Below are 105,246 nucleotides of genomic sequence, written 5' to 3' on the forward strand. Positions count from 1 at the left end.
TTTCAAAAAACAATGGTAAAGCCCCCGGCGTTCATTGGCTTTCAATGACAGCAAAGATCAAACCAGAAAGAAAAAGGTCATGTCCAGGTTCAAGTCCGATTTCCTCCGCACGCTCGACGAGCGCGGCTTCATTCACCAGATCTCCGACGAGTCGGGTCTCGACGAACTGTTCGCCAAGGAAACCGTGACCGCCTATATCGGCTATGACCCGACGGCTTCGAGTTTGCATGTCGGCCACCTCACCCAGATCATGATGCTGCACTGGATGCAGAAGACCGGTCACCAGCCGATCTCGCTGATGGGCGGCGGCACCGGCATGGTCGGCGATCCCTCTTTCAAGGAAGAGGCACGCAAGCTGATGACGATCGACATGATCGAGGACAATATCACCTCGCTCAAGCACGTCTTCGCCAACTACCTCGATTATGACCGCGCGGAAAACCCGGCGCTGATGATCAACAATGCCGACTGGCTGCGCGGACTAAACTACCTCGAATTCCTGCGCGATGTCGGCCGCCATTTCTCGGTCAACCGCATGCTGTCCTTCGACAGCGTGAAGACGCGTCTCGACCGCGAACAGTCGCTATCCTTCCTCGAATTCAACTACATGATCCTGCAGGCCTACGATTACGTGGAGCTGAACCAGCGCACCGGCTGCCGCCTGCAGATGGGCGGTTCCGACCAGTGGGGCAACATCATCAACGGCATCGATCTTGGTCACCGCATGGGGACACCGCAGCTCTATGCGCTGACCTCGCCGCTTCTGACCACCTCTTCGGGTGCGAAGATGGGCAAGTCGGCATCAGGTGCCGTGTGGCTGAACAAGGATCTGCTGCCGGTCTATGATTTTTGGCAATACTGGCGCAACACAGAAGATGCGGACGTGGTTCGCTTCGCCAAGCTCTTCACCACGCTGCCGATGGATGAGATCGCCCGCATTGCAGCGCTTGGCGGCTCGGAAATCAACGAAGCGAAGAAAATCCTCGCAACGGAAGTAACGGCGATCCTGCACGGTCGCGCCGCAGCCGAAGAGGCTGCTGAAACCGCGCGCAAGACTTTCGAGGAAGGCGCGCTGGCTGAAAACCTGCCCTCCATCGAGGTTCCGGCCTCCGAACTCGAAGCCGGCGTCGGCGTCCTGTCGCTCATCGTCCGCGCCGGCCTTGCCGGCTCGAACGGCGAAGCCCGCCGCCACGTTCAGGGCGGCGCGGTGAAGATCAACGACCAGGGCGTTTCGGATGAGCGCCAGATGATCGGCACCGGTGAAGTGACCGGCGACGGCGTCATCAAGCTTTCGGTCGGCAAAAAGAAGCATGTTCTGGTTCGCCCGGCGTAAAAGCTCGCACCAAACCTGTTATCGAGGGCCGCGAAAGCGGCCCTTTTTATTGGAACTCGAAGATTTGCCGGAAAACACCCGGCGCGATCAGCGACAACGGGTTGATCGTCAGCTTCGGCTGGTCAGTCTGGCCGGAAAGCTTGAAGGTGATGCCGAGCAGGCCCCGGTCGCGGCCGTTGCCGAGAATGATACCGATGAACGGCAACTCGCCGAACAGACGGTTCAGGCCATAAGCAGGCATGAAGGTGCCGGTCATGTCCATGCGGCCGTTCTGGTCCTTCAAGAGCCCCTGGAAGGTCGCGCCGATCTGCTCGCCGCGCACCACGCCGTTTTCCACCGCAACCGAACCATTGACGTAAACGAGCCGGGCAAAACCGCGCTGGAACTTTTCCGAGCTGACATCGATGTTGCGGCGAACTGCATTGTTGAGGCTCCTGCCGTCGTCACCCGCCGGTGTGGTGACGATGTCCTGCAACTTCGCCTCGTTGACCACGGCGAAATTGCGCAGATCCAGCGAGCCGCTCCAGTCGCTGCCATTGGCAGTCGTCAGCGCCAGATTGAGAAGGCCGCCGCGGATGCGACTGTAGATATTGGCGAAACGGGCAAGGGAACCGGCATCGCTGCTGGTCAAGGTCACGGTTCCCGTCGCGCCGCGATTGGTGGTCTGCGCCACCACCGCCTGGCCGTTGCCGGTCACGCCGCGAAAATCGATCGAACGCACCTTGCCGTCGCGCACGCTGATATCGGAACTGACATTGCCAAGGATTTCGTCGTTGAAACCATAGACCTTGTCGAATTGCGTCTTGATGGCAAGCGAGGGCTGCGAGCGCGATGTGCCGTCACCGCTGCCGGAAGAACTGCGCAGTTTCGAAAGGAACGGCCGGACATCCGCCGATTTTCCCGAGGCATTGATGATATAGCCGTTTTTGGACGCAGCGACGGAAACGGCGTAATTGTCGGAGGGCGACAGCTGCACACGGCTGAGATCGGCTGAAATCAGCCCGTTCTTGCTGAAGGCGATATCGCCGGCTGCGCCGAAACCGTCCCCGTCGAGGGAAAAATCACTGATCGTCGTGCGGCCATCCACCGTCTCGGTGGTGAAGGCGGCCTTTGCCGGAATGCCGATGCCCTTGCTCCAGCCAAGCCCCGGCAGAATGATCGACGCTTTGGTCAGATCGAGCCGGATATCCTGACGTTTCGAATCCGCGCCATCGACTTCCAGCACCGTCGTACCACCAAGAACCGAAGACAGTTCCGGCGCAAGCTTGGCGACCTGCGTTTCGTTCAAGGTCGCCTTTAGTGAAAGCGTCGGGGGGACATCGCCGTTCTTGCGCACCGGCTCCGTCATCTCGATATCCATCGGCACGTCGTCCACACGGCCCTTGCCCTGAAGCTTGAGCTGCCGGTCGTTCAACGCCATGAAACCGTCAAGTGCCGTCACCTTGTGACCGGCAAAGGGCTTCGTCAGCGACAGGTTCTTCAGGTCCAGATCGGCCGTCCACACCGGCGCAGGCGGGTTCTGGCTGGACAGCAAACCGACGGTCAGCTTCGCACTGGCCTTCACGTCACCGGTGAAATCCTCCGGTTTGAACTGCGTATCCTTCAACGCGTTGATCGGCTTCAGCGTCGCAAGCTCGGCAACGGCGTCGGCTGCACCGGCAACATTCAACTCGACATTTCCAAGCAGTGGCTTGTCATAAACGTTGGAGATGAGGAACCGGCTATTCTCCAGCGCAAGCGACCGGTTGGACGGGAAATAGGATGTCGCCCGCTCGATGTCGACGGTCATGCCGCCGCCGACCATATTGAAATGCGCATCGACATCACGCAGCGGCGGAATATCGCCGGTGGTGTTGAGCCGCGTATCGTCGATATCAAAACGGATCTGCATTTCGCTGTCGCCGAGCACCAGCGGACAACCGGGGCCGCACATCCGCCCCTGCGGAATGAAGACCGCAATAGAGCCATTGGTGACCGTGCCGCCATAAAGGTTGGATACCACCCATTCACGCGGCTTGTGCGCCATCCAGAACGGCCAGAGCTGCTTGACGGCCGTAGCCTCCATTTTCGGGATTTGTCCCACAAAGCTGATTTCGGGCGATCCTACTCCGAAGCGGAGTTTCAGCGATCCAGCCATGTCTCCCAGCGGACCGCTGACGTAAAGAGAGGGCACCTCAAGCTGCTTCGTGGCCGCCGTATACTTTCCATCCGCCTTCACGTTGAAGGAAACCGGCTCCTCGCCAGAGGCCTCGGATGAGGCAATCCCGTTGTCTATCCGCAGCGAAAGACCGAAACCCTCTTCCGTATCCCTGATTTCGCCTGTGACCGGAATGATGGTTCGACCCAGCTCCACCCGCGAATTTTCGATCACAAGGGTGCTTTTTTGAAAATCATAGCGCGCATTGACGGTGCCCGCCGTAAATGGCTGCGCCTCGCCACCGATCAAAAGCGTTCCATTGCCCATGCCGACCGCGACGTCGAGCCTCGGCTCATGCCCTTCGACGGCGCGGCGGGCGACGATGCTGACACCGGTCTTGACGTTCAGCCCCTCGTGCAGATTGCCTTCCGGATCGAATTTTTCAAGGAACGGGCTGATATCAAAACCGTCGATCCGGGCCTGGAAGCCATCGATCATACCGCCCGATCCCGATGTCTTGAGCGAGACGCTGGCGATTTCACCGTTAAACAGCGTCTCGCCATCAAGCGAATAACCGCCTTGCTGGTCGGGTGTCAGCGACAGCTCGCGTATCTCGATGGTGCGCGGCTTTCCAAGCTCACCGGGCGGCAGATGCAGCGAAACGCTGGAAATATCGATTTCTTCGGTCCCGCTGCTGAGGAAAGCCTGGGCGAGTTTGTCGAGTTGCTGGAACGCCCCCTGCAGTTGCTGCGGTACGGCGTCGAGCTTGATATTGGAAAGATCAAAACCGTTGCCCTTGGGCAAAAGCGCCGTATCGAGTTCCATACCGTCGGCTTCAAGGCTTTGCACCGAGATGCGGCCGATCAGCAGCGCAAGCGGATCGAGCGCCATGCCGATCGCCCGCGCCCGGCTCAGATGCTGGCCGGATTCCTTCTCGACGATATCCACATCCTCAGCCACCAGCGCCAGCCGCAAGCCAGTGGAGAATCTTATGGCCGAAGAGCCGATCCGGGCGCTGTAGTGCGGCCCAAGCGCCCTCTCCAGCGCCTGTTGCGCCTGGCTGGAAAGCGTCTTGTCGATCGATCCCGTCTCGACGGAAACAATGATGCCGCCAATGGAGAGGAAGGCCAGCACAAAGAGAGCCGCGAAAATCTTGATAAAGGCGCGCGCCATGGAACGCGGTGCCGGGCAATGCACGATGATGGGATCTTCGGCCTGTGCCGAAGGGAGATCGTGCAGGGCAATAATATCGCGCCTGCCGAACTTGACCTTTTCACCCCTGACTTCAGCCATACGCCCGTGCTTGCCCCTGAATAGCTTCTGTTTCGCCGCAACACCGCAGCGGGATGGCGAAAAGTGTAAGCGGTTTTCGTCTGGAACGCCGCTCTAAGTTCCTTAACCCAGATGACGATTCAGATTACAGGTGAATTCGGCCTGAAATCTCAATCGTGATCTGGACGACGCGCGGTTTCGCTATATATCGAATGTGGCGACTTTCACTCAACATCCCGGCGAAAGAAAGGTAGATTATGACAGACTTGACGATTGGCAGCCCTGCTCCGGATTTTACTTTGCCCCGCAACGGTGAAGGAACGGTGACATTGTCCAAACTTCAAGGCAAGGCCGTCATTCTCTATTTCTACCCGAAGGACGATACTTCGGGCTGCACCGCAGAAGCGATCGACTTCAGCGCGCTGGGCGGCGAATTCGAGGCCGCCAATGCCGTCGTCATCGGCATTTCCCCTGATAGCGTCAAAAGCCACGACAAATTTGCCGCAAAACACGCGCTGTCCGTCATGCTGGCCTCCGACGAGGAGAGAAAGGCGCTCGAAGCTTACGGCATCTGGAAGGAAAAGAGCATGTATGGCAAGAAATACATGGGTGTCGAACGCACCACTGTCCTCGTCGCGCCCGACGGCAGAATCGCGGAAATCTGGAACAAGGTGAAGGTTGCGGGCCACGCACAGGCCGTGCTTGAGGCTGCACGCAAACTCTGAAGGCGGAACTGCCGTGTGACGCCCCCCCTTTCAAAATCATCTCGCGGCGCGGTGTGGCGAGGCCGGTCTGACGCCGTCCTTTTGCCGCTCGCTGACCGCCGTCAGCCACAGCCAAAACCGTTCTCGGCAACGCAACACAAGCGCTGAAAATTGCTTCCGGCAAAACTTCGTTAACCTTAACGAATTATGATTTCCTGTGAGAAATCGGCCAGTCCGGAGAGAGATTTTGACTGATACAGCGGAAAACCGGGTATTCGGCAAAAAGCGGTCGCAGCACGTCCTTATTCTGGCGAGCGGCGAGAAGGTTCGGCATATGACCATTCGGCCGTGGATGGCCGCTCTTGCCGGCTGCACCATTGGCCTGTTTTCGCTCGGCTATCTCGGCGCTACCGGCTACCTTATCCTGCGTGACGACCTGATAGGTGCGACCATGGCGCGCCAGACCCGCATGCAGAATGATTATGAAGACCGTATCGCAGCGCTCAGGGCGCAGGTCGACCGCGTCACCTCCCGGCAATTGCTTGACCAGCAGGTTGTTGAAAAGAAAGTGGAAAAGCTGCTGGAACAGCAGGCGGCACTGACCTCCAGACACGGGCGCATGAGCGAGTTGCTGGAGCGCGCCGAAAATTCCGGCATCGCCGCCACACCCGCCGCGCCCTCTTCCCTTTCAAACGCCATGGCGCCGGAAAAACGCGCCGACCTGACGGGCGGACTTTCAGCAATTGAAACGCTGATGGCGCCGCGCAAGCCGCAGCGGGAAGAGCCCGCCGCAACCGATAGACGCGCCGCCTACGTGCCTCAATCCGGCGAAACACCGTCGGACCGGGCCGATCGGGTATTTTCCAAAGTGACAATTTCGCTGAAGGATATCGAGCGCCAGCAGATATCGCGCATCGCCAGGCTGACCAACGATGCCGAAGACAAGGCAAGCGCGATGCAGGACATTATCCGGCAGGCCGGATTGAAAATCGACGAAAGCGGCACGGACGATATCGGCGGTCCCTATGCGGCGCCCGAACGCAGCGAAACCGACCCGTTCAACCTGTCGCTGACCAATCTCGACAATGCGCTGAACCGGCTGGACATCGTCAAGGAAACCGCAACCGCCCTGCCCTTCGGCAACCCCGCTCCCGGCAGAACGATAACCAGCCGGTTCGGTAACCGGATGGATCCGTTTCTGGGGCGGCCCGCTTTGCATACCGGCATCGACTTTCGCGCCGAAACCGGCGCGGACGTCAAAGCCACCGGCGCGGGCAAGGTGACGGTGGCGGAAAATTCCGGCGGTTACGGCAATATGGTAGAGATTGATCACGGTCAGGGCGTCTCGACGCGATTCGGCCATCTCTCCGCGATCCTCGTTAAGGCCGGTGAAAAAGTCGAGGCCGGCGATATCATCGGCCGCGCCGGCAGCACCGGTCGTTCGACCGGTCCGCATGTGCATTACGAGGTGCGCCGCAACGATACGCCGGTCGATCCGATGCGGTTCCTGGTCGCCGGGGCGGAGCTGAAAACCTATCTAAAATGATGGGCCTATTTTAACGCTTTTTTTGCGCTTTTTACGATAAATCGGCCGAAACCGCGCCACAGGCCAAAAAGCCTCGTCAGAACCGCGACGTTTCGCGCGCATTTCCCGTTGTTTCCTTGACTTTCCGGCAATTTGGGCATATCCCCGCGCCAAGTCTTTGCAAGTGTCGCAGCGGCACGCAGGTGTTCTTACCGAACCAGAACGGAAAAAGTTCTTCCTTTGACAACATTCTCTGATCTTGGCCTGAGCCAAAAAGTTCTTTCCGCTATTGCAGATGCCGGCTACACGACGCCGACACCCATTCAGGCTGGCGCTATTCCGCCCGCTCTCGAAAAGCGTGATATCTGCGGTATCGCACAGACCGGCACGGGCAAAACCGCGTCCTTCGTGCTGCCAATGCTCACCCTGCTCGAAAAGGGTCGCGCACGCGCCAGAATGCCGCGCACACTGATCCTCGAGCCGACCCGCGAGCTTGCAGCGCAGGTGGCGGAGAACTTCGAGAAATACGGCAAGAATCACAAGCTGAACGTCGCCCTGCTTATCGGCGGCGTTTCGTTTGAAGATCAGGATCGCAAGCTCGAGCGTGGCGCCGATGTTCTCATCTGCACCCCCGGCCGCCTTCTTGACCATTGCGAGCGCGGCAAGCTGTTGATGACCGGTGTGGAAATCCTCGTCATCGACGAAGCCGACCGTATGCTGGACATGGGCTTCATTCCCGATATCGAACGCATCGTGAAGATGATTCCCTTTACCCGGCAAACGCTGTTCTTTTCGGCCACCATGCCGCCGGAAATCCAGAAGCTCGCCGACCGCTTCCTTCAGAACCCCGAGCGTATCGAGGTCGCCAAGCCCTCCTCCACAGCGAAAACCGTTACGCAGCAAATCGTGGCTGCGCATAACAAGGACTATGAGAAGCGCGCGGTCCTGCGCGATCTCGTCCGCGCCGAAGAGGCCGAACTCAAGAACGCGATCATTTTCTGCAATCGCAAGAAAGATGTCGCAGAACTGTTCCGTTCGCTCGACCGTCACGGCTTTTCCGTCGGCGCGTTGCATGGCGATATGGACCAGCGTTCGCGCACCACGATGCTGCAGAACTTCCGGGACGGCAATCTGACGCTGCTCGTCGCCTCTGACGTTGCAGCGCGCGGACTTGATATCCCCGATGTCAGCCACGTCTTCAACTTCGACGTTCCCATCCATGCTGAAGACTATGTCCACCGTATTGGCCGCACCGGCCGTGCGGGCCGTTCGGGCAAGGCCTTCACCATCGTCACCAGAAGCGACGCGAAATATCTCGACGCGATCGAAAAGCTGATCGGCGAAAAGATCGAGTGGCTGAGCGGTGACCTTTCCACTCTCCCCGCGCCCATGGAAAGCTTTGAGAGCAATTCCGGCCGCAGCAGCAGAGGCAGCAAGGAACGTGGCGGCAGGGGCCGCGACAGAAACCGTCGCGACACGGCCACGTCGCCGGTCGAAAACATCAATCAGGATGCACAATCCGCTGCGGTTACCGAGATCGTGGCTCACGGAGACGACAAGGTGAAAGCAGAACGCAGACCGGAAAAGACGCCGCGCAATTCCGACCGCAATACCCGTAATCCGCTGCACGCCAATGACGACAACCGCGAGCGCCGCCGCCACTATCGCGACCATGATGATGGCCCGACCCCGGTCGGCTTCGGCGACGACATTCCCGCCTTCATGCTGATCGTGGCCAACGCCAAGGGCTGAGGCCAGTACCAATATGACGCCGACAATCAAACCAGGGCTCGATTTTCCGGGTGTCGGCGTTGGCCTTGCGATATTGCGCGATGGCCAGTTGCTTCTCTGCCGGCGCCTGAAAGCGCCGGAAGCCGGATACTGGAGTATTCCGGGCGGCAAGGTGGATCACCTCGAATCCTCCCTCGCTGCAGCGAGGCGAGAGGCCGAAGAAGAAACCGGGCTGACAATCGGCAAGGTCGAATTTCTCTGTCACAGCGAATATATCGATATCGAAGAGCGGCACCATTGGGTGTCGCTGATCTTCGTCGCCCACGATACGCACGGCGAGCCGGCATTGACCGAACCGGACAAGCTTTCCGATATCGGCTGGTTTTATCCCGACAATCTTCCTGCACCCATTTCCGCCTTCGCGAAAGACGCGCTGGCCGCCCTGAAATCCTGAAACAGAGCCGAATAAGGGACCGGCAAGCGCGCCGCCGCCGCAGGTGACGCTGGTCTGTCAATCCGGAACGGGAGGGTCGAAAATGGCGGCAGTCTCGCCTGCCTACAATGAAGGCAATCCGGCAGAGCGATTTCTTTTCGGAAAATATAATAATAAGAGAACAGCTTTGCGTGAAGCTTTTCAAATTCAATTTTAAATTGCTTAAATTAGCTTCATGTAAAAAACCGCCCCAGTTTCCCGAAGCGGTTTATACGTAATGAAAATAATATAATATAGAATGTAATATAGTCTGGCAGTGCTTATAATCGGAACACTTTCCGAGGCTTGTTACAGCCAATTTCAGTCGTCCCCTGAAACACGTATATCTAAGCTAAACATTTACTTTCCGTCAAGCAAATCTTCTCGCAAATGCGAAAAAAGACACGAAGAAAAATCAACGGAAGATGAAAAACGTGAATTTTTACGTTAAATATCAATAATTTAAATATATGAAAATAAAATGTGCACATTTCGCATCTGCACTTTAAAGGGCAAAACGGCAAACATGACATTGCTAAACTGTGCTTATACGCACCGCATGTTACAGTTTTATAAAGTAAAAATCCTCTCAACAAGCAATGGAGATACTTCTTCCTTTGCGCGTTGCAAGAGCGACTTGCCGATCCGCAAAAATCAATCCGCCATGAAGACAGTAGCGCGCAATTATATTGGATAGAAACAACCCCAACGTGTCTTGAGACCCTGCTTCCCTGAATCGGACAACTGGCGATGCAAACTGTCGCCTCGCGCAGCACGATATGCGATTATGCTGGGGTTGCGGCGATTTTTCCTTTGGAAAACCGTTTGTTGCCGATAAACATCAAGCGGGACAACAGGATTTCGCGCACGTCATGCTTTCACTTCGCCTGCTAACGATCATCGCCGGTTTTGCCTTTGCGGGCTCAGCAAGCGCGGCGTCGATCGGCATTGTTGCTCCGCAGAACGGGCCATATGAGCTTCTGGGGCAGCAGGTACGGCAGGGTGCGAAGGCCGCTGCCGCAAAACTTGGGCTTGATGTCGTCGAAATCCATGAAAGCTGCGAAGATGGCAGCGGCGGCGCCGTTGCTGATGGCCTTGTGGCCGCCAAGGTCAGCGCAGCAATCGGTTTCCTGTGCACCGAAACGCTCAAGGACGTTCTGCCGCCGCTGAAGGCGGCCGCCATCCCGGCCATCACGCTCTCCAGCCGCGCACCTATCCTGATGGAAGATGCTTTGAAATACGGCTGGCCGCTTTTCCGCCTCGCCCCTTCGGAAAGGGCCGAATCGGAAAGGGCAGCGGAAATCATCCTGCGCGACTGGAAAGGACACTCCATCGCACTTGTGGATGACGGTACGATCTACAGCCGCGAACTCGTCGACAGGATTCGCTCGAAGCTGGAGGAAAACGGGCTGAAACCCACCTTCACCGACACGATGCGCCCCAACCAGGAACAGCAGGTAGCACTGGTGCGCCGGCTGGCGCGAACCGGCATCACCCATGTCTTCATCGGCGCGGAACGCAACGACGTTGCCGTTGTCGCCCGGGATGCCAGTTCCGAGAACATTCCCCTCACCATCATGAGCGGTGACGCCATGAATGCGGCGAACGCCCCCGTAGCACTCACGGCAAATGTGCTCGCCATCACCCGCCCGGCCTATGACACATTGCCATCAGCACAGGCCGTCAGCGGTGAATTGCGCGCCGCCGGCATCGAGCCGGAAGGCTATGTTCTGCCCGCCTATGCGGCCGCAGAACTGACAGCAGCGCTCGCGGAAGCGGCGCAGGCGCAGTCAAAACCCGCGCCGGAAATTTTGGCGACCGGCACTGCCTTCAAAACCGTGATCGGCGATCTGGGTTTCAATCCCTCGCACGAGCTTTCGGACAATCCCTACCGCCTGCAGCGCTGGAACGGCCAGCGCTTCGAACCGGCGGACAAAGCCGAAAAACAATAGGTAGAGCCGTTGCTACGGGAAATTTGAAGACGCTATACTGAAAACCGCCGGCAACCGCGCGGCAGGCCGTTTCAAACCCGGATACTTGATGCTAAAGGCAGCTTACGCAACGCGTCGAGAGGAGTTTGCCCCATGTCCCTGCCCATCCGGATAGCCCCGTCGATCCTGGCTGCCAATTTCGCCAAGCTCGGACAGGAGGTCGCCGATGTCACGGAAGCGGGTGCCGACTGGATCCATCTCGACGTCATGGACGGTCATTTCGTCCCCAATATCTCGTTCGGGCCAGATGTTATCAAGGCGCTTCGCCCGCACAGCAATGCCTTTTTCGATTGCCACCTGATGATCGCCCCCGTTGATCCTTATCTCGAAGCCTTCGCCAAGGCCGGTTGCGACAGCATCACCGTGCATGCGGAGGCTGGGCCGCATCTGCATCGCTCGTTGCAGACCATCCGTACACTCGGCAGGAAGACCGGTGTGACGCTCAATCCCGCCACGCCGCTTTCCGTCATCGAAAACGTGCTTGATGATGTCGATCTCATCCTGATCATGAGCGTCAATCCCGGTTTCGGCGGCCAGAAATTCATTCCCGCCATGCTCGACAAGATCCGCGCCGCAAAGGCGATGATCGGCGACCGGCCGATCGAACTTGAAGTGGATGGCGGCGTCACGGCGCAGACAGCCGGCGCGATCATTGCTGCCGGCGCCAATGCGCTGGTGGCCGGCTCAGCGGTCTTCAAGGGTGATGGCGTCGAAGACTACCGCAAGACGGTATCGTTGTTGCGCACGGCGGCAGAGGCCGGAAGGTCCTGACCCACGCAGTGAACACGCCGGAAGCAGGACGACGGGGCGTTTGGATGAGGGCTTGATGGACAGCGACAGGCAGGATTTCCGCAATACAATATCGGCATCGCTGTTCCCGCTCCTCGCCCCGCTTGTCTGGGCCGTCTGTTCGGCGGCCACCGCCGCTCTCGGTCTCTATCTCCGAAACCGGCTGGAAACCGACCATGCCGCCGAAATCACTGTGCTGTTCTTCTGCGGCGGCCTTCTCGGCTGGCCGCTGGCCATGGTTGCGCTGCGCTTCCTGCCCGCCTCTGCCAGCCTGCCCCTGCGCTTTGCGGCAAGCTGCTTCGCCATCGCATTCTTCACCCTGGCAGTCGCAGCGGCATTTTTCGCTTTCCAGTACCGCATCTTTTATGCGCAGTGGCACGCGCCAGCCTTTTCGCGCATCTGGTTTTTCCAGCAGATATTCACCTCGCTCGGCGCGATCTACCAATTTTGCATTCTCGGCCTCGGCCTCTATTTTCCGCTTGCCGTCGTTCCGCTGGCGCTGGCGGGCGCAATCCTTTGCCGACGGGCGCATCGAGCCATGTAGCTTTAGATTGAGATTACCGGAACACTTTGCTAAACGGGCAGCAAAACTCCCGCAAAGCCAATCCTCTCTACGAAGCCAATCCTCTCTACGAAGCCAATCCTCTCTACGAAGAAAGTCATTGCCATGATCCCTCGTTACTCCCGGCCGGAAATGGTCGCCATCTGGTCGCCGGAAACAAAGTTCCGCATCTGGTTCGAGATCGAGGCACATGCCTGTGACGCGCTGGCCGACCTCGGCGTCATTCCGAAATCGGCGGCCCAGACGATCTGGGAAAAGGGCGGCAGCGCCACCTTCGACGTCGCCCGCATCGATGAGATCGAGGCCGTCACCAAGCACGACGTCATCGCGTTCCTGACCCATCTCGCCGAATTCGTCGGTCCCGACAGCCGCTTCGTGCATCAGGGCATGACCTCCTCCGACGTGCTCGATACCACGTTCAACATTCAGCTTGTCCGCGCCGCCGATCTGCTGCTCGCCGATATGGACCGCGTGCTTACCGCCCTGAAGACCCGCGCCTTTGAGCACAAGGACACGGTGCGCATCGGCCGCAGCCATGGCATCCATGCGGAACCCACCACGATGGGCCTGACCTTCGCCCGCTTCTACGCCGAGATGCACCGCAACCGCGAGCGCCTCGTCAATGCCCGCGCCGAGATCGCCACCGGTGCAATCTCCGGCGCCGTCGGCACCTTCGCCAATATCGATCCGCGCGTTGAGGAACATGTCTGCGAAAAGCTTGGCCTGACGCCGGAGCCGGTTTCCACGCAGGTCATCCCGCGTGACCGTCATGCCATGTTCTTCGCCGTGCTTGGCGTCATCGCCTCATCGATTGAAAACGTCGCGATCGAAATCCGCCACATGCAGCGCACCGAGGTTCTGGAAGCCGAAGAGTTCTTCTCTCCGGGCCAGAAGGGTTCGTCGGCCATGCCGCACAAGCGCAACCCGGTTCTGACCGAAAACCTCACCGGCCTTGCGCGTCTGGTGCGCATGTCCGTAGTGCCGGCCATGGAAAACGTTGCCCTCTGGCACGAGCGCGACATCAGCCACTCCTCCGTGGAGCGCGCCATCGGCCCCGATACGACCGTCACGCTCGATTTCGCGCTGAACCGCCTTGCCGGCGTCATCGAAAAGCTGGTGATCTACCCGGACAACATGCTGAAAAACATGAACAAGTTCCGTGGTCTCGTGCATTCGCAGCGTGTTCTTCTGGCACTGACGCAGGCCGGCGTGTCCCGCGAGGACGCTTACCGTCTGGTACAGCGCAACGCCATGCGGGTATGGGAACAGGGTGCAGATTTCCTGGAAGAACTGCTGGGCGACGAGGAAGTGCGCGCAGCGCTGCCTGAAGACGTGATCCGCGAAAAGTTCGACCTCGGTTACCACACCAAGCACGTCGACACGATCTTCGCCCGCGTCTTCGGCAAGGCGTAATTTTGGGGTCTCCAAAGTTAATGCCGTCGCGGTCTTGATCGCGACGGCATCAAAGCACAGATATGGGCGCATGAAAGTTTCAGAAGTAGATATCCTCATCGTACCCGGTTACACCAATTCCGGCCCCGACCACTGGCAGACCCGCTGGGAGCGCAAGCTATCCACCGCGCGCCGGGTCGAGCAGGCCGAGTGGACCAAGCCCGTGAAGGAAGACTGGGTGGCGCGGCTGGTGGAAGAGGTGAACGCCGTTACCAAGCCCGTCGTGCTGGTTGCCCATTCGCTCGGCGTGCCGACCGTGATCCATGCTTTGCCTGAGATCGCCCATAAGGTCGCCGGAGCCGTTTTTGTTGCTCCGCCCGATGTCGCCAATCCGGATATCCGGCCGAAACACCTGATGACCTTCGGGCCTTATCCGCGCGATCCACTGCCGTTTCCGACCATCACCATCGCCAGCCGCAACGATCCCTTCGGCACTTACGAACATGCCGACGACATTGCTGCCGCCTGGGGCTCGATGCTGGTGGATGCCGGCATGTCCGGCCACATCAACGCCGAGTCCGGCCATGGCCCATGGCCGGAAGGCGGCATGGTGTTTGCCCAGTTCCTCAGCCGCCTGAAGATGCCCGAGACCTGACGATCCGGGCGAAGAAGCGCCATGTCACCTCTTGGCAGTTCAATGCCGGGTGTCATTGCTTCCTTGCCCGACACAAGAATTGAAGGGAAGATCGGCGCGCCTCATTGTAGAATGCAGTCTTTTCCTTTAAGGGACCGCTTCAAAGACCAAACTTAACGCCACCAGAATCGGCGTCAACCAAGAGACCTGCTATCATGAACCGTCGCCGCCGTATTTACGAAGGCAAGGCCAAGATCCTTTACGAAGGTCCGGAGCCAGGCACGCTTATCCAGTTCTTCAAGGACGATGCGACCGCCTTCAACAAGAAAAAGCACGAAGTCATCGACGGCAAGGGTGTGTTGAATAACCGTATCTGCGAATACGTCTTCACACATCTGAACAAGATCGGCATTCCCACCCACTTCATCCGCCGCCTCAACATGCGCGAGCAGTTGATCAAGGAAGTGGAAATGATCCCGCTCGAGATCGTCGTGCGCAATGTCGCCGCCGGCTCGCTGTCCAAGCGCCTCGGCATCGAAGAAGGCGTGGTCCTGCCGCGCTCCATCATCGAGTTTTATTACAAGTCCGACGAGCTGGAAGACCCGATGGTCTCCGAAGAGCACATCACGGCTTTCGGCTGGGCCAACCCGGCCGAGCTTGACGACATCATGGCGCTTGCCATCCGCGTCAACGACTTCCTGTCCGGCCTGTTCCTGGGCGTCGGTATCCAGCTCGTCGATTTCAAGATCGAATGCGGCCGCCTGTTCGAAGGCGACATGATGCGCATCATTCTCGCTGACGAGATTTCGCCCGACAGCTGCCGCCTCTGGGACATCGAGACCCAGAAAAAGATGGACAAGGACCTGTTCCGCCGCGATCTGGGCGGGCTTGTGGAAGCCTATTCCGAAGTGGCGCGCCGTCTCGGCATCATCAATGAAAACGAACCGATCCGCGGCACCGGCCCTGTCCTGGTAAAGTAATATCGGCCTCGTGAAGTAATATCGGCACCGCAAGGTAAAATCAGGAGAAGATCAGGTGATCAAGGCACGGGTGACTGTTACGCTGAAGAACGGCGTTCTCGATCCGCAGGGCAAGGCAATTGAAGGCGCGCTCGGCAGCCTCGGTTTCGGCGGCGTCGGCCATGTCCGTCAGGGCAAGGTCTTCGATCTGGAACTGGAAGGCGCCGACAAGGCCAAGGCAGAGACCGACCTGAAGGCAATGTGCGAAAAGCTGCTGGCCAATACGGTTATCGAAAACTACGCTATCGCCATCCTCTAAAGCCGCAGGAGCCGTCCCGATGAAATCCGCTGTCGTCCAACTTCCCGGCCTCAACCGCGACCGCGACATGATCGCCGCGCTGACGAAAATCTCCGGAAGCGCGCCCGTCACCATCTGGCAGACGGAAACGGATATTCCTGATGTCGACCTGATCGTCATTCCGGGCGGCTTTTCCTATGGTGACTATCTGCGTTGCGGCGCGATTGCGGCGCGCATGCCGGTCATGCAGGCCATTCGCGAAAAGGCCGAACAGGGCGTCAAGGTTCTCGGCGTCTGCAACGGTTTCCAGATTCTGGTCGAGGCGGGCATGCTGCCGGGTGCTTTGATGCGCAACGCCTCGCTGAAATTCGTCTGCCGTGAAGTGAAGCTCGAAGTCACCAACAACGACACCGAATTCACCCGTGCCTATGACCAGGGCCAGATCCTGCGCTGCCCCGTCGCACATCACGACGGCAACTATTTCCTCGATACGGATGAGCTGAAATCCGTTGAAGATAGCGGCCAGGTCGTGTTCCGTTATGCGCAAGGCACCAACCCCAACGGCTCGATGAACGACATTGCCGGCGTCATCAACGCCAGGGGCAACGTGCTTGGCATGATGCCGCATCCGGAAAACCTCATCGAAGCCGCCCATGGCGGCAATGATGGCCGCGGCCTCTTCGCCTCCGCACTCGGCGTCATCGCAGCCTGACAGACCGGGCGGGCTTTGAGCCCGCCTTTTTTAATGCCGGCTTTCGGCTAAGTTTCGGCTTCTCTTCTGGATGACCTGATGCCTCGTCTTCTTCGCCACAATGCCTATAAAGCCACCGGATTGCTGCTCGCAGCAGTCGCGCTCGCCGCCTGCCAGCCGAAACCACAGCCGGCTGCCTCCGTATCCCGTGCGGCCCTGCCGACGATGGAACGGATTGCTCTTGGCGCGAATGCCTGCTGGTTCAAATCGGGTGATGCGGCGTTCAAGGCCTATCGTCTGGCCCCGGAACTCAACTCCTTCTCCGGCCGTCCGCGCATCCTGCTCGTACCGCGCAACAGCCCGGAATCGCGCCCCATGCTGGTCGTTCAGGCAGAGGGCAATCCGGCAAAGCTCGACGCTTTCGGACCCGCGATGAACGAGGCCATCTCCGGCCGCATCGCAACCGATGTCAAGCGCTGGGCGAACGGCGGCAAGGGCTGCTGATTTAGGCATATATCTACGCCAAGAACGTCATCCTCGGGCTTGTCCCGAGGGCCTAAGCACGTCAACAAAATCGATATGTTGCAGATCTTCGGGACACGTCCGAGGATGACGGAGAATTGTTTTGGCCGTTTGCCTGCATCCCCGTGTAAACGCATAAAAAAACCCGCCGACGCCGGTTGGGAGTGGCGTGGCGGGCTGCCGAATGGCTTGATGGCGCCGGGGAAAGAAGGCACCGCTCTTCGACAAAAATTACAAAGACCGCGACGGCCAGGAGAAAAGCTGCGATTTCGCGGCCTCCTTCAAGGCCTCGTCCCGCGTAACGCCGATATCCTCCAGAAGATCGTCGGGCAGTTCCCGCAAAGCGAGCCGTCCCCGTCGTTTCTGCTGCCAGTGCGACAAGCCCATGATCAGGCGACCAATAAGCGTGCGGGCGATCTTGGCCGGAAAAGGCGCCGGTGCGACCATGTCGCCGGCATCGCGGAACACGCGTTCCCGTTCGTAGCCATCAGGATAAAGCGTATCCGCTGTCGAAAGGTATTGATCCATCTTGCGCATATTGCACCTATTGTCTCCGTGTGATTGTCACCGTTGAATGCAGCCAATAAATACAATTGACTTACAGACAGATACAATGCATAAATTGTCACCATGACAAATTGGCTTCCTGACATCGCAGCGGGCAACGGCCCGATTTATCTCCGCCTTGCCGACAGCATCGAGTGTGCGATTTCCGACGGCGTGTTGCAGGCCGGCGCAAAATTGCCGCCGCAGCGTAATCTCGCCTATGATCTCGGCGTGACAATCGGGACAATCAGCCGCGCCTATGCGCTGATTCATGAACGTGGTCTCGTCAGCGGCGAGGTCGGCCGCGGCACCTATGTCAACGAGCGCAAGACCCCTGCCCCCTCGTCGCGACTGGAACCGGTGGCAGCAGCCTTTGGCAGCACGCGCCACGCCATAGACTCCAGCGCCGAATTCCGGCTGAACACGACCGCGGCACCGGATGTCGGCCAGAGCGCGCTGATCGCCAGGCACATCGAGGCCGTCACCCGAGAGCACACCAGCGACATCACCAATTACGCCCGTTCGTTCCCCGATAACTGGTGTATGGCGGGTGTCCGCTGGCTTTCCCAGAACGGCTGGTCGCCAAAGCCGGAAAATATCGTCTCGACGCTCGGCGCCCATGCGGCGGTGATGAGCGTGGTGACGGCGATGACGGCGCCGGGGGACCGCATCGTCTTCGAACCATTGACCTATTCCCATATCAGCCGCAGTGCCGCACTTGCAGGCCGGCGGGTGACGTTGGTGGAAGTAGACGAAAACGGCATCGTCCCTGACGATTTCGAACGCGTCTGCGCCCAGCAGCACCCGAAAATGATCTTCCTGATGTCCGCAGGCCAGAACCCCACCTGCGCCACCCTGCCGGAAGAACGCCGCCGCGCCATTGCCGAGATCGCCCGCCGGTACGGCGTATGGATCGTCGAGGACAATCTCTATGGAGCGATGACCCGCGAGCCGATCCCGCTGATCGCCGAATTCGCGCCCGATATCACCTTCGTGGTCGGCGGCCTGTCGAAATCCGTCGCCGCCGGTGTCCGCGGCGGCTGGGTCGCCTGCCCGGCGCAATATTCCTCGCGTATCCGGATTTCACATTCGATGATGACGGGCGGATTGCCCTTCATACTCGCCGAATTGAATGCACGTCTCGTCAATAGCGGCGACGCCGATGACATCCGCAAGGATTGTATCGCCGAGATCAACCAGCGCGAGGCAATCGCCAGACGCGTCTTTGCCGGGCTGGATTTCAACTCGCTGCCCGATATCGCCTTCCTGTGGCTGCGGCTGCCTGAACCTTGGCTTTCCGGCACCTTCCGCAATGCGGCGATGAAGGAGGGCGTGCTGATCGACGACGAGGACGAGTTCAAGGCCGGGCGAACGGAAAAGGTCTTCCATCGCGTCCGCATCAGCTTTTCCGGCCCTTCCAGCCGTGAGGAACTGACACACGGCTTCAGCATTCTTCGTCACCTGCTCGATAATGGTTCAGCCGGCTATGAAAGCGTGGCCTGATCCCTGCCACGGCCCTGCGGGCACCACCTGCAGGTCGCTAATATCGGCACAAACCGCCAATTAGCGGGCAAAGCGGCGCATTTTCCTGTCGCACGATCCAGCCTCTTGCGCTAAAGAACCGGAAACTTTCCTCGGCTCGAACCGCGTGAGACCTATGTCTATCTCAAACTCCATCAAGATCACCCCGGAACTCGTTGCATCCCACGGGCTGAAGCCCGACGAATACCAGCGTATCCTCGACCTGATCGGACGGGAACCGAGCTTTACCGAGCTTGGCATCTTCTCGGCCATGTGGAACGAGCACTGCTCCTACAAGTCTTCCAAGAAGTGGCTGAAGACCCTGCCGACCACGGGACCCCGCGTCATTCAAGGCCCCGGCGAGAACGCCGGCGTTGTCGATATCGATGACGGCGACTGCGTCGTCTTCAAGATGGAGAGCCACAACCACCCGTCCTATATCGAGCCCTATCAGGGTGCCGCGACCGGCGTCGGCGGCATCCTGCGTGACGTCTTCACCATGGGCGCCCGCCCCATCGCCGCCATGAATGCGCTGCGTTTCGGCGCACCCGATCATCCGAAGACCCGCCACCTCGTGGCCGGTGTCGTCGCCGGTGTCGGCGGTTACGGCAATTCCTTCGGCGTGCCGACTGTCGGCGGCGAAGTGGAATTCGATCCGCGTTACAACGGCAATATCCTCGTCAATGCCTTCGCAGCCGGCCTTGCCAAGTCCAACGCGATCTTCCTCTCGGAAGCCAAGGGCGTCGGCCTGCCGGTCGTCTATCTCGGCGCAAAGACCGGCCGTGACGGCGTTGGCGGCGCGACCATGGCTTCGGCTGAATTTGACGAATCCATCGAAGAAAAGCGCCCGACGGTTCAGGTCGGAGACCCCTTCACCGAAAAGTGCCTGCTGGAAGCCTGCCTTGAGCTGATGAAGACCGGAGCGGTCATCGCCATTCAGGACATGGGTGCCGCCGGCCTCACCTGCTCCGCCGTCGAAATGGGCGCCAAAGGCGATCTCGGTATCGAACTCGACCTCAATGCCGTGCCGGTGCGCGAAGAGCGCATGACGGCTTACGAAATGATGCTGTCGGAAAGCCAGGAGCGCATGCTCATGGTTCTCGAACCCTCCAAGGAAGAAGTCGCCAAGGCGATCTTCGTCAAATGGGGTCTGGACTTCGCCATCGTCGGCAAGACCACCGACGACCTGCGCTTCCGCGTCATTCACAATGGCGAGGAAGTCGCCAACCTGCCGATCAAGGAACTCGGCGACGAGGCTCCCGAATATGACCGCCCATGGACGCCCGCCAAGGTGCCGGCACCTCTGGCGGAAACCGACATTCCCGCAGCCGATATAGCCGATGCGCTGGTGTCGCTCATCGGTTCGGCTAACAATTCCTCGCGCCGCTGGGTTTACGAACAGTATGACACGCTGATTCAGGGCAACTCCCTGCAGCTACCGGGCGGCGATGCCGGTGTGGTGCGTGTCGAAGGCCACGACAAAAAGGCGCTCGCTTTCTCCTCCGACGTAACGCCGCGTTATGTCGAGGCCGATGCTTTCGAAGGCGGCAAGCAGGCGGTTGCCGAATGCTGGCGCAACATCACCGCGACAGGTGCTCTGCCGCTGGCGGCCACCGACAACCTGAACTTCGGCAATCCGGAAAAACCCGAGATCATGAGCCAGCTCGTCCACGCCATCAAGGGCATCGGCGAGGCCTGCCGCGTCTTGGAATTCCCGATCGTTTCCGGCAACGTCTCGCTCTATAACGAGACCAATGGCCAGGCGATCCTGCCCACCCCCACCATCGGCGGCGTTGGCCTCCTGAAGGATTGGGGCCGCATGGCACGCATCCGTTTTGCCGCCGCTGATGAAGTGGTGCTGCTTATCGGTGCGCCTGCCGGTCTCGGCACCCACATCGCCCAGTCGGTTTACATGCGTGATATCCATGGCCGCACCGATGGCCCGGCGCCGCATGTCGATCTGGCTGCTGAAAAGCAGAATGGCGATTTCGTTCGCAACCTGATCACCGACGGCCTTGCCACCGCCGTGCACGATTGCTCTTCGGGCGGCCTCGCCCTTGCGGTTGCCGAAATGGCGATTTCCTCTGGCATCGGCGCGACGATCGATGCGGTCGAAGGCCATAATCCGGTCCTCACCTTCTATGGCGAAGATCAGGGCCGTTATGTCCTGACGGTGAAGAAGACCGATCTCGACAAGGTGCAGGCGGCTGCCAAGGCTGCTGGCGTTTCCTGCCCGGCAATCGGCGTTACCGGCGGTGCAAGCGTAAAGCTGGGCACGGCGCGCGCCGTCGAGATTAAAGAATTGCACTTGGCCCATGAATCGTGGTTCCCTCAATTCATGGACGGCGAAACTTTGCTCGCCGCAGAATGAATTAAGGAGAAACACCATGCCCATGAAACCCGGCGACATTGAAGACATGATTAAGGCGGGAATTCCCGGGGCAAAGGTCACGATCCGCGATCTGGCCGGTGATGGCGATCATTACGCGGCGGAAGTTGTTGCGGAGGCATTCAAGGGCAAGACCCGCGTGCAGCAGCACCAGATGGTCTATGACGCGCTGAAGGGCAATATGGGCGGCGTTCTGCATGCCCTTGCCCTACAGACCTCGGCTCCAGAATGATTGCGGCCGGGAAAGCGGTTCCGGCGAGACAGTCTCACTGTCCCGCCGACGCATAAAGGCTCCGGACTAATTCAAAGGCCCGCGTGACACTCTCACGCGGGCCTTTTCACATCAGGTGGAATGGCAAACGCCGCTTACAAGGCAGGCGGGCTCTGTGAATCCAGATCGGCGAAGGTCGCGGCCGGCAAAGGCCCGGCGGTCAGCAGGGTAAAATCGTAACCGGATCTGCGATCCGGCCCCAGAACATATTGGCGGTGCATGCGCAGGAAGTTGCGCTTGTTCTTTTTATAGCGCTCCGGCGAAAGCGAATGCTTGAAACGGATCGGCACGATCTTCGGCTGCGGTGCGTCTTTGTGGCCGGTCAGGGCCACGGTGTTGCACCGGTAGAGGTGGATAGGATCGGTCAGGCACTGAATATCGAACCATATCACTTCCGGGTGACGAGCGATCTTACCCACGCTCTCACGAAGCCTGTCCGCACTCGACAGCAGCGCGCATTGCAGGGCAGCACCGCCCAGCGTCGCGAAAGACAGGTTGCGGCCATTGAGCGCTTCTGGATTGAGTTCCAGTACACGGCCGATAACGGCAAGCGCAAGACTGGCCCCCATGCTGTGCGACACGACCAGAACCTCCTCCGAAGGTTGTTCCAGCGCCTTGAGAACCAGCGCCGCCTTTTCCTCGATCCAGTCGCGGGCAATCGGCTCATCACGGCCAACGGCCAGCGCAAACCGCCAGTCGGCGTAAAGATGCAACGTGTGAAACCGCTCCGCGAAAGGCAGAAACGCCTTCACGAAAAACAAGGTGGCGGCGGGTAGACTGATCGCAAGCAACCAGAGCGGCAAACTGAACAGCCATGGCGACAGGGCAATACCCACAGCAAGCGCACCGCCCACCAGCATCAGCAGGAACGGGAAGATGAAGAATAGGCCGAACCGCCAGGCGTGGCGAAGATACCGCCCTGCCCCGCCTTCCGCGGCAATACCGGCCGCAGCCGCAAAGCCCAGCCCGATCTGCCGCCAGACGGGCGCACGCCGCAGGCGCGATATCACCGCATTATGATCGTAGACGAAGATCGTGGAGCGCGTCCGCCAGTCACCAGCCGACGCCTCTACCGTGAATGCTTCACCCGCCGACGTAGTCTCAAGCGCCCCCACCGCATAGCCGACATCCCACGTCTTGCCGGCCAGCGCCGCCGCCCGCTGGTAACGCAGATGATGGGCCGCCGCATCGAGCGGATCGAAACCGGGAAAATAAAGAACAAGTCGAGACTTGACGGTCGGCATGCTTAAACCTTCAGGGCTGGAGACACCCGAAAGGATCGCTTGATACAGTGGGCGATGCACGTATAGTAAAAATCACGACGGAAATATGATTTATTTATTGGCGGGGAAAAATTGTCTGGCATCGTCGATCAATTGCTCAACGGCGTCGTCAAGGGCGCGCTGTCTGAAATCCTCACCAAGACCGGCATCCGCAAAACCCGCCGAATGCGACGGACAAAAAGCACCGGTTCCCTCGCCGGCGGCATCGTCGGCTCCGTTCTGGAAGCCGCGCTCAGTGGCGCGACCAAAAGCAAGCCGGCCAAGAAACAGGTGAGCAAAAGACGCACCGCCGCCGCCCGCAGCCGGCAGCGATATCGCTGAGGCGCCGCAAACCACTTTTTTGGCGTGTCATGCACTGCAACACTGTTGCATTTTTTCCGTCCGACGGGTGGAAATCGCGCGGCGACATGTTATTTAGGAACGAACAGAAAGCAGCGGCCTTGAACCGCATGTGAAAGGAATAAGCCTATGAGCGGCATTAACGACATGATCGACAGTGAAGTGAAGAGCAACGACATCGTTCTTTTCATGAAGGGCACCCCGCAATTTCCGCAGTGCGGTTTTTCCGGTCAGGTGGTACAGATTCTCGATTATCTCGGCGTCGACTACAAAGGCATCAACGTGCTTGCCGATGCCGACATCCGTCAGGGTATCAAGGACTATTCCAACTGGCCGACCATCCCGCAGCTCTACGTCAAGGGCGAATTCCTCGGCGGCTGTGACATTGTAAAAGAGATGTTCCAGTCCGGCGAGTTGCAAACCCACTTCCAAGAACAGGGTATCAGCGTCCGCGGCGCGGCCTGATTTCGGCCGGTTCATCCGGCCCACCCTGATTGTCAGAAATTTATGCCAGGCGTTGCTTCATGCAACGCCTTTGCCGTTCTTTTTGGGGCAATCCTGTGACAGAACTTTCACAATCCACCTCCCGCACCATTTCGATGGGGCGCACGGAATTTATCGCTCTGGCCGCGATGCTGATGGCGCTGAATGCGCTCGCCATCGACATCATGCTGCCCGGTCTTCAGGAAATCGGCGCATCCCTGGGCGTCGTCAATGAAAACAGCCGCCAATACGTGATTTCCACCTATCTTCTGGGCTTCGGCATCGCCCAGCTTCTTTATGGCCCGATTTCGGACCGTTTCGGACGCCGCACGCCGATGCTTGTCGGGCTGGCGATCTACATCGTTTCAGCCATTGCCGTGGTCTTCGTGCCGTCATTTGCCGGGCTTTTGGTCCTGCGCTTCATTCAGGGCATCGGTTCGGCGGCAACGCGCGTCATCACCATTTCCATCGTGCGCGACATCTATGGCGGCCGGCAGATGGCGGAAGTCATGTCGCTGATCATGATGGTGTTCATGGTCGTCCCGGTCATCGCGCCCGGCACCGGCCAGATCGTGCTGTTCTTCGGCAACTGGCATTTGATCTTCGCCTTCATGGCCGGCATCGCCGCCGTCGTGACGGCCTGGATGTATTTCCGCCTGCCGGAAACATTGCATCCCGACGATGTCCGTCCCTTCACCGCCCGCTCGGTGCTTGGCGGCTTCAAGATCGTGCTCACCAACCGTATCGCGCTCTGTTACACGCTCTCCAGCACCTTCATCTTCGGTGCGCTGTTCGGCTTCATCAACTCGGCTGAACAGGTCTATAAGGGCATTTATGGCCTCGGCGCATGGTTTGCGGCGGCCTTTGCCGGCGTTGCCCTGTTCATGGCCTTCTCGTCCTTCATCAATGCAAGGCTGGTCGGCAGGTTCGGCATGCGCAAGCTGTCGCATGGATCGCTGCTCGGCTTCATCGCCATCACCTTCGTGTGGTTGCTGGTGCAGATATTCGGGCCGGAGCCGATGCCCTTCCCCATCTTCATCGTGTTCTTCGCATTTGCCATGTTCCAGTTCGGCTGGATCGGCTCGAACTTCAACTCGCTGGCCATGGAGCCGCTCGGCCATGTCGCCGGCACGGCCTCCTCCGTCATCGGCTTCATGGGAACCGTCGGCGGCTCACTGATCGGTGCCGGCATCGGTCAGGCTTTCGACGGCACGGCGCTGCCGATGGTGGCCGGCTTCTTCGTCGTCTCGATCATCGGCCTGATCTTCGTGCTGATCGGTGAAAAGGGTGTGCTGTTTCAGGCCCACAACAAGCCGACGCATTAACGGGCAAGGGACACACAAAAAGGGCGCGGAATTCTGTTCCGCGCCCTTTTTGTTGAATACAGCCGAGCGGCTATCACACCGTAAAAATCTTCTCGCGCAGCAGCTCCCATGTCTCCTGATCCGGCGCCAGCAGCAACCCGCCATCCCCATGGCGGGGCAGGTAAGGCGAACCGTCAAGCCGGGCGGCATAAGCGCCTGCTTCCTGCGACAGCAGCGTGCCGGCCAGATGGTCCCAGGGCATCAGCTTGTTATACATCAGGAAATGCATGTGGCCGCCGCACAACAGGCGGTATTCATGCGCCGCGCAGCGATAGCTCGTGAAGAGCCGCAAATCCGCAAGGTTCATCAAAATCTTGCGGCGTGTCTCCACATCGAAATAACCGGTATTGGCGATGCCGACCATCTGCGACAGGTGGGGCGCCGTCACGACCGACATCTGCGTCTGCGAGCCATCGGCGGCGCAAAGCCATGCGCCGGAGCCTTTTTCGGCAATCGCCCAGTCATTGCCCATCGGATCGAAGATCAGGCCGGCGACGGTCTCGCCCTTGGAGATGACGCTCATCATCACGCCGAACAGCGGCAGGCCGGAAGCGAAATTAAAGGTGCCGTCGATCGGATCGACCACCACGGCAAGATCGGCGTCGGCAAGCTTGCCGAGCAGGGATGGATCAGCCGCAACCGCCTCTTCACCGATGAACAGTGCCTGCGGCATGATTTCCTCGACGCGGGCGCGGATCAACCGTTCGGCAGCCTCGTCGGCCTCGGTGACGAGGTCGATAGCCTCGGACTTTATTCTGACGTCGCCTTCGCCCAGATTACGGAACCGCGGCAGGATTTCCACTGCTGCCGCCTCCTGAAGCGCGTTGGCAAGAGAGGCGATGTCGAGTTCGAGAGCCATGGGCGATATCCTTCCTTGTGATGTACCTGCTATAAGGCGACGATTTCCCGTCGCAGCATCTTCCAGCTTTCCTTGTCGGGAGCCGACAGGATGCCGCCCGCCGTCTGTCCTGGCCGGTAGGGCGTATTGTCGAAACGGGCCGTGTAACCACCCGCCTCCTGATGGACGAGAACACCGGCAAGGTGATCCCAGGGCATCAGCTTTTCATGACCGATGAAATGCAGCTTGCCGGCTGAGGCAAGCCAATATTCATGCGCCGAGCAATTGATCGAAAGCGCCATCTTTATCTTCGCCATATTGGCGGCAATGACAGGACGGCGATCCTCATGGCTGTGGCCCCAGGAAAAGATGCCGACCATTTCGGGCAATGGCGCGGGATCCGCGACCTTGAGCCTGGCCTGCGAGCCGTTCTTGCGGTGGAGACAAGCCCCCTCGCCTTTGAGCGCGACGATGGTATCGCCCATGACAGGATCGTGGATGATGCCCGCCACCGTCTCACCCTTGACGGTGACCGCAAGCAGAGTGCCGAAAGCGGGAAAACCGGAGGCGTAATTAAAGGTGCCGTCGATGGGATCGATCACGAAGGCGAGCGGCGCATCGGCAAGAGCGGGGATGACGGACGGGTCCGCCTCATAGGTCTCTTCGCCGACGATATGGGCCTTTGGAAACCGTGCAAGCAGCGCGGCGGTAATCGCCTTTTCCGCCAGAATGTCAGCCTCGGTGACGAGATCGACGGCAGAGGTCTTTTCGGAGATCGCGCCTGCGCTCAAATTGCGGAAGCGGGGCATGATTTCATTCGCGCCGGCAGCGGCGACGGTGGAAACGAGGAATTCGATATCTTTGTCGGAAAGGCTCATGGCGCGGGGCACTTCTTCATCAGGGAGGGCTGGCCTCCCTACGCTCTTCAGGTGACGCCCCGGTGACAGCAAGCGCCGCGAAATCAAAAAGCTTCGGATCGAGCAGATGCGACGGGTTCACATGGGCAAGCGCCCGCAACATCACATCCTTGCGGCCCGGCATGCGCCGTTCGATATCGGCCAGCATCTCCTTCATCGCATTGCGCTGAAGCCCGTCCTGTGAGCCGCAGAGGTCGCAGGGAATGATCGGGAATTCCATCGCGGCGGCGAATTTCGCCATATCGTCCTCGGCGCAATAGGCCAGCGGCCGCATGACCATCAGGTCGCCCTCGTCATTCATCAGCTTTGCCGGCATGCCGGCCAGCCGGCCGCCATGGAAGAAATTCATGAAGAAGGTTTCGAGAATATCCTCGCGGTGATGGCCAAGCAGCAGCGCGTCGCAGCCTTCCTCCCGCGCGATGCGGTAGAGATTGCCGCGCCGCAGCCGCGAACAGAGCGAACAGTAAGTGCCGCCGGAAGGCACCTTTTCCTTCACGATTGAATAGGTATCGCGATACTCGATCCGATGGGCAACGCCGATCTTCGCCAGATAGTCCGGCAGCACATGCTTGGGAAAATTCGGCTGGCCCTGATCCAGATTGCAGGCGACAAGCTCCACCGGCAAGAGGCCGCGCCATTTGAGATCGAGCAGCAGCGCCAGAAGACCATAGCTGTCCTTGCCGCCGGAAAGACCGACAAGCCAGCGCTTCTGGCCGTTCAGCATGCCGAAATCTTCAAACGCCTGCCGCACATTGCGCAGCAGCCGCTTGCGCAGCTTGTTGAACGAGACCGAACGCGGAGCATTGTCGAACAGGGGATGCGAGCTGCCGTTTTCCTCGGACGCGTCCTGATCCGCCCCGATCTGGTCGGCCCCGGCCTGATCTACAAAGTCATCAATCTTGGTGAGAATGTTCATCATCCGCTCGCTCCGGCACGACTGCCGTTCTTCATGCAGGCAATGCCCCCATCCGCCGGCAATATCAAGCCCCGAATACCGACCAGCCGGTTTTCGTCGCCAGCAATTCCAGCGCCTGTGACCCGAGCGCCGAATTGCCGACCTTATTGAGACCCGGCGACCAGACCGCAATCGACGCATTGCCCGGCGCCACCGCCATGATGCCGCCGCCGACGCCGCTCTTGCCCGGCAGGCCGACATGATAGGCGAAATCGCCCGATCCGTCATAATGGCCGCAGGTCAGCATCAACGCATTGATGCGCCGTGCGCGGCGGTCGGAGACCACGGTATGACCCGTCAGCGGATTGCGGCCGCGATTGGCGAGAAACAGCCCGGCGCGGGAAAGCTGCGCGCAAGTCATCGAGAGTGCGCACTGATGGAAATAAACGCCGAGCGTATGTTCCACGGGATGATGCAGATTGCCGAAGGAGCGCATGAAATTGGCAAGCGCAAAATTGCGGAAACCCGTCGCCTGCTCGGATTTCGCCACCGTATCGTCAATGCTGATCGTGTCATCGTCCGCGAGGTAACGCACGAAGCGCAGAAGCTCGCCGATCGCCTCGCGCGGCTGGTGGCCGGAAAGAACGATATCGGTCACCACGATTGCGCCGGCGTTCACGAAGGGATTGCGCGGGATGCCGTGCTCATGTTCCAGCTGGACGATGGAGTTGAAGGAAGAGCCTGAAGGTTCACGCCCCACCCGGTTCCACACCGTCTCACCGGCCTTGCCGAGCGCCAGCGTCAGCATGAAAACCTTGGAGATACTCTGGATCGAAAACGGCACAAGTGCATTGCCGGCCGTATAAGTGGTTCCATCGACGGTGGTGATGGCGATGCCGAACTGGTTGGGATCGACCTTGGCGAGTTCGGGAATGTAATCCGCAACCTTCCCCTCACCCAGCCGCGGCAGCATGCTGTCGTAAATGGAATCGACGATCGCCTGAATATCCTGCATGCAAAGCCTTCCCCAGCAAACAAAAAAGCCGCCCCGAGGGGCGGCTTTCTCAATACTGAAACGCGTCGATTAACGCGAGTAGAATTCGACGACCAGATGCGGTTCCATGACGACCGGGTACGGAACGTCGGAAAGCGACGGAACGCGGGCGTAGGTCGCAACCATCTTGTTGTGGTCGACTTCGATGTAGTCAGGAACGTCGCGCTCAGCGAGCTGAACGGCTTCGAGAACCGTCACCAGTTGCTTGGACTTCTGACGAACTTCGATAACGTCGCCAGCCTTGCAACGGTAAGAACCGATGTTGACGCGAACGCCGTTAACCGTGACGTGGCCATGGTTGATGAACTGGCGCGATGCGAAAACGGTCGGAACGAACTTGGCGCGGTAGACGATGGCGTCCAGACGCGACTCGAGCAGGCCGATCAGGTTCTCGGAAGTGTCACCCTTGCGACGGTTTGCTTCGTCGAAAGTGGCGCGGAACTGCTTTTCGCGCAGTTCGCCGTAGTAGCCCTTGAGCTTCTGCTTGGCGCGCAGCTGCGTGCCGAAGTCGCTCATCTTGCCCTTGCGGCGCTGGCCGTGCTGGCCTGGGCCGTATTCGCGGCGGTTTACCGGGGACTTCGGACGACCCCAGATGTTTTCGCCCATGCGGCGGTCGATTTTGTACTTGGCCGATTCGCGCTTGCTCATCGTATTTCCTTCTTAAAAGGTTATGCCGGTCTGTTACCAAACCGGTTTAAGGAAACACGCCCTCCTCTGAAGCCCGTTTCAGGGCCTCTGACAGGCTTCTCACATGCAAATGGAGAAACCACGGGACATGTCGGTGATATTGACCGCCAAACGTCAGCTATTAAACTGCAAGGCAACCAACAAAACACACCGGACATCACTGCCCGGCGTTGGGGCGGCTTCTAAACACGTTTTACAAATTTGTCAAACAACGCCCGCCGCTTTTTTTCTCGAGCCTGCCCTTGAAAAGGATAAGTGGCCACCTACCTACCCATCGTGATCAGAACTCGGGCCCCTCTGACGTGTTACCGGACAACACGTGATGTCGAGTTTCTTTAGGTTGGGGCCCACGTATATTCTTGACACACGTTCCCCATCCGCAAAGCCAACCTCGTCCGGCTAAAGGTTGACTGATGGACTTCCTCCTAATGGATTTTCTCGGTACCCCCACATGGATGTGGGCGGTCTTCATTTCTCTCGTCTTTGGCCTGCTGGCGCTCGATCTCGGCGTGCTGCACAAGAATTCCAAGGAAATCGGCATTCGTGAAAGCCTGCTGATGTCCGGCTTTTACATCGCCATCGGCTTGGCCTTCGGCGGCTGGATCTGGTATCAGTCCGGCCAGCAGTCGGCGATGGAATATGTCACCGGCTTCGTGGTCGAAAAAAGCCTGGCGATGGACAATATCTTCATCATCGCCATGATCTTCTCCTATTTCGCCATTCCCCGCCAATATCAGCACCGCGTGCTGCTGTGGGGTATCCTCGGCGTCATCGTCCTGCGCGGCATCATGATCGCCGGCGGTGCAGCCATCGTCGAAAACTTCCACTGGGTGCTGTATCTCTTTGCGGCCTTCCTCGTCTTCACCGGCCTCAAGATGCTGTTTTCGTCCGACCATGACGAGAACGACATCGGCAACAACCGCATCCTGAAATTCCTGCGCAGCCGCCTGCCGGTGACAGACAGGCTGCATGGCGAGAAATTCTTCGTCAAGGAGACGGATGAAACCACCGGCAAGCTGAAGACCTTCGTGACGCCCCTGTTTCTGGCGCTCATCATGGTCGAAATTGCCGACCTTATCTTCGCGGTCGATTCGATCCCGGCGATCTTCGCGATCACCACCGACCCGTTTATCGTCTACACCTCGAACATCTTCGCGATCCTCGGCCTGCGCGCCCTCTACTTCGCACTCGCCGCCCTGATCCACCGCTTCGCCTATCTGAAATATGCGCTGGCTGCGGTTCTGGTCTTTGTCGGCTCCAAGATCTTCGTCGCCGATATGCTCGGCATCGCCAAGATCCCGCCCGCCGTCTCGCTCGGCGTCACCGTCGCCATCCTCGCAACCGGCATCATCGGTTCGCTGATTGCAACGCGGAAAGAAGTGAAGGCTGTCGAGTAGTGATTGCGGAGAGGAGGCGGTAACGCCTCCTCTCACGCCGTCACCCCGGACCTGATCCGGGGTCTAGCGCGATCAAGTCCTTGATCGTAATAGACTCTCTCCACGACGCAGACGCGCCGTGGCTGGATGCCGGATCTAGTCCGGCATGACGGAAGGTATATTTCACAAGCAGCCTGTCAGCCTCACTCCGCCGCCACCTTCGCATCGTCCTCAGCCGCATCCGCATCGCCGGGTGCGGTTTTTGCATCAAGATCGGGAAACGCCACAATGCGCTTGCCGGAGAAATCGGCATGCACCACCACAAGCTCCTTCTCCTCGAAATAACCGAGGAGACGCCGCGCACGGCGGGCGGAATGGGTGCCATAGGCGCGGGCGATGCGGGCATCAGACGGGCAAGGCTCTTCACCGAGCGCCGCCTTGACAAGCAGCAGGAAAACCCCCTGCAGATCATCTGAAACCGACATCGACAATTCCAGCGCCTTCTCCCAGCCTTCGCTGGCCGCCATCGCCGCATCCACGCCGGAGCGAGCAATCGCAACCTGTCGGCGGAAATCGGCCAGCGTCATCGGCGTGCCGGGAATACGGCGCATGCGGGCGCGCACCAGAAAATCCTGATAAAGCACGGCGTCGGTACGATAGGCCGATTGCGGATCGTCGAGAATTTCGACGAGCACGGCCGTAATCTTCTCCTCACGGTCCTCCGGCGTCATTTCAACCTGGCCGGCGCGTGGCTGGTCCGTGGAGGGGCCGACGGCGGCGGGGGTGGAGCGGGACAATTCTGCAAGAATATCTGTGGTCGGGCGTGGTGCCGGCGGCGTGCGGCGCACGGCGGCGCGCGTGAACTCTTCCGGATCCGGCGTGAAGATCAGGTCTTCCACATCCTGTGGTGCATCCGGCAGCGGCATCAGCTTCGGCGAAGAGGAGCGCGCCGAGGTTTCCACCGCCCCGATGACGATGGGTAGCGGGCGGCGCGACAGCGCCGGGCCGAGCGCCACGAAATTGCCGCGCTGCAAATCGCGGAACATTTCCGCCTGCCGCCGGTCCATGCCGAGCAGATCGGCAGCGCGCGCCATGTCGATATCGAGAAAAGTGCGGCCCATCAGGAAGTTCGAGGCTTCCGCCGCCACGTTCTTGGCGAGCTTTGCAAGGCGCTGCGTGGCGATGACGCCGGCAAGCCCGCGTTTGCGGCCACGGCACATCAGATTGGTCATGGCCCCCAGCGACGCCTTGCGGGCATCTTCCGTCACTTCACCGGCGACGGAGGGCGCAAACATCTGCGCCTCATCCACCACGACAAGCACAGGATACCAGAATTCGCGATCGGCATCGAACAGGCCATTGAGGAAGGCGGCTGCGGCCCGCATCTGCTGTTCGACATCAAGGCCTTCGAGCGTCAGCACGCAGGAGACGCGATGCTGACGAATGCGGTTGGCGATGCCGGCAAGCTCGGCTTCCGTGCGCTCGCCATCCACCACCACGTGGCCGAATTTGTCGGACAGCGTAACAAAATCGCCCTCGGGATCGATGATGACCTGCTGCACCCATTGCGCCGATTGTTCCAGCAGCCGGCGCAGAAGATGCGACTTGCCGGAACCGGAATTGCCCTGAACCAGCAAACGCGTCGCAAGCAATTCCTCAATATCGAGCTTGGCCTGCTGCCCGCCCGATAGAGTTCCCATGTCGATGCCGACCTGCAATGTTCAATTCCTCGTGCTGCATCTGATACGGCCGATTCCCTTGGCGGCGGCCGAACATGCTCTTTACCAAAAAAACGCCGGTTGCGTCTGTCACATCCCGATAATGCACAGGCAATTGCGTGCGGCCCCTAGGCAGGCCGGGTCCACAACCGCGACAGGGCGATGCGGCGTCCGAATACGTTCAGTACCAGGCCCAGAATGACCAGCCCGGCGCCCAGCACTTCGAAGAGGGTGATATGCTCCGCAAAAGCGAGATAGGCGCTGATGAAACCGACCACCGGCACCAGCAGCGAAAACGGCGCAACGGTTCCGGCCGGATACCGCAAAAGCAGATAGCTCCAGATGCCCGCGCCGACAATCGTTGCCCCATAGGCCATATAAACGACCACAAGAGCCGTCGTCGCCGTCGCATTGGCAAGACCCTCGGCAATCGCGCCCGGTCCTTCCACGACAAGCGAAAGCGCCACCAGCGGCAGAACAGGCACAAGGCTGGTCCATGCGACGAAGGAGACCGCATTCACCTGACCGATCCGCCGGTTGACGATATTGCCGACAGCCCAGGCGATCGCCGAGCCGACGCCCATCAACAACGGGACGAAGGCCGCCATCGTCATGCGCTCCGCGCCGATCACGGCCAGCCCACCGAAGGCGATGACCGCGCCCATGACCTGCGAGGGCAAAGGCCGCTCGCCGAGGAACACGACGGCAAGCGCCAGCGTGAAAAACGCCTGCGACTGCATGACCAGCGAGGCAAGCCCGGCGGGCAGGCCGAGCTTGATGGCCGGATAAAGCAGGCCGAACTGAAAAAAGCCCATCGCCATGCCGTATACGATCATATGCCGCCACGGCACATTCGGTTTCGGCAGGAAGAAAACCAACGGCACGGCCGCACAGAGATAACGTAACCCCGTCAGGAACAAAGGCGGCATGTCGGTGACGCCGATCTTGATGGCGACGAAGTTGAAGCCCCACAAAAACACGGTGATCAGGGCGAGTAGTATATGCGGCAATGCCATGCTGTATATCCGGTATTGGCTCTCACGAAGCCTTTACGATGCAGCAGTCCTCTTCCATGCGAAGGCGACAAGACCGGCACCAATCAGGAGACCGCCGCCCGTGCGGTTGACGATGCGCTGAACCTTCGGTTTGCGGATCGTGTTGCGGGCGGCACTTGCCAGCAGTCCATAAAGCGCTGCATTCAAGGTGGCAAGCACCAGGAATGTCGCTTCGAAAATCAGCACCTGCGGCCAGAAGGGCAGCGTCGGCACCAGAAACTGCGGCAGGAAGGCCACGAAGAACACGATGCTCTTTGGGTTCAGCGCCGTGACGATATAGGCATGCAGGAAGATTTTAAGCGGCCTTTCACGGCCCGTCACACCCTTGCCATCCGCGCCTTCGCCGCTGACCGGTGAACGCCACAGCTTGATGCCGAGATAGATGAGGTAAGCCGCCCCGATCCATTTCAGACCGGTAAACAGTGCGGCCGAGGTGGCAAGCAGCGCCCCAAGCCCCAGCATGGAGGCGGTCATGGCGGTGAAATCACCCAGCGCGACACCTGTTACCGTCGCGGTGCTCGCCTTGCGGCCATGACCGAGCGCGTAAGAAATCACCAGCAGGATCGTCGGTCCCGGAATGGCGAGCATGATGGCGGATGCGGCCACGAAGGCCAGCCAGTTCTCCAACGGCATGATGAAATCTCCCTTCACTCAATGCGGTGAGCAAGCCACGGAAATCTTACTCTGGCAAGAGCTCCGTTTCCTGCTCGGCAAGACGCGCAAGCGCAGTCTCGTCGAAGCGAAGGAAAACGCACTCCACCTCGTTTGCGCCAACGCGGTTATAAAACCGTTGCGCACCGCTATTGTCGCGACCGGTGGTGAAGTCGAGCCGCGAACCGCCCTGTTCGACGACAATTTTTGCCGCCTCACGGATCAGCGCTTCACCGACACCACGCCCCCTCGCCCATTCTGCAACGTAAAGTTCCTTCATGAACCAGACCGGCCGCAACGCCACGCCGGGAAACATCTCGAACATCGAGAGAATACCCAAAGCGCCGTCATCGGCAGCAACAAGCATGATACCGTGGCTGGAGTGTAAAAATCGTCCGAGACGGGTCCGCACCGCCGCCTCGCCAATCGCGCCGGCCCCCTCGTAATGCCGCTCCATATCGACAAATACAGGGCAAAGCAGCTCGATATCGGTCGCCACGACTTTTCGGATTCGCATAAAATTCCACTCCAAAAACACGACGAAAGCACGGGATCGTGACGGTTTCATAAAACCGGTAGACAGCTTCGCCGAACCTTACAGGCCGGCGAAGCACAGCTACCCCAATCAAAACCGCGGCGCCCAGTAAGGTGGCGCCCAGTCCCGACGCACCTTCCGCTCAGAGGGCTGGAGGCCGATATCATCCAGCAGACGGCCGGGTAAATCAGCGATATCCGTCGGCGGCGTACGCGGCACCATTGCCGCGACAAGAACCGCTTTTAGGGTTTTCCAGACGCCGAATGTGACGAATAAACGGTCGACCGCATCCGGCAGCGCATATGCCACCAATGGTTGATTTTTCTGCATGGAAATCCATCCCGGCGCAGCTAAGCGGCCAGGTCCTTTATCGATGGAAAACGACATGCCGGAACGGCGGGCGCAGCAACGGAGCCACGCGAACGCACAATTTCAGATGTCGAACGAAGTGAAAGTGCCAAACGGCAAGGAAATCAGGCAATAAGCCTTATCGGAGGGTGATGCCTCGGGGCATATAACCGCAGATGACCATGCCGGAAGTGCCAGACATGCCGTTAAGGCGCATATTAAAATTGTCAGTCATTCCACGCCTCCTTTTATAGCGATTACAGACGAGAGGCATCTTACACGAGATGCCGGACGCGACAAGTGGTCGCAATCTCGAATTGCAAAAATCAAGCGGAACAGATGCAAAAATACAACAGCAGCTAAGGCCGTGAAACTCAGACCGCCGAAACGCTGAGGCCAAAACCCTGCATCAGCCGCCGCGTGGAGAAATCCGGCTTGCCTGACGTGAAGACGGCGAAGTCGAAACCATCTGGATGTTCCGCATCCTGTGGCAGCGGCACCAGATGGCGCGCACGCCTCGCAATAGCCTCAGCGGGATCGAGCCAGTCCACCGGCCAGGGCGCCAGCCGGCGAAACACGTTGGCCATGAAGGGATAATGCGTGCAGGCGAGAACGACGATATCGGTGCGCTTGCCGTCGCTGTCGATGAAGCAGGGCTCAATTTCGGCAAGCACGGCGTCGTCGGATATCGGCTCCCCCCTGATCCAGCTTTCCGCCATACGCGCCAGATTTTCCGAGCCGACGAGGCGAACATGGCATTGCGTGGCGAAAGACTGGATGAGATCGCGCGTATAGGCGCGTTTGACGGTGCCGGGCGTCGCCAGCACGGAAACGAGGCCTGAACGGGTACGCTCTGCGGCGGGCTTGATGGCAGGAACAGTGCCCACGAAGGTCATGTGCGGAAACCGTGCCCGAAGATCGGCCCCGGCCAGCGTGAAAGCGGTGTTGCAGGCAATGATGCAGACTTCGGGGCTGTAGTCTTCAAGCAGCGTTTCAAACAGCGAAAGAATGCGCGCCGTCAGCGCCTCTTCTTCCCAGCCGCCATAGGGAAAACCCGCATCGTCGGCCACATAGATGAAACCGCGCTCGGGCATCAGCACGCGCGCCTCGCGCAGCACGGTCAGCCCGCCAATGCCGGAATCGAACACCAGCACCGGTTTCAGCACATCGGCCGCCGCTTCACTCGTCTTCAGCATTCTCCCCCATCTCCTGTGCCGGTTCTACCCTGCCGGTCTGTTTCGACCAACGGCGGGGAAAACGGTCGAGCGTATTGAGCACACCACGGAAAACGCTGATTTCCTGCTCGGAAAACCCGCGTCTCGACATCACGGCGCGCAGATTGTCGACCATTCTGGGCTTTTTTTCGGGCGGATGAAAATAGCCACGTGCATCCAGCACTTCCTCGAGATGTTCGAACAGGCCGAAAACCTGCTCCTTGGTGGAAGGCCGCTGCTCGACGGACTGGAAAAGCGTCTCGTCCAGATCGTCCATGCCTGACTTCATCCACTCATAGGACATCAACAGCACGGCCTGCGCGATGTTGAGCGAGGCAAAGGCGGGATTGACCGGAAATGTCACGATCTCGTCAGCCAGCGCCACTTCCTCATTGGAAAGCCCCCAGCGCTCGCGCCCGAACAGGATGCCGGTCTTTTCGCCAGCCTTGAATTTTGTCCGCAGCGTATCGGCGGCGGTGACGGGCGCGCGCACCGGCTTGAAACCGTAACGCTCGCGCGCGGTGGTGGCATAAACGAAATTGAGATCCTTGATCGCCTCTTCCAGCGTCTCGAACACCTTGGTCCCGTCAATGACATGATCGGCCTTGGAGGCGGCGGCACGCGCCTTCTCGCTCGGCCAGCCATCACGCGGATTGACCAGACGCAATTCGGAGAGGCCGAAATTGGCCATCGCCCGCGCCACCATGCCGATATTTTCGCCGAGCTGCGGTTCGACCAGAATGATCGCCGGGCCTTCCGCCAGAAGTTCAAGCTCGCTGTTAGTGCCTGCCATCGTCGTGTTCCAGTTTTTTGAAGCGCGGCATCGGTTTTACCACGATGCGCTAAAGCGCGCCTCACTGGCACAGATCAGCGCTAAAATCAAAGTCGGGGCGGCTTAAGGCCCTTCACTCTCCCTTGATGATCGTCGCCATTTCTTCGCGCAGTGAATCCCTGCCCTCGTCACCAACCCGGTGAATGTCGCTGATCACCGGCCTGCCATCTTCCTCGATGACATCGAAATGCACCTCGTCCACCGTCGCCTTCATCTCCGCCTCATCCATGCAGGCCCAGAGCTTGAACTTCGCCGTCACATCCGTCACGCCGTCCTTCACCGCGCCCGGCGCTACCGAAACATCGGCCAGCGGGCAGCCGTCCTGCGAGTTCGTGACCACATCGTAACCGAAGGGATCGCCGGTCTCGCCGCTTTCCGCCTCGTAGGCCGGCTTCTTGGATGCTTCGCGATATTGCGTCACGAAATCCTTGCTGAACAGGCTGGTCAGCATGTCCTCATCGAAAATGTATTTCCAGTTCTCGGCATCACCGGACCAGTTCTTGACGGTAATATCCATCACCTTCTGAACGGGATCGGCAGGCCCGGCCGCAAGGGCGCTGTGGGAAAAGAGGACGGCGGCAGTCAGAAGCAGAATATTCCGCATGATGTGATCCCGGGATAGGCCCGACACGCGGGCGAAGCGATTCGCCTGACTGTATTCCGGCATTGTGGTTTGGCAATGCGCAAAGCGTTATTGCGGTGCGCCAAAAAAGCGCCCCCCATGGCTTTGCCTCAGACGCTCGCGATGCTATAGCCCGACCGGATATTTTTCCGAATACCGGCGTCAACAGGCGCCACAGCTTCGAAGGTGAGGAATTCATGGCAAAGATCAAGGTAGCCAATCCGGTCGTCGATCTCGACGGCGACGAAATGACCCGTATCATCTGGCAGTTGATCAAGGACAAGCTGATCCTGCCTTACCTCGATCTCGATATCGAATATTACGACCTCTCGGTTGAAAATCGCGACGCCACCAACGACCAGGTCACGATCGATGCGGCCCACGCCATCAAGAAGCACGGCGTCGGCATCAAGTGCGCCACGATCACCCCGGATGAGCAGCGCGTCGAGGAATTCGGCCTGAAGCAGATGTGGAAGAGCCCGAACGGCACGATCCGCAACATTCTGGGCGGCGTCATCTTCCGCGAGCCGATCATCTGCAAGAACGTTCCGCGCCTCGTTCCCGGCTGGACCAAGCCGATCGTCGTCGGCCGCCACGCTTTCGGCGACCAGTACAAGGCAACCGATTTCAAGTTCCCCGGCAAGGGCAAGCTGACGATCAAGTTCGTCGGTGAAGACGGCACGGTCATCGAAAAGGACGTTTTCGACGCCCCGAGCGCCGGTGTCGCACTGGCCATGTACAATCTCGACGAATCCATCCGCGAATTCGCCCGCGCATCCATGATGTACGGCCTGATGCGCAAGTGGCCGGTTTACCTGTCCACCAAGAACACCATCCTCAAGGCTTACGACGGCCGCTTCAAGGATATCTTCGAAGAAGTCTACCAGACCGAGTTCAAGGCGAAGTTCGACGAAGTCGGCATCACCTACGAACACCGCCTGATCGACGACATGGTTGCTTCCGCGCTCAAGTGGTCCGGCGGCTACGTCTGGGCCTGCAAAAACTACGATGGCGACGTGCAGTCCGATACGGTTGCTCAGGGCTTCGGCTCGCTCGGCCTGATGACCTCGGTACTCCTGTCACCGGATGGTCGCACCGTCGAAGCCGAAGCTGCCCACGGCACGGTAACGCGCCACTATCGCCAGCATCAGAAGGGTCAGGAAACCTCGACCAACTCGATCGCCTCGATCTTCGCCTGGACCCGTGGCCTTGCCCACCGCGCCAAGCTGGATGACAATGCCGAACTCGCAAAGTTCGCGACAACGCTCGAGACCGTCTGCGTCGACACCGTCGAAAGCGGCTTCATGACCAAGGATCTGGCCCTGCTCATCGGACCGGACCAGCCCTGGCTCTCCACCACCGCCTTCCTCGACAAGATCGATGAAAACCTCAAGACGGCGATGGCGGCTTAAGCCTCTTCACTCAGTGACATTAAAACCCGGCCTCAGCGCCGGGTTTTTTCTTTGCGCCATAAAGCTGAAACGTCAGCGCCGCGGCATGGGCCGAGCGCGCCCTCATCTACTCCTGCGCTGGAAGACCGATTGTGCCCAGCGAATCAGCGCATATGACACCGCGTTTTTCAGCGCCTCAAAATACACCTCAAGCTTCGGCATGATGTGGTCACGGGGCCTTTTTCCGCCCGAAACGTCCCAAGCGCCGCATCATCACCGGCTTCCGCCGCCGCTATCCGATTGAGCAACCCGACCAGAGGCATAAGCCCCCTCTATCTGGGCCGCATCAGGCAGAAAAAATGTGGGAAAAACTGGAAAACCGGGTCGCAACGCCCGGTTTTCTTTTTTTGTTCACAGTATCTTGATTAGACGTTGCACTAGGCGCAGACTTCGATTCTGGACCGTGCCGTGGCCAGCACAACAATAAGACAAAGCTGAAACAGCATCTACTTACAGATAACTTACCCGGCGCAGTCAAAACTTACCGCAGCGTCAGTACGATCTTCAAGGAGCGTGAGAATGATGCTGCGGATTATAAAAACACACCGCGCCAGTGAGGGACCCGCAGGGTTTCCCCATGAGGCTGCGGCGATTTTGCTTGGGGAGGCAGGACTATGAGTGAGTTGATCTTCTACACCAATCCCATGTCGCGCGGACGCATCGCGCGCTGGATGCTCGAAGAAGTGGGCGTTCCGTATAAAACGGAAATATTGAGTTTCGAAACCTCGATGAAATCGCCCGCCTACCGGTTGATAAACCCGATGGCCAAGGTGCCGGCCATCAAACACGGCGATACCATCGTCACCGAGGCCGCAGCGATCTGCGCCTATCTCGCCGATGCCTTTCCCGGCGCGAACCTTGCACCGACGCCGAAGTCGCGCGGGCTTTATTACCGCTGGATGTTTTTTGCCGCCGGTCCGCTGGAAATGGCGGCCAGCATGAAGGCGATGGGTTTCGAAGTGCCGAAGGAAAAACTGCGTATGGCGGGCTGTGGCAGCTATGCGGATGTGATGAACACGCTTGAGCGCGCCGTCAGTGAAAACCGCTTCATCGCCGGCGATCTTTTCACCGCAGCCGATGTTTATGTCGGTGCTCATATCGGTTGGGGACTACACTTCGGCACGATCGAAAAACGCCCGGCCTTCATCGACTACATGGCGCATCTCACCGAACGTCCGGCCTTCAAGCGCGCTGCCCAGCTTGATGAAGACGCGGCGAGGGATTTACAGGCGACGGGATAATCGTCCTACGGTATTACAAAGAACGACGGTGGCCCGTCCGAAATCGCCCATAGGGTCGATCTTTGCGGCGGGTCTATTCATCGGATTGAACGAGTGGTTCTCCGACCTCGATTGCATGACCGTCCGGATCATAAAAGCGGAATACTCTCTGCCCCCAAGCCTGCGGTTCGAGAGGATGGATAAGCTCGACATACGGCGCGATATTACGAAAAGCCGCCTCGACATCCGCATGCTCGAAATACAGCAGCAGGTTTCGCCTGCCATATGGCTCTTCCGCCTCTGATGGCGTCTGCCAGACCGTCTCCTCAAGCGACCGCCCTTCATGGATGGCGAAGCCGCCCTCAAAGAGAACGAACTTCCCGAAGTCACGCAATATTCGGAGGCCGAGCCGGTCACGATAAAACGCCGTGGAGCGGTCTATATCGCGCACGAAAGGGATGGGATTTACAAAGCGCATGCCTTCCTCCCCGTCTTCAGCGCTCGATGGTCCATGCCATCTCTCGCAAGCCTCAGCGCAGAATTAAAAAAGGCGGGGTAAAACCCCGCCTTCCTCAATCTTTCAAGATCAGGCCGCCAGTGCCGCGGCCACCGCTTCGATGGCCTCCTGCGCCTTGGTACCATCCGGGCCGCCGGCCTGCGCCATATCCGGGCGGCCGCCGCCGCCCTTGCCGCCAAGTGCGGCGGAAGCGGTGCGGACGATATCGACGGCACTGAAACGGGCTGTCAGATCTTCGGTCACGGCGGCGACAGCGCTTGCCTTGCCGTCTTCGGAAACGGCGATCAGCAGCACGACGCCGGAGCCGAGATTGGCCTTGGCCTCATCGGCAAGGCCCTTCAGGTCCTTGGCATCGATGCCAGCAAGGGATTTGGCGAGGAAATTGACGCCTGCGACCTGCTGGACGTCGTTTGCGCCGGCATCCGACGAACCGCCGCCCATGGCGAGCTTCTTGCGGGCTTCCGCAAGCTCACGCTCCAGCTTCTTGCGCTCGTCAAGCAGGCCTTCGACACGCGACAGTACATCGCCCGGCTGGACCTTGAGAGAAGACGCCAATGACTTCACCCGCTCGTCCTGTTCGGCAAGATAGGCAAGCGCACCCTGGCCCGTGACGGCTTCAAGACGGCGCACGCCAGAACCGACAGCGCTTTCGCCGAGAATGCGGATGAGGCCGATCTGGCCGGTTGCGGCCACATGGGTACCGCCGCAGAGTTCGACGGAATAGGGACGGTTGGCTTTCGCGCCATGAAGGCCGGTGCCCATCGACACCACACGGACCTCGTCGCCATATTTTTCGCCGAACAGCGCCATCGCGCCCTCGGCAATGGCGTCATCGACGCTCATCAGACGGGTCACGACGGGCGAATTCTGCAGCACGATCTCGTTCGCCATATCCTCGACCACCTTCAGCTCCTCGGCCGACATGGGTTTGGGATGCGAAACGTCGAAGCGCAGGCGCTCGGGCGCAACCAGCGAACCCTTCTGGGCGACATGGGTGCCGAGCACTTCGCGCAGCGCCTCGTGCAGCAGGTGGGTGGCGGAGTGGTTGGCGCGCAGGCGAGAACGGCGATCGTGATCGACCGTCAGCTGCACGGCTTCGTTGACCTTCAATCCACCCTTGGAAACCGTGCCGGAATGTACGAACAGGCCTTCGCCTTTTTTCTGCGTGCCGGAAACGTCAAAAGCGCCATTGTCGCCGACGATCACGCCAGTGTCACCCATCTGGCCGCCCGACTCGCCATAGAAAGGGGTCTGGTTGACGACAATATGCACCGTCTCGCCTTCGACCGCGCTGTCCACCTCTTTGCCATCCCTGACGATCGCCTGAATGACGCCTTCGGCGCTTTCGGTGTCGTATCCCAGGAATTCAGTTGCGCCGAGCTTCTCCTTCAGCTCGAACCAGACGGTTTCGGTCGCCTTGTCGCCGGAGCCGGCCCAGTGCGAGCGGGCTTCCGCCTTCTGGCGCTGCATGGCATCGGTGAAACCGGAAATATCCACACCGATTTCGCGGGCGCGCAGCGCGTCCTGTGTCAGGTCGAGCGGGAAACCATAGGTGTCGTAGAGCTTGAAGGCGGTTTCACCGTCCAGCATATCACCCTTGTGCAGGGTCGAGGTGGCATCGGACAACAGCGACAGGCCGCGGTCCAGCGTCTTGCGGAAACGGGTTTCCTCAAGCTTCAGCGTCTCGGAAATCAGCGCTTCGGCGCGAACCAGTTCGGGATAGGCGCGGCCCATCTGCTGGATCAGCGCAGGCAACAGCCGGTAGATCAGCGGCTCGCGCGAGCCCAGAAGCTCGGCATGGCGCATGGCGCGGCGCATGATGCGGCGCAGAACGTAACCACGACCTTCGCTCGACGGCAAAACGCCATCGGCAATCAGGAAGGCGGAAGAACGCAGGTGATCGGCAATGACCCGGTGGCTGGCGCGATTTTCGCCCTCGGCCGGAACGCCGGTCGCCTCGACGGAAGCGGCGATCAGGGCGCGGAACAGATCCGTATCGTAATTGTCATGTTTGCCCTGAAGCAGTGCCGAAACGCGCTCAAGCCCCATGCCTGTATCGATCGACGGGCGTGGCAGATCGATGCGTTCTTCCTTCGTCAGCTGCTCATATTGCATGAAGACGAGGTTCCAGATTTCGATGAACCGGTCGCCATCCTCTTCCGGCGAACCGGGCGGGCCGCCCCAGATATGATCGCCGTGGTCATAGAAGATTTCCGAACAGGGACCGCAAGGGCCGGTATCGCCCATCGCCCAGAAATTGTCGCTGGTCGCAATGCGGATGATGCGGTCATCGGAAAAGCCGGCGATCTTCTTCCAGAGATTAAAGGCCTCGTCATCGGTGTGATAGACCGTGACCAGCAGACGATTGCGGTCAATGCCGAATTCCCTGGTGATCAGGTTCCAGGCGTGGGTGATCGCCTCTTCCTTGAAATAGTCACCGAAGGAGAAATTCCCGAGCATTTCGAAGAAGGTATGGTGACGGGCGGTATAACCGACATTGTCCAGATCGTTATGCTTGCCGCCGGCGCGCACGCATTTCTGCGCCGAAGCGGCCGTGGAATAAGGACGGCTTTCAAGACCGGTGAAGACGTTCTTGAACTGCACCATGCCTGCATTGGTGAACATCAGCGTCGGATCGTTGCGCGGCACCAGCGGGCTGGAGGGCACGATCTCGTGTCCGTTCTTTTTGAAGTAGTCGAGAAAGGTCGACCGAATTTCATTTACACCGCTCATGCCCACACACCGCTCACAGCTGGAGTCCATCATTGCCATCACAAAGGATGGCTATATTGCAAAATTAATGGCTTTTATCGTCCACATCCTGCCCTGTCCAGCCATGCAGGCGCGTGAAGGCGCACAGGCAAACAAAAAGGGCCGCGCGACGGGAAATCACACGGCCCAATTCGTTTCAATCAGCTCATTTCAGCGAAGCAGCCCGACAGTCGATGTCCGGGCCTTCTTGCGCGTCAGCCCTCGTCGCCGTCGCCATCGCTCTCGCCGGCATCCGGGCCGCCATTCTGCAGGAAGCGGTCGGCGATCAGACCGGCATTCTGGCGCAACGCCAGCTCGATCTCGTTGGCCGTATCCGGATTGTCGCGCAGGAAGGTCTTGGCGTTTTCACGCCCCTGCCCCAGACGCTGGCTGTTATAGGAAAACCATGCGCCGGACTTCTCGACGATACCGGCCTTCACGCCGAGATCGACAAGCTCGCCGGTCTTGGAAACGCCTTCGCCATACATGATATCGAATTCAACCTGCTTGAAGGGCGGCGCCATCTTGTTCTTGACGACCTTGACGCGCGTCTGGTTGCCGACAACCTCTTCGCGTTCCTTGACAGCACCGATGCGGCGAATGTCGAGGCGCACCGAGGCGTAGAACTTCAGCGCGTTGCCGCCCGTCGTCGTTTCCGGCGAACCGAACATGACGCCGATCTTCATGCGGATCTGGTTGATGAAGATCACCATGCACTTCGACTTGGAGATCGACGCCGTCAGTTTGCGCAGCGCCTGGCTCATCAGACGTGCCTGAAGACCCGGCAGGCTATCGCCCATCTCACCTTCGATTTCCGCACGCGGCGTCAGCGCCGCCACCGAATCGATGACGAGAACATCGACCGCACCGGAACGTACCAGCGTGTCGGTGATTTCAAGCGCCTGTTCGCCGGTATCCGGCTGCGAGATCAAGAGGCTCTGCAAATCCACGCCGAGCTTGCGGGCATAGACCGGATCGAGCGCGTGTTCGGCATCCACGAAAGCGCAGATACCGCCCTTTTTCTGGGCTTCCGCAATCGTCTGCAACGCCAGCGTCGTTTTACCGGAGCTTTCCGGGCCGTAAATTTCAATGATACGCCCCTTCGGCAAACCGCCGATGCCGAGCGCGATATCCAGGCTGAGCGAACCCGTCGAAACGGTCTCCACCTCAACCACATTTTCATTGGAACCGAGCTTCATGATCGATCCCTTGCCGAACGACCGTTCGATCTGGGAGAGAGCCGCTTCCAGTGCCTTGCTTTTGTCCACCGATTTATCCTCTACGAGACGCAAAGAATTTTGTGCCATCCGAAACACCTTTAGGTTATTGAAGCCACGCAGGCAATGAAGCAGTATTGAAATGGTATGTACTCTATTTGTTCTCATTTCGCAAGGCGCTGCCAGCACATTGAAAACAAATAACGATAAGTGGTTTGTTCTGCCTTTGTTTTTCCGACCCGGCCAATCGCCTCAAACCGGATAGAAAGGTGGATGAATACAGGATCCGGCCGAATCGTGGCGCCTTTCGATCCGTGAAAGAGGGAAACGCAAGCGTGAAGAAAATACTCGTTCTGGGCGGCGCGCATATCGACAGGCGTGGCATGATCGAGACGGAAACAGCACCAGGCGCCAGCAATCCCGGCTCGTGGATGGAGGAGGCAGGCGGCGGCGGCTTCAACGCGGCGCGCAACCTTGCCCGGCTCGGTTTTGCCGTCCGCATCATCGCGCCACGCGGCGGCGACGTGACCGGTGAAGCGGTGGCGGAAGCGGCGAGGCAGGCAGGCGTCGAAGACACGCCCTTCATTTTCCTCGACCGCCGCACGCCGAGCTACACCGCCATTCTGGAACGTGACGGCAATCTGGTCATCGCCCTTGCCGATATGGACCTCTACAGGCTCTTCACCCCACGCCGCCTGAAAGTGCGTTCCGTGCGCGAGGCGATTACTGCGAGCGACTTTCTGCTTTGCGACGCCAATCTGCCGGAAGACACGCTGACCGCACTCGGCCTCATCGCCCGCGCCTGCGAAAAACCGCTTGCCGCCATCGCCATTTCTCCCGCCAAGGCGGTGAAGCTGAAGGGTGCGCTTGCCGATATCGACATTCTTTTCATGAACGAGGCGGAGGCCCGCGCGCTGACCGGCCAGACGGCGGAAAATGTCCGCGACTGGCCCGACATTTTGCGCCAGGCCGGACTTGCCGGCGGCGTCGTTACCCGCGGTGCAAGTGAGGTGGTGGCTTTCAATGAAACGGAAACCGCAACGCTCAACCCTCCCCTCATTCGCGAGGTGAAAGACGTGACCGGCGCCGGCGACGCCATGGCCTCCGGTTATCTTGCAGCGATCACCGATGGTAAAACCATCGCGCAAGCCCTGCGAGTGGGCGCGGCGGCAGCAGCCATCACTGTGCAATCGCCTTTCGCCACTGCCCAAGACCTGTCAAAAGACAGTGTCGAGACGATGTTGGGGCTTGTCCCCATGGCAGAAATGCTGGCATGAACCCGTTTATTAGAGAACCTGGAACAAACAGAATGACCCGCCCCATCTCCCCGCTCCTGCCCATCGTTTATTCGCAAGAGGTTGCCGCCGCCAAGCAGCGCGGCGCGCCGATCGTCGCACTTGAATCGACCATCATCACCCATGGCATGCCCTATCCCGGCAATATCGAGATGGCGGAAAGCGTCGAGCAGATCATCCGCGATCAAGGTGCGGTTCCGGCCACCATCGCCGTCATTCACGGCACCCTGCATATCGGTTTGGAAAAGGACCAACTGGAAGCACTGGCCCAGACCACCGACGCCATGAAGGTTTCGCGCGCCGATATCGCCTTCGCAATTGCCGAACGCCGCACCGGCGCCACCACGGTGGCTGCGACGATGATAGCCGCCGCCCGCGCCGGCATCCGCGTTTTCGCCACCGGCGGCATTGGCGGCGTGCACAAGGGCGCGGAAGAGACCTTCGACATCTCCGCCGACCTGACCGAGCTTGCCAAGACCGGCGTTATCGTCGTCTGCGCCGGCGCCAAGGCCATTCTCGACATCCCGAAAACGCTGGAGGTTCTCGAAACCAACGGCGTGCCGGTCGTGACATTTGGATCTGAAGAATTCCCGGCCTTCTGGTCGCGTTCCTCCGGCCTGGCGAGCCCGCTTTCGCTCAACAGCCCGGCGGCGATCGCCAATTTCCAGGTGACCCGCGAACAGCTCGGCATCGATGGCGGCATGCTGGTGGCCAACCCCGTGCCGGAAGAAGACGAAATCCCGCGCGAGGAGATGGACATCTACATCAACCGCGCCATTTCCCACGCCGAGCGCGATGACATCACCGGCAAGGCGGTAACGCCCTATCTGCTCGGCGATATCTTCCGGCTGACGGATGGCAGGAGCCTTGAGACGAATATTGCGCTGGTGCGTAACAATGCCCGGCTGGCTGCGGAAATTGCGGTGGCGCTGAACTGAGGCATACATCTCCTCCTCGTTCAGTTTTGGGGGGTCTTCACAAACCTCTTCTCCGTCATGCTCGGGCCTGTCCCGAGCATCTGCTACGTCTCGACTAAACGAGACGTGATTGGATCCTCGGGACAAGCCCGAGGATGACGTCGAGCCTGAGAATTGACGATAAAAAAGCCCGGAAAGCTTGCGCTTTCCGGGCCTTCGTTTTCCTACCTGAACCCAATCAGTTCTGGGCGACCGGCTTCACCAGCGGCGTGACGCGGCGGATGGTGACGCGGCGGTTCTGCTGTTCCGGGCCGAGCGTCTGGACCTTCAGGTAACGCTCGCCATACCCTTGAGTCGCGAGGTTTTCCGGCGGGATGCCATAAACATCGGTCATGACGTTGGCGACGGAAGCGGCGCGTTCGTCGGAAAGCACGAGGTTGCTTTCATCGGAACCGACAGCATCGGTGTGGCCTTCGATCAGGAATGTTTCCGCCGGGTTCTTTTCCAGCGCCTTGTTGATCGCATCCGCCACCTTGCGCAGCGAGCGGGCCTGCGCCATCGGAATGTCGGAGCTTCCCGTGGCGAAGGTGATCGTATCGAGGTCGATACGGCGGACCTTGTCGCGGATACGGGCCGAATAACGCACCTCATCCAGCGAATAGACACGCTCTACGGGCTCGACCGGCGGCTGCTCCAGGAAGCGGTAATAATCGCGGTCCGGATCGCTCGACGTGTCGATGATATAGTCGCGAACCGGGATGCGCAGACGCATCGGCGGCAGGTCGAGGCCGGGATCGCGATAAACGTAATCGCGGTCAGGCTCGTCCATCAGCTCGGGCGCATAGAACAGCACATATTCGCGGCCACGATCATCGATGCGCGAGCGCTGGATGACGTCGCCATAACGGTTGCGGATCGTCACCACCTGGGTGCCATCGCGACGTTCCACGGTTTCGCGGACACGACCGCCCGGCAGACGCTCGTAATAAGGCTCGCCGCCATCACGGATGAAGCGCTGGTTGTCATCGCCACGCACCACGACACGGTCGCCGAATTGCAGGATGATCGGCGCATCGCGGTCACGATCCCGGTCGCGCGGGCGGCCCTCACGTGGCTGCCATTCGCGCACGCCTTCCGGCCGCTCATATTGCGGACGACGGTCGATACGCTCGCCCTGCTGGGAGGTGATGGCCTCCATTTTCACGGGCGGCGGTGGGGTTTTGCCTTCGGCGGCACCCGCGCGCTGCGCCTCGGCGTCGGAGGTCGGAACCTTCACGTCACCGGCCTGCTCGCGCTCGCGGCGGCGTTGCTCGCGGGCCTGATTGTTGCCGGAGCGTTCAACTTCCTTGTCGCTGTCGAGAACGGCCGCCCCTTTGTCCACCGGCAGGATGACGGTGTCGGCGGTCTTGGATGGGTCCTTGGCAACCGCCTTGGCCTTGTCCAGCTCCTGCTTCGTCATTGGCGGTGCTTCGGTCTGCGGAATGGCAACCTGATTGGGCACGGGCTCGCCGGCAGGTGCCTGTCCGGTGGTCGCGCCGTTTGGCACAGGCGCAGGCGTGCCGGGCAGCGGGGCTGCGGGCTCGGTCTTGCCCTGTCCTTCGACCGGCGGCTTTTCAGAAGGCTGCTGACCGGGAGCAGGATTGGGCTGCGCCTCCGGTGCCGGCGGACGTGCCGGTGTCGGCGCTTCGGTCGGAACGGGTGCCTCCTTCGCAGCCGGCTCAGGCGCTGCTGGTTTTTTCTCCGGAACCGCCTTTTCGGCCGGCTCAGCCTTCGGCGCAGGCGCTTCTACCGGCGGCTTTGCTGCTGGCTCGGCTGATTCAGGACGCTTGGCGGGCTCTTCGGCCGCGGGCTCCTTGGCACGCTCAGGTTTGCGCGGACGTTCCTTCGGTGCCTGCTCGGCAGGGGCTGCGTCAGGTGCCGGCTCGGGGCGCTTGCGGGCGGGCTTCGGTTCGCCTTCCGGCTGTGGCTCCTGGGCGCGACGTGCAGGTTCTTCTGCCTTCCGCTCCGCAGGTGCGGGTTCCGGGCGAGCCTCGGCCTTCGGCTCCGGAGGCGCTTCGCGTTTCGGCTCCGGTTCACGCTTGGGCTCTGGTTCGGGTTTCGGCTCCGGTTCGCGCTGAGGCTCGGGCTTCGGCTCAGCTTTGGGCTCAGGGCGCGGCTCGGCGGGGGCTTCGGCCTTGGGTTCAGGTTTGGGCTGGGCCTCTTCGGCCTGCTGGCGCTGCTTGCGCAGAAGTTCTTCCGGGTTCTGTTCTTCGGCGACCTGCCCTTCCGGTTGCGCCTGCGCCAGAATCATCGGGCTCTGCGCCTGGGGCATCTGTACCTGCGCCTGCGCGGCCCCGGCAAAACCGGCGGAGGCCGGCTCCACGGCGATTGCCAGCGACATGAGGGGGAAAACCACCCCCGTCAGCAATGTGTTCTTCTTCAGCATTCGGTGCTTCCTCATTTGCCTCGTCTTATCGGCGCGCGCTATCGCGACGTCCCGGCTGCGCATGCAGGCGCTGGACAACGCCTGCCACACACTTCGGTTCCCATGATGACCAAAGCCTTGTGTACCGGAAATGAACAGATCAAGGCGTTTTCGTGAAAGCTCTGCGGCACAATCGCGGTGACTAATATTGCAGTTGCATTTTTTGACCAACCGGATGAATAATTGCCGCAAGCGCTGAAGGCCCCGGGAAACAAAAAACATCCCGCCGTGCCCTGCGCTCAAGGCGTCCGCACTGAAAACAACAACAGACTGCGGATGAACGACCAAAAGAGAGGATCGAAATGCCTATTTCCACCCGTCTGCTCGCAGCCGTATCGATTGCCGCCATCTCGCTGTTTTCAGGTGCCGCCCTTGCGCAGGACAAGATCGTCATCGGCACCGAAGGCGCCTACCCGCCCTTCAATAATCTTGAAGCCGACGGCACGCTGACCGGCTTCGACATCGACATCGCCAAGGCGCTCTGCGTCGAGATGAAAGCCGAATGCACCTTCGTCACCAATGACTGGGACGGCATCATTCCGGCCCTGCAGGCCAAGAAGTTCGATGCCATCATCGCGTCCATGTCGATCACGCCAGAGCGTCTCGAGAAGGTCGACTTCTCCAAGAAATATTACAACACCCCGCCGGCCATCGCCGTGCCTAAGGATTCGCCGATCAAGTCGGTCGAGGACCTGAAGGGCAAGTCGCTCGGCGCACAGGGTTCCACCACCCACTCCAACTATGCCGAAAAGCATTTTCCGGATGCCGATGTGAAGATGTATCCGACCGCCGACGAATATAAGCTCGACATCGCCAATGGCCGTATCGACGCCGTCATCGACGATATCGTCGTGCTTTCGGAATGGCTGAAGACGGACGCCGGCAAGTGCTGCAAGATCCTGACGCCGCTTCCGGTTGACGTCGAGATCAACGGCAACGGTGCAGGCGTTGCCGTGCGCAAGGGTGACACGGCGCTCGCCGATAAATTCACCGCCGCCATCGCCGGTATTCGCGCCAACGGCAAATATCAGGAAATCAACAAGAAATACTTCGATTTCGACGTTTACGGCCAGTAACCGGCACGACGTCTGTTGAAATCTGGTGGCGGAAGGCTTGCCCTTCCGCCATTTTTGTTTGAAAACGTCACTATAACAATCACGGCGGCTTAAGACCGCGGGGGAAAACTGGCATGAGCGGAGCATTTTCCGCCATAGGTGCGTTCTGGACCTATGTCTCGACACTTCTCGACCCATTTTGCGGTCCAGTCGGTCTCTTCTCGCTTCTCGGAAACGGCACCCTTGTTGCGTGTGGCGACGCAGGCTGGGGCGATGAAATCGCTTTCGGCGTCAAGGTCACGATCTCGCTGGCGCTTGCCACCCTGCCCGTCGGGCTGCTGATCGGCTTCCTCATCGCGCTTGCGGCGCAATCGGAGGAAAAGTCGCTGCGGCTGGCGACCGGCATATATACAACCATCTTCCGCGGCCTGCCGGAACTGCTGACACTCTTCATCGTCTATTACGGCATTCAGATGCTGCTGCAATCGATGGCAGGTTACGTCGGCATCACCGGACCGGTCGAGATCAACGCCTTCGTGGCCGGCATGGTCGCGCTATCAGTGGTGTTTTCATCCTATGCCTCCGAAGTGCTGCTTTCCGCCTTCAAGGCCATTCCAAAGGGCCAATATGAGGCGGGCCACGCCCTTGGCCTGTCTCGCGGCCGCACCATGGTGCTCATCATCATTCCGCAACTGGTCAGGATCGCCCTGCCCGGCATGACCAATCTCTGGGTCATCCTGCTGAAAGACACCTCCTACGTCTCCATCATCGGCCTTGCCGATATCGTCCGCCAGACCGGCATCGCCGCCCGCGTCAGCAAGGAAGCCTTCTTCTTCTACGGCATCGCCTGCCTGCTCTACCTTATTCTGGCCCTTCTCTCTTCCATCGGGATCGGTTTCATCGATCGCTGGTCGCGCAAATCGGAGGTAAGCCGGTGAGCCACATCCAGGAACTCATCCCGCCGCGCCCTGCCCCGGCCATTGCAGACAAACCGCTCAACATATCGCGTATCGTCGGCATCGCCGTCATCACGCTTTGGCTGCTACTCGCCGCCGGGCTGCTCTTCGCCATGATCGAAGGATGGGACTGGGCAAAGTTCGAGCGCTACGGGCCGCGTTATATAGACGGCCTCATCACCACCATCACGCTGGTCGGCAGTTCGATCATTCTCGGCGCAATCCTTTCGGTGCCGATTGCCTTCGCACGCATGTCGAAAAACCGCATCCTCGGCGCACTGGCCTATGCCTATGTCTACGTCTTCCGCAGCACGCCGCTTCTGGCACAGCTTTTCCTGATCTATTACGGCCTTGGCAGCTTCCGCCCGCAACTGGAGGCGGTCGGTCTGTGGTGGTTCTTCCGCGAGGCATGGTATTGCGGCCTCCTGGCGCTGACCCTCAACACCGCCGCCTATCAGGCCGAAATCCTGCGCGGGGCAATCCGCAGCGTGCCCCTCGGCCAGCATGAGGGCGCGGCCTCGCTCGGCATTTCGAAATTCATCACCTTCCGCAAGGTCATCCTGCCACAGGCACTCATCGTCGCGCTGCGTCCCTATGGCAATGAGATCATCTTGATGATCAAGGGTTCGGCAGTTGTCTCCATCGTCACGGTCTTCGACCTGATGGGGCAGACCCGCTACGCCTTTTCCCGCACATTCGACTATCAGGCCTATCTCTGGGCCGCGATTTTCTACCTGACGATCGTCGAGACGCTGAGACATGTCTGGGCCTGGCTGGAAGCCCGCCTGACGCGCCACCTCAAGCGTTAGGCCGAAGCTTGGCAGCACTCATCAACTGAGGCTGCCAACATTTTGAAAAATATAACTATTTTGTGACAGCCCATGGCTTTGGCAAGGTTGGATTAACCCTGTCGTGTTCCCATGTCAGATACAGCGGCAACGCTGTGATCGGCAATCATGGAAACGGGAACCGCCGTCATGAACAAGGACATGGAAATGATGCTGAGAGGCTACGGCCTCACCACCGCCCAGATATTCTACCGCATGCCGGACCATCCGCTGGTTCTGCAGACCTATGTCTGGCAGGACTACGATCTCGCCCCGGATTTTCCCGAAATGCACGGTTTCCTCAAATTCTGGCAGGAAAAGCTCGACGGACCGCTACACTCCGTCCGCTACGTGCACCGACAGGTGATCTCGGCGCAGGAATGGCGCGCGCTGAAAGGGGAGTTCATCATCCACTGAAAACTGTTCCCACATAAACGTTGCGCCAACCACCGTTGCGGCTTACAGCAAACGTCAACTGAAGACGTTATGGATACCGCACGATGACGAAGAACCAGAAAATCGACGAAGAAGCGCTTGCTGAAGCCTATAACCGCGCGCTTGCGCTTGAAAAAGCCGGCGATGTGGATGCGGCGGTAAAAGCCTACCAGGAAGTTCTGGCCATCGACCCGGAAGATCACGGCGGTGCCGCCGTGCGCATCGCCGCCATGGGCCGGGGCGAACAGCCGTCAAAAGCGCCCGACGCCTATGTCGAAACCCTGTTCGACCAGCACGCCGAAGCCTTCGAGGATATTCTTGTCGAACAACTCGGTTATGCTGTGCCGATGATGGTGCGCCAGCGCTTGCAGACGCTCAATCTCGGCCCCTTCAAGCGCCTGCTCGATCTCGGCTGCGGCACCGGTCTCACCGGTGAGGCGCTGCGCGACATGGCTGAGGACATCACCGGCATCGATATCTCCGAAAACATGGTCGAACTGGCCCATGAGAAGGACCTTTACGAGACGCTTTACGTCGCCGAAGCCGAGGATTTCCTTGAGGATAATGACGACGAGCCCTTCGATATCATCACCGCAACCGACGTGCTGCCCTATCTCGGCGCGCTGGAACCGCTGTTTTTCGGTGCCGCCGAAAACCTCAATGCCGGTGGCCTGCTGATCTTCTCGTCGGAAACCCTGGACGAAGAGACCTTGGCCGGACGTCCCTATATGGTCGGCCCGCACCACCGTTTCGCCCATGCGGAAAACTATGTTCGTGAAAGGCTGGCGGCGACGGGTTTCGATATCCTCGAAGTCACCGACATCAATGTCCGTATGCAGGACGGCAACCCGACACCGGGCCATCTGGTGATTGCCAAGCTCAAGGGCTGATAACTCGGCATTTCGGCATATTTCTTCTCCCCGCCGGGGAGAAGGTGGCCCGAAGGGTCGGATGAGGGGGTAACGTCAGCGATAGACCGCACGCTTGCCCCCTCATCCCGCTGCCGCGGACTTCTCCCCGGCGGGGAGAAGAAACAAGTGGCGCCAGCTCGTGCCAATGCGGCGGGCTCTGCTTTGCTGAATCAATATCTCATCAAGATCGCCCAGCCGATTGAAGAGACTCAACTTTCCGTCGCGGCAATAAAAAAGCCCTCCCCGGCAACCGGAAAGGGCATTGCTCAAAAACCGGATGAGCGGCGCGTCACTCCTCGCCAGATTTGGGATTATCCAGCAGCATGTAATCAAGCGGCAGTTCCGTCGTATATTTGATCTGCTCCATCGCGAAAGCCGACGATACGTCGCGAATTTCGATCTTGGCGATCATCCGCTTGTAGAAGGCATCATAGGCCGCAATGTCAGGAACGACGACGCGCAGGAGATAATCGACATCGCCGCTCATGCGGTAAAATTCGACGACCTCCGGAAATTCGGAAACCACCTCGGAAAAACGCTTCAGCCATTCGATGGAATGGGAGGCGGTGCGAATGGAGACGAAAACCGTGACCTTGGTGTTGACCTTGACCGGATCGAGCAGCGCCACGCGCCGGCGGATAACGCCGTCCTCCTCCATCTTCTGGATACGCCGCCAACAGGGCGTCGTGGAAAGTCCGACCTTTTTCGCCAGATCAGCGACGGCCAGCGTGGAATCCTCTTGCAGAATGCGTAAAATCTTGCGGTCTAGGCGATCCAATGCGTCTACCCTCCTGAATTAATTTCCTTTCAATACACTAATTTTCGCAGAAAAACAGAAAATTGTTTCACTAAAGCCGCATTTCCACATGTTGTCGCAGAACCGGAAGCAGCTCCTGCGTGAACCACGGGTTCTTTTTCAGCCAGCCGGTATTGCGCCAGCTGGGGTGCGGCAGAGGTAAAATGCCGGGGCCGGAATTGGCATGCAGGTGGCTGCGCCAGTTCTGCACGGTTTCGGTCATGGTTCTGCGCCGCCTTTCGCCCAGATGAAAAGCCTGCGCATATTGCCCGACGGCAAGGATCAGCTCCACCTGCGGCATCGCCGCCATCACCCGCTCACGCCATGCAGGCGCACATTCGCGCCGCGGTGGCAGGTCGCTGCCCTTGTCGTCATAACCCGGAAAACAGAAACCCATGGGCACGATGGTGAAGCGGTCGGGATCATAAAAGGTCTCGCGGTCGACATTCAGCCATTGCCGAAGCCTGTCGCCGGAAGCGTCATTAAAGGGCAGTCCCGTATCGTGCACACGCAGCCCCGGCGCCTGCCCGGCAATCAGGATGCGAGCCTTCTTCGACATGACAACCACCGGCCGCGGTTCATGCGGCAGGCAATCGGTCATGCCCCTGACAGGCGTGTCACGACAGATGCGGCAGTGGCTAATCTCGCCGCGCAACTCATCCAGCCCATCATCAAACCTCGGCATGGATTGGACCAGCTCAGCCATGCGACCACCCCAGAAGATGGCGGATGACAGTGAGGAAACCGGCCGCCGGTGTCTCGATATCCGCTGCGCGGTGCTCGCGCCGCCATTGCGACGGTTTTTCGAATTCTCCCGCCCAGATGCCCCGCGCCTCCCGGCGCGCTGCGGCCTGTTCGCCAGAAAACTGGAAATAACCGGAGGCGACGGCAAAACCCGCCGACACCATGTCCGCCGAAACATCCCTGCCGCCGGCAGCGCAATAAACTAGCAGCCGCCCGTAACGGTCCCTCGAACTGCCGGAACAGGAAAAATTCTGCGCCACGACCAGCCGTTGCAGCACACGGCGCGCCTCCTCCCCGCAGGGCCAGGTCTCAGCGCCCCGCCGGCATGTCTGCGACAGTTCGGGCGCATCGATGCCCAGCAGACGAAACCGCTCTTCTCCCTTTGAAAGCGTATCGCCGTCGATCACGAAGAAACGGCCGCCATAGGTCTCGCTGTTGATCTGGTCGAGCTTGGCGGCAATCAGGATGCCGAGAAAAACCGCAGCAAGAAACAGCCCGCCGTCGCGGAACGCCGAAAAACCCCTGCGCCTGCCTCCGTTTCGTCCCATGTAACAACAAACCCTTGTCAGAAATGGCAAACAAATCCTTTCACGGCAGCATCTTCTTAAGATTTTAAGCGTAGCCTGCAAGGGTTCATGTCACCTGCGTTGTAACAATGAGTAAAAGCGTCAGCACGTCCACCGACAAGATCATCGTCGACCGCTCGAAAAAACACCGCAACAAGGCGGTTTTCGACACGGTGAAGACGACGCGTGAACGCCTGCAGCAAGGTGCTGGCGGAAGTGACGCCTATGAACGCGAAATGCTGACCATGCACATCGCCGAAGCCCTTCAGGGCGCGATGATCATGCCGCTCTTCATTGTACTCGCCTCCATCATCGGCCTATACATCACCCGTGACATCGGCCTGATCGTCTGGTCGCTGGCTGCGCTGAGCTTCCATGCCATGTCGCTGATACTGGCAAAACGGGCAGCGAAACAGGAGATCACGGCCGAAAATCTCCAGCACTGGAGAAATCTCTTCCTCGGCATGCAGATCCTCATCGGCTGCGCATGGGCCATGTTCGCACTGGCCGAACCGGTGCGCAACGACCCGACGCTCGTTCTCTTCTTCAAGGGCGCAACGCTGCTGATCGCGCTTTCGCTCACCGCCATGGCCAATTTCATGCTGCGGCGGGCGACGTTCATGACTTTCCTGCCGGTGCTGGCAGCGCTGTGCGTCACCTCGGCCATCTCGCGTAATCCCTTCGATCTCGGCCTTGCGCTGATGTTCGGTATGGCGATCCTGTTCTGTCATCGCATCACCAGCCGGCTCTACCAGACCAGCGTCAAACTGCTCTCTTCCCAGACGGAAAAGGACGACCTGATCGCCGAACTGGAAGTCGCCAACTCGGTTTCGGATGAGGCGCGGCGGCGCGCGGAAGAGGCCAATCTGGCCAAATCGCGTTTTCTCGCCTCCATGTCGCATGAGCTGCGCACCCCGCTCAACGCCATTCTCGGCTTCTCCGAGGTCATGGCGTCAGAAGTGCTGGGTCCGCTCAACAATCCGCTCTACAAGGAATATTCCGGCGATATCCATCGCTCCGGTCAGCATCTGCTCGATCTCATCAACGAAATCCTCGACCTGTCGCGCATCGAGGCCGGCCGCTACGACTTGAACGAAGAGTCGATCTCGATGCTGGAAATCGCCGAGGATTGCATCGGCATGATCCAGCTGCGCGCCCGCGCCAAGACCATCAGGATTTCGCAGCAGTTCGAAGGCAGCCTGCCACAGGTCTGGGCGGATGAAAAAGCGATCCGGCAGGTCATACTCAACCTTCTCTCCAACGCCGTGAAATTCACGCCCCAGGGCGGCGAAATTCTTGTGAAAGCGGGCTGGACGGCGGGCGGTGGGCAATATGTGTCGATCAAGGATAACGGCCCCGGCATTCCCGAGGACGAAATTCCGATTGTCCTGTCCGCCTTCGGTCAGGGATCGATCGCCATTAAAAGCGCCGAACAGGGAACCGGGCTTGGCCTGCCCATCGTTCAGGCCATTCTCGCCAAGCATGACGGCCAGTTCATCCTGAAATCGAAGCTGCGCGAAGGCACCGAAGGCATCGCCATCCTGCCGGCAAAACGCGTATTGCAGAGCCTGCCGGCCGTGGAAGAAACCCACGCGATCCAGCCGCGCCGCCGGTCCTTCGCATAAGGGCTTAACGCCTCAGAAGAACAGCGTCGTCACCAGCGAATAGAGCACGAAGAATCCGTTCGCCATCAACAGGCAGAAGACGGCGAAGGAGCCGAGATCCTTGGCATGTCGTCCGACCGAGGAAATTTCCGGCGAGATGCGGTCCACCAGTTCCTCGATCGCGGTATTGAGCGCTTCGACCGCAAACAGCAGCAGCATCAAAACCGTAAAGACGAGGAGATGCGCAAACGGCGCGCCGACGACCAGAAGCAGGGTAAGCCCGACGCCGAAGGCCAGAACCTCATGCCGGAACGCCGCTTCCTGCCACAGCCGGCCCAGTCCCTGCACGGAATAGCGGGCCGCGGCGAACAGATGCCGCCAGCCCTTTTCCTTGCGGAAAACGGGCTCGGGTTGCTTCTTGTGCGGCGTCGCGTCCATCTTTGACCTCAATGATCGGTACGGGGGCTGATGTGGGTATCCACACCCGCCGCTTCAAAGGTCGCCATACCGGAGTGGCAGGCAGCCGCAGCCTTGACGATACCGGCGGCCAGAGCCGCACCCGTGCCCTCACCCAGCCGCATGCCAAGCGCCAGAAGCGGCGTCTTGCCGAGCTTTTCGACGGCTGCCAGATGGCCGGGTTCGCCAGAGACATGGCCGATCAGGCAATGGTCGAGCGCCGAAGAATTGGCGGCCTTCAAGAGAGCGGCAGCGGCAGTTGCCACATAACCGTCGATCAGCACGGGAATGCGCTGCACGCGGGCGGCGAGGATAGCGCCGGCAATCGCCGCAATCTCGCGCCCGCCAAGGCGGCGCATGATTTCGAGCGGGTCGGACAGGTGGTCCTTGTGGAAATCGACGGCAGCCTTCACCGCCGCGATCTTGCGGGCCATGACCTCACCTTCGGAACCGGTGCCGGGGCCGGTCCATTCTTCCGCCGTGCCGCCATAGAGCGCCAGATTGATCGCCGCTGCAATCGTGGTGTTGCCGATGCCCATTTCACCCACACAGAGGAGATCGGTGCCACCGGCAATCGCTTCCATGCCGAAGGCCATGGTGGCCGCGCAGTCGCGCTCGGAAAGAGCGGGTTCGCAGGTGATATCACCGGTCGGATAATCAAGCGCCAGATCGAAGATTTTCAGGCCCAGATCGTTGGTGACGCAAATCTGGTTGATCGCCGCGCCGCCGGCTGCAAAATTCTCCACCATCTGCTGGGTCACGGAGGTCGGATAGGGCGTAACGCCGTGCCGGGTGACGCCGTGATTGCCGGCAAAGATCGCCACCAGCGGGCGGGTGACGGCGGGCGAACGGCCCGACCATGCGGCCAGCCACATGGCGATTTCTTCCAGACGGCCAAGCGAACCGGCAGGCTTGGTCAGCTGCGCATTGCGCTCCTTGGCCGCCACCAGCGCATGCGCATCCGGGCCGGGAAGCTCACGCAACAGCGCGCGAAAATCGTCGAAGGGCAATCCGCTCATGCTCATGGTGTCGGTCTCTTTCGTAGCCGGGTTGGCTGTCGCATCGGCTCATGCGTCCGGAACTTGTGTTTTCCGGCAAATCGGTCTTTGTTGCGCCTCTCATAATCGCGGATGCGCCGCGGAACAACCGGAAATGCAAGTGCAGCAACGGAGACAGCATGAAGGCCCGGGATTTTATAACAGATGTCATGCATTCCGTTGCCTTTCTCAGCCGCCTGCCGGTGCCTGCACGGTTTTTCGGCGATGTTGACGGCCTCTCGATGCGCCGCACCGCCCGCGCCTTTCCGGCCGCAGGCCTGCTGATCGCCCTGCCCGCCGCTTTTCTGGTGGTTGTTTTTGCCGCCTTCGATGCCTCGCCGCAACTCACCGGCTGGCTTGCCATAGCCCTGACGGCGCTCATCACCGGTGCACTGCACGAGGACGGGCTGGCCGATATGGCCGATGGTTTCGGCGCAGGCAAGGACAAGGCGCGAACGCTTGAGATCATGAAGGACAGCCGCATCGGCAGCTATGGCACCATCGCCATGATCCTCTCCTTCGCGCTGCGCGCCACCGCACTCGCATCGCTCATCGAGACCCTGCCCGCCAAAACCGCCGCCGCCAGCCTGATCGCAGCGCTTGTCATGAGCCGCGCTCTTATGGTGTGGCACTGGCAGGCCCTGCCCGCCGCCAAAACCTCCGGCATCGCCGCCGGCGCCGGCCAGCCGGGGACAAGCGAGCGCAACATCGCGCTCGCGGCCGGGCTGCTGGTCTTCATCCTCTTCACACTGCACGCTTTGCCTATTCTGTCGATTGCACTTGTGCTGGCGGCAGCCTTTCTGGCCTCAATGCTGTTCGCCAGGTTCTGCGACGGGAAGATCGGCGGTCATACCGGCGATACGATCGGCGCCTGCCAGCAGATCACGGAGATCGTTACTCTCGTCGCCCTTGCCCTTGCGGCGTGACGGCCTGATATAGATCAGCATGGAAACACCCTGCATTCACATCTGCCGCCTTGACGCGACCAACAGCCTCTGTATCGGCTGCGGCCGCACGCTGGATGAAATCGGCGGCTGGGCGGGTTATAGCGACGAGAAACGCCGCGCAATCATGCGGGCGCTGCCGCAAAGACTGGCAAATTTGAGCGAGACCGCCAAGGAGACGCATACCGCATGAACAGGCTGACCATCGTTCTCCTTCTTCTGGCAGTGGGTCTTGGCCTGCTTGTCATCAATCACGATGGCGGCCGCACCCTTGGGATCGATAATGATCAATTCGCGCAGGTGCTCTATCTGCTACCCATTGCCGGCCTCCTGTCGGCCGGCATTCTGGCCGGGAGACGTGGCAGCCTCGGCACAGTCATGCGCCAGCTCGCCGTCTGGCTCGTCATCATCCTCGGCCTCGTTTCCCTCTATCTCTATCGCTACGACCTGCAATCCTTCGGCGACCGGCTGCTGGGTGGCCTGATGCCCGGCCGCGCCGTGGTGGTGACAACATCAGACGGCGAACAGGAAATCGTGCTGCACAAATCGATGAGCGGCCATTTCGAGGCGAATGTCGGCGTTGATGGCAAGACGATCCATATGCTCGTCGATACCGGCGCAAGCTCCGTGGTGCTGGCCAATGCCGACGCGGCCGAAATCGGCATCGACACGGTCAGCCTGCGCTATACCGTGCCTGTCATGACCGCAAACGGCCGCACGGCAGCTGCCCCCGTCACCCTGTCGGAAATCGGCATCGGTCCGATCGTGCGCCGCAACATCCCTGCCCTCGTCGCCCAGGATGGCCAATTGGGCCAGAGCCTGCTCGGCATGAGCTTCCTGTCGACGCTCGGTTCGCTGCAGATGCAGACGGACGAATTGCGATTGCGGGACCGCTAAACCGCAGGCATCAGGGGGTCCGCCGCGGCGAGCTGCATTCATCATCGCCCGCGGAAAGGAAATACCCCGTTTCGGGCACAATCGGAATGTTCTTTTCGCACTGACCTATCGCGACAGAGCATTCCCCCTTGATTCCTTCCCATTTGATAATTTATGTTGGTGATGTTCTCAGGGCGGGGTGCAATTCCCCACCGGCGGTATCGGGACTTGTCCCGGAGCCCGCGAGCGCTTCCGGTCTCCAAAGCCGGAAGGTCAGCAGATCCGGTGAGAGGCCGGAGCCGACGGTATAGTCCGGATGGAAGAGGACAAGGCATAAAGACGCCCGCACTCTGTGGGCTTCGCATTGCATTGTTCGCCCAAGGGATATTTGGCGCTTCTTGAAGCGCGAAAATGCCGCAAAACGGCATAACCCCTTGAAAGGCTTGAAATAGAATGACCATTGCTAAAATTGAAGACGCGATCGACGCCATTTCCCGTGGCGAGATGGTGATTGTGGTCGACGACGAAGACCGCGAAAACGAAGGCGATATCATCGCCGCCTCCGACAGCATCACACCGCAGCAGATCGCCTTCATGATGAACCATGCGCGCGGGTTGATCTGCGTTGCCCTGCCGGGTGAACGTCTCGATGCCCTCGACATTCCGTTGATGGTGTCGCGCAATACCGAATCCCTCAAGACGGCCTTCACCGTCTCGGTGGACTATATTCCGGGCACCACCACAGGCATTTCCGCCGCCGACCGGGCAAAGACCGTGAGCGCGCTGGTGTCGGAAGGCTCGCGCCCGGAAGACTTCGCCCGCCCCGGCCATATCTTCCCACTGCGCGCCAATCCGGACGGTGTGCTTGGCCGCACCGGCCACACCGAAGCCGCCGTCGATCTCTGCCGTCTTGCCGGAAAATTCCCGTCCGGCACCATCTGCGAAGTCGCCAATGACGACGGCACCATGGCCCGCCTGCCCCAGCTCGAAGTCTTCGCCGAACGCCACGGCCTGCTTGTCGTGACGATCAAGGACCTCGTTTCTTATCTGAAGGGCGAGGTTGTCGAGGAAGTGGCGCAGAAGCAGGTCGCCTGATCTGCTGCCCGTATTGTGAATACGAAAACGCCCGGCTGCAGCCGGGCGTAAAATTCGAGGTAGTAGACCTAACCTCTTATCGCGACGTCATCCTCGGCTCTGTCCCGAGGATCTAAACACGTTGAATGAAATCAATACGTTGCAGATCCTCTGGACAAGCCCGAGGATGACGGCAGTGGATTTTTCGGACATCATCAGCCGTTGAAGCTGGCTACCATGCCAAAACCTACCAGCAGCAGAAACCGCCATCCACCAGCAGGTCCACGCCCGTCACGAAGCTCGCGGCGTCAGACAGCAGGAAGATCGCCGGGCCGACCATTTCATCGACGCCCGCCATGCGCTGCATCGGCGTCTGCTCTTCGAAGAGCTTGGTCTGGTGCACCATTTCCGGCCGCGTGTTCATCGGCGTTGCGGTATAGCCCGGCGAGATGGTGTTGACGCGAATGCCGCGCCCCACCCATTCCATCGCCATGGATTTCGACATGTGGATGACGCCGGCCTTCGAGGCGTTGTAGTGGCACTGCATCAGCCCGCGATTGACGATGACGCCGGACATGGAGGCGATGTTGACGATCGCCCCACGGCCGTTTTTCAGCATGGCATTGGCTTCCGCCTGGCAGGAGAGAAAAACACCCTTCAGGTTGATATCCATCATCGTCTGGAACTGGCTTTCCTCCATCTCTTCGGCCGGGTTGGCATTGGCGATGCCGGCCGCGTTGACGGCGAGCGACAGCGCGCCGAGTTCGGCCTCTGTGCGGGCGACGGCTTCGGTCAGCGCCTGCTTGCTGGTGACGTCGGCTGCAATCTGGATCGACTTGCGGCCGGCTTTGGCGATGAAATCGGCCGTCTGCGCCAGACCGTCATCGGTACGGCGATCAAGCAGCGCGACATTGGCGCCGGACTGGGCAAGCCCCATGGCGATCCGCTGGCCGATGCCGGAACCGGCGCCGGTGACAAGCGCCACCTGGCCGGAAAGATCGAACAGTTTCGGCGCGTTGAGGGTGATGGTGGACATCGCTATTTCCTTCTTCAGATGGTTGCCAGTTCCATGACCGAGACGTCGTTGGCGTCGTCGCGGCTGAGGATGCCGGCCTGTTTTCCCTGCGCAAGCACGAGGATGCGGTTCGAAACGCCCAGCACTTCCTCCAGATCGGAACTGACGACGATAACGGCCACGCCGTCTTTCGCCAGACCGACGATAATATCGTAGATACCCGCACGCGCACCGACATCGATACCGCGCGTCGGCTCGTCCAGCACCACCACGCGCGGATTGCGGGCCAGCCATTTGGCGATGACCACCTTCTGCTGGTTGCCGCCGGAAAGATCCGACGCCGGCTGTTCGCTGCGGCCCTTGACCCCGAATTTGGCGATAGCTTCCTTGGTAAAGGCGCGCTTGATGCGCGGCGTGATCCAGCCCGTGCCAACGCGGTCGAGATTGGCGTAGATCAGGTTTTCACCGATCTCGTGCTCCACCACCAGCCCCTGCAGCTTGCGGTCTTCCGGCACCATGACGATGCCCTTCTCTATGGCATCCGCCGGGCTTTTCAGCGTCAGCACCTTGCCATCCAGCAGCACCTCACCCGCGCTCGTCGGATCGGCACCGGAAATGGCGCGGACCAGTTCGGTGCGCCCCGCACCGATCAGGCCGGCAATGCCGAGGATTTCGCCGGCGCGGACGCCGAAGCTGATATCGCGGAAAGCATTGTTGGCGCCGGTCAGCCCCTTGACCTCCAGCACCACCCTGTCCTGCGGTTCCGGCAATGCCGGGAACAGGCGTTCCAGCGAACGGCCGACCATGCTTTCGACGATGGTGCGCACCGGAGTGGCGCTGTCGGCAAACTCATGCACCCGCTCGCCGTCGCGTAGCACGACGATGCGGTCGGTAATCTGTCTTATTTCTTCCATGCGGTGGGAAATGTAGATGATGCCAACGCCCTCGGCGCGCAGCTTGCGCACCTGCTCGAACAGCGCCTGCGTTTCCGCGCCGCCAAGGGCGGCCGTCGGCTCGTCGAGGATCAGGAGCTTGGCGTCAAGCGCCAGCGCCTTGGCGATCTCGATCAGCTGCTGGTTCGCCGTCGAAAGGCCGCCGACCTTGCGGGTGGCGGGAATGTGAAGATTGAGGCGCGCCAGCTGCTGCTGGGCTCTGCGCACCATCTCGGCATTGTCGACAACGCCGTTTTTCATGAGCCAGCGGCCGATGAAGACGTTTTCAGCGATGGAAAGCTCCGGCAGAAGCTTCAGTTCCTGATGGATGAGCACGATGCCCTTGTCGATCGCCTCGCGCGGCGATGCCGGCGCGTAAGGCTGACCAAGCCAGGTCATCTTGCCTTCGGACGGCTCGCGCGACCCCGCGATAATGCCTGACAGCGTGGACTTGCCCGCGCCGTTTTCACCCAGCAAGGCCACCACCTCGCCCGGATAGACGTCGAGATCGACGGCCTTCAGAACCTCGAGCGGACCGTAACGTTTGCTGATGCCACGGAGCGAAAGAACCGGCTCGCGCATGACGGGACCTCCCAGGGAGCATTCACAGCGGACAGAGGCCGCAGCTTTGCGTCCGAATTGCGTAAAGACGAAACAATGATACCCCCGCGTATCCACCGGACGCGCGGGGGCAGAGATATCAGGGATGGTTGGCGATAAAGCCTTCGACGTTTTCCTTGGTGGTCAGCGTCGCATCGGAGAGCTGCACGGCCGGCACCTTCTCACCGCCGACGATCTTGACCGCCATTTCGACAGCCATGCGGCCCATTTTCTGGGTCTGCTGCGTCGCGGTCACGTCGAAGACGCCGTTCTTCAGCGCTTCAAGCGCTGCCGTGTCGCCATCAAAACCGCCAACGACGATCTTCTGCGAAGGGTTGGCAACCTTGATTGCCTGTGCCGCGCCAAGCGCCAGACCATCGGCCTGTGCAAAGACGATGGAGACATCAGGATTAGCTTGCAAAAGGTTCTGCATGATCTGGAAGCCTTCGTCCTGGCTCCACATGTTGGACCACTGTTCGGCAACGACCTTCACGCCGGCATTGGCCTTGACCGATTCCATGCAGCCCTTGGTGCGGTCCACTTCCGGCGTCGTGCCCTTCTGGCCGTGGATGATGACCATCTTGCCTGCACCACCGGCCTGCTTGATGATGTAATCGCAGACGCTCTTGGCGGAAGCGACGGAATCGGTGGCAAGGAAGGTATCGCCCGGTGCGCCATCGGCATTGCGGTCGATGTTGATGACCGGAACGCCGGCGGCTTTCGCAAGCTTCACCGGAACGGTCGCGGCAGCAGCGCCAGCCGGAATATAGATCAGCGCGTCGATATTCTGGGTCAGCAGATCCTGGATCTGGTTGACCTGCGTCGGGCCATCGCCCTTGGCATCGACGGTGACGACGGAAATGCCGCGCGTCTTGGCTTCGGCTTCGACGGCCTGCTTGATCTGGTTGAAGAAGTTCGCCTGCAAATTGGCGACGGCAAGGCCGATCTTCTTGACTTCGGCGGCGTTGGCAGAGCCGAGCGACAGGGCGAGAAGGGCGGCGGATGTCAGCAGAATGCGTGAAAATTTCATGATTATTTCCTCCGTTTGTTGATTGAAACCGGGGGCAGATCGAACCTCCTCCCCTCCGGCCTTTTTCCACGCCTTCCATATTGGAAGGGTTGGTTTTTGCGCGGACGGCTCATCACCGTCCGCAGGCAAATTCAGCTTCTGCGGCGGCGCAGCGTTTCAGCGCCCACGGCCAGCACGATGACGACACCGATGATGACCTGCTGCAAAAAGGGAGAAACGTTGAGCAGATTGAGGCCGTTGCGCAGCACGCCGATGATCAGCACGCCGATCAGCGTTCCGCCAATGCCACCCGCGCCACCCGAAAGCGATGTTCCGCCAATAACGACGGCCGCAATCGTATCCAGCTCGTAACCGAAACCGCTGGAGGGCTGCACCGAGTCGAGACGCGCGGCGAGCACGATGCCGGCAAGACCCGCAAGAACCGCACAGGCGACATAAACGCAGATCGTCACCAGCGGCACGTTGATGCCGGCAAGACGCGCCACTTCCGGATTGCCGCCCACCGCATAAACGGTACGGCCTTCCGAGCGGAAGCGCAGGAAAAGCCAGGTCACGAGCACCACGACCAGCATCAGCAGCACGGTGGCCGTGAGCACGCCGAAATGACGGTCGATGGCGAGCATCATGAACCAGTCGGGAAAACCGACGATCTGCTGGCCGTCAGTGATCATATTGGCAAGACCACGCGCCACCGACATCATCGCAAGCGTGGCGATGAAGGCCGGAACTCGGAAGGCGGTCACAAGAATACCGACCACAAGACCGCAGGCGGCAGAGGCGATCAGCGCCAGCACAATGGCCATACCCATCGGCATGCCCGCCACATTGGCCGTCCAACCCATGATCATCATCGACAACGCCAGAACCGAACCGACAGACAAATCGATGCCGCCGAGCAGAATGACGAAGGTCATGCCGACCGCCATGATGCCGAGAACCGTGATCTGGTCGAGAATGTTCAGGCCGTTTCGAAGCGACAGGAAGTTTTCGCTGGTGAAGGTGAGGAACACACACAGCAGCAACAGGCCCAAAAGAGGTCCGGTCGCACCGCTTAACCAGGCAAGCGGGCTTCTGGTGTGCGTGACCCCCTCATTGCGTTCAAGCGCGGACATGGCTCCTCCCGAGTGACTGTCTTGTATTTTTTAAACCGATTAGAATAATTATTCATCCTCGGTGAAACATGCATAAGCCAGTTAGGAGAAGCTTGTCAATAGGCTTGGATAGCGGGATGGACCACGGCGGAAGACACGGCGGCTTGAGACTGGCGCTTGCCGATCCCATTGCTGTGCCTGCCACAAGAATCCAGCCTGTGCGGGTGTGCACGGCGAAAAGAGACCTTCCAACCCAAGGGCTTGAGCTGGCTGAATTCCTTTGACCAGTACAGGAACGAGGCCGCCGCGAGGCTCGCCGCCATGAAATCATGCCTCGCGTCGGGAAGGAATGACGTGGGCTGAAACACGAGAATCCATAATTGCATCTTGACAGAAACGCCAAGTCTGCAATTATATAAACAGCTGTATAAATATTCACACGCATGTTTTGAAGAGGATCCCATGCAGCCCACAGAGCTAGAGCGCATTGCGCGCCAGATCCGCCTGCGCGACCTGCAGGCTGTTTTCGAAGCGGGCGCCGGCCATATTGGCGGCGAATTGTCGGCTATCGACATCATGACCGCCCTTTATTTCCGCGTTCTGCGCATCTGGCCGGATGATCCGAAGAACCCTGCCCGCGACCGTTTCGTGCTGTCGAAGGGCCACACGGCCTGCGCGCTTTATGTGACGCTGGCCAAGCGCGGTTTCATTCCGGAAGAGGAAATCTCGACGTTCCTCAAGCCGAATTCCCGCCTCAACGGCCATCCGAACTGTAACAAGGTGCCGGGCGTGGAAACCAATACCGGCCCGCTCGGCCATGGGCTGCCGGTTGCCGTCGGCATGGCCACGGCGGCCAAGCTTTCGGGCGCGGACTACCACACCTATGTCATGACCGGTGACGGCGAGATGCAGGAAGGCTCCAACTGGGAAGCCATCATGTCCGCCGCGCAATTCAGCCTGAACAATCTGACGCTGATCATCGATCACAACCGTTTCCAGCAGGGCGCCGCCATTGCCGACACCAATGATGTCGCGCCGCTTCGCCCCAAGCTCGAGGCTTTCGGCTGGGAAGTGAGCGAAATCAACGGCAACGCCATGGCGGAAGTCGTGCCGGCGCTGGAGCATCGCGGCACCCGCCCGCATTGCATCGTCGCCCACACCAATAAGGGCCAGGGCATTTCCTTCATGCAGGACCGCGTGGACTGGCACCACAAGGTTCCGAGCAAGGAACAATATGAAATTGCCGTCAAAGAACTTTCGGAGGCATTGTGATGAACGCGCCCGTAACCGCCGCCAAACTTTATGACTGCCGCGACGCCTTCGCCGAAACGCTGGAGGCGCTGGCCGCCAACAATGACAAGGTCGTCGCAGTCTGCAACGATTCGGTCGGCTCCTCGAAGCTCGGCGGCTTCAAGTCGAAATTCCCAGAGCGCCTCATCAATGTCGGCATCGCCGAACAGAACATGGTCGGCGTCGGCGCGGGCCTTGCCAACGGCGGCCAACTGCCCTTCGTCTGCGGCGCATCCTGCTTCTTGACCGGCCGCGCGCTGGAGCAGATCAAGGCTGACCTTGCCTATTCCAACGCCAATGTGAAGCTGATCGGCATCTCCTCGGGCATGGCCTATGGCGAGCTGGGACCGACCCACCACTCCATCGAGGATTTCGCCTGGACCCGTGTTCTGCCGAACCTGCCCGTCATCGCCCCCTGCGACCGCATCGAAACCGCAGCCGCCGTCAAATGGGCGGCGGAATACGCCGGACCCTGCTTCCTGCGCCTGTCGCGCGTCGGCGTGCCGGATCTTCTACCCGAAGGCCACGCCTTCGAACTTGGCCGCGCCAATCTGCTGCGTGAAGGTTCCGACCTGACGCTGATCGCCAACGGCACGCTGACCCACCGCATCGTCAAGGCCGCCGATATTCTCGCCAGCCGCGGTATCAAGGCCCGCGTGCTGAACATGGCGACCGTGCGGCCCATCGACGAGGCGGCCATCGTCGCAGCGGCGAACGAAACCGGTGCGATCCTGACGGCTGAAGAACATTCGATCTTCGGCGGCCTCGGTTCGGCCATCGCCGAAGTCGTGGTCGATCACGCTCCCGTGCCGATGAAACGCCTCGGCGTTCCCGGCGTCTTTGCCCATACCGGTTCGGCGGAATGGCTGCTGGATCAATTCGGCATGGCCCCTGACGCCATTGCGAATGCGGCCCAAGTGCTGATCAAGAGAAAATAAAGTCTCCTCCCAGGGGGTCGTCGCGTGTCTTCGGATGCGCGGCGACTTCTTTCAGGACGCAGGCACCTTCTTAAACGAAGAGGCCCGTGTGAAAATGACCGCCGCAGACGAGAGAACACAGTGATGCGCGCTATTCTGTCCATCGACCAGGGCACCACCAATTCCAAGGCCATTCTCGTTTCGGAAACCGGAGAGTTGCTGGCGCGCGGTTCATCGCCGGTCGGCATCACCTATCCGCAGCCCGGCTGGGTGGAACAGGAGCCGAACCGCATCTGGGCCTCGGTGCGCGAAGCGATTTCCGCCTGCCTTTCCGCCGCCCCTTCGAACCTCAGCGTCGAAGCCATCGCCATTTCCAACCAGCGCGAATCGGTGACGATCTGGGACGGTGAAACCGGCGAACCGCTCGGCCCGGTTTTGAGCTGGCAATGCCGCCGCACGGCGCAGGACTGCGCCGACCTGATCGAAAAGGGCCATGCCGAGCGCGTCATGGCGCTGACCGGCCTGCCCATCGACCCGATGTTTCCCGGCGCGAAAATGCGCTGGTTGCTGGAGCGCGCGCCGAAGGGCCGCAAACTTCGCCTCGGCACCATCGACAGCTGGCTCATCCATTGCCTGACCGGTGGCAAGGTCCACGCCTGCGATGCCTCCAATGCCGCCCGCAGCCAGGTGCTGGATCTCAACCGGCAGGTTTGGAGCGACGAGCTTTGCGACCTCTTCGGCGTCGATATCGAGGCGCTGCCGCAATTGCGCGACAGCAGCGGAGATTTCGGCGTGACATCAGGCGTTCCCGGCATCAAGGACGGCACGCCGATCCTCGCAGCAATCGGCGACAGCCACGCCGCCCTCTTCGGCCATGGCGCTTTCAACCCCGGCGACGGCAAGGTGACCTTCGGCACCGGCTCCTCGGTCATGACGACGCTGCCGCATTTCATCGCGCCGCAACGCGGCATCACCACGACCGTTGCCTGGCGACTAGGCGGCAAGCCGACTTTCGCCTTCGAAGGCAATATTCTCGTTTCCGCCGCGTCGCTGCCATGGATGACCAAAATCCTCGGCCTGCCGGATGTCGCAGCCCTCGTGGAACTGGCCGCGACCGCCGAACCCAACGGCCCCGGCTTCGTGCCGGCCTTTGTTGGCCTTGGTGCGCCCTATTGGGATACCCATGCGCGCGCGCTGTTTTCGCAAATCAATTTCAGCACCAGCCGCGCCCAGATGGCCCGCGCCGTCACCGATTCCATCGCCTTTCAGGTCCATGACGTCTTCGCCGCCATGCGCGCGCAATCGCCTTCCGGCTTTGGACGGCTGTTCGTGGATGGCGGGCCAAGCCAGAACCGGTTCCTGATGCAATGTGTTGCCGACCTGCTGCAACACACCGTCATCCAGCGCGATGCGCCGGAGGCTTCCGCACTTGGCGCCGCCTATCTCGCCGGCCTCGCACTCGGTCTCTGGAGCGATCTCGACGCCATTGCCGCGCTGAACAGTCAGGGTAATGCGATTGCGCCTTCGGCCGTCGATGGCAGCCAGCGGCTCGGCGTCTGGCGCGACGCGATTGCCCGCTCGACCTTGCCCGTAACCTCGGGTAATGGTGAATAAAAATTCACCATGGAGGACTTATGGGCAGGATCAACGAACTTCGAATGATATCCCGCGTGGCGCAGATGTATTTCAGCGAGCACAAAAGGCAGGCGGAAATTGCGCAGCATCTCAACCTGTCGCAGGCCACTGTCTCGCGCATGCTGAAGCGTGCCGAGGCGGAAGGCATCGTCCGCACCAGCATCATTCCGCCGCCCGGCACCTATACCGATCTCGAAGCGCAACTGCGCGAACGGTTCGACCTGCCGGAAGCCATCGTGGTCGATTGCAGCGAGGACCGTGACGGTGCGATCATGGCCCGCATTGGCGAGGCAGCGGCGCATTTCCTCGAGGTGACGCTGTCGCAGAACGAGATCATCGGTGTTTCCAGCTGGAGCCAGACGATCTTCAAGATGGTGGAAAACATCCACCCGCTGAAGGGCGCCAAGGCGCGTTATATCGTCCAGACTTTGGGCGGCATGGGCGATCCTTCCGTGCAGACGCATGCGACCCAGATCACCACGCGGCTGGCACGGCTGACGGAAGCCGAACCGAAGCTGCTGCCGGTGCCGGGCGTCGCCACCTCGCGCGAAGCCAAGCTCTTGATGCTCGCCGATCCCTTCGTGCGCGAAACCATCGATCTCTTCGGCTCGATCACGCTTGCCATTGTCGGCGTCGGCGCGGTCGAACCGTCGGAGCTTCTGGCCCGCTCCGGCAACATCTTTTCCGCCAAGGAACTCGCCGATCTCGCGCAGGCAGGTGCCGTTGGCGACATCTCGCTGCGCTTCTTCGACAAGGACGGCAAACCGGTCAAGACGCCGCTCGACGACCGGGTCATCGGCCTGCCGCTGGAAAACCTCTCCAATGTCGACCGCGTCATTGCGCTGGCCGGCGGTTCGAAAAAGACCGAGGCGATTGCCGGTGCCTTGCGAACCGGCGTGATCGACGTGCTCGTCACTGATAAATTCACCGCCGAACGACTGGTCGGCACGCAAACATAGCCAAAATCCCATAAAGGAGGAGACATGAGGCGCTTTGAAGGTCAATCCGTATTCGTGACCGGAGGCAACAAGGGCATCGGTTACGGCATCGCCCGCCGTTTTGCCGAGGAAGGCGCGAAAGTCGCCATCGCCTCTGTCGACAAGGACACGCATGACGCCGCCAAAAAACTGGCGGACGAAACCGGCGCAGCCACCCACGGCGTCATCCTCGATGTGCGGGATGCGGCAGCGGTGCGCGACGCCTATGGCGCTGCGGAAGACGCGATCGGCGCGCTTTCCATCTCCGTCCAGAACGCCGGCGTCATTACCATCTCAAAGATCGAGGATCTGACGCAGGAACAGTGGGATTTCAATCTAGACGTCAACACCAAGGGAGCGTTCCTCTGCTGCCAGGAGGCGATCCGCCGCTTCCGCGAAAGCGGCACCAAGGGCCGCCTCGTCAATACCGCCTCCGGCCAGGCGAGGCAGGGTTTCATCTACACCCCGCATTATGCCGCTTCGAAATTCGGCGTTATCGGTCTGACGCAAAGCCTTGCCAAGGAACTGGCACCGGAAGGCATCACCGTCAACGCCATTTGCCCCGGCATCATCCATACCGAAATGTGGGACTATAATGACCGCGTCTGGGGCCAGATGCTCGGCGAATACAAGCCCGGCGAGTTGATGGCCGAATGGGTGCGCAACATCCCCATGCGTCGCGCCGGAACGCCCGCCGAAGTGGCGGCCCTGGTGGCGTTTCTGGCGTCCGAGGATGCGGCCTATATCACCGGCCAGACGATCAACGTCGACGGCGGATTGATCATGTCTTGAGGGCTTAGCCTCTCCCTCGTCATCCTCGGGCTTGTCCCGAGGATCCAATCACGTTCAATTAAATCAATCGGTTGCAGATCCTCGGGACAAGCCCGAGGATGACGTCGCGCATGAGGGAAGCTCCGCGATCTCTGACGATTTGGGCCGTCAGTTGCGCAGCCGGTAACCCGTCTTGAACATCCAGGCGACAACACCGAGGCAAACCGCCAGAAACAGCGTGATCATCGCAAGGCTGATCACCGGATTGACGTCGGCGATCTCATAGAAGCTCCAGCGGAAACCGCTGATGAGGTACAGCACCGGATTGAAGTGGCTGACCGTCTGCCAGAAGGGCGGCAGCATGTCGATGGAATAGAAGCTGCCGCCAAGGAACGTCAGCGGCGGCACCACCAGCATGGGAATGAGGTTCAGTTGCTCGAAATTCGTCGCCCAGATGCCGATGATGAAGCCGAACAGGCTGAAACTGATGGCCGTCAGCACGAAGAACAGCACCATCATGAACGGGTGGGCAATGTGGATATCCACGAAGAAGGTGGCCGTTATCAGGATGATCGTGCCGATCATCAGCCCCTTGGTCGCCGCCGCCCCGACATAACCGGCGACAATTTCCGTCATCGAGACGGGCGCGGACAATATCTCATAGACCGTTCCGGTGAATTTCGGGAAATAGATGCCGAAAGAACCGTTGCTGATACATTGGGTCAACAGCGTCAGCATGATCAGGCCGGGCGTTATGAAAGCGCCATAGGAAACCCCGCCAACCTCCTGAATCCGCGAACCGATCGCGGTTCCGAACACAATGAAATAAAGCGATGTTGAGATGACCGGCGAAATCACGCTCTGCAGCAGTGTGCGCCGCGTGCGCGCCATTTCGAACAGGTAGATGGACTTGATGGCTTCGAAATTCATTTCTGGCCTCCCACCAGCGAAACGAAGATATCCTCAAGCGAACTCTGCCGCGTGGAGATATCCTTGAAGTGGATGTTGGCGGCGGAAAGAGCGCCCAGAAGATCGGCGATGCGTCCCTGCTCGCCATTGTCCTCGATTTCATAGGTAAGCGTACAACGGTCATCCGAAAGCGTCAGACCGAAAGACGCAAGGCTATCAGGCAGTTGCTCCACCGGCTGCGCAAGCTCGAGGAAAAGCTGCTTGCGGCCGAGCTTCTTCATCAGCGCTGTTTTCTCTTCCACCAACAGCAATTCACCGCCATTGATGACGCCAACGCGGTCGGCTATTTCTTCCGCTTCCTCGATGTAATGCGTGGTCAAAATGATGGTGACGCCCTTGGTGCGCAGCTCGGAAACGACATTCCACATGTCGCGGCGCAGGGTCACGTCCACGCCGGCGGTCGGCTCGTCGAGGAACAGCACCTTCGGCTCATGCGCAAGCGCCTTGGCGATCAGCACGCGCCGTTTCATGCCGCCGGAAAGCTCCCGCAGCATGTTGTCCTTCTTGTCCCACAAGGACAGGGACCTCAGAACGCTTTCGATCAGTTGCGGGTTCTTCTTTTGCCCGTGCAGGCCGCGCGAGAAGCTTACCGTGTTCCATACGGTCTCGAACATATCCGTCGTCAGCTCCTGCGGCACGAGGCCGATCAGGGCGCGGGTCTGGCGAAAATCTTTCACCACATCATGCCCGCCAACGAAAACGGAACCTTCTCCCGGATTAACCAGACCACAAACGATGGAGATCAGCGTTGTTTTTCCGGCACCGTTAGGACCCAGAAGAGCGAGGATTTCCCCCTCTCTGATATCGAGGCTGACGCCTTTGAGCGCCTGAAAGCCATTTGCGTAGGATTTGGTCAGATTCCGTATCGAAACAATGGCATTCATCGCGAATCTTTCGAAAAACCGAGTAAGATGCACGCCATATAGGCCGTGGGAGGCGCAAATGCCAGCCCGGCGGGCTGAACACTGCGTTCGGCGATCAGGGAAAATCAGCCGTAGACGCTGTAGAAAAACTGCGCCGCGACGAAGACCAGAAATACCCCGAAGGCCCGCTCCAGCTGCTTTTTGCTGAGCGCATGCGCCAGTCGCGCGCCATAGGGCGCGACAAGCAGCGTAATGGGGATCAAAAGCACCACGGCGATCCAGTTGATGAAGCCGGTCGAAAATGGCGGTAGCCCCGCATCACCCCAGCCGGCCCAGATGTAACCCAGCAGCCCCGGCAGCGAAATCAGCACACCGACACCCGAAGACGTGGCAACCGCCTGATGGATGGTGCGTCCATAAAGCGTCATGAAAGTATTGTTCATCACCCCGCCGCCCACGCCCATCAGGCCGGACAGCAGGCCGATGCCGGTGCCGACGGCAAACCGGGTCGGATTTTGCGGCAGGTCGGAGCCGAGATGCCAGCTTGCCCGGTTGACGATCATCCGGAAGGCCAGCGCAAGCGCGATGAAGGCGAAGATCAGCCGCAGCGCGACACTGGAAGCATGAGCAGCCACGACAGATGCGAGGATGGTGCCAAGCGGCACGGCAATGATCCAGCCTCGCAGAAGGTCGATATCGACCGCGCCCTTCTGGCGATGCGTCAGAAACGAACGGATGGAGGTCGGCACGATAATGGCAAGCGATGTACCGAGCGAAAGATGCATGCGCACCGCCTCCGGCACATCAAGAAGCCCGAAGACATGGTAAAAGACCGGCACCAGAACCGCGCCGCCGCCAATACCGAACAGCCCCGCCAGAAGCCCCGCGACCACACCCGCCGCCGCAAGCGCCACGGCAAACGCCATTATCTCTGAAACAGGCGGCATCAAAGCAGGCTCCCCAGGGGCCGTTGTCACAAACATGTGACGCTCATAGCGTATCAGAAAAGGGCGGCAAGCCATGTTTGCCGCAGGTTAGTACGGCGCGATGTCTTTTGCCGCAAATCCGCACCGGATGGACCGCTTCTTGGGACCATGTCCCATTGCATGCCCTTGCAAAGACGCCGATATCCCCCCGATAAGGCAGTCTTCTTCACCGGCCTTCGGGCCGGTCTTTTTTTGGGCATTTGACAGGGGCGTATGTGTTGGGAGATGGATGCCAACAAACGCCGATCTGTCCAGCGAATGTCGTCCCGTACCACCAGGCAGGTCTCACCGAACGTCCTAGATGTTAGCTTTCAGGAGGTTGTTCGTTGACAATGGATCGAGGGTGCGTGGGGCTTACCCCCCTCTGCCCTGCCGGGCATCTCCCCCACAAGGAGGGAGATCGGCAAGGGGCGCTACCACCACTTCATTCTCGAGCTTGAGATGGGCGAGACCTTGCCGCAGATCGATCTCCCCCCTTGTGGGGGAGATGCCCGGCAGGGCAGAGGGGGGGTAAGCCCCACGCACCCTCGATCAGTTGTCAATGGACAACCTCCTGAAAGCCCACACCTGGAGCATCGGAACGAAAAGTGTATTGCGGTTTTCGGAAAATCCGATTCTCAAACAAAATCTGAGAGCGGCGGGACCGAATTCGATTTATCTCTCGCCGCTCTAATCGCAATGCCTGTAACCGGATTTACGGGTACGCAGATCGAAATGAAAATGGTTCCAGTGATTGGGATCGCTGCCCGGCCCGAGAACGGTCGAGAAATATTTGCAGCTATCGGACCTCACCGCCTTCAGTAGCGCTTTCTCCCGGAAGGCAAAGAAGTTCTTGCTGCGGACGTCGATTTCCTTGCCGTTCTTGAGCGTGATGGTGCCGATATCGATGGCGTTGCCACGTGCATGTTCGGACCAGGGGTTGCTGGAGCGCGAATTCATCTTGCGGCAGGAGTAACCACCCATCGGCGTGATGCGGCCAACGCCGGAGAGATAACGGAAGCGCGAGGATGGCACGAGTTCGAACTTCACCCATTTGGCAAAGGCAAGCGTCACCTGGCAATTAAGCTTCACGGCCGGCCGGATGGCGACACCGCTGGCCAGACCGCTGAGTTCGATCGGGTAATCGATGCCGCAGGTCGGGCCGTCGGCGATACGCGCCACATCGCGGAAAGCGACGCCAAGACGGCGCAGCTCGGTGCGGCAGGCAACTTCCGAGGAAGGCATGATGCCGGGCGGCATCGACGACCGGTTGCTTTGCCCACCGCGCGCCATCGGATCATTTGGCATCAGCATGGCAACCTCCTCCACCGGCTGGCGGCGGGAAGACGAGCCAACCGGTGGCGGCGGGATCAGCCGTGATTGACTGGTGCCCTGCTGTCGGCGAGGAGGAGAGACGGCCACCGGATTGTCGGTGCCGATACCATCCACCACCGGCTGCTCCGAAACACCCTCGGCAATATCGGCATCCTGCTCTTCTGCAAGCCCTCGAACCGGTTCCACGCCCAGCATGGAATCCATGTTCACCCCGGCCTCGCCTTCGGCCATCTGACTGTCAGCCATCGGCTGCGACTGCGAGGACATCGTCTGGTTCTGCATGGGCTGCGCTGGCATGGTCTGCGTCTGGGCGCTGTGACCGCCGGCGGCCATACGCGCCTGATGCTGAGTGTCGAGTGTGGAATAACCCTGTCCGCCCTGTGGCGATTGCAGCAGGGGATCCTGCGAAGCGTAAGGCTCCGGCATCGGCTGTGACACGGCCGCGGGATAATCGGTGGCCTGCCCGGCCCGCTCGGCCTGGTAGACCGCACCCGGCGGTGCGCTGTAGCCCTGCTGCCGCGACGACCTTATGGCGCTGACACGCGTGGTGCCATCCACCTCCGCCGGTGGAACGAGGCCTTCCGCCGAACAAGACACCATGACCGTGGAAATCATCAGCAACGTCACAAGACGACGCGGAAGGGAAACATACGCCATACGAGAACCTGTACCTTCAGCGGCCGCAATCGCGGCAATACAGGTCAAATTTTAAAGAAATGAGGTAAACGAAACCTTATTGGTTGCCGGAAATAACGAATGGCTAGTTTTGCGGTCCATCTGATGCAAAAGCCCGGCCAAGCCGCATCCGTGGAGAAGAGAAAGTTTGAAGAGCTCTCCGCCGTAATACTCGGTCCTGTCCCGAGCATCTGCAACCGATTGATTTTACGAGGCGTGGTTGAATCCTCGGGACGAGCCCGAGGATGGCGTCGAGTGTGGTTGAAGGTCCGTCAACAAGCTAAGGGCGCAGCCAAAGCCGCGCCCTCCTCGCTATCTCAGATAGATAAATCAAGCCGCCCGAGAAACCTCGCGCCCTGCCCCATGTCCCAGTTCGAAACGGGAAAGCAGCGAGCGCAGCTGCTGGCTTTCCTCGGCCAGCGTCTGGCTGGCCGCCGTCGTCTCTTCCACCATGGCGGCGTTCTGCTGCGTCATCTGGTCCATGTGGTTGACGGAAGTGTTGATCTCCTGCAGGCCGGTCGCCTGTTCGCGCGCCGCCGTGGCGATGGAGTTGACGTGGCCGTCGACACGGTTGACCAGCGCCATGATCTCGTCCAGCGCATCGCCCGTCGAACGAACGAGCGCCACGCCGCCACCGACCTCTTCTGCAGAGCGATTGATCAGCGTCTTGATCTCCTTGGCGGCATTGGCAGAGCGTTGCGCCAGTTCACGCACCTCCTGCGCCACCACGGCAAAACCGCGTCCCGCCTCGCCCGCCCGTGCGGCCTCAACCCCGGCATTCAGCGCCAGAAGGTTGGTCTGGAAGGCGATTTCGTCGATGACGGAGATGATCTGCCCGATGCGTTTGGAGGAATCCTCGATACGGCCCATGGCATCAACGGCGTTGCGAACGATCTCGCCTGAGCGGCCGGCACTGGTTTTCGTGTCCTGCACCATCTGCCGGGCCTCATTGGCCCGCTCGGAAGCCGTGCGCACCGTGGCGGTAATCTCATCGAGAGCCGCCGCCGTCTCCTCCAGAGCCGCCGCCTGCTGTTCGGTCCGGCGCGAGAGATTGCCGGTCGCGCCGCTGATATCGGAGGCGCTGTCATTGACGACATGGCCGGTTCGGGCAATCGCCTCGATGGCGCCGTGCAACGCGCCGACTGCACGATTGAAATCCATGCGCAATTTTTCATAATCCGCGCCGATATCGGCAAGCTCAACGGTCAGATCGCCATTGGCAAGCGCCTCCAGCGAATTGCCGAGCTGGGTCATGGCGTGGGCCTGACGTTCGGATGCCGAGCGGAGAACCGTTTCATTGCCTCGCCGCGCCTCTTCCAGTGCCCGCTGCTGGTCAGCCTCACGGGCCTGCAGGGCGCTGCGCTCATTGACGCTGTCACGCAAGACCAAAAGTGTCTTGGCAATCGCGCCGATTTCGTTGCGGCGGTCAGCAAACTGGATTTCGGCCGCGCCGTCACCATCGGCGATCCGCTTCATGCTCTGGCGGATCAGGTCGATCGGCCGCGTCACGCTGCGCACGACGGCGGCAGCCACGCCGATGACCAGAAGGGCAGACAGAACGCACAGACCGATGTTGAAATAGGCATCGTTCCAGAACACCGCTTCCAGATCGTCGACATAAACGCCGGTGCCAACGATCCAGCCCCAGGGCGCAAAACCGGCGACATGGGAGAATTTCTCGACCGGGTCCGGCGCGCCGGGCTTCGGCCAGTAATAATCGACAAAGCCCTGACCGCCCGCCTTCACCGTGTTCACGAATTCGACGAACAGCGCCTTGCCGTTCGGATCCTTGTTGGCGGTAAGATCGGTGCCGTTCATTTCAGGCTTGATCGGATGCATCACCATTTTGGGATGCATGTCGTTGATCCAGAAATAACCGCTGCCCTTGCCATAGCGCATCGCCGCGATTGTCGTCTTGGCCTGCTGCTGCGCGGCTTCCCGTGTCAAGCTACCGCTCTGCTCCAGACGATAATATTGCTCGAGAATGGCGACCGCGGTTTCGTTCATCGACGCAAGCCCGGCTTTGCGCTCACGTTCCATCTCATGGAAGGTCTCGAACAGGCTGAACGTCAGCGCTGCGGTCAATATTGCCAGAAACAATGCGACGAGCGCATAAAGGCGCATAGATATCGTGACGTTTTTCATGTTCCCCCAACACCATTGACGACACTTCGATCAGGCGATGTTAAAGGCTAAAAATTTATTATTATTAAATACACATATTATACGTTGGTATTATTTCCATAGACATCGGCCTTGTCGTCAAACCGTTCGAAACCGGCACGACAGGCTGCAATTTTCGAGCGGGGTCGGCGGACTTTAAAGACGCCGTTAACCGTGAGGCCCTATTCTCTTTGACCAAAATACGGGTACAGGGAGGCGCGCGATGGCACGGCCGAATTTCCGCTTTACGCATTATGATCTCAAGGAATTGCGGGCCGGCACGGTCATTGAAGTGTCCCTGTCCGCCATTAACAACGTCCGACTGATGACGGGTGCGAATTTCCAGCGCTTCACCGAATTGCTCGACTTCAAATATCTCGGCGGCGTCGCGAAAAAATCGCCGGTGCGCATCACCATTCCCGAAACATTGCACTGGCATTTGATAATCGACGCCGAAGGACAAAACGGCCTGGCAGAATCCTCAGTTAAGATGCTGCCGGCGCAGCCGCAGGTCGCGCCGCATCGCAAAGCATCCTGATTTCTTTAATAAACAAAGAGATAGCGCCGCTTTGCGACTCTTTTTGCCAAGCACATGAATCTGTTTGTGAAGAATGCCGCTTAACGCGATCCACGCTCGCGGCGCAGCTTCGCCCACCAGTCGAGACGCTTGCGGATTTCCCGCTCAAAACCCCGGTCGGGCGGATCGTAAAAGGTCGTACGGCCCATTTTCTCCGGGAAATAATCCTGCCCCGAAAAGGCATCCGGCTCGTCATGGTCGTAACGATACCCATCGCCATAGCCCTCACCCTTCATGAGCTTGGTCGGGGCGTTCAGAATATGTTTGGGCGGCACCAGCGAACCGTTTTCCTTGGCCGCCCGCATCGCCGATTTGAAGGCGGTATAAACGGCGTTGGATTTCGGCGCGGTGGCGAGATAAACGCAGGCCTGCGCCAGTGCCAACTCGCCCTCCGGTGAACCAAGATAATCATAGGCGTCCTTGGCGGCATTGCAGACGGCAAGCGCCTGCGGATCGGCAAGGCCGATATCCTCCACTGCCATGCGCACCAGCCGCCGCCCCAGATAAAGCGGGTCTTCGCCGGCATCGAACATGCGGGCCAGGTAATAAAGCGCCGCGTCCGGGTCCGAGCCGCGAACCGATTTATGCAGCGCCGAAATGAGATTGTAGTGACCGTCCTGGCCCTTGTCGTAAAGCGGAGCACGGCGCTGCACGATGCGCGTCAGCCCTTCGGTGTCAAAAGTCTCGTCCTTCCTCGCCGCGCGCCAAACCTCTTCGGCAAGTGTCAGTACGGCGCGACCATCGCCATCCGCCATGCGGACCAGGCTCGCCCGCGCCTCCTCCGTCAGTGGCAGGGGTTTGCTCTCCGCCTCCTCAGCTCGTTTCAGAAGTTCACTGAGACTATCCTCATCATGCGAACCAAATGTCAGCACCCGCGCCCGCGACAAAAGAGCGGCGTTGAGTTCGAAGGACGGGTTTTCGGTGGTTGCGCCCACCAGAATGATGGTGCCATCCTCCATGACCGGCAGAAAGCTATCCTGCTGGGCGCGGTTGAAACGGTGTATCTCGTCAACGAACAACAGCGTCTGCCGACCGTTCATCCGACGTGTCCGCGCGCCTTCGAACACCTTCTTGAGATCTGCGACACCGGAAAAGATCGCCGATATCTGCTCGAAAGCCAGTCCCGCCTCACCGGAAAGCAGGCGGGCAACCGTGGTCTTGCCGGTTCCGGGCGGCCCCCAGAAGATCATCGACCCCAAGGAGCCGCTGTCAATCATCCGGCGCAGAACGCCCTCTTCGCCCGTCAGATGCGGCTGCCCACTTACCTCCGCTAGCGTTTTGGGACGCAGGCGATCGGCAAGAGGCCGCCGATTGGCGACCTCGACAGGCACTTGCGGGGCAAAGAGGTCATCACTCATCGCAGGAACTGCCGGATGCGCTGCCCGTCACGCAGTATTTCCACCCGCCAGAAGCCGGGATTGTCATCCAGCGCCTTCTCGACCGCCGCCGTGGAGCCGATATCCGCACCATTCAGCGACAGAATGACATCCTTCGGCTGGAAACCGACACGATAGGCCGGGGAACCGCGCTTCACATCGGTGATGACGACGCCTGTCACCTGCGACGGCATACGCAACTCATCGGCAAGCTTCGGCGAAAGATTGGCAACGGTCGCACCGGCGAAGGGGTTGCGGCCCTCGATCAGGCGTTCATCACGCGGCGCGGTTTCCGGCGCCGTGTCCAGTGCGATGGTCAGCTTCTTTTCTTTGCCCTTGTCCATCACGGTAAGCTCGGCAGATTTACCGATGCCCGCCGTCGTCAGGCGATAACCAAGAGCGTCGGGATGCTCGACCTCGAAACCGTTGACGGCAGTGACGACCTGTCCCGGCTCGATACCCGCCTTCTCCGCCGGGCCGTCCTTGACGACACTGACGACGAGTGCACCACGGGCGCGATGCAGACCGAGCGCCTCGGCGACATCAGACGTCACTGGATCGAAAGTCGCGCCAATATAGGGGCGTTGGAAATTGGCGTCTCCGCGCTCAGCCGCAGCGACGAACACGCGGACGAGGTTAGCAGGAATGGCAAAGCCGATGCCGTTAGACCCGCCGCCCTTGGAAAAGATTGCCGTGTTGATGCCGATCAACTCACCCGCCATGTTCATCAGCGCGCCGCCGGAATTGCCGGGGTTGATGGAAGCATCGGTCTGGATGAAGAAGCCGAAATCGCCCTGTGTCACCTGGTTGCGCGCCAGACCCGAAACGATACCGCTCGTCACCGTCTGGCCGACACCGAAGGGGTTGCCGATGGCCAGCACCAGATCACCGACTTCGATGGCGTCCGAATTGCCGAGCGACAACACCGGGAACTGTTCCTTCGCATCGATCTGCAGAATGGCGAGATCGATGCGGTCGTCCTTCATCAGCACCTTGGAGGAAAACTCGCGTCCATCCGCGAGCGCCACCTTGATATCGTCAGCGCCATCAATGACGTGATTATTGGTCACCACCAGGCCGCCGGCGGTCACGATCACGCCCGAGCCAAGCGACGACTGTTTTTCCGTGCGGTTCGGCATCTGCTGGCCGAAGAACTGCTCGAAGAACGGGTCGCCGGCAAAGGGCGACAGACGCCGCTGCACGACGCGCTCGGCATAGACGTTCACCACAGCTCCTGCGGTGCGCTTGACCAGCGGGGCAAAGGAAAGCTGCATTTCCGTTTGGCTTGCCGGCACGGTCTTGTTGTCCTGCGCCTGAACGCCCGCTGGCAAGAGAATGAGCGCGGCGAGAAAGCCGGTGGACAGATACTTCAACACGCTTCGCATGTGATTCCTCATCGTCATCAGTATGATGGAGTTATAACGCCAAAGCCTGTAAAGCAAAGAGCGGCAAGATGATGGCCAGCCTTTTCCCTGTGCAGGCCGGTTCCGGAGATTGGAACCACCGACGCCCCTTTTTGGTTTCATCGGCATCGATTGTCCTTGAAAGAAACGATCCATGCATCTGAAACAGACTTTTCTCGCCTGCGGCCTCCTCCTCTGCGTCTCCACGTTCGGTTCGCCCGCCGCCGCTGCCAGCTTCGATTGCGCGAAGACCGATCTCGCAGCCGACGAAAAGGCGATCTGCGACAACCGCTCCCTGAACGACCAGGATGTGAAAATGGCCACCACCTTCGACATCCTCACCCAGCTGATGGCCATGGGCGCGCGCGATGCGCTGCGCGACGAACAGAGCCAGTGGCTGAAGAGGCGGCAGGAATGCGCAGCTGACGTCGCCTGCCTGACAAAAGCTTATGAAGAGCGGATGACGAAGCTCGGAGAAGCCTTCCAAAGCATCAACAGGCCGCTGTGACTGGCAACGCCAGTCAGGCTGCCCGAATGATATTCTCCATCAGCCCGTGCAGCTGATCGCGATAACCGGTTCGGGCTGAAGGCGCGTCTTCGCGCGACGTCATGACCACGGAAAGCCGTTTGGCGGGAACGATGTAAAGCATCTGCCCGCCATAACCCCAGGCATAATAAACCTGCTCGCCAGCCATCTCCTTGATGAACCAGCAATAGCCATAACCATCACCATTGAAGACGGAATTGGTGCGCTGCTGCCAGGATTGATCGATCCACCCCTGCGATATCAGCCGTTCGCCGTCCGGCGTCACGCCGCCACGCCGGTAGAGTTCGCCGAATGCCAGCAACGACCGCGCCGTCATCGCCATCTGATTGCCGCCGAGATAGACGCCCTGCGGATCACGCTCCCAGCCGCCGATGGTAAACCCCTCGAGCGGCCGAAACCAGTCACGGGCCAGAGCCAGCGTCGAGCGGCCGGAGGCTTTGGTCAATATCGCCGAAAGCAGATGTGTCGAACCGGTGGAATAAAGCATGCCACCATCGGGTTCTCCGGCAAAACCGGAACCAAGCGCCATACGCACCCAGTTGCGGCTGGCAACCCAGCGACCGTAATTCGGCCCGGACATGCGCTCCAGACCCGATTGCATGGACAGCAGATTGCCGATGGTGATCCGCTCCAGTCGCGGATCGGGGTTTTGCGGAAAATCACTACGCAGAATGGTGGCGATCGGCTGATCGGCACCCGATAGTATCTTCTTGTCGATAGCCATGCCGACCAGCGCCGAAATGACGGATTTCGAGGCTGATTTGATGTTGGTGGAGCCGGTGAGGCTCGCGCCGTGATAGGCACGGCTGGCAATCTCCTCGCCATCAATACTGACGATGACAGCCTTGAGGCTGGAAAGCGCATCTGCCTCCCTCAATAACGGGTCGAAACTGGCGGCATTGCTGGCGGTCTGCGCGCTGGCAAGCGGGGCAAAAGGCAGGGAGGCGATAAGGGCGAGTGCGGTTCGTCTTTTCATGAGGTTGAAGTTAGGCATCGCTGCGTCCGGGAAAAGAGCGGATGGACGAACATCACTCCAATGTGACTGCGGCATGGCCAGCGGCGAGCTGATAAATTCGAATTTATTATTTCAAAACAGAATGTTGAACGAAGTTGGAGAATCACCTTCTGAGGCAATTGAATCTGTTTGTGAACGAAGCACATCACCTATTTGAGGACAGCAAAAAGCCGCTCGGAGAGCGGCTGATTGAACGATGGTAAGTCTCACGTCACATTCGACGTCATCCTCGGGCTTGTCCCGAGGATCTAAGAACGCCGCGTAAAATCAACCGGCTGCAGATGCTCGGGACAGGCCCGAGCATGACGGAGGAGAGATTTTCAACCTTTCTCATCAGGTTTTAGCCGCCCCGCGCGACGGGGCGGTTGAGTACCTCCACGACCAAGACCAAACGTTACTCCGGCAAAATCCGCACTGCGCCCCTGTCCGCGCTCGACGCAAAGGCCGCATAGGCCTTCAACGCCGTCGTGACATTGCGCTTGCGCGGTGCCACCGGCTTCCAGCCCAGTGCTTCCTGCTCGGCCCGGCGCGCTGCCAGTTCCGCATCAGTCACCTTCAGGTTGATGGTGCGGTTGGGAATGTCGATCTCGATCAGGTCACCCTGACGCACGAGGCCGATTGCGCCGCCCTGTGCCGCTTCTGGCGAAGCATGGCCGATGGAGAGGCCTGACGTGCCACCAGAAAAACGACCGTCGGTGATGAGAGCGCAGGCTTTGCCGAGGCCCTTGGATTTCAGGTAGCTGGTCGGATAGAGCATTTCCTGCATGCCCGGTCCGCCCTTCGGCCCTTCATAACGGATGACGACGACATCGCCGGCCTTGACCTCGTTGCCGAGAATGCCCTTCACCGCAGCGTCCTGGCTTTCGTAAACGACAGCCGAACCGTTGAATTTCAGGATGGACTCATCGACACCCGCCGTTTTCACGATGCAGCCGTCAAGCGCGATATTGCCGTAAAGGACGGCCAGACCGCCATCCTTGGAGAAAGGCTTCTCAACCGAGCGGATAACGCCGTTATCGCTGTCGGTATCCAGATCGTCCCAGCGCGAGGACTGGCTGAAAGCCACCTGCGTCGGCACGCCGCCGGGGGCGGCCTTGAAGAACTGACGCACCGTTTCGCTGTTGGTACGGGTAATATCCCAGCGGTCGATGGCGTCACCAAGTGTCGCCTCGTGCACGGTATAGGTATCGCGATTGATGAGACCGCCACGCTCCAGTTCGCCCAGAATGCGCATGATGCCGCCGGCGCGGTGCACATCTTCCATGTGCACGTCCTGCTTGGCGGGCGCGACCTTGGAAAGGCAGGGAACCTTGCGGGAAAGACGGTCGATGTCTTCCATGCCGAAATCAACGCCGCCCTCATGGGCTGCCGCCAGAATATGCAGAACCGTGTTGGTGGAGCCACCCATGGCGATATCCAGCGACATGGCGTTTTCGAACGCCGCCTTGTTGGCGATGGTGCGCGGCAGAACGGTTTCGTCATCCTGCTCGTAATAACGACGAGCCAGATCAACGATCAGATGACCGGCCTCGACGAACAGACGCTTGCGATCCGAGTGGGTGGCGAGCGTCGAGCCGTTGCCGGGCAAGGACAAGCCCAGAGCCTCGGTCAGACAGTTCATGGAATTGGCGGTGAACATGCCGGAACAGGAACCGCAGGTCGGGCAGGCCGAACGCTCGATGACCGCCACGTCCTCATCGGAAATCTTGTCGTCGGCGGCAGCCACCATGGCGTCAACCAGATCGAGCGCCACCGTCTTGCCATGCAGCACGACCTTGCCCGCTTCCATCGGACCGCCGGAAACGAAAACGGCGGGAATGTTGAGGCGCATCGCCGCATTCAGCATGCCGGGGGTGATCTTGTCGCAGTTGGAAATGCACACCATCGCGTCGGCGCAATGGGCATTGACCATATATTCGACCGAGTCAGCGATGATCTCGCGCGACGGCAGCGAATAAAGCATGCCGTCATGGCCCATGGCGATGCCGTCATCAACCGCGATGGTGTTGAATTCCTTGGCGACGCCACCCGCCGCTTCAATCTCGCGGGCAACCAGCTGGCCAAGATCCTTGAGGTGCACATGGCCCGGCACGAACTGTGTGAAGGAGTTGACTACGGCGATGATCGGCTTGCCGAAATCGCTGTCCTTCATGCCGGTGGCGCGCCATAGGCCGCGCGCGCCCGCCATGTTGCGGCCGTGGGTTGTCGTTCTGGAGCGATAGGCTGGCATGGTGTTTTCCTCGATCTCAATAGCGAAGAGCGCATGTCCGCAGCGCGGTCAAAACAGCTCTCGCCCTATTTTGCGGTTTTTCTAGCGCAAACCGCAAGCCCTGTCACTGTCACCTTCGGGCAAAACAGTACGGTTCGGTACGGTACGCTTGTCTCCAACTGCACATAGCGGGTGGCTTACCATCACAAATGCGCGATTTGTGCCGCCCGGCCGCAGTTTTTACGCACAGCACTGAAACATATCTGTGCAGCAGCCGTATAGGCTATCATAATCGATTTATCGCCGACGCGCCCGGCTTTTGTGGAGATTGAAATGTCCGCCTATCGTCCGCCCCTGATCGTCTCAAGCGAAATCACGCCGAAGAATATCTACCTGTCCCGACGCGGCTTCCTCGGCACGGCGGCGGGGCTAGCCGCGATCGGGCTTGCAGGCCGCGAGGCGATCGCCGCACCGCTTTCCGCAAAACCCGGCGCCTATAAGCTGGATGAAAAGCTCACGCCGCTCGATGCCGTCACCAGCTACAATAATTTCTACGAATTCGGCGTCGGGAAATCCGACCCGAAGGAAAACTCCGGCAAGTTCAAACCCACCCCGTGGACGGTGAAGGTGGACGGCCTCGTCTCCAAACCGCAGGAATTCGGCATTGAAGAGCTGATGAAATATCCGCTGGAGGAGCGTACCTATCGCATGCGCTGCGTCGAGGGCTGGTCGATGGTCATTCCGTGGATCGGTTTTCCGCTTGCAAGCCTGCTCGACAAGGTGGAGCCGCTTGGCAGCGCGAAATACGTCACCTTCGAAACCGTAGTCCGGCCGGACGAGATGCCGGGCCAGCGCGGTCTGTTCCAGCCCCTGTCCTGGCCCTATATCGAAGGCCTGCGCCTTGATGAGGCGCGCCACCCGCTGACCCTCCTCGCCGTTGGCCTTTACGGAGAAACGTTGCCGAACCAGAACGGCGCGCCGATCCGGCTCGTCGTCCCATGGAAATACGGCTTCAAGGGTATCAAATCCATCGTCAAGATTTCGCTGGTCGAAAAACAGCCGGAAACGACCTGGAAAAACTCCAACGCCCGCGAATACGGCTTCTACTCCAACGTCAATCCGCATGTGGACCATCCGCGCTGGAGCCAGGCAACGGAACAGCGCATCGGCGAAGGCGGCTTTTTCGGTACCCAGAACCGCCCCACCCTGATGTTCAACGGGTATGACGATGTGGCGAGCCTTTATACCGGCCTCGACCTCAAGGCGAATTACTGATCATGGCCTTCGCCCTGTCGCTTCCCTCGCTGCCGAAGCGTTACCAGCCGGCGGCCATCTGGCTGGTCTATGTGATCGGCCTCTGTCCCGGCATCTGGTATTTCTATCTCGCCGCAACCGGCGGCCTCGGCTTTAATCCGGTCAAGGATTTCGAGCACCTGCTCGGCATCTGGGCGCTGCGGTTCCTGTGCATCGGATTGCTGGTCACGCCGCTGCGCGACCTGTTCAACATCAACCTCATCGCCTATCGCCGTGCTTTGGGGCTGGTCGCCTTTTATTACGTGCTGGCGCATTTCACCGTCTATCTGGTGCTTGATCGCGGGCTGGTCTTCAGCTCCATCGCCGGCGATATATTGAAGCGGCCCTATATCATGCTCGGCATGGCCGGACTTGCCATGCTCACACCGCTGGCGCTGACCTCCAACCGCTGGTCCATCCGCAAGCTTGGCAGCCGCTGGAACACATTGCACAAGCTTGTCTATCTCGTGCTCATCGTCGGCGTGCTGCATTTCGTGCTGGCGCGGAAGTCAATCACGCTGGAGCCGGTGTTTTATATCAGCACGATGGCAGTGCTGTTGGGGTATCGGCTGGCGCGGCCGACGATCATGGCGGCGAAGCGTGCGAAGCGCGCCAGACCCGTCCGACAATGAAGGACGCGACCCCAATTCCCACGACATAACAGACGATATTCCACAGCGAAAAAACCCGGCCGAGCAGCAAAGCCCCGGCCGTCGTTGCACGAAACGCATCAAGCGACGGAAAATGAACAAGCCGTACGAGTTCCACAGCAACGGCGAGAAGAATCGCGGCTTGAACCTGATAGTCGTTCCAGCGCAAGGGAAAGACGGCCGCCAGCAGCAGATATACCATCGCGCCCCAGAGCACGGATCCGCCATATTTGACGACCACGAACGGTAGCCCCACGTCGTAACCGAAGGTCCGCAGGCAAAGACCGCAAACGATCACCAGCATCGCAGCCCCCAAAAGCCGGAGGCGCGCGAAATAAAACGGGGATAGGCGTGGCTGGCCCATGCGGGCTCCTTCCGGTTTTCGTATGAAACGTGACGGATGCAAATCGAGGCGTGAACATGAGCACAGGGACAAGTCCAGCCGCAAGCCGCCTCTCGGTTTTGGACAATCTGCTTTGCGATACCTATCCCTGGGGCGAACTCAAGGGTATCCGGCGCTTCATCGTCGAGTTTTTATACTTCGGCATCAAGGAAGCCCGCGCCTGCTTGTTTGCGGGATTGTTCTTCATCTCCATCTTTGTGGTGCCGCATGGCGGCCTGTTCGGCATTCCGCGTTATGACGTGCTGCTGATCATTGCGCTCGGTATCCAGTTCTTCATGATCTGGAGCAGGCTGGAAACGCTCGATGAGGCCAAGGCCATCCTGCTGTTCCATATCGTCGGCTTCGCATTGGAGGTCTTCAAGACCTCCAGCGCTATCCAGTCATGGTCCTATCCGGATTTCGCCTACACCAAAGTCTTAGGCGTCCCGCTCTTTTCCGGCTTCATGTATGCCGCCGTCGGCAGCTACATCATTCAGGCGTGGCGTCTGCTGGATGTGCGCATTCGCCACTATCCCAGCTACTGGATGGCAACGCTGATCGGTATCGCCATCTATGCCAACTTCTTCACCCACCACTTCCTTGGGGACTACCGCTGGTATATCGCCGCCTGCGCCATCGGCCTTTATTCACGCGCAACCGTGGTCTACCGCCCCTATGATCGCGACCGCAAGATGCCGCTGCTGCTTGCTTTCATCCTGATCGGCTTCTTCGTCTGGCTGGCGGAAAACATCTCCACCTTCTTCGGCATCTGGAAATATCCCGATCAGATCGGCGCCTGGTCCGTCGTGCATATCGGAAAGTGGAGTTCATGGTCGCTGCTGGTCATCATGACTTTCACCATCGTTGCGCACCTCAAGCACATCAAGGCCCGTATCCACGTTCCTGAGTGAGAAAAGCTCTCTATCAAGGTGAAGGGGGGAATTCGCCGCCCACGCGCTGACCGTGAACTGAATGCTCTCGCCTTTTGACGTCAATGCCATGGCCTAACGAAAAAAAGCCGGACGATCTCTCGCCCGGCTTTTCAACTCACGACGCCCAAAGGCGTCAGACCTTATGCAGCTTCGGCAGCAGCGATCTCAGCGGCAACGCGAGCCTTGTCGGCTGCGCCCTTGGCGTCGACGTCGCGCTCGACGAATTCAACGACGGCGAGAGCCGCGTTGTCGCCCTGGCGGTAGCCGGCCTTCATGATACGCAGGTAGCCGCCGTTGCGGGTTGCGTAACGCGAAGCGATCGCGTCGAACAGCTTGCGAACGGCGTCCTGATCCTTGATCTGCGAGATCGCCTGACGACGAGCGTGCAGGTCGCCGCGCTTGCCGAGGGTCACGAGACGCTCGACGATCGGACGGATTTCCTTCGCCTTCGGAAGGGTGGTGACGATCTGCTCATGGGTGATGAGCGAAGCAGCCATGTTGGCAAACATTGCCTTGCGGTGGCTGGCGGTTCTATTGAGCTTGCGGCCTGAATTACCGTGGCGCATTGCTATTCTCCTTCTACGCAGGTTTCCTTTTAGGGCCTGCCGTTTCCTGGCACATGCAGATGACTTATCTGCTGTTTGACGGGGAAAGGCAGTCTTTAAAGGGTCTGCCTTTTTTGCTTGTTAATATTGGTCTTCGTAACGCTTTGCGAGATCTTCGATGTTCTCTGGCGGCCATGCTGGCACTTCCATGCCGAGGTGCAGACCCATGGAAGCGAGAACTTCCTTGATTTCGTTCAGCGACTTGCGACCAAAGTTCGGCGTGCGGAGCATTTCGGCTTCGGTCTTCTGGATCAGGTCGCCGATATAGACGATGTTGTCGTTCTTCAGGCAGTTTGCCGAACGAACCGACAGCTCGAGCTCGTCGACCTTCTTGAGAAGCGCCGGGTTGAACGCGAGTTCGGTAACCGATTCTTCTTCTGCTTCCTTCTGCGGCTCGTCGAAGTTGACGAAGACGCCCAGCTGGTCCTGAAGAATGCGAGCGGCGAAGGCAACGGCGTCTTCGCCGGAAACCGAACCGTTGGTCTCGATCGTCATGATCAGCTTGTCATAGTCGAGAACCTGACCTTCACGGGTGTTTTCCACCTTGTAGGACACTTTCTTGACCGGAGAATAGAGGCTGTCCACCGGAATGAGGCCGATCGGGGCATCTTCCGCGCGGTTGCGCTCAGCCGGTACGTAACCCTTGCCGTTGTTGACGGTGAATTCCATGCGGATTTCAGCGCCATCATCCAGCGTGCAGATCACGTGGTCGGGGTTCAGAATCTCGATGTCGCCAACCGTCTGGATGTCACCAGCAGTCACGGCACCCGGACCCTGCTTGCGCACGACCATGCGCTTGGAATCGTCGCCATCCATCTTGATGGCGATTTCCTTGATGTTGAGCACGATATCCGTCACATCTTCCCGAACGCCGGGGATGGAGGAGAATTCATGCAGGACACCGTCGATCTGCACGGCCGTTACAGCGGCGCCACGCAGGGAAGACAACAGAACGCGACGCAGCGCGTTGCCGAGGGTAAGACCGAAACCACGTTCCAGCGGCTCGGCAACCAGCGTTGCCTTGGTGCGGCTGGACGAGGTGAACTCGACCTTGTTCGGCTTGATAAGTTCCTGCCAGTTCTTCTGAATCATCTTTAAACCTTCCGTTCGCCGCCACCATCCAATCGTGACGGACCGAGCATGAAAACACCGAGAGGAACCTAATTCAGTGGTTCATCAGTGGGTTCTTGAGCGCAAGTCCGTCGATCGAAATCGACGCGCACACGCCAGATACACGAAAATTCCGCCAGACCTGAGGTAAGGCGGAATTTCCGAACCACGGTCGCGTCAGACGCGGCGCTTCTTGCGCGGACGGCAACCATTGTGCGGGATCGGCGTCACGTCGCGAATGGAAGTGATCATGAAACCGGCAGCCTGCAGAGCGCGAAGTGCCGATTCACGGCCGGAACCCGGACCGCAAACTTCAACTTCAAGCGACTTCATGCCGTGTTCCTGAGCCTTTTTCGCGCAATCTTCAGCAGCGATCTGGGCAGCAAACGGGGTCGACTTGCGCGAACCCTTGAAGCCCTTGGCACCAGCAGACGACCAGGCAATAGCATTGCCCTGTGCGTCGGTGATGGTGATCATCGTGTTGTTGAAGGTCGAGTTGACGTGCGCGACGCCCGACGTGATATTTTTGCGTTCGCGACGACGGACGCGTGCGGCTTCCTTGGCCATTGTATACCTTTCATTGATCTCTTCACCGCCGTAACACCAGCGGCCACACCGGCGATCGACCCGTATCCGGGCTTCACGCCAAACTCAGAAAGGCTGGCGCGGACTGCACCAGCCTCCCCTTTCCGGAGAACCGGAAAATTACTTCTTCTTACCAGCGATAGCCTTCGCCGGACCCTTGCGGGTGCGGGCGTTGGTGTGCGTGCGCTGACCGCGGACCGGAAGGCCACGACGGTGACGCAGGCCGCGGTAGCAGCCGAGGTCCATCAAACGCTTGATGTTCATCGACGTGTCGCGACGAAGGTCGCCTTCGACCTGATAGTCGCGGTCGATGGCTTCGCGGATCTGAAGAACTTCAGCATCCGTCAGCTGATGAACGCGCTTGTCAGCCGGAAGACCGACCTTGTCCATGATTTCCTGCGCGAATTTCGGACCAATCCCGTGAATATAGGTCAGCGCAATAACAACGCGCTTTGCAGTCGGGATGTTGACGCCAGCGATACGTGCCACGTCTTTTCTCCTTGGTTCCAGTTGCCATCCGGCAAGTGGTGATTCCAGTCGAGCGACCAACAGGGCCGCCAGTTCAAAATTGATGTCCGTGACAGGTCAAAACGACCGTACCCGGATCTCCCTTCCCTAAGGGAAATCCGCGCCAGTCGCTTGGGATGTCGCGAGTTGGCGCGGTGTTTAACGGAATCAGCGCAAAAAAGCAACCGGCTCCGCCAAGATTCTTTTGCTATCCAAAGGATGAGCTAGATCATGAGAGTGGCAAATCGGGCGAAAATCGCCAGCAGATTTTGCCACCCCGCCCCAGCCTTAGGCAGAGGCCTTTTCGAGAACGTTTTCGATAGCCTCGGTCACGGCATCGACATCCGCCATGCCATCCAGCGTCACTAGCTCGCCCTGCTCGCTGTAATAGCTCGACAAAGGCGCTGTCTTCTCGCGATATTCCGTCAGCCGCTTGCGGAAAGCTTCCGGATTATCGTCCGAACGAACAGTGCCGCCGGCGGCAATGGTTTCCGCGACCCGGTTTTCGATTCGGCGAATCAACGCCTCCTCGTCCACCTTCAGTTCAATGACGGCATCAAGGGCAAGATTCTTCTTGCGCATGTTCTCGGCAAGCGCCTTGGCCTGCGGAACGGTGCGCGGATAGCCGTCTAGAATAAAGCCCTTGGCACAGTCAGGCTCTTCGATGCGTTCGGAAACGATCTGATTGACGATATCGTCGGAAACCAGCCCGCCGGCGTCCATGACGGCCTTGGCTCGTTTGCCGATTTCGGTGCCCGCGCTAACCGCAGCGCGAAGCATGTCACCGGTTGAAAGCTGCGGGATCCCGTACTTGTCAGTCAGCCGCTTGGCCTGGGTTCCCTTGCCCGCACCCGGCGGACCCAAAAATATCAGTCTCATCGTCCCCTCTTTCCTCCACGCAACTTCGACTTCTTGATCAGCCCTTCATATTGCTGCGCGATCAGATGACCCTGAATCTGCGCAACCGTGTCCAGAGTTACACTGACAACGATCAAAAGCGAAGTACCACCAAGGGCTAATGGAATGCCCGTGCGTGCGATAAGTGTCTCAGGAAGGATACACACGAAGACCAGATAAACCGCGCCGACCACCGTGATACGGGTCAGGACGTAATCGATGTACTCCGCGGTGCGCTCGCCCGGACGAATGCCCGGAATGAAGCCGCCATGCTTCTTGAGGTTATCGGCCGTGTCCTTCGGATTGAAGACGATAGCCGTGTAGAAAAACGCGAAGAACGCGATCAGCAGGCCGTAGAGCGCCATGAACAATGGCTGCCCGTGCTGCAGCGACGCGATGATCGCGGTCGCCCAGGACGGCAGATTGGTGTTTCCGGCGAAACCGGCAGCCGTCGCCGGCAGAAGCAGCAGCGAGGATGCGAAGATCGCGGGAATGACGCCGGCGGTGTTCAGCTTCAGCGGCAGATGCGAGGTATCGCCCTGGAACATCCGGTTGCCGACTTGTCGCTTCGGATATTGTATCAACAGGCGACGCTGGGCGCGTTCCACAAAGACGATCAGCGCGATAACGCCGATGGCGACGATGACGACCATGAGAATGAGCGGCGTCGACAGCGCACCGGTGCGGCCGAGTTCCAGGGTGCCGGCAAGCGCCTTGGGCAGGCCTGCGGCAATACCGGCGAAGATGATAAGCGAAATACCGTTGCCGATACCGCGCGACGTGATCTGCTCACCGAGCCACATCAGGAACATCGTGCCGCCGAGCAGCGTGATGACGGTGGAGACGCGGAAGAACCAGCCCGGATCGACCACAAGGCCGCTGCCGCTTTCAAGGCCGACTGCAATGCCATAGGCCTGCAGCGTGCCGAGCAGCACCGTACCGTAACGAGTGTACTGGTTGATGATCTTGCGGCCGGCTTCGCCTTCTTTCTTCAACGCTTCGAGCGAGGGCACGACCGAGGTCATGAGCTGCACGATGATCGAAGCGGAGATGTAAGGCATGATGCCGAGGGCGAAGATCGCCATGCGCTCGACAGCGCCACCCGCAAACATGTTGAAAAGACCGAGAATACCGTTGGCCTGGCCCTGGAAGGCCTGCGCATAGGCTTCGGGGTTCAGGCCCGGAAGCGGAATATGGGTGCCAAGACGGTAGACGAGGAGTGCGGCAAGAGTAAACCAGAGACGCTTTTTCAGATCCTCCGCCTTAGCGAAGGTCGAAAAATTCAGGTTCGAAGCCAGTTGTTCCGCTGCGGACGCCATAAATTTCTCCGAATGACCCTTGCCAGCCAGCAAAACCGACCGATGCGGAAAGGTCTAAAAGATACCGGTTCAAAAACCGGGCTTCGGACGAACACGGCTCTGCGCCGCCATCATGCCTCACCCTGTTTTTTTATGTCCTATCCCCTCCCCTACGGAAGTTCAAGAACTGTGAGGCTCTCCCTGCAGCACTTTATGCCGCAAGCGGCGCGCATAACAGCTGCACCGCGAAGAGTTTGCCATGATGCATCTCTAAATCGATTTAGATCGAAAGCAACATAAGCCAGGGAGCGCAGACGCCCGGAGCACGAAGCCCCGGGCGCCTGAAGTCTATATATTACTCGGAAGCTTCGGCTGCAACCACGAGAAGCTTGATAGAGCCGCCGGCCTTCTCAATCTTTTCGAGTGCGGGCTTGGAAGCACCGGCAACTTCGAAGGCAACCTTGGCCTTCAGCTCGCCGTCGGCGAGAATGCGAACGCCGTCCTTGACGCGGCGGATGACGCCGGCTGCCTTGAGAGCAGCAGCATCGATCGTTGCGGACGCGTCGAGCTTCTTGGCGTCGATGGCGGTCTGGATGCGGCCGAGCGACACAACAGCATATTCGGAACCGAAGATGTTGTTAAAGCCGCGCTTCGGCAGACGACGGTAGATTGGCATCTGACCGCCTTCGAAGCCGTTGATGGCGACGCCCGAACGAGCCTTCTGACCCTTCACACCGCGACCACCGGTCTTGCCCTTGCCAGAACCGATACCGCGACCTACGCGGATACGGTCCTTGGAGGAGCCTTCGTTGTCTCTGATTTCATTGAGTTTCATGATAGGTTACTCCGTCTCACTTCTCGTCAACGACGCGAACGAGATGCTGGACCGCACGGATCATGCCGCGAACCGCCGGAGTATCTTCCAGGGTGCGCTGACGATGCATCTTGTTGAGACCCAGACCGACCAGCGTCTGACGCTGGATTGCCGGGCGGCGAATAGGGCTGCCGATCTGTTCGACCGTGACAGTCTTCTTGGCTTCAGTAGTTTTCTTGGCCATGATCCAGCTCCTTATTCTTCAGAAGCGTTGCCGGACGCGGCGCGGCGAGCCTGAAGGGTCGCAAACTTCAGACCGCGCTGTGCAGCGATGTCCTTCGGATGAACCTGATGCTTCAGAGCGTCGAACGTTGCACGAACCATGTTGTAAGGGTTCGAGGAACCGGTCGACTTCGCAACGACGTCATGAACGCCCAGCGTTTCGAAAACAGCACGCATCGGACCGCCGGCGATGATACCGGTACCGGCCTTGGCCGAACGCAGCAGAACCTTGCCTGCGCCGTGACGGCCATTGACGTCGTGATGCAGCGTGCGGCCATCGCGCAGCGGAACGAAGATCAGATCGCGCTTTGCGCTTTCAGTGGCCTTGCGGATCGCTTCCGGAACTTCACGAGCCTTGCCGTGACCGAAGCCAACGCGGCCCTTCTGGTCGCCGACAACAACGAGAGCGGCGAAGCCGAAGCGACGGCCACCCTTAACAACCTTTGCAACGCGGTTGATCGCGACCAGCTTGTCGACGAATTCGCTATCGCGTTCTTCGCGGTTCTGGCGATCGTCGCGAGAACCTCTTTTTTCCTGTGCCATTGTCCTTGTCCTTTTTCTTTTACGGGTGGAACGGCAAACGAAAAGACCACCGGCCTCGATGAAGAGACCCGCATGGTCCGGTGAAATTCCGCCCGGATCGTTGTCCGGGCGGAATAAAAATTAAAAGTTCAGACCGCCTTCGCGGGCAGCATCTGCCAGGGCCTTGACGCGGCCGTGATAGATGAACGCGCCACGGTCGAATACAACATCCTTGACGCCAGCCTTGACGCCGCGCTCGGCAACCAGCTTGCCCACGACGGATGCCGCAGCAACGTCGGCGCCGGTCTTGAGCGAGCCGCGCAGATCGGCTTCGAGCGTGGAGGCAGACGCAAGCGTCTTGCCAGCAACATCATCGATGATCTGGGCGTAGATGTTCTTCGACGAGCGATGAACCGACAGGCGCGGGCGGCCATTGGCAACCGCCTTGATCTGGCGGCGCACACGGCTCGCGCGACGTGCAAGTGCTTCTTTCCTGCTAGCCATTTCGCGTGATCCTTACTTCTTCTTGCCTTCTTTGCGGACGATACGCTCTTCAGCGTACTTCACGCCCTTGCCCTTGTAGGGCTCGGGACCACGGTATTCGCGGATTTCCGCGGCTACCTGACCGACCTGCTGCTTGTTGATACCGGAAACGATGATTTCCGTCGGCTTCGGCACGGCAATGGTGATGCCGACCGGCGGCTCGTAAACCACGTCGTGGGAGAAACCGAGCGCCAGCTGCAGGTTCTTGCCCTGCAGGGCGGCACGATAACCAACGCCGTTGATTTCGAGCTTGCGTTCGTAACCGTCCTTAACACCCTTGAAGATGTTCTCGATCATCGTGCGGGACATGCCCCACTTCGAGCGAGCTTCCTTGGTGCCATTGGCCGGCGTTACGGAAACGCCGTTATCTTCGAGTTTCAGCTGAATATCGTCGTTAGCGACGAAAAACAGTTCACCCTTCGGGCCCTTCGCAGTGACCTTCTGGCCGTCGACATTGGCCGTCACACCTGCGGGAACCGGAACGGGCTTTTTACCGATACGAGACATTGTTCAATCCTGTCTGTTCGTTATGGAGATCCGTGCTCGATCTTAGAAGACCGAGCAAAGAACCTCGCCACCAACGTTCTGTTCGCGAGCCTGGTGATCGGCCATCACACCCTTCGGAGTCGAAAGGATGGTGATGCCGAGGCCGTTCGCGACCTGCGGAATGGACTTTACCGAGACATAGACTCGGCGGCCCGGCTTGGAAACGCGGCCGATCTCACGGATCACGGACGCGCCTTCGTAGTACTTCAGTTCGATGCTGAATTCGGACTTGCCGTTTTCGAAATCGACCTTGGAATAACCGCGAATGTAGCCTTCAGCCTGCAGCACGTCGAGAACGCGTGCGCGGAGGCTGGAAGCAGGCGTGCTGACCGCAGACTTGCGGCGAGCGGCACCATTGCGGATGCGGGTGAGCATATCACCCAAAGGATCAGTCATGGTCATGTGCCCGTCTCCTTACCAGCTCGACTTGACAATGCCCGGCACCTTGCCGGAATTGCCCAGCTCACGAAGCGCGATACGCGACATCTTGAGCTTGCGATAGAACGCGCGCGGACGGCCCGTTACTTCGCAGCGGTTGCGGATACGCGTCTTCGAACCGTCACGCGGCAGCGAAGCGAGCTTCAGAGTGGCCTTGAACCGGTCTTCGATCGGAAGGGACTGGTTCATTACGATCGCCTTGAGTGCAGCACGCTTGGTAGCCTGCTGGGCGACCGACTTGCGGCGGCGCTTGTTCTTTTCAACTGCGCTTGTTTTCGCCATATCGGAGTTCCTTTTCTACGCTCGTCGTTACGGTTAGTGACGGAACGGGAAGTTGAACTCTGTAAGCAGAGCCCGAGCTTCGTCGTCCGACGTCGCCGTCGTGCAAACGATGATGTCCATGCCCCACATCTGATCAACCTTATCGTAGTTGATCTCAGGGAACACAATGTGTTCCTTGATGCCCATGGCGAAGTTGCCACGGCCGTCAAAGCTCTTGGGGTTCAGACCCCGGAAGTCGCGAACGCGCGGCAGCGCGATGTTGATCAGACGATCAAGGAATTCGTACATGCGTGCGCCACGAAGGGTAACCTTCGCACCGATCGGCATGCCTTCGCGAAGCTTGAAACCAGCGATCGAATTACGAGCGCGGGTGACGACCGGCTTCTGGCCGGCAATCGCAGCCAGGTCACCGGCAGCAATGGTCGGCTTCTTGGAATCGGCAGTCGCTTCGCCAACACCCATGTTGATCACGATCTTTTCAAGCTTCGGGATCATCATTACGTTGGCGTAGGAGAACTTCTCCTGCATGGCGTCGCGGATACGCGACACGTATTCCGCCTTGAGACGCGGCTCGTACTTGTCAGCCATCGATCACTTCTCCCGAACGCTTGGCCACGCGGACCTTCTTGCCGTCTACAACAGAAAAGCCAACGCGGGTCGGCTTGCCATCCTTATCGGCGATGGCAATGTTGGAGATGTGCAAGGATGCTTCCTTGTTGATGATGCCGGCTTCCTGGCCCTGGGTCTGGCGCTGGTGACGCTTCACCATGTTTACGCCACGCACAACGGCACGGTCTTCTTTCGGCATAACCTGGATTACTTCGCCGGTACGGCCCTTGTCCTTACCGGTCAATACGACAACTTTGTCGCCTTTACGAATTTTCTGCATCGCGATTGCTCCTTACAGTACTTCCGGAGCCAGCGAGATGATCTTCATATGGTTCTTGGCGCGAAGTTCGCGCGGAACCGGTCCGAAGATACGGGTGCCGATGGGCTCTTTCTTGTTGTCGATAAGAACGGCTGCGTTGTTATCGAAACGGATGACGCTGCCGTCAGCGCGACGGATGTCCTTGGCGGTGCGCACGACAACCGCCTTCATCACATCGCCCTTCTTGACGCGGCCGCGCGGAATAGCTTCCTTGATGGAAACGACAATAATGTCGCCAACAGAAGCATATTTGCGCTTCGAGCCGCCCAGCACCTTGATGCACATGACACGACGTGCGCCGGAATTATCCGCCACGTCGAGGTTTGTTTGCATCTGAATCATGTCAGGTCGCCTTCTTGTTGTTACCGGAACGGTTGGGCAAACTCTCTCGAGTGAGCCCCCTGCCCCAGCTTATGAATATCTCTTTTTTTGCGCGGAAAAATCGTGACAGGGTGGTTTCCCGAGGGACCTTCCGTGCGCATCAAAGCAAAAGACGCTCGATTCACGAGCGTCCTTGCGGTGCTTCATACAGGAATTCGCGCCAAGTACAAGATGCCTGGCGCGATTCTGATGAAATTAAGCCTGGGCGGCAACAACCGTCCAGCGCTTGTCCTTGGAGATCGGTGCGCATTCCTCGATGGAAACGACATCGCCGACCTTGTATTGATTGTTTTCGTCGTGTGCCTTGTACTTCTTCGAACGACGAACGGTCTTTTGCATGAGCGGGTGAGCGAATCGACGCTCAACCCGGACCACGACAGTCTTCTCGTTCTTGTCGGACACTACGACGCCCTGCAGAATGCGTTTCGGCATATTATTTTTCCTTAGGCCTTGGCTTCTGCCGCCTTCTGGCGGGCAATGGTTTTAACGCGGGCGATGTCCTTGCGGACTTCGTTGATGCGCGAGGACTTCTCCAGCTGGCCAGTCGCCTTCTGGAAGCGCAGGTTGAACTGCTCCTTCTTCAGATCGGCGAGCTTGTCCTTGAGCTGGTCGGCGCTGAGGCCGCGAACTTCATCGGCTTTCATGTGCCTTGCTCCTTACTCTGCGATGCGCTGTACGAAGCGCGTCTTGACCGAGAGCTTGGCAGCGCCGAGACGAAGCGCCTCACGGGCGATCTCCTCGGTAACACCGTCGATCTCGAACATCATACGACCGGGCTTGACCTTGCATGCCCAGTATTCGACCGAACCCTTGCCCTTACCCATACGAACTTCGGTCGGCTTTGCCGTTACCGGAACGTCGGGGAATACGCGGATCCACACACGACCTGCGCGCTTCATGTAACGCGTGATCGCGCGGCGGGCCGCTTCGATCTCGCGTGCATTCACGCGGTTCGGTTCCTGCGACTTCAAGCCGAATTCACCGAATGCCAGGTCAAAGCCGCCCTTGGCGACGCCCTTGATGCGTCCCTTGAACTGCTTACGGTACTTAGTACGCTTTGGCTGCAACATTTTCTTACTTCTCCGAGCTTATCTTTCGCCAGCGTCAATCAAGCGTTTTCGCGACGACGATCGGGACGATCGCCACGCTCACGGCTTGCAGGGCCTTGAGCATCGCCTTCGAGACCGCGACGCTCAGAAGCCATCGGATCGTGCTCAAGGATTTCGCCCTTGAAGATCCAGACCTTGATGCCGCAGATGCCGAATGCGGTTTCCGCTTCAGCCGTGCCGTAGTCGATATCCGCACGCAGCGTGTGCAGCGGAACGCGACCTTCGCGATACCATTCGGTACGAGCGATTTCAGCACCGCCGAGACGGCCGCCGCAGGTGATCTTGATGCCTTCGGCGCCAAGACGCATTGCGGACTGAACCGAACGCTTCATCGCACGGCGGAAAGCCACGCGGCGCTCGAGCTGCTGGGCGATCGACTGGGCAACCAGAGTTGCGTCGATTTCCGGCTTGCGCACTTCAACGATGTTGAGGTGCGTTTCGGAGTTGGTCATCTCGGAAAGCTTCTTGCGAAGCTTCTCGATGTCCGCGCCCTTCTTGCCGATGATGAGACCCGGACGAGCCGAGTGGATCGTAACGCGGCACTTCTTGTGCGGACGCTCGATGACCACCTTGGCGATACCGGCCTGCTTGAGTTCCTTGATCAGGTAAGCCCGGATCTTCAGATCTTCATGCAGCAGCTTGCCGTATTCTGCGGTGTCAGCGTACCAGCGGCTATCCCAGGTACGGTTGATGCCGAGGCGGAAGCCGATCGGATTGATTTTCTGACCCATTATGCGGCCTCCCCTTTTTCTTCAACTTCACGAACAACGATCGTGAGGTGAGAGAACGGCTTTTCAATGCGGGACGCACGACCACGGCCACGGGCGTGGAAACGCTTCATGGTGATGGACTTGCCAACATAGGCCTCGGCGACGACGAGAGAGTCGACGTCGAGGTCGTGGTTGTTTTCCGCATTGGCAATTGCAGATTCCAGCGTCTTCTTGACGGTGCCTGCAATGCGCTTGCGGGAGAATTCGAGCTCGGCGAGAGCGCGATCAACCTTCTTGCCACGGATAAGAGCGGCAACCAGGTTCAGTTTCTGGGGGCTGACGCGGAGCGTGCGGGCAATGGCCTGAGCCTCATTGTCCTTCAGCCGGCGTTCGGTCTTAGCCTTCGCCATGATTACTTCCTCTTTGCCTTCTTGTCCGCGCCGTGACCGTAGTAGGTCCGCGTCGGAGAGAATTCACCGAACTTGTGTCCGACCATGTCTTCGTTGACCGAGACGGGCACATGCTTGCTGCCGTTGTACACGCCAAACGTCAGACCGACGAACTGCGGCAGGATCGTGGAGCGACGGCTCCAGATCTTGATTACTTCATTACGTCCGCTCTCGCGCACCTTCTCAGCCTTGGTGAGAAGATAGCCGTCAATAAACGGACCTTTCCATACTGAACGAGCCATTAGTGACTACCTCTCTTACTTCTTACGCTGATGGCGCGAGCGCATGATGAACTTGTCGGTCGACTTGTTCGAACGGGTGCGCTTGCCCTTCGTGGGCTTGCCCCACGGAGTAACCGGGTGGCGACCACCCGACGTGCGACCTTCACCACCACCGTGCGGGTGGTCGACCGGGTTCATGACGACGCCGCGAACGTGCGGACGCTTGCCACGCCAACGCGAACGACCAGCCTTGCCGTCGTTGATGTTGCCGTGATCCGAGTTCGAAACAGCGCCGATCGATGCGAGGCAGGAGCCGTGCACCAGACGCTGTTCGCCCGAGTTGAGACGCAGGATGGCCATACCGGCATCGCGGCCGACGAGCTGGACATACGTACCGGCGGAGCGGGCAATCTGACCGCCTTTACCTGGCTTCATCTCGACGTTGTGGATGATCGAACCGACAGGAATGTACTGAAGCGGCATGGTGTTGCCGGGCTTCACGTCCACTGCCTTGTCGGAGGCGATTACCTTGTCACCAGCAGCGAGACGCTGTGGCGCGAGAATGTAAGCCTGTTCGCCGTCGGTATACGTAACCAGCGCGATGAACGCGGTGCGGTTGGGGTCGTATTCCAAACGTTCAACGGTGCCTTCAACGTCGAACTTGCGACGCTTGAAATCCACCAGACGGTAGGTCCGCTTGTGACCGCCACCCTGGAACCGGACGGTGATCCGGCCCTGGTTGTTGCGGCCACCCTTGGAGCTGAGGCCCTGGGTCAGAGCCTTTACCGGCTTGCCCTTGTAGAGCGAAGCGCGGTCCACGATAACCAGCTGGCGCTGGCTCGGCGTGGTCGGATTGAAACTTTTCAATGCCATTTTATTGTTCCCTTTTGGGTCTTTGCCCGCTTGGGCCTAACCTTTAGAGTCCGGTGGACACGTCGATGGATTGACCTTCGGCGAGCGTAACGACGGCTTTCTTGACGTCCTTAAGCTTACCGGCGAACCCACGGAAACGACGGGTCTTACCCTTGCGGATAAGCGTGTTCACAGCCGTGACTTTGACGCCGAAGAGAGCTTCCACGGCAGCCTTGATTTCAGGCTTGGAAGCGCTTTTGGCGACGTTGAATACGACCTGGTTCTGTTCGGAGACCAGCGTCGACTTTTCCGTGATCGAAGGAGATACGATCACATCGTAGTGGCGAAGATCCGTCATTTGAACCGCTCCTCCAGAGCCTCTACAGCAGCCTTGGAAAGCACCAGCTTGCCACGACGCAGGATGTCGTAAACATTGATGCCCTGTACCGGCAGAACGTCCACATTCGGGATGTTCTGGGCTGCGAGCTTGAAGTTGCCATCAAGTTCAGCGCCACCGATAACCAGAGCGTTGGTCAGGCCAAGCGAAGCGAAGCTGCCCAGCAGAGCCTTGGTCTTTGCTTCAGATGCAACGAGCTGATCGACGATGATCAGTTCTTCTGCCTTCAGCTTTGCAGACAGGGCGTGACGCAGAGCGAGCGCACGAACCTTCTTGGGAAGGTCATGGGCGTGGCTGCGAACGACCGGGCCGTGGGCCTTGCCGCCGCCGCGGAACTGCGGTGCGCGAGCCGAATGGTGACGAGCGCGGCCCGTACCCTTCTGCTTGTACATCTTCGCACCGGTGCGGGAAACTTCCGACCGGTTCTTCGTCTTGTGTGTTCCCTGCTGCTTCTTTGCAAGCTGCCAGCGAACCATACGGGCCAGGATGTCCTGGCGGGGATCGAGGCCGAAAATTTCGTCCGACAGAGAAACCTTGCCGGCGTCTTTTCCCTCGAGGGTCTTGACGTTCAATTCCATGATAAGGCTCCCTTACTTCGCAGCCGACTTGACGGCGTCGCGGACGATGATCCAGGAACCCTTCGAACCGGGAACTGCACCCTTAACAAGGATGAGGCCACGGTCTTCATCAGTCGAAACGACTTCGAGGTTCTGGGTCGTAACGCGCGTCTGGCCCATATGACCAGCCATGCGCTTGCCCTTCCAGACGCGGCCCGGATCCTGGTTGTTACCGGTCGAACCGTGTGCACGGTGCGATACGGAGTTACCGTGCGAAGCGCGGCCACCACCGAAGTTGTGACGCTTCATAGCACCGGCAAAACCTTTACCGATCGTGGTTCCAGTAACGTCGACCAGCTGGCCGTTCTGAAAATGATTTGCGGTCAGTGTTGCACCGATGTCGATCAGGTTCTCGGGGGAAACCCGGAACTCGACGAGCTTAGCTTTCGGTTCGACATTGGCAGCGGCAAAATGACCGCGAAGCGCCTTTGTCGTGTTCTTGACCTTGGACTGGCCGGCACCGAGCTGAACTGCGGTGTAGCCATTCTTGTCTTCCGTGCGCTGGGCAACGACTTGTACGTTATCCAGTCGCAATACTGTTACGGGGATATGTTCACCTGCGTCGTTATAGACGCGTGTCATACCCACTTTCTGTGCAATCACACCTGAACGCATTGGTTCATCCTCTTGCGAGCCTTGAAGGGAAAACCCTCTCTGGCCTTTGTTAAGGAGTGCCCTTCGACATCTCACGATGTTTCCGGTCTCCGGTTTGGAAGTCGTTGGATTTCTCCACGTACCTTCCTTGTTATTTCAGCCCTCACCAAGGATGGGTCGGGCCGGGTCTTAGAGCTTGATTTCCACGTCAACGCCAGCAGCGAGGTCGAGCTTCATAAGAGCATCGACAGTCTGCGGGGTGGGGTCAACGATATCGAGAAGACGCTTGTGCGTCCGCATTTCGAACTGTTCACGGCTTTTCTTGTCAACGTGAGGAGAGCGGTTGACGGTAAACTTTTCGATGCGTGTGGGGAGTGGAACCGGGCCGCGAACGCTGGCGCCGGTGCGCTTTGCGGTCGACACGATTTCACGGGTAGAGGCATCGAGGATCCGGTGATCGAACGCCTTGAGGCGGATACGGATATTCTGGCCGGTCATTCGTCTTGTCCTTGTTCTTTGTTATTCGTTTCCGCACGCGGAAACACATGAACTTCTATTGATCGTGGCGCCGCAGATTTTCAAAAACCGAGAGAGATGCGCCTCGCACCCCAATCATTTCAGTAGTCTGTATTGCTAAAACACCGCGTTTCGCAGTTGCTTGCGAATCCAGCGGGGAGTGTGAGTGCGCGTTTACGCGCTTTCACCGAATTTTTCAAGCACTAAAAATGCAACGCCGCCAGGCTTTTTGTCAAAAGCCCGACGGCGGTGTTTGTGACACCGCCGTCGGAGCGAATTTTAAAAGTCGAAATTACTCGACGATCGAAGCCACGATGCCGGCGCCGACGGTACGGCCGCCTTCGCGGATAGCGAAGCGCAGCTTTTCT

At 59.5% G+C, this 105,246-nt stretch carries 110 protein-coding genes, 2 pseudogenes and 1 riboswitch; of the genes and pseudogenes, 45 read left to right on the forward strand and 67 right to left on the reverse strand.

Annotation, left to right across the window (positions count from 1 at the left end; all coding sequences use genetic code 11):
* The first annotated feature begins 79 nt into the window (after nucleotides 1-79).
* Entirely contained in the window at nucleotides 80-1,333 is a 1,254-nt protein-coding gene (gene tyrS / locus DXT96_RS07580; RefSeq protein WP_153514044.1) for a tyrosine--tRNA ligase, read from the forward strand.
* Between the two features lie 46 nt (nucleotides 1,334-1,379).
* On the opposite strand, the gene DXT96_RS07585 is transcribed toward tyrS, so the two are convergent.
* Entirely contained in the window at nucleotides 1,380-4,763 is a 3,384-nt protein-coding gene (locus DXT96_RS07585) for a DUF3971 domain-containing protein (protein WP_153514045.1), read from the reverse strand.
* Nucleotides 4,764-4,999: 236 nt separating this feature from the next.
* Between DXT96_RS07585 and DXT96_RS07590 the strand changes: the two genes are divergently transcribed.
* From DXT96_RS07590 to DXT96_RS07650, 13 genes and pseudogenes are all read left to right on the forward strand, one after another.
* Entirely contained in the window at nucleotides 5,000-5,467 is a 468-nt protein-coding gene (locus DXT96_RS07590; RefSeq protein WP_153514046.1) for a peroxiredoxin, read from the forward strand.
* Between the two features lie 226 nt (nucleotides 5,468-5,693).
* Nucleotides 5,694-6,992 (forward strand): M23 family metallopeptidase, encoded by a 1,299-nt coding sequence (locus DXT96_RS07595; RefSeq protein WP_153514047.1) that lies wholly within the window; start codon nucleotides 5,694-5,696, stop codon nucleotides 6,990-6,992.
* A gap of 219 nt (nucleotides 6,993-7,211) precedes the next feature.
* Nucleotides 7,212-8,723, forward strand: a complete 1,512-nt coding sequence (locus DXT96_RS07600; RefSeq protein WP_149897339.1) for a DEAD/DEAH box helicase — start codon at nucleotides 7,212-7,214, stop codon at nucleotides 8,721-8,723.
* Nucleotides 8,724-8,736: 13 nt separating this feature from the next.
* Nucleotides 8,737-9,156, forward strand: coding sequence for an NUDIX domain-containing protein (locus tag DXT96_RS07605; RefSeq protein ID WP_153514048.1), 420 nt, complete (start codon nucleotides 8,737-8,739; stop codon nucleotides 9,154-9,156).
* Nucleotides 9,157-9,999: 843 nt separating this feature from the next.
* Nucleotides 10,000-11,126 (forward strand): annotated as a pseudogene (locus DXT96_RS07610) (ABC transporter substrate-binding protein).
* A gap of 132 nt (nucleotides 11,127-11,258) precedes the next feature.
* Nucleotides 11,259-11,936, forward strand: coding sequence for a ribulose-phosphate 3-epimerase (gene rpe, locus DXT96_RS07615; protein WP_142840113.1), 678 nt, complete (start codon nucleotides 11,259-11,261; stop codon nucleotides 11,934-11,936).
* 55 nt (nucleotides 11,937-11,991) lie between these two features.
* Nucleotides 11,992-12,498 carry a hypothetical protein gene (locus DXT96_RS07620; RefSeq protein ID WP_153514050.1) on the forward strand — a complete coding sequence of 169 codons (507 nt, stop codon included), beginning with the start codon at nucleotides 11,992-11,994 and terminating at the stop codon, nucleotides 12,496-12,498.
* A 123-nt stretch (nucleotides 12,499-12,621) separates the two neighbouring features.
* Entirely contained in the window at nucleotides 12,622-13,929 is a 1,308-nt protein-coding gene (gene purB / locus DXT96_RS07625) for an adenylosuccinate lyase (protein ID WP_153514051.1), read from the forward strand.
* Between the two features lie 70 nt (nucleotides 13,930-13,999).
* Nucleotides 14,000-14,563 carry an alpha/beta hydrolase gene (locus DXT96_RS07630; RefSeq protein WP_153514052.1) on the forward strand — a complete coding sequence of 188 codons (564 nt, stop codon included), beginning with the start codon at nucleotides 14,000-14,002 and terminating at the stop codon, nucleotides 14,561-14,563.
* A gap of 194 nt (nucleotides 14,564-14,757) precedes the next feature.
* Nucleotides 14,758-15,522, forward strand: coding sequence for a phosphoribosylaminoimidazolesuccinocarboxamide synthase (gene purC / locus DXT96_RS07635; protein WP_006314097.1), 765 nt, complete (start codon nucleotides 14,758-14,760; stop codon nucleotides 15,520-15,522).
* Between the two features lie 55 nt (nucleotides 15,523-15,577).
* Entirely contained in the window at nucleotides 15,578-15,820 is a 243-nt protein-coding gene (gene purS / locus DXT96_RS07640; RefSeq protein WP_003507918.1) for a phosphoribosylformylglycinamidine synthase subunit PurS, read from the forward strand.
* Nucleotides 15,821-15,839: 19 nt separating this feature from the next.
* Complete coding sequence (purQ, locus tag DXT96_RS07645; protein WP_153514053.1) at nucleotides 15,840-16,511, forward strand: phosphoribosylformylglycinamidine synthase subunit PurQ; 672 nt, start codon at nucleotides 15,840-15,842, stop codon at nucleotides 16,509-16,511.
* 78 nt (nucleotides 16,512-16,589) lie between these two features.
* Nucleotides 16,590-16,994 (forward strand): hypothetical protein, encoded by a 405-nt coding sequence (locus DXT96_RS07650; RefSeq protein ID WP_153514054.1) that lies wholly within the window; start codon nucleotides 16,590-16,592, stop codon nucleotides 16,992-16,994.
* A 249-nt stretch (nucleotides 16,995-17,243) separates the two neighbouring features.
* Here DXT96_RS07650 and DXT96_RS07660 read toward each other — a convergent pair whose 3' ends face one another.
* Nucleotides 17,244-17,549 (reverse strand): DUF1127 domain-containing protein, encoded by a 306-nt coding sequence (locus DXT96_RS07660; RefSeq protein ID WP_153514056.1) that lies wholly within the window; start codon nucleotides 17,547-17,549, stop codon nucleotides 17,244-17,246.
* A gap of 93 nt (nucleotides 17,550-17,642) precedes the next feature.
* Between DXT96_RS07660 and DXT96_RS07665 the strand changes: the two genes are divergently transcribed.
* The 3 genes from DXT96_RS07665 to DXT96_RS07675 all read left to right on the forward strand — a co-directional run bounded on the left by DXT96_RS07665 (nucleotide 17,643) and on the right by DXT96_RS07675 (nucleotide 21,700).
* Nucleotides 17,643-19,061, forward strand: coding sequence for a PLP-dependent aminotransferase family protein (locus tag DXT96_RS07665; RefSeq protein ID WP_153514057.1), 1,419 nt, complete (start codon nucleotides 17,643-17,645; stop codon nucleotides 19,059-19,061).
* A 154-nt stretch (nucleotides 19,062-19,215) separates the two neighbouring features.
* Entirely contained in the window at nucleotides 19,216-21,450 is a 2,235-nt protein-coding gene (purL, locus tag DXT96_RS07670) for a phosphoribosylformylglycinamidine synthase subunit PurL (protein ID WP_153514058.1), read from the forward strand.
* 16 nt (nucleotides 21,451-21,466) lie between these two features.
* Nucleotides 21,467-21,700, forward strand: a complete 234-nt coding sequence (locus DXT96_RS07675; protein ID WP_003507909.1) for a BolA/IbaG family iron-sulfur metabolism protein — start codon at nucleotides 21,467-21,469, stop codon at nucleotides 21,698-21,700.
* A gap of 134 nt (nucleotides 21,701-21,834) precedes the next feature.
* On the opposite strand, the gene DXT96_RS07680 is transcribed toward DXT96_RS07675, so the two are convergent.
* The gene (locus DXT96_RS07680) at nucleotides 21,835-22,983 is read right to left on the reverse strand and encodes a hypothetical protein (RefSeq protein ID WP_153514059.1); all 1,149 of its coding nucleotides are present in this window, start codon (nucleotides 22,981-22,983) and stop codon (nucleotides 21,835-21,837) included.
* A gap of 111 nt (nucleotides 22,984-23,094) precedes the next feature.
* On the opposite strand from DXT96_RS07680, the gene DXT96_RS07685 reads away from it, so the two are divergent.
* From DXT96_RS07685 to DXT96_RS07695, 3 genes are all read left to right on the forward strand, one after another.
* Complete coding sequence (locus DXT96_RS07685) at nucleotides 23,095-23,343, forward strand: hypothetical protein (protein WP_153514060.1); 249 nt, start codon at nucleotides 23,095-23,097, stop codon at nucleotides 23,341-23,343.
* Nucleotides 23,344-23,490: 147 nt separating this feature from the next.
* On the forward strand, nucleotides 23,491-23,826 hold the full coding sequence (gene grxD, locus DXT96_RS07690; RefSeq protein ID WP_149897323.1) for a Grx4 family monothiol glutaredoxin: 336 nt from the start codon (nucleotides 23,491-23,493) through the stop codon (nucleotides 23,824-23,826).
* A gap of 134 nt (nucleotides 23,827-23,960) precedes the next feature.
* Complete coding sequence (locus tag DXT96_RS07695; protein WP_149898085.1) at nucleotides 23,961-25,169, forward strand: multidrug effflux MFS transporter; 1,209 nt, start codon at nucleotides 23,961-23,963, stop codon at nucleotides 25,167-25,169.
* A 73-nt stretch (nucleotides 25,170-25,242) separates the two neighbouring features.
* Here the strand turns inward: DXT96_RS07695 and DXT96_RS07700 are convergent, their stop codons facing one another.
* The 5 genes from DXT96_RS07700 to rpsD all read right to left on the reverse strand — a co-directional run bounded on the left by DXT96_RS07700 (nucleotide 25,243) and on the right by rpsD (nucleotide 29,560).
* Nucleotides 25,243-26,067, reverse strand: a complete 825-nt coding sequence (locus DXT96_RS07700; protein ID WP_153514061.1) for an inositol monophosphatase family protein — start codon at nucleotides 26,065-26,067, stop codon at nucleotides 25,243-25,245.
* Nucleotides 26,068-26,096: 29 nt separating this feature from the next.
* The gene (locus DXT96_RS07705; protein ID WP_153514062.1) at nucleotides 26,097-26,924 is read right to left on the reverse strand and encodes an inositol monophosphatase family protein; all 828 of its coding nucleotides are present in this window, start codon (nucleotides 26,922-26,924) and stop codon (nucleotides 26,097-26,099) included.
* Between the two features lie 19 nt (nucleotides 26,925-26,943).
* Entirely contained in the window at nucleotides 26,944-27,882 is a 939-nt protein-coding gene (ttcA, locus tag DXT96_RS07710) for a tRNA 2-thiocytidine(32) synthetase TtcA (RefSeq protein WP_194287578.1), read from the reverse strand.
* A gap of 61 nt (nucleotides 27,883-27,943) precedes the next feature.
* Nucleotides 27,944-28,873 carry a glutaminase gene (locus tag DXT96_RS07715; RefSeq protein ID WP_127757991.1) on the reverse strand — a complete coding sequence of 310 codons (930 nt, stop codon included), beginning with the start codon at nucleotides 28,871-28,873 and terminating at the stop codon, nucleotides 27,944-27,946.
* Nucleotides 28,874-28,942: 69 nt separating this feature from the next.
* Nucleotides 28,943-29,560 carry a 30S ribosomal protein S4 gene (gene rpsD, locus DXT96_RS07720; RefSeq protein ID WP_046798221.1) on the reverse strand — a complete coding sequence of 206 codons (618 nt, stop codon included), beginning with the start codon at nucleotides 29,558-29,560 and terminating at the stop codon, nucleotides 28,943-28,945.
* A gap of 452 nt (nucleotides 29,561-30,012) precedes the next feature.
* Here rpsD and DXT96_RS07725 point away from each other — a divergent pair, with 452 nt between their 5' ends.
* The gene (locus tag DXT96_RS07725; RefSeq protein ID WP_153514063.1) at nucleotides 30,013-30,996 is read left to right on the forward strand and encodes a TerC family protein; all 984 of its coding nucleotides are present in this window, start codon (nucleotides 30,013-30,015) and stop codon (nucleotides 30,994-30,996) included.
* A gap of 182 nt (nucleotides 30,997-31,178) precedes the next feature.
* Here the strand turns inward: DXT96_RS07725 and DXT96_RS07730 are convergent, their stop codons facing one another.
* The 8 genes from DXT96_RS07730 to DXT96_RS07765 all read right to left on the reverse strand — a co-directional run bounded on the left by DXT96_RS07730 (nucleotide 31,179) and on the right by DXT96_RS07765 (nucleotide 37,932).
* The gene (locus DXT96_RS07730; protein WP_153514064.1) at nucleotides 31,179-32,693 is read right to left on the reverse strand and encodes an ATP-binding protein; all 1,515 of its coding nucleotides are present in this window, start codon (nucleotides 32,691-32,693) and stop codon (nucleotides 31,179-31,181) included.
* Between the two features lie 128 nt (nucleotides 32,694-32,821).
* Complete coding sequence (locus tag DXT96_RS07735; protein WP_153514065.1) at nucleotides 32,822-33,709, reverse strand: EamA family transporter; 888 nt, start codon at nucleotides 33,707-33,709, stop codon at nucleotides 32,822-32,824.
* 33 nt (nucleotides 33,710-33,742) lie between these two features.
* Entirely contained in the window at nucleotides 33,743-34,381 is a 639-nt protein-coding gene (locus DXT96_RS07740; RefSeq protein ID WP_153514066.1) for a LysE family translocator, read from the reverse strand.
* Nucleotides 34,382-34,427: 46 nt separating this feature from the next.
* A complete protein-coding gene (locus DXT96_RS07745) occupies nucleotides 34,428-34,916 on the reverse strand; it encodes a GNAT family N-acetyltransferase (protein ID WP_174373565.1) in 489 nt (162 codons plus the stop codon).
* Between the two features lie 108 nt (nucleotides 34,917-35,024).
* Nucleotides 35,025-35,264, reverse strand: coding sequence for a hypothetical protein (locus tag DXT96_RS07750; RefSeq protein WP_153514068.1), 240 nt, complete (start codon nucleotides 35,262-35,264; stop codon nucleotides 35,025-35,027).
* Nucleotides 35,265-35,656: 392 nt separating this feature from the next.
* Nucleotides 35,657-36,478, reverse strand: a complete 822-nt coding sequence (gene murI / locus DXT96_RS07755; RefSeq protein WP_153514069.1) for a glutamate racemase — start codon at nucleotides 36,476-36,478, stop codon at nucleotides 35,657-35,659.
* Entirely contained in the window at nucleotides 36,462-37,289 is an 828-nt protein-coding gene (locus tag DXT96_RS07760; protein WP_153514070.1) for an RNA methyltransferase, read from the reverse strand. Before DXT96_RS07760 ends, murI begins: the two co-directional genes overlap by 17 nt.
* Nucleotides 37,290-37,401: 112 nt before the next feature.
* Nucleotides 37,402-37,932: a hypothetical protein gene (locus DXT96_RS07765; RefSeq protein ID WP_194287579.1), complete on the reverse strand. Its 531-nt coding sequence runs from the start codon at nucleotides 37,930-37,932 to the stop codon at nucleotides 37,402-37,404.
* A 215-nt stretch (nucleotides 37,933-38,147) separates the two neighbouring features.
* Here DXT96_RS07765 and DXT96_RS07770 point away from each other — a divergent pair, with 215 nt between their 5' ends.
* Nucleotides 38,148-39,362 carry an NADP-dependent isocitrate dehydrogenase gene (locus DXT96_RS07770; protein ID WP_149897312.1) on the forward strand — a complete coding sequence of 405 codons (1,215 nt, stop codon included), beginning with the start codon at nucleotides 38,148-38,150 and terminating at the stop codon, nucleotides 39,360-39,362.
* 653 nt (nucleotides 39,363-40,015) lie between these two features.
* Nucleotides 40,016-40,642: a glutathione S-transferase family protein gene (locus DXT96_RS07775; RefSeq protein ID WP_153514071.1), complete on the forward strand. Its 627-nt coding sequence runs from the start codon at nucleotides 40,016-40,018 to the stop codon at nucleotides 40,640-40,642.
* A 73-nt stretch (nucleotides 40,643-40,715) separates the two neighbouring features.
* Here DXT96_RS07775 and DXT96_RS07780 read toward each other — a convergent pair whose 3' ends face one another.
* The 3 genes from DXT96_RS07780 to recA all read right to left on the reverse strand — a co-directional run bounded on the left by DXT96_RS07780 (nucleotide 40,716) and on the right by recA (nucleotide 45,196).
* Nucleotides 40,716-41,099 carry a VOC family protein gene (locus tag DXT96_RS07780; RefSeq protein WP_153514072.1) on the reverse strand — a complete coding sequence of 128 codons (384 nt, stop codon included), beginning with the start codon at nucleotides 41,097-41,099 and terminating at the stop codon, nucleotides 40,716-40,718.
* 108 nt (nucleotides 41,100-41,207) lie between these two features.
* The gene (gene alaS, locus DXT96_RS07785) at nucleotides 41,208-43,871 is read right to left on the reverse strand and encodes an alanine--tRNA ligase (protein ID WP_153514073.1); all 2,664 of its coding nucleotides are present in this window, start codon (nucleotides 43,869-43,871) and stop codon (nucleotides 41,208-41,210) included.
* Between the two features lie 233 nt (nucleotides 43,872-44,104).
* The gene (gene recA / locus DXT96_RS07790; RefSeq protein ID WP_153514074.1) at nucleotides 44,105-45,196 is read right to left on the reverse strand and encodes a recombinase RecA; all 1,092 of its coding nucleotides are present in this window, start codon (nucleotides 45,194-45,196) and stop codon (nucleotides 44,105-44,107) included.
* Between the two features lie 245 nt (nucleotides 45,197-45,441).
* On the opposite strand from recA, the gene DXT96_RS07795 reads away from it, so the two are divergent.
* Together DXT96_RS07795 and DXT96_RS07800 are read left to right on the forward strand one after the other, a co-directional pair.
* A complete protein-coding gene (locus tag DXT96_RS07795; protein ID WP_371418805.1) occupies nucleotides 45,442-46,383 on the forward strand; it encodes a carbohydrate kinase family protein in 942 nt (313 codons plus the stop codon).
* Nucleotides 46,384-46,415: 32 nt separating this feature from the next.
* Complete coding sequence (locus tag DXT96_RS07800; RefSeq protein WP_153514075.1) at nucleotides 46,416-47,339, forward strand: pseudouridine-5'-phosphate glycosidase; 924 nt, start codon at nucleotides 46,416-46,418, stop codon at nucleotides 47,337-47,339.
* 217 nt (nucleotides 47,340-47,556) lie between these two features.
* Here the strand turns inward: DXT96_RS07800 and DXT96_RS07805 are convergent, their stop codons facing one another.
* A complete protein-coding gene (locus tag DXT96_RS07805) occupies nucleotides 47,557-49,743 on the reverse strand; it encodes an OmpA family protein (protein WP_153514076.1) in 2,187 nt (728 codons plus the stop codon).
* Nucleotides 49,744-50,084: 341 nt separating this feature from the next.
* Here DXT96_RS07805 and DXT96_RS07815 point away from each other — a divergent pair, with 341 nt between their 5' ends.
* The 5 genes from DXT96_RS07815 to DXT96_RS07835 all read left to right on the forward strand — a co-directional run bounded on the left by DXT96_RS07815 (nucleotide 50,085) and on the right by DXT96_RS07835 (nucleotide 53,945).
* Nucleotides 50,085-50,858 (forward strand): ABC transporter substrate-binding protein, encoded by a 774-nt coding sequence (locus tag DXT96_RS07815; RefSeq protein WP_153514078.1) that lies wholly within the window; start codon nucleotides 50,085-50,087, stop codon nucleotides 50,856-50,858.
* A gap of 113 nt (nucleotides 50,859-50,971) precedes the next feature.
* The gene (locus DXT96_RS07820) at nucleotides 50,972-51,775 is read left to right on the forward strand and encodes an ABC transporter permease (protein WP_153514079.1); all 804 of its coding nucleotides are present in this window, start codon (nucleotides 50,972-50,974) and stop codon (nucleotides 51,773-51,775) included.
* On the forward strand, nucleotides 51,772-52,602 hold the full coding sequence (locus DXT96_RS07825; RefSeq protein ID WP_371418806.1) for an ABC transporter permease: 831 nt from the start codon (nucleotides 51,772-51,774) through the stop codon (nucleotides 52,600-52,602). Before DXT96_RS07820 ends, DXT96_RS07825 begins: the two co-directional genes overlap by 4 nt.
* Before the next feature lie 168 nt (nucleotides 52,603-52,770).
* Nucleotides 52,771-53,037 (forward strand): usg protein, encoded by a 267-nt coding sequence (locus DXT96_RS07830; RefSeq protein ID WP_142840668.1) that lies wholly within the window; start codon nucleotides 52,771-52,773, stop codon nucleotides 53,035-53,037.
* 83 nt (nucleotides 53,038-53,120) lie between these two features.
* Entirely contained in the window at nucleotides 53,121-53,945 is an 825-nt protein-coding gene (locus tag DXT96_RS07835) for a class I SAM-dependent methyltransferase (protein ID WP_153514081.1), read from the forward strand.
* 310 nt (nucleotides 53,946-54,255) lie between these two features.
* Here DXT96_RS07835 and DXT96_RS07840 read toward each other — a convergent pair whose 3' ends face one another.
* The 3 genes from DXT96_RS07840 to DXT96_RS07850 form a co-directional block, all read right to left on the reverse strand.
* Complete coding sequence (locus DXT96_RS07840) at nucleotides 54,256-54,744, reverse strand: Lrp/AsnC family transcriptional regulator (RefSeq protein WP_003507846.1); 489 nt, start codon at nucleotides 54,742-54,744, stop codon at nucleotides 54,256-54,258.
* Nucleotides 54,745-54,814: 70 nt separating this feature from the next.
* Complete coding sequence (locus DXT96_RS07845; protein WP_194287580.1) at nucleotides 54,815-55,468, reverse strand: uracil-DNA glycosylase family protein; 654 nt, start codon at nucleotides 55,466-55,468, stop codon at nucleotides 54,815-54,817.
* The gene (locus tag DXT96_RS07850; RefSeq protein ID WP_153514082.1) at nucleotides 55,461-56,054 is read right to left on the reverse strand and encodes a thermonuclease family protein; all 594 of its coding nucleotides are present in this window, start codon (nucleotides 56,052-56,054) and stop codon (nucleotides 55,461-55,463) included. Before DXT96_RS07850 ends, DXT96_RS07845 begins: the two co-directional genes overlap by 8 nt.
* Nucleotides 56,055-56,161: 107 nt before the next feature.
* Between DXT96_RS07850 and pdhS2 the strand changes: the two genes are divergently transcribed.
* Complete coding sequence (gene pdhS2, locus DXT96_RS07855; RefSeq protein ID WP_153514083.1) at nucleotides 56,162-57,697, forward strand: two-component system sensor histidine kinase PdhS2; 1,536 nt, start codon at nucleotides 56,162-56,164, stop codon at nucleotides 57,695-57,697.
* Nucleotides 57,698-57,709: 12 nt separating this feature from the next.
* On the opposite strand, the gene DXT96_RS07860 is transcribed toward pdhS2, so the two are convergent.
* Both DXT96_RS07860 and cobT read right to left on the reverse strand, forming a co-directional pair.
* Entirely contained in the window at nucleotides 57,710-58,114 is a 405-nt protein-coding gene (locus DXT96_RS07860) for a diacylglycerol kinase (RefSeq protein ID WP_149897295.1), read from the reverse strand.
* Nucleotides 58,115-58,122: 8 nt separating this feature from the next.
* A complete protein-coding gene (cobT, locus tag DXT96_RS07865; protein WP_153514084.1) occupies nucleotides 58,123-59,157 on the reverse strand; it encodes a nicotinate-nucleotide--dimethylbenzimidazole phosphoribosyltransferase in 1,035 nt (344 codons plus the stop codon).
* Between the two features lie 152 nt (nucleotides 59,158-59,309).
* Here cobT and DXT96_RS07870 point away from each other — a divergent pair, with 152 nt between their 5' ends.
* The 4 genes from DXT96_RS07870 (at nucleotide 59,310) to ribB (ending at nucleotide 62,084) form a co-directional block, all read left to right on the forward strand.
* Entirely contained in the window at nucleotides 59,310-60,095 is a 786-nt protein-coding gene (locus tag DXT96_RS07870) for an adenosylcobinamide-GDP ribazoletransferase (RefSeq protein WP_153514085.1), read from the forward strand.
* 19 nt (nucleotides 60,096-60,114) lie between these two features.
* Entirely contained in the window at nucleotides 60,115-60,306 is a 192-nt protein-coding gene (locus DXT96_RS07875) for a DUF1289 domain-containing protein (protein WP_149897292.1), read from the forward strand.
* Nucleotides 60,303-61,010, forward strand: a complete 708-nt coding sequence (locus tag DXT96_RS07880; protein ID WP_153514086.1) for a TIGR02281 family clan AA aspartic protease — start codon at nucleotides 60,303-60,305, stop codon at nucleotides 61,008-61,010. The genes DXT96_RS07875 and DXT96_RS07880 overlap by 4 nt, the downstream gene beginning before the upstream one ends.
* A gap of 160 nt (nucleotides 61,011-61,170) precedes the next feature.
* Nucleotides 61,171-61,321: riboswitch (FMN riboswitch) on the forward strand.
* A gap of 121 nt (nucleotides 61,322-61,442) precedes the next feature.
* A complete protein-coding gene (gene ribB, locus DXT96_RS07885; protein WP_153514087.1) occupies nucleotides 61,443-62,084 on the forward strand; it encodes a 3,4-dihydroxy-2-butanone-4-phosphate synthase in 642 nt (213 codons plus the stop codon).
* Nucleotides 62,085-62,310: 226 nt separating this feature from the next.
* Here ribB and DXT96_RS07890 read toward each other — a convergent pair whose 3' ends face one another.
* The 4 genes from DXT96_RS07890 to DXT96_RS07905 all read right to left on the reverse strand — a co-directional run bounded on the left by DXT96_RS07890 (nucleotide 62,311) and on the right by DXT96_RS07905 (nucleotide 66,752).
* On the reverse strand, nucleotides 62,311-63,099 hold the full coding sequence (locus DXT96_RS07890; protein WP_065115987.1) for an SDR family oxidoreductase: 789 nt from the start codon (nucleotides 63,097-63,099) through the stop codon (nucleotides 62,311-62,313).
* Between the two features lie 14 nt (nucleotides 63,100-63,113).
* A complete protein-coding gene (locus tag DXT96_RS07895; protein ID WP_153514088.1) occupies nucleotides 63,114-64,592 on the reverse strand; it encodes a sugar ABC transporter ATP-binding protein in 1,479 nt (492 codons plus the stop codon).
* A 118-nt stretch (nucleotides 64,593-64,710) separates the two neighbouring features.
* Nucleotides 64,711-65,640, reverse strand: a complete 930-nt coding sequence (locus DXT96_RS07900) for a sugar ABC transporter substrate-binding protein (RefSeq protein ID WP_149897287.1) — start codon at nucleotides 65,638-65,640, stop codon at nucleotides 64,711-64,713.
* Nucleotides 65,641-65,771: 131 nt separating this feature from the next.
* A complete protein-coding gene (locus DXT96_RS07905; protein WP_149897286.1) occupies nucleotides 65,772-66,752 on the reverse strand; it encodes an ABC transporter permease in 981 nt (326 codons plus the stop codon).
* A 441-nt stretch (nucleotides 66,753-67,193) separates the two neighbouring features.
* Here DXT96_RS07905 and DXT96_RS07910 point away from each other — a divergent pair, with 441 nt between their 5' ends.
* The 5 genes from DXT96_RS07910 (at nucleotide 67,194) to DXT96_RS07930 (ending at nucleotide 72,342) form a co-directional block, all read left to right on the forward strand.
* On the forward strand, nucleotides 67,194-68,003 hold the full coding sequence (locus tag DXT96_RS07910; protein ID WP_153514089.1) for a transketolase: 810 nt from the start codon (nucleotides 67,194-67,196) through the stop codon (nucleotides 68,001-68,003).
* Nucleotides 68,003-68,959, forward strand: a complete 957-nt coding sequence (locus DXT96_RS07915; protein WP_153514090.1) for a transketolase family protein — start codon at nucleotides 68,003-68,005, stop codon at nucleotides 68,957-68,959. Before DXT96_RS07910 ends, DXT96_RS07915 begins: the two co-directional genes overlap by 1 nt.
* Nucleotides 68,960-69,082: 123 nt before the next feature.
* On the forward strand, nucleotides 69,083-70,552 hold the full coding sequence (locus DXT96_RS07920; protein ID WP_153514091.1) for an FGGY family carbohydrate kinase: 1,470 nt from the start codon (nucleotides 69,083-69,085) through the stop codon (nucleotides 70,550-70,552).
* A gap of 20 nt (nucleotides 70,553-70,572) precedes the next feature.
* Complete coding sequence (locus DXT96_RS07925) at nucleotides 70,573-71,532, forward strand: sugar-binding transcriptional regulator (RefSeq protein WP_194287582.1); 960 nt, start codon at nucleotides 70,573-70,575, stop codon at nucleotides 71,530-71,532.
* Nucleotides 71,533-71,556: 24 nt separating this feature from the next.
* The gene (locus tag DXT96_RS07930; protein WP_153514092.1) at nucleotides 71,557-72,342 is read left to right on the forward strand and encodes an SDR family oxidoreductase; all 786 of its coding nucleotides are present in this window, start codon (nucleotides 71,557-71,559) and stop codon (nucleotides 72,340-72,342) included.
* Nucleotides 72,343-72,489: 147 nt separating this feature from the next.
* On the opposite strand, the gene DXT96_RS07935 is transcribed toward DXT96_RS07930, so the two are convergent.
* From DXT96_RS07935 to DXT96_RS07970, 5 genes are all read right to left on the reverse strand, one after another.
* A complete protein-coding gene (locus DXT96_RS07935) occupies nucleotides 72,490-73,251 on the reverse strand; it encodes an ABC transporter permease (RefSeq protein WP_149897281.1) in 762 nt (253 codons plus the stop codon).
* The gene (locus tag DXT96_RS07940) at nucleotides 73,248-74,174 is read right to left on the reverse strand and encodes an ABC transporter ATP-binding protein (RefSeq protein ID WP_149897280.1); all 927 of its coding nucleotides are present in this window, start codon (nucleotides 74,172-74,174) and stop codon (nucleotides 73,248-73,250) included. The genes DXT96_RS07935 and DXT96_RS07940 overlap by 4 nt, the downstream gene beginning before the upstream one ends.
* Before the next feature lie 104 nt (nucleotides 74,175-74,278).
* Entirely contained in the window at nucleotides 74,279-75,100 is an 822-nt protein-coding gene (locus DXT96_RS07945) for a sulfite exporter TauE/SafE family protein (RefSeq protein ID WP_149897279.1), read from the reverse strand.
* Between the two features lie 708 nt (nucleotides 75,101-75,808).
* Complete coding sequence (locus tag DXT96_RS07960) at nucleotides 75,809-77,110, reverse strand: extensin family protein (RefSeq protein ID WP_149897278.1); 1,302 nt, start codon at nucleotides 77,108-77,110, stop codon at nucleotides 75,809-75,811.
* A gap of 348 nt (nucleotides 77,111-77,458) precedes the next feature.
* Nucleotides 77,459-79,273, reverse strand: a complete 1,815-nt coding sequence (locus tag DXT96_RS07970) for a methyl-accepting chemotaxis protein (RefSeq protein WP_153514093.1) — start codon at nucleotides 79,271-79,273, stop codon at nucleotides 77,459-77,461.
* 241 nt (nucleotides 79,274-79,514) lie between these two features.
* Between DXT96_RS07970 and DXT96_RS07975 the strand changes: the two genes are divergently transcribed.
* Complete coding sequence (locus DXT96_RS07975) at nucleotides 79,515-79,829, forward strand: DUF1883 domain-containing protein (RefSeq protein ID WP_149897276.1); 315 nt, start codon at nucleotides 79,515-79,517, stop codon at nucleotides 79,827-79,829.
* An 80-nt stretch (nucleotides 79,830-79,909) separates the two neighbouring features.
* Here DXT96_RS07975 and DXT96_RS07980 read toward each other — a convergent pair whose 3' ends face one another.
* Nucleotides 79,910-81,226: a replication-associated recombination protein A gene (locus tag DXT96_RS07980; protein WP_153514094.1), complete on the reverse strand. Its 1,317-nt coding sequence runs from the start codon at nucleotides 81,224-81,226 to the stop codon at nucleotides 79,910-79,912.
* Nucleotides 81,223-82,629, reverse strand: coding sequence for a DegQ family serine endoprotease (locus tag DXT96_RS07985; protein ID WP_153514095.1), 1,407 nt, complete (start codon nucleotides 82,627-82,629; stop codon nucleotides 81,223-81,225). Before DXT96_RS07985 ends, DXT96_RS07980 begins: the two co-directional genes overlap by 4 nt.
* Before the next feature lie 172 nt (nucleotides 82,630-82,801).
* On the opposite strand from DXT96_RS07985, the gene DXT96_RS07990 reads away from it, so the two are divergent.
* Complete coding sequence (locus DXT96_RS07990) at nucleotides 82,802-83,155, forward strand: lysozyme inhibitor LprI family protein (RefSeq protein WP_153514096.1); 354 nt, start codon at nucleotides 82,802-82,804, stop codon at nucleotides 83,153-83,155.
* 13 nt (nucleotides 83,156-83,168) lie between these two features.
* Here DXT96_RS07990 and DXT96_RS07995 read toward each other — a convergent pair whose 3' ends face one another.
* Together DXT96_RS07995 and ilvD are read right to left on the reverse strand one after the other, a co-directional pair.
* Nucleotides 83,169-84,170, reverse strand: a complete 1,002-nt coding sequence (locus DXT96_RS07995) for a serine hydrolase (RefSeq protein ID WP_153514243.1) — start codon at nucleotides 84,168-84,170, stop codon at nucleotides 83,169-83,171.
* Nucleotides 84,171-84,603: 433 nt separating this feature from the next.
* Nucleotides 84,604-86,439 (reverse strand): dihydroxy-acid dehydratase, encoded by a 1,836-nt coding sequence (gene ilvD / locus DXT96_RS08000; RefSeq protein WP_153514097.1) that lies wholly within the window; start codon nucleotides 86,437-86,439, stop codon nucleotides 84,604-84,606.
* 312 nt (nucleotides 86,440-86,751) lie between these two features.
* Between ilvD and msrP the strand changes: the two genes are divergently transcribed.
* Nucleotides 86,752-87,693, forward strand: coding sequence for a protein-methionine-sulfoxide reductase catalytic subunit MsrP (gene msrP / locus DXT96_RS08005; RefSeq protein ID WP_153514098.1), 942 nt, complete (start codon nucleotides 86,752-86,754; stop codon nucleotides 87,691-87,693).
* Nucleotides 87,694-87,695: 2 nt separating this feature from the next.
* Entirely contained in the window at nucleotides 87,696-88,343 is a 648-nt protein-coding gene (msrQ, locus tag DXT96_RS08010) for a protein-methionine-sulfoxide reductase heme-binding subunit MsrQ (RefSeq protein WP_153514099.1), read from the forward strand.
* On the opposite strand, the gene DXT96_RS08015 is transcribed toward msrQ, so the two are convergent.
* The gene (locus DXT96_RS08015; RefSeq protein ID WP_153514100.1) at nucleotides 88,297-88,725 is read right to left on the reverse strand and encodes a DUF2809 domain-containing protein; all 429 of its coding nucleotides are present in this window, start codon (nucleotides 88,723-88,725) and stop codon (nucleotides 88,297-88,299) included. The two genes, msrQ and DXT96_RS08015, sit on opposite strands and share 47 nt — an antisense overlap.
* 56 nt (nucleotides 88,726-88,781) lie before the next feature.
* Between DXT96_RS08015 and DXT96_RS08020 the strand changes: the two genes are divergently transcribed.
* Nucleotides 88,782-89,654 (forward strand): DUF817 domain-containing protein, encoded by an 873-nt coding sequence (locus tag DXT96_RS08020; RefSeq protein ID WP_153514101.1) that lies wholly within the window; start codon nucleotides 88,782-88,784, stop codon nucleotides 89,652-89,654.
* A gap of 161 nt (nucleotides 89,655-89,815) precedes the next feature.
* Here the strand turns inward: DXT96_RS08020 and rplQ are convergent, their stop codons facing one another.
* The 28 genes and pseudogenes from rplQ to DXT96_RS08160 all read right to left on the reverse strand — a co-directional run.
* On the reverse strand, nucleotides 89,816-90,241 hold the full coding sequence (rplQ, locus tag DXT96_RS08025) for a 50S ribosomal protein L17 (protein WP_149897268.1): 426 nt from the start codon (nucleotides 90,239-90,241) through the stop codon (nucleotides 89,816-89,818).
* Nucleotides 90,242-90,361: 120 nt separating this feature from the next.
* Nucleotides 90,362-91,372, reverse strand: a complete 1,011-nt coding sequence (locus tag DXT96_RS08030; RefSeq protein ID WP_003495228.1) for a DNA-directed RNA polymerase subunit alpha — start codon at nucleotides 91,370-91,372, stop codon at nucleotides 90,362-90,364.
* A 195-nt stretch (nucleotides 91,373-91,567) separates the two neighbouring features.
* Nucleotides 91,568-91,957, reverse strand: a complete 390-nt coding sequence (rpsK, locus tag DXT96_RS08035; protein ID WP_003495225.1) for a 30S ribosomal protein S11 — start codon at nucleotides 91,955-91,957, stop codon at nucleotides 91,568-91,570.
* Nucleotides 91,958-92,095: 138 nt separating this feature from the next.
* Complete coding sequence (gene rpsM / locus DXT96_RS08040; protein ID WP_003507791.1) at nucleotides 92,096-92,464, reverse strand: 30S ribosomal protein S13; 369 nt, start codon at nucleotides 92,462-92,464, stop codon at nucleotides 92,096-92,098.
* A gap of 306 nt (nucleotides 92,465-92,770) precedes the next feature.
* Nucleotides 92,771-93,361 (reverse strand): adenylate kinase, encoded by a 591-nt coding sequence (locus DXT96_RS08045; protein WP_153514102.1) that lies wholly within the window; start codon nucleotides 93,359-93,361, stop codon nucleotides 92,771-92,773.
* On the reverse strand, nucleotides 93,358-94,698 hold the full coding sequence (secY, locus tag DXT96_RS08050; protein ID WP_149897266.1) for a preprotein translocase subunit SecY: 1,341 nt from the start codon (nucleotides 94,696-94,698) through the stop codon (nucleotides 93,358-93,360). Before secY ends, DXT96_RS08045 begins: the two co-directional genes overlap by 4 nt.
* A 334-nt stretch (nucleotides 94,699-95,032) precedes the next feature.
* Nucleotides 95,033-95,512 (reverse strand): 50S ribosomal protein L15, encoded by a 480-nt coding sequence (rplO, locus tag DXT96_RS08055; protein ID WP_046798172.1) that lies wholly within the window; start codon nucleotides 95,510-95,512, stop codon nucleotides 95,033-95,035.
* A 16-nt stretch (nucleotides 95,513-95,528) separates the two neighbouring features.
* Complete coding sequence (gene rpmD / locus DXT96_RS08060) at nucleotides 95,529-95,735, reverse strand: 50S ribosomal protein L30 (RefSeq protein WP_003495212.1); 207 nt, start codon at nucleotides 95,733-95,735, stop codon at nucleotides 95,529-95,531.
* Nucleotides 95,736-95,746: 11 nt separating this feature from the next.
* Nucleotides 95,747-96,316: a 30S ribosomal protein S5 gene (gene rpsE, locus DXT96_RS08065; protein ID WP_149897265.1), complete on the reverse strand. Its 570-nt coding sequence runs from the start codon at nucleotides 96,314-96,316 to the stop codon at nucleotides 95,747-95,749.
* A gap of 120 nt (nucleotides 96,317-96,436) precedes the next feature.
* The gene (gene rplR / locus DXT96_RS08070) at nucleotides 96,437-96,799 is read right to left on the reverse strand and encodes a 50S ribosomal protein L18 (RefSeq protein ID WP_046798170.1); all 363 of its coding nucleotides are present in this window, start codon (nucleotides 96,797-96,799) and stop codon (nucleotides 96,437-96,439) included.
* A 12-nt stretch (nucleotides 96,800-96,811) separates the two neighbouring features.
* A complete protein-coding gene (rplF, locus tag DXT96_RS08075; protein WP_006313979.1) occupies nucleotides 96,812-97,345 on the reverse strand; it encodes a 50S ribosomal protein L6 in 534 nt (177 codons plus the stop codon).
* Between the two features lie 42 nt (nucleotides 97,346-97,387).
* Complete coding sequence (gene rpsH / locus DXT96_RS08080) at nucleotides 97,388-97,786, reverse strand: 30S ribosomal protein S8 (RefSeq protein WP_149897264.1); 399 nt, start codon at nucleotides 97,784-97,786, stop codon at nucleotides 97,388-97,390.
* Nucleotides 97,787-97,798: 12 nt separating this feature from the next.
* Complete coding sequence (gene rpsN, locus DXT96_RS08085) at nucleotides 97,799-98,104, reverse strand: 30S ribosomal protein S14 (RefSeq protein ID WP_003495202.1); 306 nt, start codon at nucleotides 98,102-98,104, stop codon at nucleotides 97,799-97,801.
* Nucleotides 98,105-98,137: 33 nt separating this feature from the next.
* Entirely contained in the window at nucleotides 98,138-98,692 is a 555-nt protein-coding gene (rplE, locus tag DXT96_RS08090; RefSeq protein WP_149897263.1) for a 50S ribosomal protein L5, read from the reverse strand.
* Nucleotides 98,685-98,993 (reverse strand): 50S ribosomal protein L24, encoded by a 309-nt coding sequence (gene rplX, locus DXT96_RS08095; protein WP_149897262.1) that lies wholly within the window; start codon nucleotides 98,991-98,993, stop codon nucleotides 98,685-98,687. The genes rplE and rplX overlap by 8 nt, the downstream gene beginning before the upstream one ends.
* Nucleotides 98,994-99,005: 12 nt before the next feature.
* Nucleotides 99,006-99,374: a 50S ribosomal protein L14 gene (gene rplN / locus DXT96_RS08100; RefSeq protein WP_003495199.1), complete on the reverse strand. Its 369-nt coding sequence runs from the start codon at nucleotides 99,372-99,374 to the stop codon at nucleotides 99,006-99,008.
* Nucleotides 99,375-99,608: 234 nt separating this feature from the next.
* The gene (rpsQ, locus tag DXT96_RS08105; protein ID WP_006313974.1) at nucleotides 99,609-99,845 is read right to left on the reverse strand and encodes a 30S ribosomal protein S17; all 237 of its coding nucleotides are present in this window, start codon (nucleotides 99,843-99,845) and stop codon (nucleotides 99,609-99,611) included.
* An 11-nt stretch (nucleotides 99,846-99,856) separates the two neighbouring features.
* Nucleotides 99,857-100,057 (reverse strand): 50S ribosomal protein L29, encoded by a 201-nt coding sequence (rpmC, locus tag DXT96_RS08110; RefSeq protein ID WP_003495193.1) that lies wholly within the window; start codon nucleotides 100,055-100,057, stop codon nucleotides 99,857-99,859.
* A gap of 12 nt (nucleotides 100,058-100,069) precedes the next feature.
* Nucleotides 100,070-100,483 (reverse strand): 50S ribosomal protein L16, encoded by a 414-nt coding sequence (gene rplP / locus DXT96_RS08115; RefSeq protein WP_006313973.1) that lies wholly within the window; start codon nucleotides 100,481-100,483, stop codon nucleotides 100,070-100,072.
* A gap of 38 nt (nucleotides 100,484-100,521) precedes the next feature.
* Nucleotides 100,522-101,253 carry a 30S ribosomal protein S3 gene (gene rpsC / locus DXT96_RS08120; protein ID WP_003516138.1) on the reverse strand — a complete coding sequence of 244 codons (732 nt, stop codon included), beginning with the start codon at nucleotides 101,251-101,253 and terminating at the stop codon, nucleotides 100,522-100,524.
* On the reverse strand, nucleotides 101,253-101,642 hold the full coding sequence (rplV, locus tag DXT96_RS08125; protein WP_149897261.1) for a 50S ribosomal protein L22: 390 nt from the start codon (nucleotides 101,640-101,642) through the stop codon (nucleotides 101,253-101,255). The genes rpsC and rplV overlap by 1 nt, the downstream gene beginning before the upstream one ends.
* A 2-nt stretch (nucleotides 101,643-101,644) precedes the next feature.
* Complete coding sequence (gene rpsS, locus DXT96_RS08130; protein ID WP_149897260.1) at nucleotides 101,645-101,923, reverse strand: 30S ribosomal protein S19; 279 nt, start codon at nucleotides 101,921-101,923, stop codon at nucleotides 101,645-101,647.
* Between the two features lie 15 nt (nucleotides 101,924-101,938).
* The gene (rplB, locus tag DXT96_RS08135) at nucleotides 101,939-102,775 is read right to left on the reverse strand and encodes a 50S ribosomal protein L2 (RefSeq protein ID WP_003507771.1); all 837 of its coding nucleotides are present in this window, start codon (nucleotides 102,773-102,775) and stop codon (nucleotides 101,939-101,941) included.
* A gap of 43 nt (nucleotides 102,776-102,818) precedes the next feature.
* Nucleotides 102,819-103,112 carry a 50S ribosomal protein L23 gene (locus tag DXT96_RS08140; RefSeq protein WP_003495178.1) on the reverse strand — a complete coding sequence of 98 codons (294 nt, stop codon included), beginning with the start codon at nucleotides 103,110-103,112 and terminating at the stop codon, nucleotides 102,819-102,821.
* Nucleotides 103,109-103,729 (reverse strand): 50S ribosomal protein L4, encoded by a 621-nt coding sequence (gene rplD, locus DXT96_RS08145; RefSeq protein WP_010971963.1) that lies wholly within the window; start codon nucleotides 103,727-103,729, stop codon nucleotides 103,109-103,111. Before rplD ends, DXT96_RS08140 begins: the two co-directional genes overlap by 4 nt.
* A gap of 12 nt (nucleotides 103,730-103,741) precedes the next feature.
* Nucleotides 103,742-104,383, reverse strand: coding sequence for a 50S ribosomal protein L3 (rplC, locus tag DXT96_RS08150; RefSeq protein WP_149897259.1), 642 nt, complete (start codon nucleotides 104,381-104,383; stop codon nucleotides 103,742-103,744).
* A gap of 168 nt (nucleotides 104,384-104,551) precedes the next feature.
* Entirely contained in the window at nucleotides 104,552-104,860 is a 309-nt protein-coding gene (rpsJ, locus tag DXT96_RS08155) for a 30S ribosomal protein S10 (RefSeq protein WP_003495158.1), read from the reverse strand.
* 310 nt (nucleotides 104,861-105,170) lie between these two features.
* Nucleotides 105,171-105,246 (reverse strand): annotated as a pseudogene (locus DXT96_RS08160) (elongation factor Tu); the annotation flags it as partial.

It is taken from the genome of Agrobacterium sp. ICMP 6402, from assembly GCF_009498615.1.
GTDB lineage: Bacteria > Pseudomonadota > Alphaproteobacteria > Rhizobiales > Rhizobiaceae > Agrobacterium > Agrobacterium burrii.

What these genes read in the sequence shown, in the direction of transcription:
- tyrS (WP_153514044.1), top strand. Translation starts at nt 80, where the DNA reads ATGTCCAGGTTCAAGTCCGATTTCCTCCGCACGCTCGACGAGCGCGGC.
- DXT96_RS07585 (WP_153514045.1), bottom strand. Translation starts at nt 4,763, where the DNA reads ATGGCTGAAGTCAGGGGTGAAAAGGTCAAGTTCGGCAGGCGCGATATT.
- DXT96_RS07590 (WP_153514046.1), top strand. Translation starts at nt 5,000, where the DNA reads ATGACAGACTTGACGATTGGCAGCCCTGCTCCGGATTTTACTTTGCCC.
- DXT96_RS07605 (WP_153514048.1), top strand. Translation starts at nt 8,737, where the DNA reads ATGACGCCGACAATCAAACCAGGGCTCGATTTTCCGGGTGTCGGCGTT.
- rpe (WP_142840113.1), top strand. Translation starts at nt 11,259, where the DNA reads ATGTCCCTGCCCATCCGGATAGCCCCGTCGATCCTGGCTGCCAATTTC.
- DXT96_RS07620 (WP_153514050.1), top strand. Translation starts at nt 11,992, where the DNA reads ATGGACAGCGACAGGCAGGATTTCCGCAATACAATATCGGCATCGCTG.
- purB (WP_153514051.1), top strand. Translation starts at nt 12,622, where the DNA reads ATGATCCCTCGTTACTCCCGGCCGGAAATGGTCGCCATCTGGTCGCCG.
- DXT96_RS07630 (WP_153514052.1), top strand. Translation starts at nt 14,000, where the DNA reads ATGAAAGTTTCAGAAGTAGATATCCTCATCGTACCCGGTTACACCAAT.
- purC (WP_006314097.1), top strand. Translation starts at nt 14,758, where the DNA reads ATGAACCGTCGCCGCCGTATTTACGAAGGCAAGGCCAAGATCCTTTAC.
- purQ (WP_153514053.1), top strand. Translation starts at nt 15,840, where the DNA reads ATGAAATCCGCTGTCGTCCAACTTCCCGGCCTCAACCGCGACCGCGAC.
- DXT96_RS07650 (WP_153514054.1), top strand. Translation starts at nt 16,590, where the DNA reads ATGCCTCGTCTTCTTCGCCACAATGCCTATAAAGCCACCGGATTGCTG.
- DXT96_RS07660 (WP_153514056.1), bottom strand. Translation starts at nt 17,549, where the DNA reads ATGCGCAAGATGGATCAATACCTTTCGACAGCGGATACGCTTTATCCT.
- DXT96_RS07665 (WP_153514057.1), top strand. Translation starts at nt 17,643, where the DNA reads ATGACAAATTGGCTTCCTGACATCGCAGCGGGCAACGGCCCGATTTAT.
- purL (WP_153514058.1), top strand. Translation starts at nt 19,216, where the DNA reads ATGTCTATCTCAAACTCCATCAAGATCACCCCGGAACTCGTTGCATCC.
- DXT96_RS07675 (WP_003507909.1), top strand. Translation starts at nt 21,467, where the DNA reads ATGCCCATGAAACCCGGCGACATTGAAGACATGATTAAGGCGGGAATT.
- DXT96_RS07680 (WP_153514059.1), bottom strand. Translation starts at nt 22,983, where the DNA reads ATGCCGACCGTCAAGTCTCGACTTGTTCTTTATTTTCCCGGTTTCGAT.
- grxD (WP_149897323.1), top strand. Translation starts at nt 23,491, where the DNA reads ATGAGCGGCATTAACGACATGATCGACAGTGAAGTGAAGAGCAACGAC.
- DXT96_RS07695 (WP_149898085.1), top strand. Translation starts at nt 23,961, where the DNA reads ATGGGGCGCACGGAATTTATCGCTCTGGCCGCGATGCTGATGGCGCTG.
- DXT96_RS07700 (WP_153514061.1), bottom strand. Translation starts at nt 26,067, where the DNA reads ATGGCTCTCGAACTCGACATCGCCTCTCTTGCCAACGCGCTTCAGGAG.
- DXT96_RS07705 (WP_153514062.1), bottom strand. Translation starts at nt 26,924, where the DNA reads ATGAGCCTTTCCGACAAAGATATCGAATTCCTCGTTTCCACCGTCGCC.
- ttcA (WP_194287578.1), bottom strand. Translation starts at nt 27,882, where the DNA reads ATGATGAACATTCTCACCAAGATTGATGACTTTGTAGATCAGGCCGGG.
- DXT96_RS07715 (WP_127757991.1), bottom strand. Translation starts at nt 28,873, where the DNA reads ATGCAGGATATTCAGGCGATCGTCGATTCCATTTACGACAGCATGCTG.
- rpsD (WP_046798221.1), bottom strand. Translation starts at nt 29,560, where the DNA reads ATGAGCAAGCGCGAATCGGCCAAGTACAAAATCGACCGCCGCATGGGC.
- DXT96_RS07725 (WP_153514063.1), top strand. Translation starts at nt 30,013, where the DNA reads ATGGACTTCCTCCTAATGGATTTTCTCGGTACCCCCACATGGATGTGG.
- DXT96_RS07735 (WP_153514065.1), bottom strand. Translation starts at nt 33,709, where the DNA reads ATGGCATTGCCGCATATACTACTCGCCCTGATCACCGTGTTTTTGTGG.
- DXT96_RS07740 (WP_153514066.1), bottom strand. Translation starts at nt 34,381, where the DNA reads ATGCCGTTGGAGAACTGGCTGGCCTTCGTGGCCGCATCCGCCATCATG.
- DXT96_RS07745 (WP_174373565.1), bottom strand. Translation starts at nt 34,916, where the DNA reads ATGCGAATCCGAAAAGTCGTGGCGACCGATATCGAGCTGCTTTGCCCT.
- DXT96_RS07750 (WP_153514068.1), bottom strand. Translation starts at nt 35,264, where the DNA reads ATGCAGAAAAATCAACCATTGGTGGCATATGCGCTGCCGGATGCGGTC.
- murI (WP_153514069.1), bottom strand. Translation starts at nt 36,478, where the DNA reads ATGCTGAAGACGAGTGAAGCGGCGGCCGATGTGCTGAAACCGGTGCTG.
- DXT96_RS07760 (WP_153514070.1), bottom strand. Translation starts at nt 37,289, where the DNA reads ATGGCAGGCACTAACAGCGAGCTTGAACTTCTGGCGGAAGGCCCGGCG.
- DXT96_RS07765 (WP_194287579.1), bottom strand. Translation starts at nt 37,932, where the DNA reads ATGCGGAATATTCTGCTTCTGACTGCCGCCGTCCTCTTTTCCCACAGC.
- DXT96_RS07770 (WP_149897312.1), top strand. Translation starts at nt 38,148, where the DNA reads ATGGCAAAGATCAAGGTAGCCAATCCGGTCGTCGATCTCGACGGCGAC.
- DXT96_RS07775 (WP_153514071.1), top strand. Translation starts at nt 40,016, where the DNA reads ATGAGTGAGTTGATCTTCTACACCAATCCCATGTCGCGCGGACGCATC.
- DXT96_RS07780 (WP_153514072.1), bottom strand. Translation starts at nt 41,099, where the DNA reads ATGCGCTTTGTAAATCCCATCCCTTTCGTGCGCGATATAGACCGCTCC.
- alaS (WP_153514073.1), bottom strand. Translation starts at nt 43,871, where the DNA reads ATGAGCGGTGTAAATGAAATTCGGTCGACCTTTCTCGACTACTTCAAA.
- recA (WP_153514074.1), bottom strand. Translation starts at nt 45,196, where the DNA reads ATGGCACAAAATTCTTTGCGTCTCGTAGAGGATAAATCGGTGGACAAA.
- DXT96_RS07800 (WP_153514075.1), top strand. Translation starts at nt 46,416, where the DNA reads ATGACCCGCCCCATCTCCCCGCTCCTGCCCATCGTTTATTCGCAAGAG.
- DXT96_RS07805 (WP_153514076.1), bottom strand. Translation starts at nt 49,743, where the DNA reads ATGCTGAAGAAGAACACATTGCTGACGGGGGTGGTTTTCCCCCTCATG.
- DXT96_RS07815 (WP_153514078.1), top strand. Translation starts at nt 50,085, where the DNA reads ATGCCTATTTCCACCCGTCTGCTCGCAGCCGTATCGATTGCCGCCATC.
- DXT96_RS07820 (WP_153514079.1), top strand. Translation starts at nt 50,972, where the DNA reads ATGAGCGGAGCATTTTCCGCCATAGGTGCGTTCTGGACCTATGTCTCG.
- DXT96_RS07830 (WP_142840668.1), top strand. Translation starts at nt 52,771, where the DNA reads ATGAACAAGGACATGGAAATGATGCTGAGAGGCTACGGCCTCACCACC.
- DXT96_RS07835 (WP_153514081.1), top strand. Translation starts at nt 53,121, where the DNA reads ATGACGAAGAACCAGAAAATCGACGAAGAAGCGCTTGCTGAAGCCTAT.
- DXT96_RS07845 (WP_194287580.1), bottom strand. Translation starts at nt 55,468, where the DNA reads ATGGCTGAGCTGGTCCAATCCATGCCGAGGTTTGATGATGGGCTGGAT.
- DXT96_RS07850 (WP_153514082.1), bottom strand. Translation starts at nt 56,054, where the DNA reads ATGGGACGAAACGGAGGCAGGCGCAGGGGTTTTTCGGCGTTCCGCGAC.
- pdhS2 (WP_153514083.1), top strand. Translation starts at nt 56,162, where the DNA reads ATGAGTAAAAGCGTCAGCACGTCCACCGACAAGATCATCGTCGACCGC.
- DXT96_RS07860 (WP_149897295.1), bottom strand. Translation starts at nt 58,114, where the DNA reads ATGGACGCGACGCCGCACAAGAAGCAACCCGAGCCCGTTTTCCGCAAG.
- cobT (WP_153514084.1), bottom strand. Translation starts at nt 59,157, where the DNA reads ATGAGCATGAGCGGATTGCCCTTCGACGATTTTCGCGCGCTGTTGCGT.
- DXT96_RS07870 (WP_153514085.1), top strand. Translation starts at nt 59,310, where the DNA reads ATGAAGGCCCGGGATTTTATAACAGATGTCATGCATTCCGTTGCCTTT.
- DXT96_RS07875 (WP_149897292.1), top strand. Translation starts at nt 60,115, where the DNA reads ATGGAAACACCCTGCATTCACATCTGCCGCCTTGACGCGACCAACAGC.
- DXT96_RS07880 (WP_153514086.1), top strand. Translation starts at nt 60,303, where the DNA reads ATGAACAGGCTGACCATCGTTCTCCTTCTTCTGGCAGTGGGTCTTGGC.
- ribB (WP_153514087.1), top strand. Translation starts at nt 61,443, where the DNA reads ATGACCATTGCTAAAATTGAAGACGCGATCGACGCCATTTCCCGTGGC.
- DXT96_RS07890 (WP_065115987.1), bottom strand. Translation starts at nt 63,099, where the DNA reads ATGTCCACCATCACCCTCAACGCGCCGAAACTGTTCGATCTTTCCGGC.
- DXT96_RS07895 (WP_153514088.1), bottom strand. Translation starts at nt 64,592, where the DNA reads ATGCGCGAGCCGGTTCTTTCGCTCCGTGGCATCAGCAAACGTTACGGT.
- DXT96_RS07900 (WP_149897287.1), bottom strand. Translation starts at nt 65,640, where the DNA reads ATGAAATTTTCACGCATTCTGCTGACATCCGCCGCCCTTCTCGCCCTG.
- DXT96_RS07905 (WP_149897286.1), bottom strand. Translation starts at nt 66,752, where the DNA reads ATGTCCGCGCTTGAACGCAATGAGGGGGTCACGCACACCAGAAGCCCG.
- DXT96_RS07910 (WP_153514089.1), top strand. Translation starts at nt 67,194, where the DNA reads ATGCAGCCCACAGAGCTAGAGCGCATTGCGCGCCAGATCCGCCTGCGC.
- DXT96_RS07915 (WP_153514090.1), top strand. Translation starts at nt 68,003, where the DNA reads ATGAACGCGCCCGTAACCGCCGCCAAACTTTATGACTGCCGCGACGCC.
- DXT96_RS07920 (WP_153514091.1), top strand. Translation starts at nt 69,083, where the DNA reads ATGCGCGCTATTCTGTCCATCGACCAGGGCACCACCAATTCCAAGGCC.
- DXT96_RS07925 (WP_194287582.1), top strand. Translation starts at nt 70,573, where the DNA reads ATGGGCAGGATCAACGAACTTCGAATGATATCCCGCGTGGCGCAGATG.
- DXT96_RS07930 (WP_153514092.1), top strand. Translation starts at nt 71,557, where the DNA reads ATGAGGCGCTTTGAAGGTCAATCCGTATTCGTGACCGGAGGCAACAAG.
- DXT96_RS07935 (WP_149897281.1), bottom strand. Translation starts at nt 73,251, where the DNA reads ATGAATTTCGAAGCCATCAAGTCCATCTACCTGTTCGAAATGGCGCGC.
- DXT96_RS07940 (WP_149897280.1), bottom strand. Translation starts at nt 74,174, where the DNA reads ATGAATGCCATTGTTTCGATACGGAATCTGACCAAATCCTACGCAAAT.
- DXT96_RS07945 (WP_149897279.1), bottom strand. Translation starts at nt 75,100, where the DNA reads ATGCCGCCTGTTTCAGAGATAATGGCGTTTGCCGTGGCGCTTGCGGCG.
- DXT96_RS07960 (WP_149897278.1), bottom strand. Translation starts at nt 77,110, where the DNA reads ATGGCGTATGTTTCCCTTCCGCGTCGTCTTGTGACGTTGCTGATGATT.
- DXT96_RS07970 (WP_153514093.1), bottom strand. Translation starts at nt 79,273, where the DNA reads ATGAAAAACGTCACGATATCTATGCGCCTTTATGCGCTCGTCGCATTG.
- DXT96_RS07975 (WP_149897276.1), top strand. Translation starts at nt 79,515, where the DNA reads ATGGCACGGCCGAATTTCCGCTTTACGCATTATGATCTCAAGGAATTG.
- DXT96_RS07980 (WP_153514094.1), bottom strand. Translation starts at nt 81,226, where the DNA reads ATGAGTGATGACCTCTTTGCCCCGCAAGTGCCTGTCGAGGTCGCCAAT.
- DXT96_RS07985 (WP_153514095.1), bottom strand. Translation starts at nt 82,629, where the DNA reads ATGCGAAGCGTGTTGAAGTATCTGTCCACCGGCTTTCTCGCCGCGCTC.
- DXT96_RS07990 (WP_153514096.1), top strand. Translation starts at nt 82,802, where the DNA reads ATGCATCTGAAACAGACTTTTCTCGCCTGCGGCCTCCTCCTCTGCGTC.
- DXT96_RS07995 (WP_153514243.1), bottom strand. Translation starts at nt 84,170, where the DNA reads ATGAAAAGACGAACCGCACTCGCCCTTATCGCCTCCCTGCCTTTTGCC.
- ilvD (WP_153514097.1), bottom strand. Translation starts at nt 86,439, where the DNA reads ATGCCAGCCTATCGCTCCAGAACGACAACCCACGGCCGCAACATGGCG.
- msrP (WP_153514098.1), top strand. Translation starts at nt 86,752, where the DNA reads ATGTCCGCCTATCGTCCGCCCCTGATCGTCTCAAGCGAAATCACGCCG.
- msrQ (WP_153514099.1), top strand. Translation starts at nt 87,696, where the DNA reads ATGGCCTTCGCCCTGTCGCTTCCCTCGCTGCCGAAGCGTTACCAGCCG.
- DXT96_RS08015 (WP_153514100.1), bottom strand. Translation starts at nt 88,725, where the DNA reads ATGGGCCAGCCACGCCTATCCCCGTTTTATTTCGCGCGCCTCCGGCTT.
- DXT96_RS08020 (WP_153514101.1), top strand. Translation starts at nt 88,782, where the DNA reads ATGAGCACAGGGACAAGTCCAGCCGCAAGCCGCCTCTCGGTTTTGGAC.
- rplQ (WP_149897268.1), bottom strand. Translation starts at nt 90,241, where the DNA reads ATGCGCCACGGTAATTCAGGCCGCAAGCTCAATAGAACCGCCAGCCAC.
- DXT96_RS08030 (WP_003495228.1), bottom strand. Translation starts at nt 91,372, where the DNA reads ATGATTCAGAAGAACTGGCAGGAACTTATCAAGCCGAACAAGGTCGAG.
- rpsK (WP_003495225.1), bottom strand. Translation starts at nt 91,957, where the DNA reads ATGGCCAAGGAAGCCGCACGCGTCCGTCGTCGCGAACGCAAAAATATC.
- DXT96_RS08045 (WP_153514102.1), bottom strand. Translation starts at nt 93,361, where the DNA reads ATGAGACTGATATTTTTGGGTCCGCCGGGTGCGGGCAAGGGAACCCAG.
- secY (WP_149897266.1), bottom strand. Translation starts at nt 94,698, where the DNA reads ATGGCGTCCGCAGCGGAACAACTGGCTTCGAACCTGAATTTTTCGACC.
- rplO (WP_046798172.1), bottom strand. Translation starts at nt 95,512, where the DNA reads ATGAAACTCAATGAAATCAGAGACAACGAAGGCTCCTCCAAGGACCGT.
- rpmD (WP_003495212.1), bottom strand. Translation starts at nt 95,735, where the DNA reads ATGGCCAAGAAAACTACTGAAGCCAAGAAGACTGTCACGGTCGAACAG.
- rpsE (WP_149897265.1), bottom strand. Translation starts at nt 96,316, where the DNA reads ATGGCACAGGAAAAAAGAGGTTCTCGCGACGATCGCCAGAACCGCGAA.
- rplR (WP_046798170.1), bottom strand. Translation starts at nt 96,799, where the DNA reads ATGGCTAGCAGGAAAGAAGCACTTGCACGTCGCGCGAGCCGTGTGCGC.
- rplF (WP_006313979.1), bottom strand. Translation starts at nt 97,345, where the DNA reads ATGTCTCGTATCGGTAAAAAGCCCGTTCCGGTTCCCGCAGGTGTGACG.
- rpsH (WP_149897264.1), bottom strand. Translation starts at nt 97,786, where the DNA reads ATGACCATGACTGATCCTTTGGGTGATATGCTCACCCGCATCCGCAAT.
- rpsN (WP_003495202.1), bottom strand. Translation starts at nt 98,104, where the DNA reads ATGGCGAAAACAAGCGCAGTTGAAAAGAACAAGCGCCGCCGCAAGTCG.
- rplE (WP_149897263.1), bottom strand. Translation starts at nt 98,692, where the DNA reads ATGGCTGACAAGTACGAGCCGCGTCTCAAGGCGGAATACGTGTCGCGT.
- rplX (WP_149897262.1), bottom strand. Translation starts at nt 98,993, where the DNA reads ATGCAGAAAATTCGTAAAGGCGACAAAGTTGTCGTATTGACCGGTAAG.
- rplN (WP_003495199.1), bottom strand. Translation starts at nt 99,374, where the DNA reads ATGATTCAGATGCAAACAAACCTCGACGTGGCGGATAATTCCGGCGCA.
- rpsQ (WP_006313974.1), bottom strand. Translation starts at nt 99,845, where the DNA reads ATGCCGAAACGCATTCTGCAGGGCGTCGTAGTGTCCGACAAGAACGAG.
- rpmC (WP_003495193.1), bottom strand. Translation starts at nt 100,057, where the DNA reads ATGAAAGCCGATGAAGTTCGCGGCCTCAGCGCCGACCAGCTCAAGGAC.
- rplP (WP_006313973.1), bottom strand. Translation starts at nt 100,483, where the DNA reads ATGTTGCAGCCAAAGCGTACTAAGTACCGTAAGCAGTTCAAGGGACGC.
- rpsC (WP_003516138.1), bottom strand. Translation starts at nt 101,253, where the DNA reads ATGGGTCAGAAAATCAATCCGATCGGCTTCCGCCTCGGCATCAACCGT.
- rplV (WP_149897261.1), bottom strand. Translation starts at nt 101,642, where the DNA reads ATGGCGAAGGCTAAGACCGAACGCCGGCTGAAGGACAATGAGGCTCAG.
- rpsS (WP_149897260.1), bottom strand. Translation starts at nt 101,923, where the DNA reads ATGGCTCGTTCAGTATGGAAAGGTCCGTTTATTGACGGCTATCTTCTC.
- rplB (WP_003507771.1), bottom strand. Translation starts at nt 102,775, where the DNA reads ATGGCATTGAAAAGTTTCAATCCGACCACGCCGAGCCAGCGCCAGCTG.
- DXT96_RS08140 (WP_003495178.1), bottom strand. Translation starts at nt 103,112, where the DNA reads ATGACGGATCTTCGCCACTACGATGTGATCGTATCTCCTTCGATCACG.
- rplD (WP_010971963.1), bottom strand. Translation starts at nt 103,729, where the DNA reads ATGGAATTGAACGTCAAGACCCTCGAGGGAAAAGACGCCGGCAAGGTT.
- rplC (WP_149897259.1), bottom strand. Translation starts at nt 104,383, where the DNA reads ATGCGTTCAGGTGTGATTGCACAGAAAGTGGGTATGACACGCGTCTAT.
- rpsJ (WP_003495158.1), bottom strand. Translation starts at nt 104,860, where the DNA reads ATGACCGGCCAGAATATCCGTATCCGCCTCAAGGCGTTCGATCACCGG.